Genomic DNA, 115343 nt, shown 5'->3' with positions numbered 1-115343 from the left:
TCGGTAAGCGATCGGTCGGAAGACGGCTGCATCGTCCGCCTGTATGTCGGGCTCGAGAGTCCGCAGGATCTGATCGCCGATATCAATCGTGCGGCCGAAGCGCTCTCGCTGAACGCGGTATCTTCTTAACAACGCACAACAAACCGCCCTCCGCAAGCCAAAAAGCTTGAAGCGGAGGGCGGTTTGCTGCGTATTAATAGGAATGCCGGTCGTAACGCTGCTGCAGATCCGTCGAATCGTCTGGATGGTCGGGTTCTTCCGCCTCGTCCAGTTCGTCCGTCGCGTCGCTGCGTTCATGGCCGTCAAATGTATGCTGGACCTTATCGACGATTTCGCCGACCGCATCGCTGAACATATCGGTGGGTCCGAAGCACTCGTGGTCCTTCGGCGTATTGATGCCAGCCGCGGTGTTCGAGGTCTCGTTGTACATTTCGTCGTAGCCGTCCCTGTTTTTCTTCTTCATGGTTATACCGCCTTTCTGCATCAGTTCATTGGATAACCGTGCCAATGCATCGCTTATATATTACCCCGCAGGCGCGAATTACACTCAGCCGTGCCCTGGCGCTTGCGCGGGTATCCATCATGCGCACGAAATGGCAGCGCTATCAATTGTTCATGAACTTCTGCCAAACTTCGGTCATATCCGGAAGAGGAAGCGCGTATGTTTTACCCACGCCCCAAGTTTTGCAAACGGATACGTGGGATTTTGGTCTTATGCATGTGGCTATGGTATAATCACAGGCAATTCTATTACCGATATCCGGAGGCGATTATGCTCAGTTTCGATCAGAAGCTTGCGATTTTGGAGTCCTTTCCCGAGCTTAGCCGGAAGGACGTGTCGCTTGGCCGCGTCAATTATCAGTACGAGGACAGTCTGTACGATAAGAAGAACGTTGCCTTCCACCTGCATCCCAACGGCAATGGATTCGTCTATGCCGGCACCCTAAGCGGTTACGATACGGATGACAAGGGATTCGTGAATATTCGCGATTACGATGAGGCGGCGCTGCGAGAGCTCGTGGCGAATTCCATCCGTTTGTTGTCCGTCCGCGAGCCGGAGCCGGTTGCCGCTTCAAAAAAGGCGTCTTCCGGCGGAGCAGGCGGCAAAGGAAATGGCAATGCATCGGTATGGCACGGCGCCGATAAACAGACGCTGACCTTGAAGCACGAGGATGATCTGTGGTACGTGTATGCAGGGCCTAACCTTGAGATGGTGCTCGAAACGTATGAGGAAGCGGAGCAGTATTTGCACGAAGAAGGGTTCTTCTTGGTGTAATAGCAGACGCGCGCCTCGCCAAAGCCCGGTTTCCCGTTCAATGATGAACGAGGAAACCGGGCTTTTTGCGTAATGCGAGGCTGGTTGGCTCCATGTGCGCGGGTATCGCTTTTTTGTGTGATTTTGAACCCCATAACGCATGGCCTGGCTGCTGTAGCGATCGGTCTCCCGCGGTATAATGGGTGTATTCCCAAGCTGGAGAGAGGATGGAATGCACACCATGGATGCCAAACAAATCGATTTCTTCAACACGTTCGGATTCATTAAATTCCCTGCGCTGCTGAAGGAGGACATCGGCTGGATTCAAGATGAATTCGAGCAGGTGTTTCCCATGTTTCCGAAGCAAAAGCACGACGGAAGCAAACGCACGATGATCGTGCCGTTCATCGACCAACGGGAGAAGCTGAGCGGTCTGCTGGATCATCCCGCGATCCGCGATATTTTGACCAGCCTTCTTGGCAGCGATTACAACTATATGGGCAGCGACGGCAATTATTATTCCGGCGACACGCCCTGGCATCCGGACGGCAGGGAGCAGAGCCGCCAGCATATCAAGATCGCTTTCTACCTCGATCCGCTCACCGCGGACAACGGCGCGCTGCGGGTCATTCCAGGCAGTCATCGGTTCGGGGACCGGTTCGCCGAGGACGTGTTGGGCAAGGTGCAGCAGAGCCGGCAGGCATGGGAGATCTCCGGCAGCGAAGTGCCGGCGGTTGCGCTCGACGTCGTTCCCGGGGACGTGCTCGTGTTCAAGCACGAAACCTTCCACGCGTCATGGGGCGGAAGCGGGTACCGGCGGATGTTTACCATCAACGCCTCGGAGCGGTTCCAAGGCGAGCAGGGGCTGAGCGAGCTGCAGTCGCAGTGCCTGATGCATTATCATTATTCGCGCGATCATTACTATGGCAAAGCCATGCGCGAGAGCGCCGGCCCCGAGCGGCTGAAGAACCTGGAGCAGGTACTGTCGTTGGAAGCCGATTGGTCGGACCTGACGAAGCATTTGCCGGTTCTATGATAGCAGGAATGAATGAAGCCGCGGTCGAATCGGAGCTGAGGCAGGATGGTTATTTCCCGCCGCATGTCGTGCTGGCGCATCAATTCGTCGCAAGCGAGAGCTGGTACATGCCCGAACGGATTCTGAAATATCATCAGTTTCATTACATGACGGAGGGTGAGGGCAGCATTCAGGTCGAAGCGCATGTCTACGACGTCAAGCAGGGCGATTTCCTCTACATTCCTCCGCATGTGCCGCATTCGTCGTGGAAGCGTCCGGCATCGCCGTTCGCCTGCATCTCGGTATCCTTCCACTTCGGTGACGCGCAGGAGCCGCCGATGGCTTTTCTGAAAAGGACCGCGCTATTCGCCGGGGTTGCGGAGCTGCCCGTTCACCGGCGTCTGCGCAGGCTCGTTGCCTTCAAGCATCAGCCCGGCTTGGCATCCATTATGGAGTGCCAGGCCGAGCTGCTGGGCATTCTGGCTGAGCTCTCACGGCTCGACGCCGAAGGAGAAGCCGGTAACCATGAGCGCAAGGGCAATGCCGGAGCGGTGCTGCAAATCAAGAACCATCTGTTGGAGAACTACCGGGAGCCGCTGCGTCTCGAGGACCTGGAGAAGCTGACCGGCTTCTCGCCGAATTACGTCATTCGGCTGTTCAAGGACGCGACGGGCATGACGCCGTTTCAATACGTGCGTTGGGCACGGCTGCAGAAGGCGCTGGAGCTGGCCTTCCATACGCCGATGACCGTCGGGGAAATCGCCGCCCACGTCGGGTACGCGGACGTTCATGCCTTCGGCAAGATGTTCAAGAAGAGTATGGGGAGTACCCTCAGCGCTTATCGGGACGGTATGTTTTTGTAGCGCGAGCGGTGGACGTGGCGAAAACAGCAAAAAGCTGCCCAAGAGGCAGCTTTTTGCTGTTTGATCCCAATTCCTAATTCCAATTCCCAAATCCCAATCCCGTCAAAGCGCTCGCGTCGGATGCTCGTTCGATTCCGGTCCGCCGAGGACGGTTACTGTTCGTCGGTCGGCAGTTTCTTGCGCAGCTGCTCCAGCTGTTCGTCGACGAGCGAGCCCTTGGACGCGTTCGGCGCGCTGCCATAAGAACCGTTGTATCCATACGGAGAGTAAGGGCTGCGGGAGGCTTGGATGCCGGCTTCCCATTGCGCGATTTTCTCTTCCATGCGCTGGAATCCGCGGGAGGCATTGCCGCCCTCCAGAATCGAGCTTCCCTTGCTGAAGCTTGGCATCGCCGTACGGGATTGCGCCGCCGCTTGCTGCATGCGCTGGATGAGCTCATCCCGTTTCTTGATCAGCTGCGGCAGCTCGGCCTTGGCCGTCTCCAGACGGAGCGTGAGTTCTGCGATTTGGCGCTTCGCATTGTCGCTCCACGCGCCGTATTCCTTCGCTTTCTCTTCGTAGTGCAGCTTCGCCGTCAATGCTTCGCGAGCATGGGCTTCATGGCCGGCTCTCATCGCTTCCAGCGCTTTGGCCTCGCTTTGCTCCGCCAGGATAGATGCTTCGTTCGCCTGCTGCTGCAAGCCTTTCGCGAGCGCTTCCTGCTTCAGCAGCTCATGCTGCGCGTTCGTGATTTCTTCCTGCATGCCGCGGACGTATTGATTCATCATCATCGCCGGATCTTCCAGCTTATCCAGCAGCTCGTTGGCCGCAGCCTGCGTAATGTTAAACAAGCGGTTCAGAATTCCCATTTGCTTCATCTCCTATAGTTGAGTGTTGATATTGTGCGAGACTGGACGACGGTTAGCCGTAGTAATGGAACGGTTGATCGGGCGTCAGTACTTCAAACGGCGCTTTCGGTACCAGCACGCTGGCGACGATGTACAAGAGCAGCGTCGTGCCTAGGCTGAACACGCCGGAAATAAGAAGGATCAGACGGATAATCGTAGGGTCGATACCGAAACGTTGGCCAATCCCGCCGGCAAGGCCTGTCAATTTGCGGTCCAAAGTAGAGCGGTAAAGTTTTTTCATTGTAATCCTCTCCTCATCATCGTTTGTATGGGATTAATCTTCATATCCGTCGGCTCGTATGTGTCGCTGCGTCTGTTGTTTACTCGATATCCTTAGTGTAAAGGGAGAGGGACGTCGCCGAAACCGTCCAGCGGCGGTTCTGAAATCCAGCCTTAAGGCGGGGAAGGACTACGACCTAAGACGGCCCGGAATCGATGGATGCGATGCTGCCTGACTGGGGCAAATGAATCTACGCACGAACTTGGCAGGTATCTGCGCAGCTGCCTGAACCATTTTATGTATATTCCTCAATAAGAATATTCCTTGACAGGAATATTCAATTCAATGTATATTCATATCAACAACAAGATGACTCGCGTGAGGAGGGAGATGAACGTATACCGGGAGACCATCACTTAACGGGGTGAATGACATGACAGCGGACAATCCGGGTATAGACTTGACGACGCTGAGTGCATTGGCTGATCCGAATCGCGTTCTGATCGTCGAGCTCCTGCGCGACGGCCCGCTGACCGTGGGGGAAATCGCCGAACGGTTAGGGCTTCGCCAGCCCCAAGCCTCGAAGCATTTGAAGGTGCTTAGCGATAACGGGATATTGGACGTGAAGGCCGAAGCCAACCGTCGGATCTACAAGCTCCGTCCCGAGCCTTTTCAAGCGCTGGATGCTTGGTTGAAGTCGTTCCGACACGTCATGGAAGACAGATTCGACAATTTGGAGGGTTACTTGCGGGAGCTGCAAAACAAGCCAAATCATGAAATTTAAATTAGGAGGAATGGAAATGTCAAACGCAATGATTTCGAGGGTAGAGGGCGAACGGGTACTGGTGCTGGAGCGTGTCTTCGAGGCACCGCGGGAGCTCGTGTTCAAGATGTTTAAAGAGGCTGAGCATTTGAAGCATTGGTGGGGCCCCAAAGGCTGGGAGATTCCGGTCTGCCATGTCGATTTCAGGCCGGGCGGCGTGTGGCATTACTGCATGAAGTGCGTCGATGAGAACCAAGGACATTTCTATGGCATGGAATCTTGGGGTAAAGGCGTATACGAGGAAATCGTCGAACCGGAGAAAATCGTCTACACCGACTATTTCTCGGATGCCGAAGGCAACGTCAACGAGACGATGCCCTCGACCGATATTACGTTGACGTTCATCGATCTGGGCGGCAGGACGAAGCTGGTCAACCGTGCGATCTATGCGTCGGCGGAGAACCTCAAGACAGTGATGGACATGGGCATGCTGGAGGGCATCACCCAGACGTGGAATCGTCTCGAAGATCGTTTGAACGAACTCAAATAGGGAATACGAAGGTTAACGAGCAACGGGTTGGATGGCTTTCATGATATTTCCGAAGAGAACGACGGTCAAGGAATAATGGCCTATTCATGATTACAGGCGGCTGACAGAAATGTCGGCCGCCCTTTGTGTTTCCGTCTTTAAAGCAGCTTCACGATATCGAAGTTATCCTCCAACAGCAGCCAATTCTGCGGAAAGCTGAGCCCTAGCTTCCAATAGCTGATCCCGCGCAAGCGCAGCTGCTTCATCAAGTTGAACTTGGCTTGAATCGACCTTGCATCCTCGAACCAGACCCGGTGTTCCTTGCGGTTGTCGTCCCAATACGTGAAGTGCGGCGCTTGAGCCGTCGCGTCGTAGAGAATCTCGGCGTTCCGCTGTCTCGCCAGCGCGATAGCCGCCTGGGGACTGAGCGCCTTGGCATAGGCGCCGCCAGGTACATAGGGCAAAGTCCAGTCGTAGCCGTACAAGTTCTGGCCCATCATGATTTTGCCGGCCGGCATTTCAGTGAGCGCATATTCCAGCACGGTACGGACGGGACCGATCGGGGAGACGGGCATCGGCGGTCCGCCGCTGTAGCCCCACTCGTACGTCATGATGATGACGAAATCCGCGATCGCGCCATGCGCCTTGTAGTCATGCGCGGAGTACCAAGCCCCTTCTTGGGTCGCGCTGGTCTTGGGCGCAAGGGCGGTCGACATCGAGAGACCGGCGGCATGAATGGGGATGACCGCCTTGCGCAAGAATCGATTGTAAGGCTCCCGGTCCGATGGCAGCAGATGCTCCAGATCGAAATGGACATCCTTGTAATTCAAATCCTTCGCCGTCTTCAAGATGTTCGCGATCAGCTTATCCTGCAGGGCGGCATCGCTCAGAATGAGATGGCCCAAATCGGAGCTGAACTGATCGCCCTCGAGGTTGGTAACGGTCAACATCATCGCTGTCCGCTGCTTCGCCGCAATGCTGCCCAAATCGCCGAGCGGCGGCAGCGCAAGCGTGCCGTCGCGCTGAATGCGGAAGCTGGACGGAGCCAGGTACGTCAGATGCGGAGCCGCCTGCCTGGCAGCCTCGGTCAGCGCGGGCGACACCGCCGTGCCGCTCGGAGCGATATACGCGTTCACGTAAGCGCGCCGCTTCGGCATCGGCGGTATATACAGCCTTGTTCCTACGTTCAGCGGAGCGTTCAAATCGATTCCGTTGACGGAAGCGAGCCTGGCTGCGGTCGTGCCGAATTTGGCGGCGATCGCTGTCAATGTATCACCGGACGCCACGTAATAATATTGGCCCACGATGGGGATGACAAGCGCCTGTCCGATCACCAGCGTTTGGCTCGGCAATATTTCATTGGCTGCCGTAATCGCGTCTATCGGAACGCCGTAAGCCTGCGAGATCCGGTAGAGCGACTGTCCCGCCTGCACGACATGAATCTGCATCGCCTGCTCCCTCCCATATGCCTGTCTTATGAATCCCGCGAAAAGGCTCTCTTCCTAAACTATTCGGGCATTCTTCCGCACATGTCAGGCTTCTGACGATGGCAGGGGCAGCGGAGCTCGTCGTTACCGGGTCGGAATCTGTGCGCTGACTTGGTTAATGATGGCCGTGATCTTGTTCTCATGCTCGATGACGCGGGTTTTCTGATCGATGATGCTCCTCGACAGCGTGACAAGCGAAGAGAGAGATTGCAGCGTTCCCGCGTGCGAACCGCTCTTCACGCAGGCGTTCAGCGTCTTGACGACGCCGGGGATGGTCTTCTTCGTCCCGGATACGGAGGCAAACGCGACCTTGGATTGCGCATGGATGGGCGTGATGGCCGCCAGGATGGTCTTGAGCGACTTAACCGTCTTGGCTGTCGCCGCCTTAGCCGCCGAGAGCGCGTCCTCCCGGATCCGGATGTCCGCCCGCGCCAGCTGCACGGCCGGCTTGAGCATATCCGCCTGCCGTTTCAGAATGGCCGTCAATTCCTTCAGTTTAAAGGCCCGAGCATCGGCAATCTGCTTATTGACCGTGGTATAGAGCGTGAAGAGCGGCTGGTACTTATTGCGCAGCGCGCTCAGATCGTTGGCCATCCGACTCAGCTTGTCCGCGTCGATGAGCTTGATGCGCTGGTTCACGGCATCGAGCGCTTTGGCGTTGTTCGCGTGCAGCGTGCCGTAACGGTCATCAAGGCTCGTCTCCTGCCGTTGTACGGCTTGAAGGCTGACCGTCTGCGCGTTCAGCTTGTCCTTCAAGGCCGCCGGAGCGGCTGCGATGTGCTTGCCGAGCGCGGACTGCGCGGTCTGAGAGAGCGAGACCGAAGCTGCGGCAGCCGTGTTCGGAACGAGCAGCAGGAAGGCAAGCCAAGCAAGCAGCATGGATGAAAACGCAGTCAACCTCATAGACTTTAACATAGACAAATGTCCTCCTTTGCCGCGGATCACCGCCGGAAAACGCAAAAAACCCGCAAGAAAGGCATGATGAGCCTTTACTTACGGGTGCTTCCGACGCAAGTGAACCGCGAACATATGTTTTTATAAAATATATCCGATCGTTTCGAAATAGTCAAGCCGTGCAAGGTTTGGATATTGCTGGCATTTCGTGACATGCGGTATAATTGCTATAAACAGTGCTGGGATACGAAGAATGCCGACGAATATCAGACTCGCAGAATGACGATCGCCAATCGACCGATTTCAGGAGGCTGAGACGATGAACGAACAGCTGGATCGCAAGCTGATTTTCGTATTTACGGGTCCGGACGGCTCCGGACGCAAGACAGTTGCCGACAGCGTCGGCGCCACGCTTGGCATTGCCAAGGTGATTTCGTACGCGACCCGCAAGCCGCGTCCCGGCGAAGCGAACGGCCAGGATTACCATTTCATATCGCCGGAGCTGTACGAACAATTCGACCGCGCGGGCGACTTCATCGAGAGCATCTGCATGAACGGCAATCACTACGGGGTACGCGGCATGGATATTGAACAAAGCCTGCTGCAGAACGGAAGCGTTTTCCTCATTCTCAACACCGAAGGGGCTCAGCTGCTGAAGGAGCGGTATGGCGACGAGGTCGTCCGATTGTTCATCTACGCCGACAGGCGGACGGTACAGGAACGCCAGCAGGAAGCGGGAGTCGATCCCGATCTCGTCCGATTCCGAATGGATCAGTACGAGACGGCGATCGCGTACCAGACACGCTGCGAGCATGCCTTCGAGAATTACGATCTTGCGCATACGGTGTTCGATATTTCCAATACGCTGGAGCATTATCTGCAGCGTAATTTGGTCGAACGCGACTGAAGCGACTGCCCTTCTTGCGGGGCATCGCTATAGAATAACAGCCCGCCCTTCCAAGACCGGAGGGCGGGCTGTTTGATTAGGAGCCAAGCGCCCCCGTGACAAATGCTTTCCTAGACGTTGTCCAGAAGCGGTTCGACTTTAATGAGCTTGCCCGTGCCTTCATCGATCCATTGTCCGTCTTCCGTCTTGCGGAAGGTTACGGCCATGAAGACCCGGCTGTTCGGATAATCCGGACCCTTGACCTTCTCGATCGTCTGGATGACGTAAATGACGGCCTCGGTGTCCGTGTAATCGACGATGCGAGACAACTCGGTCGTGTATTTGAGATCGTACGCGTCGAATAATTGCTTGACCGTATCCATCGATTGGTCTAAATTCGGCGCCTTCGGATCGATCGTCGCCCGATAAGCATCGAGATCCTCGGCGGTGGAAGCCAACGACTGCTTGTCGATCAGCGCCAGAATCGCGGCCTTATCGTCCGCCGGAACGTCCGCCTCATGGCTCAGGACGTCATCCGTGTTCACGTAATCGAACTGAAGCAAGCCGATCGAGCGAACCTTCCACTGCTTATCTTGACCGCGCTGCAGTCCCAACTGGATGACGCTGTCGTTGTCCAGGTAGAAGCCGCCGCTTACTTTGGCCGCGTGCTGGCTGACCGTGATGTTCGCCGAGTACGGCGTGAAGTCCTGAATGTCCAGCAGTTTCGACGTCGTGCGGACGATGGGGTCTCCGGCTTTCGGCGCTCCCTGCAATTTAACCGCCTCGTAGATCGGGGAGTCCGGAACGAGCAGCGAGAGGAAACCGTTCAGATCGCCGTTCGAGTCGAAGCTGTCCATTTGCGCGAGCAAAGTCTGCAGATCCTTTACTTCGGCTGCGGACGGCGCTTTGGCGCTGATCGTGATCTTCCGGGCGGCGGCGTTCCAATCCACGTTCATGCCCGTCGCTTCCCCGACGTAGCGAAGCGGCACGAGCGTGCGGCCTTCCTTCACGATCAGCTTGACGGGCTTCGGCGAAGCTTGTCCGTTCACGGAGGCGGCTCCGGTCGCGGCGTTCAAGACCAGGGAGACGCCGATCGACGAGCCTGTGATCGTCTTGCTCTTCGCATCGTAGGCGACTTCGAAGCCGAGCGCCTTGAACAAGGCTTTGAACTCGACATAGGTGGTGCCGTTCGCCGTCAGAGGCGGCGCGTTGAACGTGATCTTCTGGCTGCCGATCCATACGGTAATGGGCGGTTTCGACGCGGTTGCGGCGGAAGCCATGCCCGAGAAAGCCGTCAGGAGCAGCAGGGCTGCAAGAATAAGCGCACTGATTTTCTTCAAACTAACACTCCTCACAAATAATGGGAATAATGACATGGATACTACTATATCAAGATTCCCATGGGCTGCATAGAGCAATTGGGAGGGTTTTGCGCCTGCCTGCCGTGTCCAGCGTAACCGCTGCCTCATCTGGAAATGCTACCCCATCTGCGAACGGTACATCGTCGGCGCGGCATCCGTGAATTTCTTGAACAGCCGAGAGAAATAGAACATGTCGGAATAGCCGAGCAGTCCGGCGATTTCCATCACCGTCTTGTCGGTATTCAGCAGCAGCTTCTTCGCCTCCGCGATCTTCAGGCGATGAACGAATTCGCCGAGCGGGTAGCCGGTGTAATCATGCACGATCCGCCGCAGGGTAGGGACGGAGATATGGTGCCTGACGGCGATTTCGCCGGCGCTGGGCTTGCCGTACACGGTGGCTCCCAGGTCGTCGAGCAGCTGGTGGATGAACAGCGTCCTGCTGCTGCTCGTTTCCGGCTGGCGGAAGCGCAGCGACATATCGAAGAGCATCGATTCCAATGCCAGCGCGGCACGATCCTGATTGGCCGGAACGCCGCTTCCGAGCAGCCCGAAGATCAGCTCGATTTTGCTGAAGAAGCTTTCTTCCGTCCCGACGTGCTTGACGGTCTCCGGCTGCTCGTACCAGCTCGCCAGCCACTCCTGAATTCTTGCGCCCTCCAGCGAGAAATAATACTCGTCCCAGAAGCCCTCGTCCTCCGGGCCGTATTGGAACACCTCGCCCGGATACAGACAGAACAACGATCCGGCTTCCACCGTCTGCCGCTGGCCGTCGCCCGCCTGAAAATAACCCCGTCCCGCGCCGATGTAGACGAACGCCCAATAATCGAATTTCGCGTCCTTGCGCTGCATGATGCGGCCGGGCAAATGGCCCGCGCCCCGAAGGAGGAGGGACTGCACCCGGAGCTTCTTCAAATCGATGACATTGTCATAGAGACGAATCGGAAGGGGACTGATCATATAATCCATATAGGTTGGCATGATGTGCATTCACCCCTTGGTATCATCATGATAAGGTATAGAAAGGTTTAATTATAATTGTCATGCAAGGCCATTATATCGGGCATAGCGCCCAAAGGGAAGGGAGCTTTTTTATCATGTCGACAGAGGGAAAGAAGCTGCGCATCGGCGTCATTGGAGCAGGGTCGATTTCCGGCCTGCATTTGGAGGCGTACAAGCAATGTTCGGATACGGTAATCGCGGCGATTTGCGACTTGAACGAGGAGCGGGCGAAGGCAGCCGCGGCCAAGTACGGCGCGGAGCAAGTATACACGAATTATCGGGAGCTGCTGGCGGATCCGAGCATCGACGCGGTCAGCATCTGCACGTGGAATAACACCCATGCCGAGATCAGCATCGCGGCGCTGGAAGCCGGCAAGCATGTGCTGTGCGAGAAGCCGATGTGCAAAACGGTCGAGGAAGCAGAGCGGGTGCAGGAGGCCGTGCGTCGTTCGGGCAAAATCCTGCAGGTCGGCTTCGTAAGACGTTACGCCGGCAGCGTGGACGTATTGAAGCGGTTCATCGACGCGGGCGAGCTCGGCGAGATTTATTATGCCAAAGCTTCCTGCCTTCGCCGGCTCGGCAATCCGGGCGGCTGGTTCTCGGACTCGAGCCGTTCCGGCGGCGGACCGTTGATCGATCTCGGCGTACATATTATCGATCTATGCTGGTACCTGATGGGTCGTCCGAAGGTAAAGAGCATCAGCGGAAACACGTATCGGAACCTCGGCAACCGCGCGCATATCCAGAATCTCTCCTTCTATAAAGCGGCTGACTACGATGCGTCGCGCAACGATGTAGAGGACGCGGCAAACGCGGTCATCCGGTTCGAGAACGGCGCGTCGCTGCTCGTCGACGTCAGCTTCACGCTGCATGCGGCGAAGGATGAGCTGTCCATTAAGCTGTACGGCGACAAAGGCGGCGCGGAGGTCGAGCCGGCGCTCGTCGTCATGTCCGAGAAATACGATACGATCGTCAACTCGACGCCTCAAATCGACCATGCGAGCTTCGACGCGAACGAGGCGTTCGGCAGGGAGATCGCGCATTTCGCCGGCAGCTGTCTCGGCCGCGTCGAGACGCTCAGTCCCGTGGAAGACGGGCTGGAAGTGACGCGCATGCTGAGCGCGATTTACGAATCGGCGGCGAAGGGCACGGAAATTCATTTTGATTAATTGATGTAGGTTGATCGATAGTTTCATTATGATTCAAGCCGGCAGCCCTGGCGGTGGATGCGGACTGGGAATAGCAGGACGTTTGTTTCCGGCGGGGCGCGGGTAATTCGAGAATAAGGAAGGTTGAGAGGCATGAGCAATCCATTGATCAATAAAATCGGCGTTATCGTGGACAGCTTCGGCGTCGGCGTGCGCGAAGGACTGCTGAAGGCGAAGGACGTCGGCGCGGAAGGCGTGCAGATCTACGCGGTGTCGGGCGAGATGGACCCGGCGAATCTGGATCAAGCGGCTCGCAAGGAGCTGCGCGGCTACATTAGCGGATTGGGTCTGGAGATCGCGGCGCTCTGCGGCGATCTCGGCGGCCATGGCTTCCAGGACGCGGCGGCGAATCCGGCCAAGATCGAGAAATCGAAACGGATCCTCGATCTTGCGGTAGAGCTCGGTACATCCGTCGTGACGACGCATATCGGCATCGTTCCGGATGACCGGAACAGCGCCGTCTATGCTGCCATGCAGAGCGCTTGCGAGGAACTCAGCCAATATGCGAAGAGCATGAACGCTTATTTCGCGATCGAGACGGGACCGGAGCCTGCGGCGCATCTGAAGAGCTTCCTCGATACGCTCGGCACGAACGGCGTGTCCGTCAATTTCGATCCGGCGAACATGGTTATGGTGACCGGCGATGATCCCGTGCAAGGCGTAATTACATTGAAGGATTATATCGTGCATACGCACGTTAAGGACGGCAAGCGGCTGCGCATCGTGGATCCGCGACAAGTATACGGATTCCTCGGCTACGAGAAAATGTCGCATGAGCATATCGCCGAGATGGCATCCGGCGGACCTGATTTCGCGGAGGTGCCGCTTGGCGAAGGCGGCGTCGATTTCGACGCGTATTTCGCGGCGCTGCAGAGCATTGGATATAAAGGCTATTTGACGATCGAGCGTGAAGTCGGCAACCAGCCGGAGGAAGATATTCGCAAGGCGGTAGCATTCATTAAACGGTACCGTTAAGGTGCCAGGAGAGGCGGAACAAGCGATGAAGATTGCGGTAAGCGTATGGAGCTGCCACAAGTATGTGCAGGACGGTTCATGGAGCAATGCGGATTTTATCGATTATGCGGCAAGCATCGGCGCGCAGGGCATCGAGCTGCTGAGCGCGTTCTGGAAGCCTGAAACCGACGTGCCGGAGGTTCGGGAGGCGCTCGCGAGAACGGGTCTGAAGCTGGCCTGCTTCGGCGCCTGCAACGATTTCGCCCGCGTGTCGAAGGAAGAGCGGACGGCTGCGCTCGAGGATATCAAGAAGTCGGTCGATGCAGCGGCGCTGCTGGGCGCGCGGGTCGTTCGCGTGTTTGCCGGCGACGCCAAGGACGGCATCAGCTACGAGCAAGGCAAGGTATGGATCGTGGAAGGCCTGCTGGAAGCGGCGGCTTATGCCCAAAGCAGGGAGATTATCCTCTGCCTGGAAAACCACGGCGTATTCGCGGGCAGAAGCGAGCAGGTGAAGGAGCTGATCGAGCAGGTCGATTCGCCGGCGCTTCGGAGCACGTTCGACATGGGCAATTTCCTGCTCGTCGACCAGGAACCTGGACCTTCTTTCCAAGAGCTTGGCCCGTACATCTCGCATGTGCATGCGAAAGACTTCAAGCTTGCCGAAACTGGCGAAGCCGGTTCATATGGTACGCTGAGCGGCAAAGCTTCCTATTTCGGCGTCGTTCCGACGGAAGGCGATGCCGGCGTGGCCGATATCGTGTCCCGTCTGGACGCCATTGGCTATATGGGCTGGATGAGCGTCGAGTACGAAGGACTGGAAGAGCAGAAGGCCGGCACGGCGAGAGCGGTAGAACTGCTGCACGGTATCGTGCCCGGTCCGAAGAAGCACGTGTAAGTTTGACCGAATAGGGGTAATGCATGGGTAGGCAGCGCGAAACGAACCTATAGACGAAAGCGGGGGAAGCCCATGAAGCCGCTCATCAAGAATGGCCTGATCGGCGTGATGCACTATGTCCGGGATCTGGATCATGCCAGCGCCTGGTATTGCGAGAAGCTCGGCCTGGAGCTGAGAGGTTACGGCCAGAACGATTTCGTCGAGCTCGGTCTCGACGGCCACTATGTCATGCACCTGTTCAAAGACGAGGCTGCGCAGCCGGCGGAGCGCGCGACGTTCGCGTTCGATACGCCGGACATCGAAGCCGCGCACGCGATGCTCGGGGACCGCGGCGTGGCGGTCGGTCCGTTGGAGCTGTACGGCGATCATCGGTCGTTTACGTTCAGGGACTCCGACGGCAACGCGCTCATGATGTGCCAATATAATTAAGCGATTCGAAGCGGCAGGTCCGCAGCGGCTCGCGCCGGAAGCCGATCGGGCTTGCGGCGGGGCTGCTGCGGATTTTTTTGTGCCGCCGCGCTGCATTCGGACGTTCGCAAGCCGCGGGGCGCAACCTTTTGCGCAGCGGAAACGTCAACGATAGCAACAAGCAAAGTATCGATCAAAAGCATCAATTAAAGCACCAATCAAAGCAGCAGCTAAGAGACGGCACGCGGAACAAAATGATTCGGGAGGCGAACGAATGAAACGTCGGCGATCATCGAGGCTGCTGCTTGCGGCTGCGCTGCTGCTCGCCTCAAGCGATGCGGCTATTCAGACCGCGCGGGCCGCAGGACCTGCGGAACAGGCCATTCCCGCAGGTCCGACAGCCGGGGAGGCCGGGAGCCGAACCGCCAATTCGGCACTGTCCGGCAATGCCGCGGCACCGGCTGCAGCAGCTGGGACAAGCGCAACCGAACGGGCGATGCTGGATCCGGGTTTCGGTTATTTCTCGCATTTCACGCATGATTTGGCGATGAGCCTGCTGGCGGACAGCCCGGTGACCGCGTATTTGCCGACTCGGCTGCCTGACGCGGGCTGGCAATATTATGGCCTGAAGAGCGCGCTTAGCGAGAGAGGCTATTCAGTCACGGCCTTCCGTACAACGAAAGCGCAGGCGGCCTCGGAGACGCTGCCTGGGACCGACAAGGGAGCAGCGGTCGATCCCGCAGCCGTGCTGTACCTGCTGAAGGCGGGCTCGCAGGCAGAAGCGAAGGTGACCGTGCCGCAGGGAGCGAAGCAGCTGCAAAGCGCCGGCGGCTGGACCTATTGGGCGGACGGAGACGCAGATGCCGCGGCGCTGGCGAAAACCTTCGCCGCGATGGCCAAACCCGGAGCGCCGGTGACTGGCGCAAGCGGAACCGTGCTTGCAGCGGGAAGCGGGAGCAAGGCGGTCTATTCTGCCAGCTGGACGGTAGACGGCAGCACGTATTACTCGTTTGTCAGCCATGGTTCCTTGGCGGATTTCACCTCCATGCTGACGAGCTTCCGGCCCGTGGCGAATCTGCTCCGGTCCGCGGACGTCGTGCTGCTTCCGAAAGAGCTGCAGTTGAGGCTTCAGGTGGGCCGCGGGCAATTGTTTGAGCCCTACGAGAACCAGTTCATTTCCCTTACCCAATCCCCGGCCGTGCATGGCGGCTCCGTCTATCTGCCGCTTCGCGATATCGCGACCGTGATCGGCGGGGAAATTCAATATGTCGGCAAGGAAGGCGCCGTTTACGTATCGCAGAACGGCTATGACAACGAGCTGAAGCTGAATTTGCGGACGGGCGCGGTCACTCGGGACGCCAAGAAGCTTGGCACCGTCAAGCCGGTCGTACAAGACGGCACGACGCTGGTGCCGCTGCGATTCATGACGGAGCAATTCGGACTGCCGGTGGACTACGACGCGGCTTCGAAAGCCGTGACGGTGCATGCGAGCAAGTGGGCCGAGAATTATAATCCGCTGCAGACGAGCGGCGAAGCGGATTTGAACGTGAAGGTGTTCACGATCAACGGGCCGCCGTTTCTGTACGAGAACGAGAGGGCAGGCATTAACGCCTACCATGCTTATACGAACCTGAAGTCGCCGCAAGGCTATAACGGGTTGAAATACGTCACGTACGAGGTCGGAATCCCGCTCATTCCGGGGGATAACGAGCTGGTGCTGCGGGATATGCAGAACAGCCGCGTCATCGACGCCATTCCGATCGGCGGAACGGTGAAGCCGGAGAACGTGCCGTTTCGCTACAGCGGTCTGACGTGGTTCGACGGCTTGGATCTGAAGATGAAGCTGACATCCGGCAATGGCCGATCCTGGCCGGCCGGCTATGCCGAGACGGACAGCGCGGTGGATTTGACGAGCGATGCGAATTTTAAGGCGTTTGCCTTCACATCCTTGAAGGTGGGCTATCAAATAGGGACGACGATGAGCAGCATCGTATCCGTGCCGATCAAGGACGGCAAGTTCGCTTACCGGCTGCAGTTGAATAAGGGACCCGGTACGTACGTCGTGACCGTCTACGCGCCCAATTCCTATCCCATGACGGATTTAGCGGCGATCCTAAGCTTCATTGTCGTCGTGCCCAAGGCGGGCTAATGTCGGGAGCGGGAGACAGCCGGATAGCGCAACGAATTGATTCGTTCAAACAGAGAGGAGTTTCAAGCCATGGCATTCCGATTCAAAAGCGTTCTGCTTGCAGCCTTGGCGGCAAGTATGCTTCCTTGCGGGGCCGCAGCGACGGCTGCGCCCGTCGCCGCTTCGCAGCCAGCAGTTCGTTCAGCGGCTAACGTCGCCCCGGCGACTGCCGGGACGGCGTTCAAGCAAATCGCCGCCGGCACTTATTATTCCGTCGCCCTGCGCGCGGACGGCACGGTGTGGACCTGGGGCCGCAATTTGTGGGGCGAGCTCGGCGTGCTGAAGGATAACGCCGTCACCGCTCTTGCGGCGCCTGTCCGCCTGCCAAGTTTGTCGGGCATCACCGCCATATCGACCAACGGCACCGGCATGCAGGTCGGGCTCAAGAAGGACGGCACCGTTTGGGAATGGGGGGCTATCGCGGGCCTCAAGTCATCCCCTCGCGACTCGGAGCTGCCGAAGCAGGTCGCAGGACTTACGGCCGTGAAGGCAGCGGCGGCATTCGGCGCCGGCGGAGGCGTCGCGCTGCAAGGGGACGGCAAGCTGTTCGTATGGACGCATGACGCCGCTGACGGAGAGCTTCGTGTGAGTCAGGTGCCCGGCGCCTACAACTGGAGGAGCGTGACCTCCGGAGGGAATATCGTAACCGCGCTGGATGCGCAAGGGAATGTTTGGGGAATCCGGGCCGGTCAGGAAACGGACGGAAGCACGTCCGTTCCGAAGCCTTTTCGCATGACGGGTTTGCCGGCCATGAAGCAGGTATCGGGAAGCAACGCTTATCTATATGGCAAGCTTTACGGCGTAGATCGCAAGGGAGGCGCCTGGACGTGGGCGTTGAATCCGACTGCGCCTGCCGCCGGTAATGGAGAAACCCAGGCTGCTATTCCCGTCAAAGCGACGCGCGTGCATGCCGAGCTGAAGGTGAAGGAGATTCAGGGAGGCTTCTACGGGATGCTGCTGACCGAGAGCGGCGAAGTGTGGTCGCTCGATAAAGGCACGACCGGCAAGTCCGGCAAGGTTGGCGGGCTCTCCGGCATCGTCTCGGTCGCAGGCGGTTACCGCCATGATCTAGCGCTGGACAATAAAGGGCGGATATGGGGCTGGGGAGGCGACAAATGGTACGAAGGCGGCAGCCTGGCGTCGTCCCCGGACGGCATGCTGTATGCGCCGACGCCGGTACAGCCGGCCATCAACGTCTACGTGAACGGCCAGCTGCTCGTCTCGACGTTTCCTGCCCGGATCGACAGCGGCAGCGTGTCGGTTCCCATGAAGGCAGCGCTGCAGGCATTGGGCGGCACCTTCGTCAGCAATCCGGCGGATAACACGACGATGTTCGCGTATAAACAAAAGACGGCCATGCTGCATGCGGACGGCAAGGGAGTCAGGGTGAACGACACGCAGGAGGTATCGCTTCCAGCCGTTAAGCGTGGATTCTCCGGGGTGACCATGATTCCCGTCTTTCTTCTGAAGCTTCTCGGCGTTCAGGCGACCTGGGATGCGAAGCTCGGGGAACTGCGACTGGACGGGAACGAATGAACGCGGCGGGTGGATTCCATACATGAACGGGACGGTTAGCATGCCAAAAGAAGCATTAAGCAATTATATAGCCAATATGCAGCTGCAGCTGTCGGAAGCGGCGTATTTTCACTGCACGGCGAGCTGGCATCACATGGACGTATTGTCGGATTTCAATCGGCTTTATTATTTTCTGGGTGAGGGCGGCCATCTCCGAATCGGGGAGGAAGAGCTATACCCGAAACGCGGTCAGCTGGTCGTGCTGCCGGCTGGCACGATGCTGTCGGTGCGGGCGATGGAGGGCAGGGAGTTCGCCAAGTATTTCTGCCACTTCCAGGCAAAAAGCGGCGACCAGGAACTGTTCCAGCTGCTGGAGACGCCGAGCTGCGTCGATGCGGCGGACCCGGAGGCGACGGCGCGGACGTTCGGCGAACTGGTGCGGCATTACCGCGGCGGCGAGCTGACATCCATGCTGCGCGCGAAGCTGCTGCTCCAAGAGCTGCTGTGCCAGTTCATTGAACGGGGCGGACATACGAAGCTGCGGCAGCCGGCAAACGAACATGTCGATAAGGTCAGCCGGGTACTGGCGTATATCGACCATCACTTGGCGGATGGCGTCACGCTGGAGCAGCTGGCGGAGCTGGCGCATTTTCATCCGAACTATTTTATCCGTTTCTTCAAATCGGCGACGGGGCGTTCGCCCGTGCAGTATATGAACCAGCGGCGGATGGAGAAGGCGAAGTCATGGATGGCCGTTACCGATATTTCGGTCTCGGAAGCCGCTGAACGCATCGGCAGCTCGCTCTATCAATTCTCCAAAATGTTTAAACAGTATACGGGTACCAGTCCCAGCGAATACCGCAAAATGATGCGGATCCAGCAGTCGCGGGAGCTGCAGGAGGAGCGGGGGATGCAAGGCTAGCGGGATTCCGTACATAGCGATACAACAGAACAATGGGAGCCGCCCTGGAAGCAATCGCTTCGGGGGCAGCTCCCATTGTTTTATAAATGGAGCGGGATAGCGGGATGACGATCCTCAAATCCCCATCCGCGTCAACGCGCCTTCGAACGACACGTCCACGCTGTCGTCTCCGGTCACGTAGCGCCACAGCTTGGCGCGCTGCATGTGGTCGAGCCGATCCTCGTTGCCCTGCCAGCGCTGGTAGCCCTGTCCGATAATGCGGCGGACCTCCGGGCTATCGTAGCCGTCCAGATTGAACAGGCCGCGCTGCTCCTGCCCCGGGCGGAGGCGCAGCTTGAAGACGTACCGCGTGCGGTCCGTTGCGTTCGGCTGCGCGCAGTGCCAGATGCCGTGATGGAGAATGGCGAGCGTGCCCGCCTTGCCGGCAAGCTGGCGCTGTCCGACGATGTTTTTGTAGCGGGCGAGGCTGAACGTATTGATTTTACGAAGATGCGAGCCGGGAAGGATGAGGGTCGGGCCCATCTCCGGCGGCGCGTCATGGGAGAAATAGAAGAGCTGGATGTCGAAGGCATGCGGCCTTACGTCGATGATGGAATCTCCGTGCCAGTCCTGCGCTACGGGATAGTTGTCCGGAACGATGTGCAGGAACGAGTGGTCATAGACCGGCTGGCGGCCGACGAGGCTGTGAATAATGCCTTGCACCTCCGGCAGCTCGAATACTTCGCGGATCGCCGCAGACGTCTGCCAAAACGTATGTCCTTGTCCCCCGGTGCGCTGTTCCTCGTATACCCGTTCGTTCAGATGCTGCGGCACGAACGCATCCAGAAGAAGAAAACCGTCCGTCACGAACCGGGCCATCTGTTCCGCGCCCAGCAGCTGCCCGCGATCGACTTCGGTCATATTCAGCTTGCTCATGCAATCGCCACCTTTCTTTCGAGCACGTATTCATAGGGCAAGTGGCCGGTATCATGCTCTTGGCCGGCTGGATAGCTGGACAGCGCCGGGACCTGCATGACGTTCCATCCGTCGCGCATGGCATGCAGCACCGAAGCATACGGCGGCACCGAAGCGTCTCCGGTATTCATTTGCAGCGCATCTTCCGGTGCGGCGCCGTCATACAGCGACCAGGCAATGACCGGCGACTTGAGATCGGGTGTCGTTAGATTCAGAAACAGGATTTGCTGTCTGGTTTCGCTCAAGCGAAGAACCCTCCTTTGAATAAGCGGCGTTGGAACCGCTTGCATGCCCTCATTTTATCGGGAAGCGCCGTTTCTTGGGATATGCAGAATTAAGGACGATTTGTGTTAAATTAAGGTTATTATCATTGGGTGTAACCTTTTGCGCGTTGTCGTCGTCTACATACCAACAAACAACGGAGAGGGGTGCCGACATGCGATTTCTTCAAAAGGCTGCGATGGTGATTGCACTGACTATGCTTGGAGGTGCGACGACGGTATTGGCGGACAGCATGGGCGGGCATACCTCTTATATCGGAAACAACTTGGACAATCCCGTTCAAGTGCCGGATGCGCAGACGGTATGGTCGCAGGCGATGGATAAGCCCGACGTCGACTACATGATGGGCGAAGGTACGGCGGCCACGGACGGGGAGCGGGTCTTTTTCCTGCAGAACGGCAAACTTACGGCGGTACAGGCTAGCACGGGCAAGAAGCTGTGGGCGTATGGGGGAAATCTGAAGGCTCCGCTGCTGGCTGACGGCGGACGGGTGTTCGCGATGTCCGGGGACGGCAGGCCGGTGTCGGTGGATGCCAAGTCGGGCAGTAAGCTATGGGCGTCCAAGACGACGGTGAAGGATGCGCGCAAGCTGTATGCAGACGGCGGACGGTTGTACGTGCAAAGCGACGGCGTAACGGCGTTCCGGATCGCGGACGGCGCGTATTTGTGGAAGCAGGGAGACTATTACGGGGACTTGGTGTTCAAAGGCAACTACATGCTGGCGGCGAGCGTGGTGTCGGGCGCATACAGCTATGACGTGCTCCATGCGGTCGACTGCAGGACCGGCAAGCAGGCGTGGGAACTGGCGAACGAAAGCTTGCCCATCGATATTCGCGGCGGCGTCATCCTATCCGAGCGGCAAAGGACGATTTTCAATCACGTGCTGCTGACGACGCTGGATTCCATCGATATCGCAACGGGCAAAATCGTCAAGACGCGCGTGTACAATCCGGAACGCGTGGACGTCTCGAAGATCGACTTCTACGGTCCGGGGCAGGCTTGGGTTCAGGGGGATGACGTGTTCATCGCGTACGGAAACACCGTCTATCGGTATTCCCTCTTGGAAGATCCGGCTACGGCTGGGCGCGACAGCTACACGGCGCAGCAAGGCGTAGACCTGCGCTATGCAGCGGGCCCGTACGACGGGCGGTTGTTCTATTCGAACGGAGACGGCGTCTATGGCGTGAAGCTGGCGAACAAGTATCCCGTGTTTTACAATGGCGGCATGTCTAACCCCGTAGCCCGTTTCGATCTGATCGGACACGGGATGTACGTCGCTCAAACCGACGGCAGGCTGATCGCGATGGATTTGATCAAGGCGGAGCCGGTCGTGCGGCTGAATACGGGAGCGCGCGTCTTCGGACCGACGTTGAAGGCGGGCTCCATGATCGTCGTGCAGGCCCAAGGCAAGCTGATCGCGTTCAAAGAGCCGGCGCAGCTGGCGATGAAATAAACGGCTGGGATGAAAAGAGCGCGGAGAAGAAATAAGCAGCAGCGGTAGGTGCGTCGTCCAGCTTGGGCGGTGCATTTGCTGTTTTTACGCATGCTTCCGTGGGAGAAGGCCGAGAATAAGCGATACGCGCTCTTTTCAAATGACGTTTAATTGTTTAAAATAATATTGTGTAAAATTAAAATGAGGTGATTCGCGATGAGTGTTTATGATTTCACAGTTCACACGTCCCGAGGCGAGGAGAAGCCGCTTTCCGATTACCGCGGCAAGGTGCTGCTGATCGTGAACACCGCGACGAAATGCGGCCTCGCTCCGCAGTTCAAGGGGCTGGAGCAGCTGCATCAGAAATACAAGGATGAAGGGCTTGCCGTGCTTGGTTTCCCGTGCAACCAATTTAGGGACCAGGAGCCGGTCAAGGACAGCGAGATGCAGGAGACCTGCCAAATCAACTTCGGCGTCACCTTCCCTCTGCTTGGCAAGATCGACGTTAACGGGGAGAATGCCGACCCGCTGTACAAGTATTTGAAGAAGGAAGCATCGGGCTTCCTGAGCTCGTCCATCAAGTGGAACTTCACCAAATTTCTCGTGGATGCGGAAGGCAATGTCGTGAAGCGGTTCTCGCCGACAACCAAGCCGCTCAAGATCGAAGGGCAGATCCGGAAGCTGCTCGAAGGCGCGAAGACCGAAACGCCGGTTGGGTAAAGCGGGATGGACCGAGCAAGAAGCTAGTCGTGCGCAGTTAATCGCAAGCAAGCAGCGAATCGTGGAATTTAGGTGACGAAGTGAAGCGAAGAACCCTGGAAGCTGCTATCTGGCAGCGGTCTCTAGGGTTCTTTTGGTTTGTGTGTGTGGTGGAATGCGCAGGTGGCCAAGCAGATTGAAATTCGGGGAAAGAGTTGCACTCAGTACACTACATACAGCCAAATCGCGAAATTCTCTGGACACCAAAAGAACCTTCCCTTCCCCATTTGCGGAAGGTAGGTTCTTCTTGTGCAATGGTCAGGCTATAACTCCATCTACGTGAGGTTCCCTCGACGGCATGCCGCCGGGCCGGAAGACGGACGCTCTGAATGGACTCCCACCCGCCTCTGGAGCAGTTTCAGCTTCAGCTTCAGTTTTGGCATTGGCTCCGGCCGCCGCTCCGCCAGCTGCTTCCGCCTCCACGACGGGAAGCCAGGTTTCGTAGTGCGTTCCCGTCATGCCTGCGCTAGCAAAATCGCAGAGCACGATCTCTTCCCCTCCTGGCGCGGATGCTTTCACTAGAAGCCACGGCTGCGGCCAGCTGGCGGACATATTCACCGACTGCAAACGCAGGCTCGCCGGATCCAGACGGGGAATCCCACCGCAATCGGCCGCATTAAATCGCTGATCGAAGGCAAGCAGCACGGGCCCGCGATAGATCGACGCTCTGCCGGCCGCTTCGCGTTCTCCGATCCATAGATGCGGCGTCATGTCGAGCGCCAGCCGGATGCGGTCTCCCTGACTCCACTCGCGATGCAGACGGAGGTATGTACCGGGCGCGGCGCCGTTTACGGCTTCCCCGTTGATGCTGACGGAGGTATTGTTCGACCAAGAAGGAACACGCAGCCAGAGCGCGAAGGACTGCGCTTCTGCCAAGTCCCCGACCTCCAGCTCAATCTCGCCATCGGCAGGATAGGACGTGTGCTGCGTTAGATGAAGCGTATTGCCCGAAGGCAGCTTCACGCTGAGCGAGGAAGGACCGTAGTAATTAAGGACGGCACCGTCGTTGCGCTGCAGGATCGCCCATTCTCCGAACATGCCGAGCCCCCGCGGACCGTTGACGGAGCAGCAGTTTAACTCCGGGCTTCCTTGGATGCACTGAAAGACGATTTCGTGCGCGGATGCCTTCTTAACCCCATGGACAGGCGTGCTGTAGGTCCACCATCTGCCTGATGGGGACTGGGCGCCGAGCATGCCGTTAAATGCGCTTAATTCCAACTCGTCCGCCACGTAGGGATCGTCGGTCATCCGGAGCATATCGATGCCGAGCGCCATCCAAGCGATCGTGCAGCAGGTCTCGATGGCGCCTTCTTCGTACGGATTGCCGCAGGCTTTCTCGTTCGTGCTGAAGCCGCCGGTGTTATGGCGATCATGCTGCGAGATTGATCGCCACACTTGTTCGACGGCTTGCTTGAGCGTCGGATCCCCGGTCAGCCGATGCAGGGCCGCGATTCCCTGAACGGCATGCAGGCTTTCCCAGCGCGGCTTGCGGGTTTCGAAGAACGCCTTGCCGGCAAGGCTGTCGCGCAAGTAATCGCCGCCGTCCTCGTGTTCCCAGCTGCGCATGATGCTCTGGATCATCGCCATGTAGGGTTCCCGCGCCGTCTGCTCATAGAGTAGACAGAAGATATGGATGACGGCCGTATTCATCTCCGACCAGCCCGCCTCCAATATATCGCGGCCGCGCCCGACGAATTCTGCCGCTATGTAATCGGCTGTCCGCGTCAGCAAGCTCCAGGCCCGGGCATCTTCCGTCGCCTGGTGCCATAGATAGAGCCCCAGCATGATATGGTAATGTCCCCATACGTCCCACAGCTTATCCGATCCGTCGGCCGTTCTGCCGACCAAGCGCTCCGACAATGGATGCGGACCCAGATAGCCTTCGGGCGACTGCGCTACTTCCAGCGCGTCGATCACGGCTTCGATGGATTGCCGCACTTCTTCATCATGCGACATGTTCCAGGCAAGCACGGCGGATGTTAAGTATTTTCCGGGGAATTCGCCATACCAAGGTACCAATGCGACCCGCGGCTGCCGATCGCGCATATGCAGCATTTCCAGCATCGCGGGATTCGCGAGCGGGGCCGGAATCAGCCACTGCTTGATGTTGTTGCGCATGCGCTCTCCAACGAACCCGTCCATCCGCACGCGGACGCGATCCGGATGGGCTTCCATCTGCCAGCTCATACTTGAATCCTCCTTAAAATGCTCGCCGTATCGTTCGTGAAACGTCCTCATCGGTATCGTTCGTGAAACGTCCTCATCCGTATCGTCGTGAAACGTCCTCATTCGAGTTGGCCGCTCGGTTCTTCCTCGACAATCCGCTCCCCATGCGTGTAGACGTTCATTTCATGTCCCCGGATGAAGCCGACGCAGGTGATGCCGAGATCATCCGCGAGCTTCAGGGCAAGATCCGTCGGCGCGGACTTGGAGAGGAGGATGCCGACGCCGATTTTGGCGGCTTTCAGGACGACCTCCGAGGAGAGGCGGCCGCTGAAGGCGATGATTTTGTCCGTCACTGCCAGGCGCTGGCCCAGGGCAAAGCCGAACAGCTTGTCGAGCGCGTTGTGCCGGCCGATGTCCGTGCGCACGGCGATCAGCTCCGACGCCGTGCAGAGCGCGGCGTTGTGCACGCCTCCCGTCAGCTGGAAGTCGGCGGAGCTGCGCTGCAGCAACCGCATGAGCGCCATGCACTGCGCGGGCGTCACCGTCATGCGGCTCATCGACGTCCGGGCCGTGCGCGCATCGCTGCGAAAATAAAACTGCCGGCTCTTCCCGCAGCACGAGCCGATGAACCGCTTCGCGTAATCGTCCTTCCCGGTCGACTGCGGCCGATGCAGCTCCGCATAGATATAGCCGCGCTCCTCGTCGATCCGCAGCTCCTTCAAGTCGCGGGCTTCCCGGATGACGCCCTCCGAGGCCAGGAAACCGATCGCCAGCTCCGACAGATCCGTCGGCGAGCAGACGATCGTCGCGAACTCCTCGCCGTCGAGCTCCACGGTCAGCGGATATTCGGACGCGATGTCGTCCTCGCGCAGGGAAGCGGCGCCGTCCGTATATTTACGAATCGGCCAGGTTGTCGTCACGTGGGGCAGCATGCTGGAACTCCTCCTTTATGAACGTCACTAGTGCTTTCCAGTACTCGCGCGCGTATCGGCTGGCTATCCTTCCAAACGGCACTCATTTCACGATGGGATGATCCTCGTCTTCCGACTCAAGGTCCAGCTCCGCGATGCGCTTCTCCACGTATCGGGAATCCTTCAGCGCATGGAACGTATCCGCGCGCTCCATCACGACTGCCGTATTGTATTCCGGAATGCCGGCATGGGGTTCGTAGACCTTCTTCGGCAGCAGCGCATTGCACTCCGGCCAGTACAGCTCCAGGTTGCCGGAGGCGATGGAGGCGAACCTCGCTCTGCCGTGGAACGTGCCGCAGCTATTGTAGAGCACGACGGCGTCGCCTTCCTTGATGTCGTGCTTCACGCCGTCGTTCGGATGCATAAGTACATCGTAACGGTCGGCTGCATTGAACGGATCCTTCGCGCTGTAGATCATGGAGTTGAACTGCTTGCCGCGCCGGGAGGTGATATAGAAATGCCCTTCCGGCTTGCGCAGCTCCGGCAGCTCGATCGGCAGCAGGCGTCCGCGGCCGTCCTTCGTCGGGCATACACCGCCTTCGCACAGCCAGGCGCCGCCCCATTGAAACACGTCGCCCTTGTTCTTCAGGAACTGAACGCCTTCGTAATTCGGCGCGGCAAGCGCGATCTCCGAGCGCAGCGCGTAGGCGCTCTTGAACGCGATGACATTGGCGCGGTCCGGGTAAACCCGCGCAGCCAAGTCGCAGTAGATCTGCCACTCCGCGCGGGCTTCTTCGATGCGCGGGCCCTCGATCTCCGGCGAGAAATAGACCATCCGCTCCGTCGAGGTGGACGTACCGCCGCCGGGCTGCTCGTAACGCGTCATGGCGGGCAGCACGATGACCGCTTCGCGGGCGTCGGCGAGCGTCGACGTGTTCAGGACGATATCCTGATGGACGCGAATGTCGACGGCTTCCAAGCAGGTTCGGACGAAGGTCGGATCCGGCATCGTCTCCAGGAAATTGCCGCCGGAGGTGTAGAACAGCTTCAGCTTCCGCTCATGATCGTCCGGCAGCACCGCGTTCTCCAGCGTGACGCCCACGATGTCGCCCTGCCACTTCGGCAGCGGGAAGCCCCAGATACCCTCGATGCGCGGAATGTCCATTCCTTTGAACTCCCCGCCCGGCAGGCTGAACGGATCCGCGCCCATCTCGCCGGAGCCCTGTACGCCGCTGTGGCCGCGGATCGGCATGAGGCCGCAGTGCTCGCGGCCGAGGAAGCCGCGCAGCAAAGCCAAATTGGCGACCTGCGAGATGTTGTCCGTGCCGAAGCGGTGCTGCGTCAGCCCCATGCTCCAGACGAAGACGCCGGATTTCGAGGCAGCGAGCAGCTCGGCGAATTCGGTCATCCGCGCGCGGGATAAGCCGGAGGAACGTTCCAGCTGCGCCCAGTCCTGCCGCAGCACATGCGCGCGAAGCGCTTCGTAGCCGCCGGCATGCTCGCGCACGAAGGCATGGTCGATCGCGGAGCCCGGCTGCGCCGCTTCCATGTCGAACCAATGCTTCATGACGCCGTGCATGAAGGCGATATCGCCGCCGATGTTGACCTGGTAGAAGTCGTCGGCGATCTTCGTGCCGAACAAAGCCGACTCCGCGATCGACGGCACCCAGTAACCGTCCATCGCCGGCTCGCGGTACGGGTTGATCACGATGATGCGGGTCCCTTTGCGTTTGGCGGCATACATGTATTTGGTCGAGACCGGCTGGTTGTTCGCGGCGACGCTGCCCCAGAAGACGAGCACGTCGGTGCCGATCCAATCCTTGTAGCTGCAGCTCGAAGCGCCGATGCCGACGGACTGCTTCAGCGCCGTCTTGGACGGGGAGTGGCAGATGCGGGACGCGTTGTCGATATTGTTCGTGCCGAGGAAGCGGGCGACCTTGGCCGCGGCGTAATACGATTCGTTCGTGATGCCGCGCGCCGTTAAATAAAAGGCCAGCTGCTTCGGATCGATGGCCCGGATGCGCGCCGCGATCATATCCAACGCCTCGTCCCAGGATAGCCGGCTGAACGAGCGCTCTCCCTTGCGCCGAATGAGCGGATAGGGAAGGCGGCCGAGCTTCCGCAGCGCCGCGCTGTCCATCCGGCGCAGCTCGTCGATATCCGCGTGCAGCACGGCGGGCTTGATGGCCGGCATCGTGTTCAGGCGCAGCAGATTCAGGCGCGTCGTGCACACATGCGGCCCGGCAAGCGTCTGATCGTATAGACCGGACACGCCGAGCGCGCAGCCGTCGCAAACGCCTTGAGTCAGGATGCGATACGCGTAGGGCAGATTATCTCGATTCTCCGCCATCACCTTCAGCGTGTCGCGGATGTGATGCGGCTTTACCTTGCCGAGTCCGAACGGCATTTTGCTCACCCACAGCTTGGGATCCGGACGGGAGGGCAGCTTGATCGGCCCCGTATGTTTCGTTTTCCCCATGGAACGTACCTCCTCCGATTCGCGGGACGCCCGCAGCTTAAAGGGCCGTGAGAAACAAAAAACCGCGCAGAGACGGATTTTTCTTCCATATGAAACCTGATGCGGCCCCTGTTCGGGAAAGCCGGCGTTTCATAAGCCAAGAAAAAATCGTCTCGTACGCGGTTAGTCTCTCGCAGGCTCGCTGCCAAGCGCCAACACGTTTACACCATCAGCGGCCGCTGCCGAATTTGCGCTCGATATCTTGATCGAACACGAAGATCGACATGCCGAAGTCTTTATCGATATCGATATCCACGAACAGCTCGACGTATTGCGCGCCGAGCAGCGCCTCCATCTCGAGCGGGGGGTGGCTGCGGTAAATTTCCTTCACCCACTGCGTGCGCGCTTCGCGCAGCATCTGCTTCCCGTCGTTCGCCGTCGCGATGAACTTCTCCACCGGCGACAGATTGCCTTCCATCTCGCAGATCGCCCAGTTCTTGCAGAACGTCGTCGTAATGCGGCCGGGACCTTTGCCCATATGCCGCTTGCGGTAAGCTTTGACCAAATTGCTGAATTCCGCCTCGGCCTTGTTCATGCCACGCACCTCGTTTGACCGCAGAACCGGTGACAGGAGCGCTGTTCCGTATCGTGCGGAATTGCCTATAAGCCTAGCTTCGTCTAAGCGTCTTCTTCGTTTCATCTTAGCAAGAAAGCGCAATCATGGCAATGAAAAGGCTGCAAGTATCCCGCAAGGATAGGCGTTACGGGCGAATTATGATACGATTTGGGCAAAAGAGAGTCGTCTAGGGGGATTAGGCAACATGTCCGCACTAAATTCACTATCCAACGCGTTGCTCAGCATGCTGACGCGGAAGCCATGCACGGGCTACGAGCTGACGAAGCTGCTGCAGCTCTTCTGGCAGGCGCAGCACAGCCAGATCTATCCGCTGCTCGGCAAGCTGGAGCAGGCCGGCTTGGTGACGTTCGAGCTGATTTGCCAGACGGGGAAGCCGGACAAGAAGGTGTACAGCATCACGGATGCAGGCACCGCCAAGCTCCAGCAATGGATTAAAGATCAGCCGCCCATGGAGTATCAGGAGCGTGACGAGTTTCTCATTAAAGTATATGCCATCGGCCTCATGGATCCCGAGACGGGGAGCAGGCTGCTCCTGGAAAGGCGAGAAGCGCTGAACGCGCGGCTTGCCCGCTTGGAGGGCCAAATCAAGCTGATGGACGAGGAGCAGGGCATTCCCGTAACCGATCACGCCTCCAAGCAATTCGGGCGTTACCTGCTCTACCAGCGCAAGGTACGCACGATCAGGGCAGAGATGGATTGGGTCGAATGGTCGCTTCCCTTATTCGCGTCTTCCGCGATAATAGACTGAATCGCCCGAGCTGCAAGCCGTGTTACGACTGCTTCGCCGCTGCCCGAGTCACGGGATATCTCAGAATCGTTCGCATGGCAGCGGGATCGACTTTGCGGAAATCCGACAAGTAAACCTCATGATGCTTGCCGCCGATGGCAAGCCCTTCGCGATTCATGTACGCTTCCATCTGCGCGAGCGTCTCCGGTTCGCTGCTGAAAGGACCGATATGGAGCATCTGCACGCATAAGCCTTCCTCGCGCGTCTCGAACAGGACCGCTTGCAGCCGCTCGTTTCGCTTCTTCTTCAATGCAGCTTGTTTGGCAGCTTCGAAGATCGCATCCGTCACGAAATCCGGCAGTCGGATCAACAGCGTCCACTGCCATTCTTCCCTTGGCGTGCTCAGCGGGTCCTGGTTCCCATTCACCCACCATAACCCTTCGAGCTTCGCGACCGTGAACAGGAGGTCTTCGCCCTCCGCTTTGCAAATCGCCCGTATGCTGTAAGCGACCGTATAGATTGCCTCCGTCGAGGCCGCGAACGCCTCGCTCTCCGGGGAGCCTTCGCCCGTCAACTGCAAGTAGGGCAGCGAGGGGAGCGTAATCGTTTCGGGCTTCGCTTTCGCGCCGTAATAAATCTTGTCCGCTTTCGTCAAATCCAGATTTGCCATCGATTTATCCTCCTGTCCGATTGTCATGACGCCCCTTAGTATACGCCCTCTTCCTTGACAACTATAGACAGCGAAACCGTCCCGGGGGACGCCGATTTATTTATATTGTAATTCCGTTCGGAATCCTGCAAACTGAGGTCGGACCATAGAAACGACAATTATTGGAATGGGGAACCGATGACCAATGAAGCAGGAGCGCAAATGGATGTATTATATCGGATTGGCGGTCTGCGCCGCGGTCTGGGGAGCGAATTTCGGCGTATCGCGCAAAGGAATGGAGACGTTCGATCCGGTTTTGTTCTCTTTTCTGCGCTTCTCGCTGGCGCTGCCGTTCTTCTTCCTGATTCTGAAGCTGAAGGAAGGCAGAATCGGTCTCCCGCTTAAGATGGTGCCGCGTCTCGCCATTTTGGGGCTGGTGGGCATAACCGGGCTTGAGATTATGGTGATGTATTCCATCAAATATACGACGCTTGCGAATGCGTCGCTGCTGAACGTAGCGCCTTGGCCGATCTTCGCCGCGCTGTTCGGGCCGTTCTTCCTGCGCGAGCGGATCACGTCCCGTCTGGCGGTGGGCGGAATCGCAGCGATGGTCGGCGTATGCTTCATTATATTGGGCGGCGGGGCAGGCTTCGACGTCTCCTCGGACAACATGGTCGGCAATTTGCTCGCGTTTGCCGTAAGCATCATCGGCGCCTTGTTCAATCTCGCCTGCATGCCGCTCATGCGGCAGTTTTCCCCCTTGTTCGTCAGCACGTGGTACACGACATTCGGGGTGTTGTTCATGCTTCCGCTGACGATTCCGTCTTGGGGGAAGGTGGGTTGGGCCGCGCTCGGCGGAGACGAGTACACCGCCATCGCGTTCAACGTGTTTGTCTGCACCGTCTTCGCGTTCATCGCATGGAACGCGAGCATGCTCCGGATCGGCGCGACGCGCGCGAACTTCTTCCGTTACTTGGTGCCGGCTTTCGCCGTGGCGGCAGGCTATTTGTTCTTCGACGAATCGTTCAGTGGCTGGCAGCTGGCTGGCGGGGTATTCATGGCCGCGGGTCTGGTATGGATCAGCATGGAGCGAGGAGACGGGACAACGATTTTGCAGAAACCCGTTTAAAGAAGAAGCATGCGTAAACTAGAAGGTCGCGTAAATGAAGCTCGTTTAAGGAAGCGGCTTCTATAAAAAGCCTCTATAAATTGGACGACCCCCGCTTCATCCCGAAGCGGGGGTCTATTGTGTAAGCGGGGCCTAGTGCCGGTATTCTTGCAGCACTGCCCTGTATAATAAGCGTAACCGCCAATGTCTTCCTGCGTTCATGTTACATCATGCACGAAAGCAACGAAAGCCCTAACCTCTCTAACGTCCTTGCGGTTCCTCGACCGCGCCAGTGTGAATCCGTGTTCCTTCAAGCAGCCGTGTTTAAAAGGAATAACTGTGGTGATTCATGGAGGGTAAATCACAATCAATCTGAGGAAAAAACTAGAGGTTACACTCGATATAACTACAGATTATACACGCTTAAATGTAACCTGTCAAGTTACAGTTCTCCTTCCGCGGCGTTCCGCCGAAATGACATTTGTCATACGAAACGCATTACATTCATGCATACCGAGCGCCGGCTCCGCCAAGTACAATGTAAATATAAGTCAGACGACAGGAGTGAACGGCATGAAAGCAGCGATTCAGTTAAACGGCGTAAGCAAGATTTATAAGGATAAGAAGGCCGTAGACAACTTGACGTTGTCCATCGCGGAAGGCACGGTCGTGGCGCTGCTCGGTCCGAACGGAGCAGGCAAGACGACGACGGTATCCATGATTCTCGGCCTGCATAAGCCGACGAAAGGAACCGTGAAGCTGCTCGGCGGCGACCCCGGCGATGCCCGCGTTCGCGACCGCATCGGCGCGATGCTGCAGGACGTGAGCGTCATCGACGGCCTGAAGGTCGGCGAGAGCATCAATCTGTTCCGCAGCTACTACGAGCGTCCGCTGGATCTGGATTACTTGCTGAAGGTATCCAACCTGGATTCCGAGCGGAATAAAATGGCCTCGTCGCTTTCCGGCGGGCAGCAGCGCCGCCTCAACTTCGCGCTGGCCCTTGCGGGCGATCCGGACGTTATCTTCCTCGACGAGCCGACGGTCGGCATGGACGTCACGTCCCGCCAACTGTTCTGGGATACGGTGCGCGAGATGGCGGGCAAGGGCAGGACGATCGTGCTGACGACCCATTACCTGGATGAAGCGGACGGCGTCGCGGACCGCATCGTCGTCATCAACAACGGCAAGATTATCGCCGACGGCACGCCGGGCGAGATTAAATCGGAGACGACGGGCCGCATGATCACGTTCGTGGCGGGACCGACGGTCACGACGGACGCGCTGCACAGGCTTCCGGGCGTCACCGACGTGGAATGGAGCGGGCGCCAGGTGAAGGTGTTCAGCAGCGATACCGATGCGCTCATTAAAGCGCTCGTACTCGGAAACTTCGACATGCGCGACATCGAAATCTCGACCGGCGGCCTGGAAGACGCGTTCCAAGCCCTTGTTCAGCAAGCGAATTAAGCTAATGAAGCGAGCGGATAAACCGCATATACCATTATGAATTAGGGGATGAATACGAAATGAATCAAACAATGCTTCGGGCAACGATTGCCCAATGCAAAGCGGAATTGCTGCGGACGATCCGCAATCGGCGGTTTGTTGTTTTCTCGGTAATCATGCCGGTTATCTTCTTCTTCCTGTTCTCCAGCGCGGTCGGCGGCGAGAAGGTCGACGGCGTGGATTTCACGTCCTACTATCTGATGTCCATGACCTGCTACGGCATTATCGGCGCGAGCTTCACGACCTTCAGCCAGCGGCTGTCCCGCGAGCGTTCCCAAGGCTGGATTCGGCTGTTGAAGATTACCCCGCTCCCTTCGTGGGCGTACATCGTATCCAAAATCGGCGCGCAGGCGGTCATTAATCTTTTCATCGTTATCATGATGTTCCTCATCGGCGGCATCGGCAAGAATATCGATCTGCCTGTCTCCACTTGGCTGTCGTGCGGCGCGTGGATTTGGATCGGCGGCATGTCGTTCATGGCGCTCGGCACCTTGTTCGGCTCGATGCGCAACCCTGATGCGGTTCAGGTCATCGGCATGATCGTGTATATGGGAATGTCTGTCCTTGGCGGCTTGTGGATGCCCATCTCGACCATGTCGTCGACGATGCAGGATATCGCTAAAGTGCTGCCGACCTACCGCCTCGGCCAAGGCGCTTGGAATATGCTTGGCGGAGGGGCGCTCGATTGGTCCGGAATCGGAATTTTGGCTGCATACGTGGTCGTGTTCATGGTAATCTCTTCATATATCATGAGAAAGCAGGAAGCGGTGTAACTCCATGCGCAAATGGAATAGGCGGTCCGTACAGGGGCCGCCTCTCGTTTTTTCGTTAGTTTGGCTGGTGTATCTCGCGTTTCCGCTCACGGCGTTATTGGAGCTTCCGACGATTCAGCTGATCGAAGGGCTGTTCGTCATGGCGTTGTTCATCGCGATTTATGTGAGCGGGTATATGTTTCAACGCGGGCGGTTGGCTGCGGTAATCGGACTGCTGATCATCGTGCTTGCGTTCTGCCTGACCTTCGACGCCAGCGGAATCTACATGACCTTCTATGCCGCCCCGCTTATCGGCCTGTTGAGACCGCGTTGGGAGATTTATGCGGGTTATTGCGCGATGCTCGGGTTGATGGCATTCGATGTCGTCTATTGGCGGATATACGCCGACCATGATCTGCTGGTGCAGTTGTTCCCCGCCATGGTGGTCATGCTGATCATCCCGGTCGGCATGCAGCTGGGCCAGCGGTCGAAGGAGATGCGCAAGCGGTTGACGCTCGCGAACGAGGAGATCGCGCGGCTGTCCAAGAACGAGGAACGGCAGCGCATATCGCGGGATCTGCACGATACGCTGGGACATACGCTGTCGCTCATTACGCTGAAGAGCGAATTGGCCGAGAAGCTGATCGCCAAGCATCCGGAGCGCGCCGTGCAGGAGGTCAAGGATATTCAAGCGACGTCGCGCGCCGCGCTCAAGCAGGTGCGGGAGCTCGTGTCGGGCATGAACGCGGTCACGGTCCGCCTGGAGGTCGACCACGCCAAGCAGATACTGGCCGCGGCAGGCATCGTGCTCGAGCAGCGCGGGGACCTCGACAGCGCGGTTCCTTCGCCGCTCATCGATAATATACTCGGCATGTGCCTGCGAGAGTCGGTGACGAACGTGGTGAAACACAGCAAAGCCCGTTTATGCACGGTGGAGTTGGAGCGGGGGCCGGGCAGCATTCGTCTCACGGTCGAAGATAACGGCGTCGGCCTGCAGCGGAAGACGGAACAAGCCGAGGCAGGCAGCTGTAACGGCATGAAAGGCATGCGCGATCGGCTGAAATTAATCGAAGGCGAGATGACGGCGGAAACGACGGAGCCGGGGCAAGGAACGCGGCTTGTATTTACGGTGCCGATCATTGTGTCTGGTAAAGCCGAGTAGCATGCTTCGGGAAGAAGCAGAGAAGGAGGGGCGAAACGATGAAGGTCGTCGTAGCGGAAGATCAAGGGATGCTGCGGGGCGCACTGAGCGCATTGCTCGATTTGGAAGACGATATCGAAGTCGTGGCGCAGGCGGCTGACGGGCTTCAGGCGCTGGATTGCATCGAACGGTTGCAGCCGGATATCTGCGTTATGGATATCGAAATGCCGCATATGAGCGGATTGGACGTCGCGGAGAAGCTCAAAGAGATGAACCATGCGTGCAAAGTCGTGATTCTGACGACGTTCTCGCGCTCGGGGTATTTTCAACGCGCGCTCAAGGCCGGCGCACGCGGCTTCCTGCTCAAGGATTCGCCGATCGATGAGCTGGGCGCTGCATTGCGCACGGTATACAAGGGCGGCAGAGCGGTCAGCCCCGAGCTGGCCATGTCGCTGTTCGACAGCGAGAATCCGCTGTCCGAGCGGGAACGCGAGGTGCTGCGGCTGGCGGCCGAAGGACTGTCCGCCGGCGACATCGCAGGGAGACTCTACTTGTCGGCGGGCACGGTGCGCAACTACTTGTCCGAGGCGATTCAGAAGCTGGAGGCCAAGAATCGGATCGATGCGATCAGCATTGCGGAGAAGAGCGGCTGGCTCTGAAGGACGACGACGACGACGTGCAAGTCTTCTAAGACGAAGATGCCAAGATTGATGTTTCCTAGGATCAAACCTCGACAAAACCGGATTTCCGGTCGGTTCGAGGTTTTTTTTGCATGCTGCCAAGCAACTTTCGTCTATCGGAAGCGTCTCTATACGGGGATGGAAAACGATTCAAGATAATGTAAAAAGTGTACATGATTATGTTAAAGTTATGTTTTAATAGAGCCGATAGCTTCATAGATTGAACTGAATCTAGAGTTAGAGAATCATAGAGTAGAGCGTTAAAGAGCCATAGGGTAAAGGATACATAGCGAGCGTCAGCCGGGAGGATCAGAAAACAGGATGCGGAAATCATGGATTGCATTAGTCGTAGTTTTTACGTTGCTGGCAGGTCAGATGGGTTGGATGACGCAGCCGGCCAAGGCGGCGGCGCTGGGGGCGCCGAGCGCTTGGGCTAAACAGGAGATCGATGCGGCGATCTCGAGCGGATTGATTCCGCACGGACTTACCGACAGCTATCAACTCGCGCTGACGCGGCAGGAATTCAGCGATATGGCGGTACAGCTGTACGAGGTGCTGACCGACGAGAAGGCCGGGCTGCCGGGCGCCAATCCGTTCAAGGACACGAGCAGCCCCGCCGTACTGAAGGCTTACGCGCTCGGTATCGTGAAAGGAACGGGGGCAGGAACCTTCTCTCCCAAAGCGACGATCACCCGGGAGCAGCTGGCGCTGATGCTTTATAATACGCTTGCCAAAGCCGGCTTCGGGGATGAGCTGTCCGCGGGCCGGGGCAAGACTCCCGTCTTCGCCGATGCGAATAAGCTGGCCGCCTGGTCGGCCCAGGCTGTCGGCCTGCTGACCGCGAACGGTCTCATGAAAGGCGACGGCACGGGTACATACGCAAGGTTTTTGCCGAAGGCGACGACGACGCGGGAGCAGTCCATCGTGCTCGTCTATCGGATTTATGAACAGTTTGGCCGCTACTTCGTCCGGAACGAATCCGATCTGCTCAGCGCTGCGCTCCAGACCAAACCGGTCGTCATCAAGGATGAGCGGGCGAGGATGGTCGACGAGCAGGCGAAGGCCATCTTGGCGGCGATTATTCAGCCCGGCATGACGGATTACGAGCGCGAGCTGGCTATTCATGATTATCTCGTGCTGCACACCGCTTATGATTACGTCAATTTCCAAAGAGGGACGGTTCCGGCCGATTCCTATACGATGTACGGGCTGCTTACGAACGGGATCGCGGTGTGCCAGGGATATGCTTATACGGCCCAGCTGCTGCTGCGCATGGCGGGCATCGAAGCCTATTACGTCAGAGGCTCCGCCAATGACGGGCCGCATGCCTGGAACAAAGTGAAGATCGGGGGCGCCTATTACAATCTGGACGTGACCTGGGATGATCCCGTGCCGGATGAAGAGGGCAGGCTCACGTACGGATATTTCAACGTGACGGACGAGGAGCTTCGGCGCGATCATGTGTGGACCGATAAACTGCCGCAGGCGACCGCGCGAACGTTCAATTACCATACGTTTAACGGCTTGACCGTAGACAGCCCGGCCGCTTTGGAAGCCATGGTCGGCGCTGCGATCGACGCGGGCAAGGAATCGCTTTCGCTTAAGCGCACATACAAGGATACCGCGGGGAAAGACGCATGGAACGATTTGATCGCGAGCTATCCGAATACCCGAATCGTGATTTCGACGGACAGCAGCCAGGTTCTGAATTTCACGTTCACCTATCCGGAGTAGCAGGCATTCAGCTCGTCGTACGCGCTTAGCGCCGAATTTCATCATGCGGAAGTGATTGTGCTAAAATGATTGTGAATCAATGATACGAAGAAGACGGAGCGCCTGCCTTATGATACGAATTCTAGCCGTAACGAACGAACATCAAGTTCTGCAATTGTCTTCGCTGGACGACTTGGCGGGCCATAAAATCAGATGGTATTGGGCGGATTTCAGCTCGCCTTCATCCGCCGAAGCGAAGCTGCTGGACGACTATTTTCATTTCCATCCGCTTGCGATCGAGGACTGCCTGTTTTATTTGCAGCGTCCCAAGATGGATCACTACGACGACGTGCATTTCCTCGTCCTTCATTCCATGTCCCAGGACACGCTGGTAGCGCAGGAAGTCGACTTATTCATCGGACCGAACTATTTGGTCAGCTATCACCATCATCCGCGAATCGAGCTGGATCGCGCCTGGGAGAAGGTTCTCAACAAGCCGCACAAGGAAGCGCACGGCTGTCTGCATGCCGCCTACACGGTCATCGACGAGTTGGTCGATGAATATTTCCCGACCGCCCAAGCGATCGAGGATCAGATTTTGGAATTCGAGACCGGTCCTCAGGAGCAGGGCACCCAGCAGAAGCTGGCTCAGGTTTTCGAGATCCGCAACAAGCTGCTCAAGCTGCGCAAGACGGTCATCCCGATGCGGGAGCTGTTGTACCGCGTGCTCAATACGCAGCGGATCGAGGACCTGCGTCACTATCAGCTGTTTTTTACCGATATTTACGATCATTTGCTGAAATTGTCCGAAATCATTGATTCCAACCGCGAAATGACCTCGGACCTGCGCGATCATTACATGTCCCTCAGCGCCAATCGGATGAATACGATTATGAAGACGCTGACGGTCATTACGGTTATTTTCATGCCATTGACGTTTATCGCAGGCATTTACGGCATGAATTTCAATTATATGCCCGAGCTGACGTGGCATGGCGGCTACTTCGGCGTGCTGTTCGTCATGGCGGGGCTGGCTGTCTTGATGTATGCCTGGTTTAAAGTGAAAGGCTGGTTCGACTAACGGCTGTCGGCCGCTGATCAAACGGGAGTCCGGATCGGCTATGGGCCACTGCATAACTTCGCCTTCGTTCGGGGAACGTACTCGTAGACAGTCTCGAGGAGGCGATGGCAGATGGCAAGACGCAGTCGGAGGAAACATCTCGTCCCGGGCGCGGGTGATGCGATGAGCGCGTTCAAGGCGGAAGTGATGCGGCGGGAAGGATTCGTCGTCAATCCCGGCCGGCCGGATGACGTGAAATACGAAGTGGCGCAGTCGCTCGGCATTCCGCTGGAGCACGGCTATAACGGCCATGCATCCACGGAGTCGATGGGTCAGATCGGCGGACAAATCGGCGGCGCGATGGTCAAGGAACTCGTGCGCATGGCGCAAGAGAAGCTGGCGAACGGTGCGGGTCGGCAGGAGTAAGACTGCTTTCAAGGATGCGTTCCCTTTTTGATGAATATGATATGGATTTTGGAATATGGCCATCTGCGGTCCGGCAGATGGTTTTTTTGCTGTATTTTCCGCCGTTTTCATCTCATTTTCAGATTCGTTTCAGTTCGGTTTCAGAATCGTGGGCTACACTTAGGCTAACTAATTCAATGGGGGTTGTTTGCTTATGCCCGCGGCTATTCTTGTCATCGAGGACGATCACTATATTCAGGAACTCATCGCGGAGTTTCTGCGAGCCCAACCGTATGAAGTCGACGTGGCGGGGGACGGGCTGGAAGGCTGGCAGATGTTTCAAGCCGGTACATACGATCTCGTCATTCTCGATTTAATGCTGCCAACGATGGACGGCTATTCGGTTTGCAGGCGGATCCGCGAGAAAGGGAACACGCCCGTCATCGTGCTGACCGCGCTCGGCGAGGAGAAGGACCAACTGCGGGCGTTCGAGGAAGAGGCGGACGATTATATTACGAAGCCGTTTTCGTTTCACGTGCTGATGAAGCGGGTAGAGGCGGTGCTGCGGCGCTCGCGCAGCGTGCATGCCGGGGAGCAGTTGTTCGACGGACGGCTGAGGCTGGATGCGGACGCGTACAAGGTTTTCGTCGACGGGAAGATCGTGGAGACGACGACCAAGGAGTTCGACATTCTGCACACGCTCATTCATAACGCCGGCCGTATCATGACGCGCGACATGCTGCTGGACAAAGTATGGGGCTACGATTATTACGGGGATTCCCGGATCGTGGACGCGCATATCAAGAACATCCGCAAGAAGCTCGGCATCTCCATTATCCGTACCGTTAAAGGCGTGGGCTACTCGCTCGAGTCGGAGCTCGCAGGGGTAGGCGGATGATTCGGCGCAGGGGCATAAGATTCAAAATCTTTCTCGTTACGACGGCGCTGCTTGTCGTCTCGTCCTTGCTCATCTATCTGACGCTCTATTTCATGCTTCCGGGCTATTATAAGACGATCAAGCAGTCTCGGCTGGAGAGCGGGATGAACGAGCTGGTACACAGCGTGGACGGGCTGCCGGCAGAACAGGCGCTGCCGCTGATCGCCCAGTTCGGCCAGGAGCATAACGCCGCCATGATGCTCCGCGATAAGGACGGAGGCGGCTATTACATCCCGCCGAATTTCCGCTCCTTCAAGGGCTGGCTCTCCGAAGGCGCGGGAGCGGGCGATTATCCGCTGCTGCGCAAGCAAGCGGAAACCGGCCGGTTCGTCGACGGGCGTGACGGGACGGTGGTCCGCGGCATGCCGGTGGCGGGAGGCAGTCAGCGGGATATTCTGAGCGCGGAGCGGAAGATATCGTTCGCCGAGAGCGACGAATCGTTCACGTTGTACGTGGATGCGCCGCTGCAGCCGATCGGGGAAGCGGCAGGCGTCATTCTGCTGTTCCTGCCTTATATGCTCATTCCGATTCTGCTGATCGCGATCGGAGGCGCATTTATCTATGCCCGGCTGATCGCTAGGCCTTTGTTGTCGCTGAACGGCGTCGCGCATCGATTGGCGAAGCTGGACTTCACGGCGACGGAGCCGGCGCTGAAGTCCAGCGACGAGCTCGGCGAGCTGTCGCTCAGCTTGAGCAAGCTGGCGGTCAACTTGCAGTCGACGATGGGCGAGCTGCAGGACGCCAACGCGCAGCTCAAGAGCGACATCGAGCGGGAGCGCGAGCAGGAGGCGAAACGGCGCGAGTTCGTGGCGACGATCTCGCATGAGCTGAAGACGCCGATCACGGCGGTCAGCGGCCAGCTCGAGGCGATGATCGGCAATGTCGGTCCGTTCCGGGACCGCGACACGTATTTGCGCAAGTCCTATACGATCATGCAGGATATGGACAAGCTTGTTCATGAGATTTTGGAGCTGTCGAAGCTGGAGAGCCGCGATTTCCGGCCGCTGATGCGGAAGGTGGATCTGACGGAGCTGGTGCGCGAAGCAATGAACAACATGAGCTATCTCGCCGGCGTCAAGCATATGGAGCTCGCCTGCGAGCTGCCGGAGGAAGCGATGATCGTCGCCGACGAGCGGCTGATTGCGAAAGCCGTATCGAATATTATTACGAATGCGGTGCAGTATTCGGGGGACGGCGAGCGGGTATACGTGCGTCTCGTGGAGGAGCGGCTGGAAAACGAGGGAGTAGAACGTATCGGCCACGATTTGGGAGAAGCGACTGCGGCGAAGCGGGCGGCATTCGACAGCTCGAATCCGGACGGCGAAGCGTATGCGCAGCTGGCGGGCAGCGGGTTCGTGGAGGAAGATGGGTTGGAGGCACCATTGCTGCGGTACAGGCTGGAGGTGCTGAACACCGGCGTGCAGCTGGATGAGTCGAAGCTCCCCCGCTTGTTCGAGCCGTTCTTCCGCGAGGAGCAGTCGCGCAGCCGTTCGACGGGCGGCAGCGGGCTCGGGCTGTACATCGTGAGCAAGGTGCTGGATGCCCACGGCGCCAAGTACCGGATCGGCAATACGCCGGAGGGCGTGAGGTTCAGCGTGCTGCTGCAGGGCGCGGCTTGAGCGCCAATCCTGGGATTCCCCTTTACTTAAGGACCATCCGAGAACTAAGGACCATCCGAGAACTAAGGAACGTCCGAGAACGATCCATTCCGGCGCAACTCAGAAGAGATCGTAGGATTACTCCATGAACTCGAGCCGATTGCCGAAGGGATCGTTCAAGAAGAAGCGGCGGACGCCTTCGGTATCCCTGGCATCGTCCATCGTTATGGCGATACCGCGCTCTTCGAGATGCTGGATGAGCCCGTCGAGGCTGCGTACGACAAAAGCGGGATGCGCCTTCGTCGCCGGAACGAAGTCCCGCTGCACGCCGACGTGGACCTGCTGCGCCCCGCATTGGAACCAGGCTCCGCCGCGAAGCAGAAGCGGTTCCGGCTTCGGTATTTCCGGCCATCCCAGCACGCTGCCGAAGAACTCCCTTGCTGCGGCCTCGCAGCCTTCCGGAGCGGCAAGCTGTACATGGTCAATTCCGATGAATGAGAAGCTCATAGGCGATTCCCCTCTCCGATACAAAGCGTTATTCGATTAGTCGGCGGCGTACGTGCTAGTCGTTGGTTTCACTGAGTGGAACTTGGTTTCACAAACAATTATACGCCTCTCAATATCCTGAAATCCACTCCGATTTTACGGCGAAACAGCACAAAGCCCGGCGCTCCTGCACCGGGCTCTTCAACATCCAACCATCTTAACTGGCAATAAGCCAAGATCAGGCCAGCCTAATGCAAGCAACAAGCACCATCAAGCCAGCCTCACGCCACCATCTAGCCACGCTTTAAGCCAGCGAGTACCAAGCCCTTATTTATGCACCATCAAGCCAGCTTCAAGCGAATCACGTTCCACGAAGCCTTGCCGAGCAGCGCTTGAACGGAGCTGCCATCGGCTGCGGCATTGCCGCCGGAATGCGGCGCGACGCGATTCGGCGCCTTCTCGGTATTGGCCGCTTTGAGATCGTCGCTCTCCAGCACGAGGTGTTCCAGAACGCGGAAGTCGCCGAAGCTCCGAAGGTCGACGTCGAGCGGCAGCGATTCGCTGAGATGGCGGTTGACCGCGAAGACGATCACTTCGCCAGCTTCCTCATTATGTACCGCCACGGCATCCAGATACGGAACGTCGGTGTAGTCCTTGGCGTCATATTTCGGCGATGTCACAAGCGGTACCAGAACCGTCCCCCGGCCGTAGATGCTGGCATGCATATACGGATAATAGATCGTCTGCTTCCACGCGCCGCCGCCGTTCGACGTCATGATCGGGGCAATGACGTTTACGAGCTGCGCCATGCAGGCCATCCGTACCCGATCCGCACGTTTCAAGAGGCTGATCAGCATGCTGCCGACGAGCAGCGCATCCTCGTGATTGTAGACGTCCTCGAGCTGAGGAGGGGCGATCGACCATGGTTCGATGCGGGAATCGGCGTCGTTGGAATGGTACCAGACGTTCCACTCGTCGAAGGAGAGGTGAATCCGCTTCTTGCTCCGTTTCTTCGCCTGCATATAATCGCAGGTCGCGATGACGGTATGGATGAAGCTGTCCATGCCCATGGATTGCGCCAGGAAGTTCGCCGTATCTTTATCACGGTTGCCATAATACTGATGCAGCGACAAATAATCGATCTCGTCGTAGCAATTATCGAGCACCGTGCGCTCCCATTCCGGGAACGTGGACATATGGAGGTTGGAGCTGCCGCAGGCGACCAGCTCGATGGAGGGGTCGACCCAGCGCATGACTTTGGCGCTTTCGGCAGCGATCCGACCATACTCCACGGCGGTTTTGGCGCCGATTTGCCAAGGGCCGTCCATTTCGTTGCCGAGGCACCAGGTTTTGATCCCATGGGGCTGCTTATAGCCATGCTGTGCACGCAGGTCGCTCCAGTAGGAGCCTGAAGGATGATTGCTGTATTCCACGAGCTGGCGGGCCTCTTCGGGTCCGCGCGTTCCCAGGTTGACCGCCATCATCGGCGCCGTATTCGCTTTGCGGCACCAGTCCACGAACTCGTTCAGGCCGATCAGATTCGGCTCCACGGTGCGCCATGCCAGCTCCAGCCGCTTCGGACGCAGCTCGACCGGGCCGATCCCGTCCTCCCAATTGTAACCGGAGACGAAGTTGCCGCCCGGATAACGAACGATCGGCACATCGATGCCTTTGACCAGCTCCAGCACGTCGCCCCGAAAACCTTGCTCATCGGCCGACGGATGCTCCGGCTCATAGATGCCGCCGTAAACCGCACGTCCCAAATGCTCGATGAACGAGCCGTAAATTCGCTTATCGACTTCGCCGATCGTAAAATCCTTATCCACGATCATTTTTGCTTTCATTGACATCATCGTTCACCTCGTAGTTAAATTAATATTATTATTAATTAATTAACATATTGACGATTACAAACTTATTAAACCGTATGTCTGCGTCCGCGTGCAAGCTTTTCTTTCTTTAAGGATTGAATTAATATAAATGTTAACCAACTTGGACGGAAAACGGAGTGAAGCGGATGATACGCGCGAATTTGGATCGGCAATGGCTCCCGCTCTACGAAGCGCTCGCGAGCGACGTGCGCCTGCGCATACTGGAGCTGCTGTCGGAGCAGCCGATGAACGTGAAGGAGCTTGCGGCGGCGCTCGGACTCAGCAGCGCGATCGTGACGATGCATACGAAGAAGCTGGAGAAGGGCGGCTTGATTCAGACGAAGCTTGTCCGCCGCGGCGGCGGCACGCACAAGATCTGCTCGCTGGCCGTCAGCGGAGTCGAGCTGTCCATCCCTCAGGCCGTGGCGGAGAGGCGGGAGTATCAAGAGGTGTCTTTGCCGGTCGGCCACTACACGGACTTCGAGGTATTTCCGACCTGCGGGCTTGCTTCGACGGAACGGATCATCGGACAGTTCGACGACCCCCGGTATTTCATGGAGCCGGAGCGCATGCATGCGCAGATCCTCTGGTTCGGCAAGGGGTACGTCGAATATCGGATCCCCAATTACGTGCTGAACGGCCAAACGCTGGAGGAGATCGAGATCTCGTTCGAAATCGGGTCGGAAGCCCCCGGCGTGCGGGCGGATTGGCCATCGGATATTCATTTTTATTTGAACGACACCCTGCTCGGCGTATGGACGAGTCCCGGCGATTCCGGCGAAGGCCGGGGAAGACTCACGCCGGCTTGGTGGACCGTCAATCAGTACGGCTGGCTGAAGGTCGTCCGCATTACGGGCGCGGGTACCTTCCTCGACGGCCAGCGGCTGTCCGGCGTGACGCTGCAGGATATCGTCATGTCGCGCAACGACTGGACGCTTCGTCTTGCCGTTCCCGAGCATGCGGAACATGTCGGCGGCTTGACCATCTATGGCGAAGGCTTCGGCAATTACAACCAATCCATCCTCTTTCGAACCTATCGAAACATGGGAAACTAGTGGGTGGGAATATGCAAATTATAGAAAACGGAATATATCTCTATCCGGCTGCTTCGCATGAAGACGAACAGCAATTATTCGACATGGAAATGCGTGCCTTATTCGGCGTCGAAGCGGAATCCGGTTGTGTGATTATCGATAAAAATGTCGATCCCAGCCGAAGCCCGTTCCTTCGCGGCAGGCTGGAGGTGCTGCTGACGGCGGATACGCCCGCCGGCATTGCCGGCCAAGCGGGAAACGCCGTCCGGCTATCCGGCGCAACGTTTAAAATAATGTTCGTCTGCGGCGGACTGGATTACGAGCAACAGCGGGCCGTTGAGAAAGAGATCGGCTGGGCGATCCATGGGAAAGCGGAGATGCGCCGGCCTGACCGGCTGTTCGGCGTCGCTTTCGTACGGGGGCAATATTGGTTCGGCGAATATACCGCAAGCGAGCCACTTTGGCTGAAGCATAATGCCAAACCGCAGCCGTATTCCACGGCACTCGGCACGCGGCTCGCGCGGGCGGTGACGAACATCGCGGTTCCCGACATTGATGAAGGCGTACGCGCCATCGATCCCTGCTGCGGCATCGGCACGGTACTGATCGAGGCGCTATCGATGGGCATCGACATCGTCGGGTACGACCTGAACCCGCTAGCCTTGAAGGGTGCACGCGTCAATCTGGCGCATTTCGGCATGCCGGACGTCGTGCGGCGCGCGGACATGACGACGCTGGAGCCGGGGGATAAGGGGCCGTTCCATGCGGCGATTCTCGACCTGCCGTATAATTTGTGCTCCGTATTGCCTGACGAGGAGCGCCTCGCCATGCTTCGCAGTGCGGGACGCTTGGCACGCAGGATCGTCATCGTCACGACGGAGACGATCGACGATGCCATCGCCGAGGCTGGCCTGCGCATTGCGGACCGGTGCGTCGTGCGCAAAGGGAAGTTCGAGCGGCAAATTATATCCTGCGAGGGCGCGTGAACCTGGATCCGAAGCACCACGCCCCCCGGCCATGCACGGTGATGGAGGATGAACTTGTCGCCGCGAAAGCCCAAATGGGCTTTCCGGTAAGCGAGGAGGATCGAAAAGTGTAGAATTATCGCGATAACCTATGAAAAAACCAGCCATTTCCAAGCAATGCCTTGTCGATTTCTCGGGACAGCAGTACACTGGAACTAGACTATCATAGTTGTTACTTACTGGCACCGATAATGGGCAGGAGGATCGCAACGTGTACAAATTGCTAATCGTAGATGACGAGAAAGAGATTCGCGAAGGCCTTGCTTCGTGGGCCTGGAATGATGTCGGTATCGAGGTGGCAGGTATTTGCTCGCACGGATTGGAAGCGCTTCAATTCGTTGAGGAGCATCCTGTGGACCTCGTTGTCACGGACATTCGCATGCCGTTCATGGATGGCATCGAGCTGATGAACGCGCTGAACGTGCGCTATCCGTTTATCCGCGTCGTCATTCTTTCCGGTTATAGCGATTTTGAATATGCGCAGAAGGCGCTCCAGTTCGGCGCGATCGATTATTTGCTCAAACCGCTTCAATTCCAAATGCTGCACGATACGTTTACCCGGGCAGTGGGACGCCTTCGCGAAGAGAAGCAGGCGGAATTCCGCGTGTCGGTTCTGAAGCGCAAGGCGGAAATGCTCACGCGGGTGCTTCGCGTCGATTTTCTGCGCCGCTTGTTTCAGGAGCGTCTCACGGAGGTGGACTTGGAGCAGGGCTGTTCCGACGGTGAGGTGCTGCTGGAGGGAGAGCGCTACTCGGTGGCCGTGTTCCGCCCGAATCGTTTGGCGACACCGGGGGCAGTAATCGGAGACAGGGAGAAGAAGCTGCTCGTCTTCTCGATCGACAATATTTTGACCGACCTCTGGGAAGGCAAGGAGCTTGGCTATCACTGGGTGAACGCGCAGACGGGCGATGCGTACGTGCTGTCCATGAAGCCGGATGCGGAAACGCATTTCGCCGAGCTGCTGCCGCAGTGGCGTAAATATAGAGGGTTATTCAAATCGGCTTTCTCCGGCGGCTCCGGCCATCCGGTAGGATCACCTGCCGATATTTATTTATCCGCTCAGACGGCATCCGCGGCGCTGGCCGCAAGCACGGAAGAGGGCACGCTTGCGATCGGCCGGCAGGACGCCTTGCCGAGCCGTTCTATTCCGGCTGTTCTCGCGAGCAAGGAACAGAACGCCGTGACAGCCGTTGCCGAGAGCGTCCGCGAATCCGGCGAGGAGCCGGTCAGCATGCTCCTCGTGCAGGCCAGACAGTATATCCGGGAACATTTCGACCGCAGCTTGACCTTGAAAGAGGTCGCGGACCAAGTCCATATCTCCGGCAGCCATCTATTCGCGCTGTTCAAAAACTCGGGACAGACCTTCCTCAGCTATCTCACTTCCATCCGACTGCAGCGGGCAATGGAGCTGCTCGGCGGCACGAATCTCAAAATTTATGAAATCGTCGAACAAGTCGGTTATTCCGATCCGGCGTACTTTACGGAAGTGTTCAAGAAATACACCGGCAAGACGCCGCACGAATATCGCAGCAAAACGAGGTAACCGCGGAGGGAGACGGCATGCTTAAACGGTTTGGACCGACGCTGAGGCGGATCGTTATTCTCTCGGCGGCGCTTACCCTGGTTACGCAGCTCGCGCTGGCTTATATCGGGCTGACCTACATGAACACCATCGATAAGTCGCTGCACGAGAAGCGTTCGCAGGATATCCTGTATCAATTTCAGCAAAACGTGATCGTTCAACTGAACGATATCGATAATTTGATGCTGCTCCTCCAGACGCCGGAGTTCAGCGACTATTATAAGAATCTCATGCGGCTTCGCGACGATGACGTCGCGGCCTTGGGCATGCGGCAGCTGCAGGAGAAATTCAATACGCTGGATCTCTCGACCGAATCGGTGCAGGCGGTGTATTTTCTGTCGCAAAGCTTCGTTCAGCGTTCCCTGGTGCAGAAAATCCAATCCGCCTCGTTCATGGACCTGCCGATGCTGGATCAAGACCGGCTGCATTATTCCAGGCTGGACAAGCTGATTTTGCCTGACCGCGAGCAGCTGACGAAGTATTCGAAGACGGACTTTGCGAAGTGCTTCACCACCGACAATCCGATGCTCGAGAAGGCGGACATCAAGCAATTAAAGGCGTTCATGGCGGAAATTCAAGATCGGCTTGTCTTCTCGAACGGCAACGAGAACGGCGTCCTTACGATGATCGTGCTGAGCGACCGTTTCTTTCAGCAGGCCATTCCCGACAAGTCGCCGGAAGGGACCTATTACTCCGTCATCGGCAAGGACAATCGTTTGCTGTGGACGACGGCGCCTTCGAATCCGCTCAAGCTGACGGAACAGAACGATGCTGCTTCTCCGGGGGACAAGGAACAGAAACCGTCTGCCTCGTACAACAATGTGATCAAAGAGCTGCTTCCGTTCAACCTGAGCATCGTATACACCGACAAGGCGGCCGGAGCCAGCACGCTGCGCGACGAGCGCATTTATCAGATGGCGGTTCTATCGGTCCTGACGCTGCTCGTCACGGTGCTGTTCAGCTACTTCTATTTGAAACAGGTGTTCAAGCCGTTCCGCATGATTTCCAAACAGATCAAGAACTTCACCCTCAGCAGCGAGTGGCTGCTGAACTCCCTGCCGGAGGACCTGATCAAGAAGGGCTTTCATGCCGTTTCGATGCGCAACAAAATCATTCTCGTCTTGATCCTGGCTGTCGGCATCCCCGCCGTGGCGGACGGAATTCTGTACAGCTGGATATCGAAGCACGACATTCAGCGCGAGGTGAAGGCCTCCGTCGACGTGACGGGGCGATTCTCCGAAGTCAGCATCCGCAACCGGCTGCAGTTTACGGAAACGATCCTGAAGGAAATATCCGCGAGCCGGCAGCTGCAGGACTACGTCACGAACAATTATACGACTCCGCTGCTCATGGGAGGGCTTACGACGAATCTGCTCATGTTTCCGGGGTTGAACGATATCTCGTACTTCGTCCTGCTCGACGAGAACGGGAATTGTATCTATTCGTCGATCTTCTCCAACAACAAGAGCGCATTCAATACCGACAAAGCCTTCTTGACGGACCGGTCAGAACCTTATTGGATTACGAATTACAATAACGTCTTCAATCCGCTGTCGATGGCGCTCGTGAAAAGGCTGGATGGACCGGGAGTCAACGGGGAAGCGACGTATCTCCTCATGGTTCCGAAGCAGTCGATATTCGAGAATATCGATTCGGGATTGATTAATACATCGTACGTGATTTCCGACGCCAAGAGCCATCCGATTTATGAGTCGCGCCTGCGCACCATCAGCGAAGCACCCGGACAGCATTATTTTGCAAGCAGCATTCCGAACACGGATTGGAAGCTGACGATCGGCTTCGTCTTCAATGACGTGCTCGAGAAGAATCGGGAATACCAGGAGCAATTCCTGCTCTTCACGTCCATCGTTCTGCTGCTGTCGGTCGTGGTGGCGGTCGCGATCGCGATCCAATTGGTCAAGCCGATCCATCGGCTGAAGGAGACGATGCTGCGGGTCGGCGAAGGAGATCTGTCCTTGCGCTTGGATGACTTCGATCATACGGAGATCGGCGGCATCGTGCGCAGCTACAACCGGATGATCGATCAACTGGACCGCGTCATGCGAGAAGAAAACGAGCTGATCGCCATGAAGACACGGGCGGAGCTCGATATGCTGCAGGCCCAGATCAATCCGCATTTTCTGTACAACACGTTGGAAGTTATCAATATGCGCAGCATGAAAAGCGGCAATCTCGAGGTGAGCGCCATCGTCGGCGCGCTGGCGGACTTGTTCCGCTACAGCATCGCCAAAGGCTCGGGGATCGTGGAGCTGGAGAAGGAGCTGGCGCATGTCGCCAATTACGTGACCATTCAGCAAATCCGCTTCGGGCACAGCTTCGAGGTGAACTACGAGGTGCCGGATGAACTGCGGGGCAAGCCGATCGTGAGATTCGTGCTCCAGCCGATCATCGAGAATGCGATCAAGCATGGCTTCCAGGGGTGGGAAGAGGGCGGTCTCATCGTCGTCTCGGCATCGGAGGAGAACGGCTATCTGAAGGTGAGAATCGCCGATAACGGCATCGGCATGGACAAAGAAACGCTGGAGCATGTGAGAACGGACCTGCAGCGGGAATACGGCAAAGAGCAAAGCGACGAGAACGGCATCGGGCTGCGCAACGTCTACCAGCGGCTCAGGCTGATCTACAAGGAACAGATGTCCATGACGATCGAAAGCAGCGAGATGAGAGGGACGGCAATCACGCTGAGCGTGCCCTTGCAAAGTCCATAGGAAATACCGTACAAATCGGAAGATCGCCATATTATACGCTACCAGCCCCTGTGATATCCTGAATGCGAGTTCGGTTTCTAGGAGGGGGTGACCGCGAAATCAGGTACCATTGTAAACCCATTCTTTCGAAGAGGAGATGGAAATTGCAATGCGATTAAGCGGAAAGAAAGCGATGGTGAAATTGCTGTTAATTGCTCTGCTCTTGTCCGTGCTGCCGATCGCCTACGGCGTCGCGGAAGCTTCGCCGCTGCCGACCGGCTGGTCGAACGCGGACATCGGCACGACGGGAGTGGCGGGAAGCTCGGATTACAACACGACGAACGGAACGTTTACGGTAAAAGGCGCCGGCAGCGACGTATGGGGCAAGAACGATTCGTTCCAATTCGCCTCCACGCCGCTCAGCGGCGACGGCAGCATTATTGCCAAGGTCGCAACGATGCAGTATACCCAATCCTGGGCCAAAACCGGCATCATGATTCGCAATGACAATTCCACGGGCTCCGTCCAATTCTCGATTTTCTCGACGATGAACGGACTGCTCATGGTTTACCGGAACGCAGCCGGCACGGATGCGCAAGGCGTGCAGGTAGGCGGCGTATTCTCGCCGGTCTGGCTGAAGATCACGCGCGCGGGTAACGTGTTCACGGGCTATTATTCGACGAACGGCACGAGCTGGACGCAGATCGGCACCCCGCAGACGATCGCGATGGGTACCAATACGCTCAAGGGGCTGGCCGTAACCTCGACGGATACGACGCAGCTGAACACGTCCACGTTCACGGACGTCGACGGCACGTCGACGACGACGCCTCCGCCGACGGGCACGACGTATTACAAAATCCCGAGCCGCTGGCTGTCGACCCAGTATCTCTACGACGGCGGCACGCGGGTGAATTACGGAACGGGCAGCGGCGATACGTACCTCTGGAGCCTCGAGGACGTGTCCGGCGGCTACTACCGGATCAAGAACAAATCGACCGGCAAGTACATGGAGATCAGCGGCGGCGCGACGCAGGTCGTCTGTTCCAACATCGCGTCGACCAACACGACGAGCCACTGGGCGATCAACGTGGTAGCCGGGCAATTCTTATCGATCATGAACCGATCCAATAACGGGTTCCTCAACGTAGAAGATCAGTTCGGGTACCCGACGGCCAATCGGACATCGGTTCCAAGCGACAGCAACTGGTGGTCGGAACAGTGGAAGCTCCAGTATGACAGCGGTCCGACGCCGCCGGCGTTCTATCCGCAGAATATGGTGTCCGTCACTTCGCCGGCATACGGCGCGAACGTCAGCGGCAATACCACGATCAACATCGTGGCGCCGGGACTCACGACAGCGACCGCGAAGAGCTGGCTCCCCGGCGGCACGTACGGCTCCGACAGCACGGTCGCGACGGTGACGCTGGACGCTTCGGGTCACGGCTCGTTCGTCTTCCCGGCGAACAGCTATCCGCATGGTCCGATTTCGGTGCGCATCACGGGCACGAACGGCAGCGTGTCGGACACGAGCTACCTGCAGCTGTATAATACGGGCGGCGTGACCTGGAACGAAGGCATGCCGTCGGCGGCGCCGGCGCAGGCGAGCGGCATGTCGCTCGTGTTCTCGGACGACTTCAATACGATGCCTTCGATTTCGAGCAACGGCAGCGGCGCGACGTATGCCGCGCATAAGCCGGGCGGCGGCGACTTCGGTCTCATTCCGTTCGCCGATCCGACGGGCACGGGCAATCCGTTCTCCCAAGTCGGCACGTACCTGCGCATCCGCGCGGACGCCAACAAGAACACGGCAGGCTTGATCTCCTCGCTCAAGCTCGACGGCACGGGCATTACCGCCCAAGCGCCGGCGTACTTCGAAGCGCGCTTGATCGGTCCCTCCGCGCCAGGCAGCTGGCCGGCGTTCTGGCTCATGACGAAGAACACGTACCAAGGACTGTCCGTACCCGCGGATGAACTGGACACGATCGAAGCTTACGGCGGGGGCGGAGCCGGCAATCCGAACCAGGATTACGGCTACTGGACGTCCTCGCATACGTGGAACTATACCAGTACGGTTACGGGCGGCATCTATCAGCAGCAGCCGATGAACACGATCGGCGGCGGCGGAGGATGGGCCATGACGCCGCATGTGTACGGAACGAAGATTACGCTGACCGACACGATCTACTATCTGGACGGTATCGAGGTCGGCCGCCATCCGACGACGGATCTATCCAAGACGCAGCCGATGTTCTTCATGCTGAATCTGGCAGCCGGCGGCAACGGCTGGCCGATGGATCTATCCCGCTATAACGGCACGATCGATATGTACGTGGACTACGTCAGGGTTTATAAGCAATAACGCAAAGCTGCCGGCAGGCTTGCAAGATCTGCCGGCAGTCTTTTTTTGAGCGGATACCGGTTAAATTCTACCGGCGATCGCTGTCCGGAACACCATACGATTACCCCGTAAAATTGGAGGATCATCTTATACAAACGCTTACATTTCGCATGGTATCCTTAGTTCAGCAACAAATTATCAAGAGCTTCTCCAAGGGGGATAAGAAGTTGAGAAAATGGTCTATTATGCTGACGGCGGTTACAGCCGCTGCAGTGGTGTTATCCGGTTGCGGAAGCAACAACAACAACGGCGGAAATACGGCTGAGAACAATGGCGCCAATGCACCGGCAACGAACAACGGCGGCAACGCTCCTGCCAACAATGCAGGCACAGACAATGGCGGAGACAAGCCGGCAAGCGGGGAAGTCGTTACGATCCGCACGAGCATTTCCGACGGCGAGCTGTCCAAAGAGCAAATCGCCGAGTTCGAGAAAGAGCATCCGAACATCAAGATCCAAATCGATGCGGTCGACGCAACGAAATTGGCTGCGCAATTAGCAACGGGCGACGCGCCTGACGTTATCCGTCTGTCCGGGGTATTCGATCTTCCGGGCTATGTAATCAAAGGCATCGCGCTTGACCTGACGGACCGCATGAACACGAGCACCATCATCAAGCAGGACGATCTGCTTCCGATCTCGAACGTATACCGTTTCGACGGCAAGACGGTCGGCACGGGCCCGGTATACGGCTTGCCGAAAGACTGGTCCAACGACTATGCCATCTTCTATAACAAGAAATTGTTCGACGCTGCCGGCGTACCGGTACCGGATGCATCGAAGCCGCTGACGTGGCCTGAAGTGATGGATCTGGCGAAGAAGCTGACGATCAAAGACGGCGACAAAATCAAGCAATACGGTCTGGCTGCCAACGAATGGGGCAAAACGGAACCGAACTTCAATAACTTGCTCCAATACCTGCTTAGCGCAGGCGTGAACATCAGCTCGGACGACAACAGCTCCGTTGACTTCAACAAACCGGAAGTCAAAGACTACATCAACATGTGGGTAGACGCAGTGAAGAGCAACGTCGGACCGAACTCCGTCAACAATGACCAAACATCCGGCGGCGACCTCTTCTTCAAGGATCAAGTGGCCATGATCATCGACGGCTACTGGTACAGCGGCGCGATCCGCAACAACGAAGGCGCCAAAACGCATCTGCAAGACTACGGCATGCTGCCGACGCCGATCGCTCCAAACGGAGCTCGCGTAGCACCGACGGGCGGCGCAACAGGCGCTGTCATCAACAAAGCTACTAAACATCCGGACGAAGCATGGACATTCTACGAATGGTTCTTCGGCGGCAAACCTGCCGACGATCGTGCCTCGACAGGCTGGGGTCTCCCGGCGTTCAAGAGCAAAATGGAACTGCTGCCGAAGGTATCCGACTTCGACAAGCAAGTGAACACGGTGCTCCAAGACGAGCAAAACTACACAGGCCAATACCTGAACGTGAACCCGTACCTTGCGGGCGGCGGCTGGGCAATCTTCGATAAATACGTACAACCGCTCTACTTCGGCAAATCGAATATCGACGACGCGGTCGCTGGCATGACCAAAGACGCGAACGTTGCGATCCAAGAAGCGAAAGACGCAGTCGACAGCCAGTAAAACCTTCGACAACGAGTAAAGACTACCGGGGAGGGTTCCCAGCAGAACTCTCCCCTTCTTTGTCCATAAAGGAGTGGAATTATGAAGGAGAAGACGAAGCGTACAATCGCGTTCTATTCGATGATATCGCCGTGGTTCGTTGTTTTTATCATATTTGGTTTGTTTCCGATGCTGTACGGGCTTTATCTGAGCTTCACCAATTACTACGGATTTAATATCAAGCATCTGAAATGGACAGGGTTCCATAATTACCACAAGGTATTTACGGATTCCGATGCGATGTACTCGCTCGGCAGAACGTTGTACGTCACGGCCTTCAACGTACCATTGCAGGTGTTGATCGGACTCGGACTTGCGATGCTGCTGAGCAGACAGGTGAAAGGCGTAGGCATTTACCGGACGATTTTCTATCTGCCGTCCATCGTACCGCCCTTGGCCAGCGTCATCATGTGGAAGTTTATTTTCTCCAGCAACAACGGTATTTTGAACGGTATTTTGGATATGTTCGGTTTGCCGGCGGTGAACTGGCTTGGCTATGACTATGCCACAATGTCCCTGATTACCATGCTTATGTGGGGAGCGGGCGGCGGAGTGTTGGTTAATTTGGCGGGGTTGAAGGGCATTCCGCGCGATCTTTACGAAGCGGCTTCGATTGACGGCGCGACAACGTTCAGGCGGACAATCCACTTGACCATTCCGCTGATGACGCCGGTTATTTTCTTCAACGTTATCATGGGTATCATCGGCTCCTTGCAAATTTACATGCAGCCGATCTTGCTGAACGGTGCGGAGCTTCTCGCTCGTCCGATTCAACCGAACTACTTGTACTTCGTACACGCCTTCCAGCAAGTTTTCGCGTTCCAACGGTTTGCTTACGGCATGGCGCTGCTGTGGATTCTGTTCTTGGCTATTCTTGCACTGACGATTATCGTCTTCACGACGAGTAAATATTGGGTTCACTACGAAACGGATCAGGAGTGATAATGCCGTGAATACTTCAAACCCATCCCAAAAGGGAAGCCTTCCGTTATACGCGGCGTTGATTTTTTTCTCCATCATTTTCATATTCCCGTTATATATTGCACTGGCTAACGCTTTCAGTGATTGGAATACGACGCCGGGCTTGGTGCCTTCGGGCTTTAACCCGGAGAATTTCAAGTATGCGACGACGATGATCGATTTCTGGCATTTTTTCAAAAATTCAGTCATTCTTTGCCTTATCCCGCTCTGCACGTCCACGTTGACAAGCGGACTCGTCGGGTACGCCTTCGCGCGGATCAACGCTCCGGGACGCAGCTTGCTATTCATGATCGTGCTGTCGACGATGATGCTGCCCGGCATCATTACGCAAATTCCGCAGTACATTTTGTTTCATAACTACGGTTTGATCGATACATTTTGGCCTTGGATATTCTGGGGAATCGGGGGTAACGCGTTCTTCATCTTCCTGTATCGTCAGTTCTTCTCCGCGATTCCGAAGGAGCTGGAGGATGCGGCGAAAATCGATGGCTGCTCCATCTTCCGTACGTACTGGAACATCTTCCTGCCGATGTCGCTGCCTGTTATCGCGACCGTCTCGATCCTGACGTTCCAAGGTGCGTGGGGCGACTTCATGGGGCCGTTCATGTTCCTGAAGCAGGATCATTATCCGCTTGCCACCGCGCTCAGTACGATCAACTATACGGCTGAGGGCACGAAGCTGATCATCCAGCCGGTTGCCACGGCGGCGGCGATCATACTCATTATTCCTGTATTGATCACGTTCTTCCTTGGTCAACGTTATATCGTCGAAGGTATCGTAACGACGGGCGTAAAAGGTTAGGCCGGACATACGGCCGTACAAGGCGTGCACTGGGGTAACCGGTGCGCGCCTTGCGGTTTCGATGCGGCAGCATCGGATTAAGTAGGACCTATGCATTCATACAGTCGTGTAGGAGGATGAGTGATTTATGCACATTGATTTGACGAAGATGTCTTTCAGCCGTCCGGGCGCATGGCTTGAAATCGTGCGCAGGGACGGCTTTTATACGGCTGGCGGGCCGGGCATCTTTATGAGCACGCTGCAGAGTGACGCCAACCCGCGAGAGGCGTTCCAAGTGATTCCGCTCGATGGCGGCGGACAGCCGATGCCGTTCGAGGAAGAAGTTGTGCCAGCTAACGTAACGCTGCGCACGCAGGACGGCAAGGTGGAGCTATTGCTGGATGCGGAGGGGAATCTTCGGATTCGCGGAACGGCTGCAGGCTTCCGTCTGTACCGTCGAGAGCCGAACGACCGCGGCTACAAGGCCGATTATCCGTTCTTCTGCGGAGAGAACCGCATACAGGTCAATGCGTTCCGCTCGCGCAAGCAATATATGATCACGACGCTGCAGGGAAGCACCGGCATCGACGCGCCATGGGACGGCATTACGTGCGAGTCGATGACGCTTGATTTTCTTCCGGATGCGGCGAGCGGCACGGCCGAGATCGTGCTGGAACCGTTCGATACGAGCTGGCGCGAACGGAATTATCCGCAGAGCTTCGACGAATGCCTCGCCGAGTCGGAGCTGTCGTTCCGGGATTGGCTGGCGCTGTGCCCGACCGAGGATGCGGGTCATCCCAAGCTGCGCGAGCTGGCTGCGTATACGCAGTACGTACCGATCGTGTCTCCCTCGGGGCTGCTGACACGGAGGACGATGTTGATTTCGCCGGGATTCAACGGCGTTTGGAGCTGGGACCATTGCTTCAATGCCATGGCGCTTGCAAGGCTGCAGCCGGATTTCGCTTGGGATCAGCTGATGGTTCCGTTCGATTATCAGGACGAGAATGGCGCCATTCCGGATTTCGTGAAGAATCGGGAAATCGTCTGGAATTATACGAAGCCGCCCGTTCACGGCTGGGCGCTTCGGTACATGCTGGAGCACACGGATGGCATTACGAATGAACAGCTGGAGATGTTCTATCCGAAGTTGTCGGCTTGGACGGAATGGTGGTTCGCATCGCGCGATTACGACGGTAACGGCATTCCGCAATACAATCACGGCAACGACAGCGGCTGGGACAATTCGACGGTGTTCAGTAAAGCCGGCGCGGTGGAGAGTCCGGACTTGTCCGCCTTCCTCGTCATTCAGATGGAGGTGCTCTCGGAGGTCGCGGCCCGGATCGGCAAGCCGGATGAAGCGTCGGCATGGAAGGTACGTTCCGAGACCTTCCTTGCGCGGATGATCGATTACTTCTGGAACGGCGATAAGTTCATCGCGAAGCACTGCGCGGACGGCGAGACCATCGATACGGGAAGCCTTCTCCACTGGATGCCTGTCATTCTAGGCGCGCGGCTCCCGCAGCCGATCCTACAGCGGATGGCGGCCGAGCTTGGACCGGAAGGTCCGTTCCTGACGGAATGGGGACTGGCGACGCAGCGGCCGGACAGTCCGCACTACAGACCGGACGGGTATTGGCGCGGGCCTATTTGGGCGCCGACCGTGTTTATTATCGCGGACGGCTTGCGCCATGCGGGCGAGACAGTGTTGTCTAGCGAAATCGCGCGGCGTTTCGTCGCGCTATGCGCGAAGAGCGGCATGGCCGAGAACTTCGATGCGCTGAGCGGCGACGGATTGCGCGACCGGTTCCACACCTGGCCGGCCAGCGTCTATCAAATGTTTGCCGTTGATTTCGTGTAGGGAAAGACCGAATCGGCAGATCGAAGCGGCAATCGAAGTGACAGCACTCTTATTCAAATTCAGGAAAATTTACCCTGGTCAATCGGGGGCCTTGCTTCCATAATGACGATGTAATGATCGAAACGGAGAACGAATTGTTCGGCGCAAGCCGCTACTACGGAAAGGATGATTACAGCATGATCGCAATCGAACGTTATTGGGAAAATCCGGAGAAGCTTCAAGTCAATCGCGAGGCACCTCGTGCGTATTACGTACCTTATCAGGACGCCGCTTCGGCGAAGCGCCGCAAACGGGGGCATTCCCCGTTCTATCGGACCTTGAACGGCAATTGGAAGTTTCAATATCATGCATCGGTGCAAAACGTCGAGGAGCGTTTCTGGGAAGAAGCCACGGACATCGCCGCCTGGGATGACCTGATCGTCCCTTCCTGCTGGCAGACGAACGGATACGACCAAATGCATTACACGAACGTGGCCTATCCGATTCCGTGCGATCCGCCCTATGTGCCGGACCAAAATCCCGCAGGTCTGTATGTCCGCGAGTTCCAGCTCGGAGACGATTGGAACGGCAAAGAGCAATATGCCGTATTCGAAGGCGTCAACTCCTGTTTCTATGTCTGGGTGAACGGCGAATTCGTCGGATACAGCCAAGGCAGCCGCGTGCCGGCGGAGTTTCTCATTACGCCTCATGTGCGTCCGGGCCGCAACCGGATGGCGGTCATGGTATTGAAATGGTGCGACGGCACGTATATCGAGGACCAGGATTTGTGGCGGTATACCGGCATTTTCCGGGATGTGTATCTGCTCGCTCGGGACAAAGCGCATATCCGCGACGTATTTAACCGTCAGTCGTTCGAGGAAGGCTTCGGCCGCGCTTCGCTTGACGTCGAGATCGAAGCAACGGGCGATGTGCGCGCGAAAGCGGAACTTCGCGATGCCGGCGGCAGCCTGATTGCCGAAGGGACGGCCGATATCTCAGGTCAAGGGACGATTACGCTGAACGTGGACAAGCCGCTGCTGTGGACGGCGGAGACGCCGTACCTATACGATCTGGCGCTGCATTGCGGCGAGGAAACCTTGCTGTTCCCGGTCGGCTTCAAGACGGTCACGACGGACGGCGGCGTATTCCGGATCAATGGACAGGCGGTGAAGCTGAAGGGCGTTAACCGCCACGACTCTCACCCGAGCCTCGGCCAGACGATTCCGGTCGCGCATATGATCGAGGATTTGAACCTGATGAAGCGCCATAACGTGAACACGATCCGTACCTCTCATTACCCGAACGATCCTCGGTTCCTGGAACTGTGCAACGAATACGGCTTCTATGTCGTCGACGAAGCCGATCTGGAATGCCACGGCATCGGCATGGCGGAGGATTGGAAGGATGGCGCGTTCCATCGCTTATCCAACGATCCGGCCTGGAAGGCCGCGTTCGTCGAGCGCGCTTCCCGGATGGTGGAGCGGGACAAGAACCAGCCGTGCGTCGTCATGTGGTCGATGGGCAACGAGTCCGGCTACGGCCATAACCATATTGCCATGGCGGAATGGACGCGTAACCGCGATGCCTCGCGTCCTGTTCATTACGAGGGTGCGACCGTCGGCTATAAGGGCAGCGAGGACACGAGCAGCCTTGACGTCGAGAGCCGGATGTACGCTTCGCTGCAGGACATGGAGCGGTACGGGCAGGATCCTGCTCAAATCAAGCCGGTATTCCTCTGCGAATACAGCCATGCCATGGGGAACGGACCAGGCGATCTGCAGGATTATTGGGACATCATCTATCGCTACCCGAACCTGATGGGCGGCTGCGTTTGGGAATGGTGCGATCACGGCATTCCGCAGATCGCGGAGAACGGGCAGTCTTATTTTGCCTACGGCGGCGATTTCGGAGATAAGCCGAATGACGGCAACTTCTGCATCGACGGCCTTGTATCGCCGGACCGCAATCCGCATACGGGATTGCTGGAGCTCAAGAAAGTTATCGCTCCCGTACGCTTCGAGGCGGAGGATGCCGCGAGCGGCTTGGTGAAAGTGACGAACCTGCAGGACTTCATCGGCCTCTCCCAGTTCTCGCTGCATTGGAAGCTGGAGCGGGATGGCGAGCTGCTGCGCCAAGGCTGGGTCGACGGGCTTGAAGCCGCACCGCATGCCTCGCAGGTGATCGAACTGCCTTGCGGATGGGACGAATCAGCGGACGGCGCATGCGATCTTACGCTCTCCTGCCGCTTGAACCGAGAGACGGCGTGGGCGGAAGCGGGCTATGAGGTGACGTTCGAGCAATTCCGGCTCGGCACGATATCCGCTACTGCTCCTGCTACCGCGCTAGCCGGATCGAAAGCAACCGCAAGCGGCGCGGCTGCGTTGTCGGCCGAGGAGGACGGCAGCACGTTGAAGCTGAGCGGCCTTGATTTCAACCATATCTTCGATCTGCGTCAAGGGACGTTCACGGCGATTACGAAGAATGGCGTGAAGCTGATCTCGGAGCCGCTGCGTTTCCAAATTTGGCGCGCGCCGACGGACAACGACCGGGGCATTCGCACGGCTTGGGAGAACGAAGGCTTCCAGCGCGCGGAGATGAAGGTGTACGATTCCGCTTGGGAGCGCGGGGCCGACGGTACGGCTGCGATTCGCGTCCGTTTCTCGCTGGGCGGCTACATCCGGACTCCGATTCTGCAGGGCGAAGCGCTGTGGACCGTGGATGCGGCAGGCGTTATCCGCCTCCGCGCAGATATGCAAGTGAAGAACAGCGCAACCCATCTGCCGCGCTTCGGGCTTGAGCTCGTCATGCCAGCGGGCAGCGAAGCGGTGGAATACGTGGGCAACGGGCCGCATGAAAACTATATCGACAAGCGCCGCAGCGTTCGCCGGGGCAAGTATCGGACGACCGTGGACGGCATGTTCGAGTCGTACGTGAAGCCGCAGGAGAACGGCTCGCGCTACGGCACGGAGTGGGCGACCGTCACCAACGCGCTCGGCATGGGGCTGCGCCTGGAAGCGGCGGATACGTTCTCGTTCCAAGCGTCGCATTTTACGGCGCGGGACTTGACCGAAGCGACCCATACGCATATGCTTCGGCCGCGGAAAGAGACGATCGTGAACGCGGACTACCGCATGGGCGGCATCGGTTCGAACTCCTGCGGACCGGAGCTTAACGAACGTTACCGCTTCGACGAGAAGTCGTTCGCGTTCGAGCTGACCGTTCGTCCGGTGTTCGCGGAGGACGAATAAGAGGAGTAACGGACGAGCGTATCCGACGAGGGAGTTCAATTGGTAATAGAACTCGTCAAGAGTAATCGAATAGAGAGATCGATTCGAGACTGAAAATAGAAAAAGGGCCATCCCCGAAGCGCGTGCCGCTTCTTGGGGATGGCCCTTTTTGGATTCGAGTAGAGGAAATCGCGCGATGGAAAGCCGAGCATACGATTGCCGGGATCGGAATTATTGTTCAAGCACTACGCGGCCAGCCTAGCGCCGCCCGCACAGCTCCGAGAGCTCGGCAAGCTCGCGCAGCTCGTCCGGATGGAGCGCGAAGGTCATCGCGCGGACGTTCTCTTCCGCGTGATGAGGCTTGGATGCGCCGGGGATGGCAAAGACCGTCTCGCCGTTGGCATGAATCAGCCAGTTCAGCGCGACTTGGCTTGGCGACGCGCTGTATTTTCCGGCGAGATCGTCCAGGCGGTCGATCAGCGGCTGCGTCCGCTGCAGGCTCGCGGGCTTGAAGCTGCCCGAGAATTTGCGGGGACCTGCGATGCCTTTGACCAGCTCCGGATTCTTATGGAACTTGCCGCTCAGCAAGCCTTGCTCGAGCGGCGAATAAGCGATGATGGCGACGCCGAGCTCCTTGGCCGTATCCAAGATGCCGTTGCGCTCGATGCGCCGATCCAGCAGGCTGTATTTGACCTGATTGGACGTCAGTCGGAGTCCGTGCGCGCGCAGCGCCTTGTCCGCTTCGCGCATCTTCGCCGCGGAGAAATTGCTGACGCCGACATTGCGGATGAGTCCGGCCTTCGCCAGCTTCGCCATCTCGTTCATTTCGGCGCTCGCCGAGGAGAAGGAGTACGGCTGGTGCACCTGGTACAGATCGATCGGCCAGCCCTTCAGACGGCGGAGCCGCTCATCGATCGTGCGCGGAATGCTGCGTGCGGTTCGCATGATCGGCCACCATTTGGTCGCGACGCGGACGTTGCGGGGATTAGCTCCGGCTTCGTTCAGCGCCTTGGCCAGCGCTTCCTCGGATTGGCCGCCGCCGTAGACTTCCGCGGTATCGAACCAATTGATGCCGCCGGCCAGACTGATCCGCACGATCGAGACGATGTCGGCATCGTTCAGGACCGGCCAAAATTTGCCGACCAGCCCGCTGCCCTTGCTGAACTGCCAGCAGCCGAGGCCAAGGGGAGAGAGCTCCAAATCCGAGCTGCCCATCCGCCTTAGCGCTGCCCGCCCCGGGGCATTCGCCTGCGAGCTGTCCGCCTTATCCCAAGTTAGCTCCGTCTGGCCGGTTTGACCATGCTGCACCGCGTCCGTCTGCTCCGGTTCGATTGGTTCCGTTTGCTCCATGTCCGAATCTCCCTCTTTCCTCCATAGCTTCTTGCTGCCGCGAGCGCGGCGCACTGACCGTCATTTCCGACCAAGCCTACGTAAGCGAGTTGTCGATGCGACGAGGCTGCCGGTTAGCGGGAGAATCCGATGACCAGCTCAAGCGCCAGCTGTCCGCCGGACGCAAGCTCCGGCAGCTCGTCCCGCGTGTTCAAGGCGCTGTTCAAGGCCATCCACGGCTCCACGCATACGAATGGCGAACCGTTCACCTGCCAAAGCACCACGTATTTGAACGCGTCGCTGTAGGACAAGGTGATGGTGCCGCCTTCCGGCCCCGGAAAAGCAATGCGGCGCGCCGATGCGTCGAGAAGCGCAACGGATTCCTTAAGCCCCTCAAGCGAGATGCTGCCTTCGATCGGTTTGACGACATTGTCGTTGTAATCGAGGTATTTCGTCGCATCGGTGTCGTAGACGAGGTTCTTGCTTTCCGCGCGGAAGTACGGGTGGAAGCCCGCGTAGAACGGCATGCTGCGAATCGACAGGTTGCGGTAGAATTGGCGGATCCGCAGTTCGCCGTCAACCAGCGCATACGTGAAGAGCAGCTCGAACGCAAACGGATATTCCGCCAGCGTGCTGTCGTCATTGCGCAGGCGAACGGTCAGCGACGCTTCGCCGTCTTGGGAGACGGATACGACTTCCCAAGGACGATTGCGCGCGACGCCATGATTCCGCATCGCGTACGTTTCGCCTTTCCATTCGTACTGCCCGTCTACCAGCTGGCCGCAAATCGGGAACAGCACGGGATTGCCGCCCCGAATGTTCGTTTGCGGGTCGACGAACGTCGCCCGGTCGAAGTAGAACAGCTCTTCGCCATGCAGCTTGCAGCTGATCGCGATGGCGCCGCGCTCCGGACAGATCGTGACGGAGGAGCTTGTCTCCGCATCCTTCAGGGTATATAGAGGATATACGTCCTCATGCTGCGTAACTTCATATCGTTGGTGAGTCATTATGGTTGGCCTCCATCATTTTCAATTGAGATGAGAAAATCATACCATATTGTACGGTTCCGACTAAAGTGCCGGCAGAACAGGATGATTTTTTTAATCCACTATATTGCAATGATGAATAGCTGGTGATATAGTATAGCTAACAGAGCGATCGGCTCTTTATTTTTTAGCCAGCTATTCAACTATGATGAATACTCAACGATAACTAATAGGGGCGCTGCGAATGAATGTGCAATTTAAGAAGGGCGTGCTCGATCTGTGCGTGCTGGCCTTGACGGCTTGGGAGGACCGGTACGGCTACGAGCTCGCAGTGACGATGTCGTCGAAATTCGAGGTCGCGGTCGGCAGTGTCTATCCCCTGCTGAACCGACTGACGGTGGAGGGCTACTTCTCCACGTACCTCCAGGAATCGAGCGGGGGGCCGCCGCGCAAATATTACAAGCTGACGCCGCAAGGCCATGCCCATCTCATGGAGCTGATTCGCGAATGGCGAACGTTCTCCGTCGCGGTTGACGAACTCATTAAGGAAGGTGTAGAGCGATGATCAGAGAGCAGTATTTGGGTCACTTGTGGGAGCTGCTAGCGCCCGTGCCGGAGAAGCTGCGCCGGGAATGGATGTACGATTACGAAGAACATTTTCGCGTCGCGGCCGAGCTTGGACGCAGCGAAGAAGAGGCGGCAAGCGAGCTTGGCGATCCGAGGCTGATCGCGAAGGAGATGCTGCTGAATTACCGCGTCGACCAGGCGGGCACCAAGAGCGGCAGCATTACCCTTGTGTCTAGAGCGGTGTTCGCGGCCGTCAGCCTCGGATTTTTCAATTTGATTTTCGTACTTGGACCGTTCGTCGCGATACTCGGCGTGTTGATTGCGCTTTGGGCAACGGCGGTGGCAGTGGCATTCTCGTCCCTCATGGTCATGTACGAAGGCATATTCGGCTCTGCCGTTACCAGTGTGCAGGCGTCGTTCATCGCGCTGGCGCTGATCGGACTCGGCATGCTGATGGGGGCCGGCGTACACTGGCTGACAAAGGCTTTCGCCAAACTGACGCTGCAATACTTGAAATTCAATACTAAAGTGATAAGGGTGAAAAAAGGATGAGAAACTGGATCGTAGTCGGCCTCATTCTGTTCGTGATCGGACTGATCGGCGCCGCAGGCACGCTTGCCTACAACGGGGATTTCTCCTTCGGGACGGAGAAGGTCGAGAAGCAGCAATCGATCGCGGCGGACGGCATTCGCAACATCGACGTCAAGACCGGCAGCGTCGACTTGACGATCGTGCCCGGAGATGGCAATGAAGTGAAAGCGAGCCTGACGGGCCGCGCGAGCAAGAAGTATTTGAACAAATTGGACATTATACTCAAGAAGGACGGCGATACGCTCAAGGTCAGCCTCAAGGAACATTTCGGCTTCCAATTCGGTCTCAACATCATGAACGTCGATCTGAAGCTGGAAGTACCGCAGCAGCAATACGGCAAGCTGAAGCTGGACTCCGGCAGCGGCGACAATGCGATCGCAGCGCTCAAGACGGAAACCTTGGAGCTGGACGGAGGTTCAGGCGACGTGGACATCAACGGTCTTCAGAGCGGATCGATTACCGTAGTGATCGGCAGCGGCAACGTTGCGCTCCATGATGTAACCGCCGAGGACAATGTGACGCTCAAAGCTGGATCAGGCGACATGTCGGCAAACGGGCTCACGGCGAAACGATTGGATGTGGCTGTGAGCAGCGGAGACGTAGAGCTCGCGGATGCCGAGGCAGAGCTGTCGGTTAAGACCGGCAGCGGCGACATCTCGGTAGAAGGCAAGAAGCTGGATCATCCGGCTTCGCTCAAGACCGGCAGCGGAGACGTGGAAATTATGACCGACGAGAAGCCGGAAGATGTCGAGATCACTCACGACAGCGGCTCCGGAAATCTCGACAACGATTGGGACGGGGCCAAAAGCTCCACGGACGATGACGATGTCCGCCATCTCCTGTTCGGCAGCGGTTCGGTGCATGTGGATGTTCATACGGGCTCCGGAGATCTCGACGTCGGCAACCGGTAAATTCATTATGAGGGCTTTGCAAGGCCATTCCGGCTTGCGAAGCCTTTTTTTGCGACCACAGCACTACATTTTGGCTGCCGCACTGCCGATATTTTTAATGGAAGAACTATTTTTCACCGAAAGCTCTCATGTCTCGCGGCCGCTCCGCATACACTTCGTTGGTTATGACCAAGGGGGGATGGCGGAATGGTGGAATCACCGGATGTGCCGCTTTTGCCTTATGCGCTTCATCATGGCGTCAAGTGCTTCGAGCTGATCGCGCAGCCCGTTCGCCAGGAGCTGCTACCGGGTTTGTTCATGCAAGGCTACGGATATAACGGTTCGATCCCGGGACCGACGATCGTCGTGGAGCCGGGCGACAGGGTACGGATTCGCGTCGTCAATCTGCTGCCGGAAGCGACCAGCGTGCATTGGCACGGCCTTGACGTGCCGAACGCGATGGACGGCGTTCCGGGCATTGAGGCGACACCGCTCATTCAGCCGGGCTATTATGCGGACTATGCCTTTACGATCATTAATCCTCCAGGTACTCACATGTACCACAGCCATTACGAAACGATTCGCCAAGAGATGATGGGGCTGGGCGGTCTATTCATTATTCAGGACGCTAAGGAACTGGGTGTTGATCGCGATTACGCCTTCATGCTGCAGGAATTCGCGGTGGCCGGACTGCCGAAAGGCCAGCTGATACCGGGTACATACGCGGTGGATCCCTTATCCGACGGGTTTAATTTCTTCACGATGAACGGCCGCTGCTTCCCGAGCACGTCGCCGCTTCATGCCCGTCAGGGAGACGCGGTGCGGATCCGAATGGCCAACCTCGGCATGCAGGGGCATCCCATGCACCTTCACGGGGTACAGATGCTGGTCACCGCGCTTGACGGGAATGAGCTGCCGCCATGGGGCCGGCTTCTCAAGAGCACGGTGCTCGTATCGCCCGGCGAAACCCGCGACGTGCGATTTTCGGCTTGGAATCCGGGAAACTGGCCGTTTCACTGCCATATTCCGCATCATAACGCCAACAACTTCACGCTGCCGACAGGCGGCATGTTCACCACGATTCAAGTCAGCCAGGCGGGAACGATTACATGAGGGATGAAGGGGAGAATTCTGGTTATGCAGGTACGACGCAGCATCATTGGCCCAATACTGGCCGTCGCTCTTCCGATTGCCCTGTTCGAATGGTTCCGTTCGGACCAAGCTGCCGATATTACGCTGAAGGCGCCGCAGGGCCATTTTATTTTCGTTACCCTGGTGGCGGCGCTGGCTACGGTCGTGGCGGTAGCCGTCGGCATCACGGGGCAGCGGCTGCGCAACATTAAGGTCGGCTTCATGTCGCTTGCTTACCTATCGCTGGCAGGCGTCTTCTTGCTGCACGGATTGACGACGCCGGGCTTCGTCATTCATTCCGGCAATATGCCGGCCATGTTCGCGCAGCTGAGCATTCTGCTAACCTCCCTGTGGCTGTGTTTATCGTCCGTATCCTCGGATCATTGGCTTATTCGAAGGTTGTCCGCATGGCGGCAATGGCTCCTTCCCGGGTGGCTGCTGCTGCTGGTGCTGCTAGGCATGTATACGTTCTGGATGCCGCACGAGATGGGCATGCTGCCGATCAACAGCAACCCGTACAAATGGGTGGCGGTCATCATTACATGCTCGGCTTGCCTATGGACGATGTACCGCTATTGGCAGTCCTATCAGCATGCCGGATTTCCGCTGCAGCGCGCCATCGTCTACAGCGTGAGTCTCATTCTCGCGGCTCAATATATTATCGTGGAAGGCACTTCCTGGCATCTCAGCTGGTGGCTGTACCACCTGCTGCTGCTGGGCTCCATGCTGATCATGCTCGTCGGGCTGGTCCGGCAGTACTTCTCTCAAGGCTCCTTCAGCTCGTCGCTGCGCGTGCTGTTCCAATCCGATCCGCGCGCTTGGCTGGAGGCATGCAAGACGCCGAGCGTGAAGGCGCTGATCATGGCCACGGAGGCGCGGGACGCCTACACCGCCGGACACAATAACCGCGTGGCGCTATACGCCCTTCGCCTCGGCGAGGAGATGAAGCTGACCAAGGACGAGCTGCGCGCCATCGCCCAAGGCGGCGTCGTTCACGACGTGGGCAAGCTGAAGGTGCCGGACGCGATTCTGAACAAAGCCGGCAAGCTGACGCAGGAAGAACGCCTTATCATCGAACGTCATCCCGTGTCGGGCTACGACATGTGCAAGCAGCTCGGATTTCTGGGCGACGAGCTGTCCGTCATCCGTTCGCATCATGAGAAATGGGACGGCACCGGCTATCCCGACCGTCTGAGCGGATTGACGATTCCGCTGCTCGCGCGCGTCACGGCCGTCGCCGACGTCTATGATGCACTTACGTCTTCTCGTTCCTACCGGCAGGCGATGTCGCATGAGGAAGCCATGGCCATCATCGTCGAAGGCAGCGGTGTTCATTTCTGTCCGACATGCGTGAAGGCTTGGCAGCGTCTTGCTGCCGTGGATGCCGATTTCTTTGCCGAAATCGCCGCAAGCAGCCGCTCGCTCCGACTGGTGCATCGCGCGGTGCAATAACAAGGCAACAGGGAAACGGCAGAGGAAATAGCAAGTTTGTGTAGAACACAAGGCAGCAAACACCAACAAATGCAACGTAATAGCGAGGCTGTACCGCAAACCTATTTTATGCCGCGGTACCGGCAACTCGTCGTCCCGCGAATCAACGCTTTAATGCTGAATCCCATGAACCAAGCAACGCTGTAATGCTTAATCCCATAAACCGAGCAACGCTGTAATGCTGAATCCCATAAACCGGGGAACGCTTTAACGCACTAAACCGCGGAGACGCAAGTTTCCGCGGTTTTGCCGATTCAGCGATTATTTTGCTTTTCAGGGCCAAATATCCTGGGGCGAAACCTTTAACGCGTTTGCGATGAGCAGTGCCGTTTGACGTTGGGGGCGATTGATTTTGCCGTTGCGGAGCTTGGAGATGGTTTGCATCGATATTCCGGTTTCGGACGATAGCTGCTGGGCAGACATATAGCTTCGCGCCATCAGCACTTTCAAGGTAACGGAGGAATCAACGGGGGCTGTCTCGAATCCGGCAACCGGTTGAATATGCGATACGACGAAGGCGATGTTCTTCAGACTGCCGTCCCCATGGTAGAACGGCCGATACGTGACATGCAGTTCCAACTGGCCGGAGCCGGTTAGATCCTTGGTGCGGACAATGATGTGATCCGTGCTGCGGTTCTGAACGGTCTGCCTCAACAGGGAGAAAATGCGTTCCCTTTCGTCGTCCTGCACGTAATCGTTAATAAAGGCTTCTACGGGGAACAGGGGATCGAAGACGGGCGCCGGGTAGTACTTGAAGTAACGTTCGATGATGAATCTGTCGTTCAAGATACCGGTTATCAACACTTCGCGAGCTTCGCTCATACGATCGATCCAGCATTTGGCGCTGATATCCTCGACCGTCAGCAGGAAGGCGGCATCGTCGGTATCCCCCAGCGCCTCACAGGTCAATCGAAGGCGCAGCGGATCATCGCCGGCCAAGTGCTGAAGCAGGGAGGTCTCTTGCTGATCGAGCGACAGCAGCGTGCTTCGGTCCCATTCGGTGAATAGCCGGTCCGGCGGCAAACCTTCCAGCATTTCGCCGGAGAAGCCGACCAGTCTGGAGAAGGCTTTGTTCGCGAGATTAAAGTGACAATCGTCGTCTTGTCCGACGACGACAACGGCTAGCGGCGTCTTTAAGTTCTGAAAAACAACGGTAGAAAGCGTCATGCGGCGTTCCCCTCGCAATCTATTGCTAGTCTAGCTTATAGAACAGTATAAGAGCGGAACTCCTACTTTTCAACCAGAAACAATGAATAAAGGTCGCGATATTGAATGCGGCCTGGATATTTAGACCCGCAGGAGGGTTAATTTTGGTTAAATTCTCGCTTCGAACGAAAGCGCTGGTCCTTATTTTGCTGGTGACCGCTGGCGCGCAGTCCATTGTCGGCTATGGGAATTACTCTGCTGCCAAAAGCACGATCATCGATACGACGATCGATAAAGCCAGCACGAAAGTGCAGAACACGGCGGACAAGCTGGCGGCCTGGATCGCTACCCGCCGCGCGGAGGCGGAGGTGATGAGCCGTACCGAGAAGGTGCGGTTCGGCACTGGACCCGAGCGGCTCGCTTATTTTCGCGGCGAGCTCGAACGCTCCGGTTCCCCATTCGTTACGATCGGCTTCGCCGATCCCGCCGGGCGCGCGGAGCTGAGCAGCGGAGAAGTCATAGCGATCGCCGGCGAGCCGTCCTTTGCCGCCGCGATGCAAGGCAAAGTCGAGGTGACCGATCCGTTCGTTCGCCAATCCGGGGGCGCCAGCATCATCGTCATCCAGGTGCCCGTCTATGGGAAGGACAACGGGATTATCGGCGTCCTGGATGCCGTGATGTCCGCGGAGCGCATATTCAAAGAGCAGCTGCATGTCCGCATAGGCGAGAGCGACGGCGTGTTTCTGTACAATAACGGGTCGTCGATGATCGGGCAAGGCGGCCAGCTGGAAGAATCGGATTCGTTGTTATCCCCGGACCTGTCTCCGTCGACGCTGGAGGAAATGCGTACGAAGCTAAGCGGCTATGCCAGATTGAAAGGGGAATCCGGCGACTCCTTCCTCTTCTACGGGGCGGTGGAAGGGACGGCATGGCATATCGCCCTGAACGTGCCGCTGCATGAGATCGAAGCGCCGCTGTCTGGAATCAAGCGGCATTCGATTCTGTCCATCGCGATCGCGGAGGCCGTGCTGACCCTGCTGTTCTTCCTGTTCTCGCAGCCGATCATTTCGCGCATCAAACGAATTCTCAGCGTGACGGAGGCGGCGGCAGCCGGGCGCTTCGACGTCAATAACGTGCCCGACGAGGGCGGGGACGAGCTGTCCCAGCTGTCGAATTCCGTGAACCAAATGAAGCTCCACCTGAGCGGGATGTTCGGCCAGATGGACGCCATGATCAACCAAAATCAATTCATGTTCATCGTACTGGACAGCGATTATCGCGTCACCTACTTCAGCAAAACGGCGGAACAGCTGCTCGGTTACAAGGCGGAGGAAATGCTGCATAAGGCTACGGCGCTGACCTTCATCGACCCGCAGGACATTGCCAAGGAAGCAAGACGGCTCAGCGGCAAATACGGCCGGCATATTCCGCCGGACATTACGGTGTTCGAGTTGCTGCGCAAGGAGCAGTTCACCTACGAGCGCGAGTGGAATTATATCCGCAAGGACGGCACGCGATTGCCGGTCGCCCACAGCTCGAATGGCATGCGGGACCGGGAAGGGCGATTTATCGGCATAGCGGGCATCGCGCGCGATATTACGGAGCAGAAGCAGGCCGAGAATGTCCGCAACCGGCAGCTGAAGGTAATGGGCGCGGCCAAGGATTTGATTGCCACGTTCGACGAGCAAGGCCAGATGCTCTACATCAATGAGGCGGGCAGGACGCTGCTCGGGATGAAAACCTTCGGGACGAAGGACATGGACGAGGTACCGAAGCGCACGATCGCCGAGCTGCTTGACGGCATCGAGGATGCGCGCGCCATCGGCTATCAGGAGAAAGAGGCGCTGCTTCGCACGCTGCAGGGGGCCTTCATTCCCGTGTCCAAAATCTTGGTCGTCCACCGCGACGATCTTACGGGGGAAGTGTTCTACTCGTGCATCGCCAGGGATATCTCCGAAGCGAAGCGCGTGCAGTTCGAGCTCGAGCAGGCCAAGCGCGAAGCGGAGAGCGCGAACGTCGCGAAGAGCCACTTTCTGGCGCAGATCAGCCACGAGATCCGGACGCCGCTTGCCGGCATCATCGGCCTGACGGGACTGATGCAGAAGACGGAGCTGACGCCTCTTCAACTGGACTACTTGCATAAAACGCGGGATTCGTCCGAGGCGCTGCTGGCGATCATCAACGATATTTTGGACTTCTCGAAGGTTGAAGCGGGCCGGATCGAGCTCAATGAAATGCCGTTCGATCCGTATAGTCTCATTCAGCGGCTGACGGAGCTGCTCGGCGTATTCGTCGGCGGCAAGGAGCAGTTCCAGTTTATTGCCGAGACGCCGAAGCTGCTGCCGCAATTGTTGATTGGCGACTGGCTGCGTATCGAGCAGATTTTGCTCAATCTCTGCATCAATGCCATCAAGTTCACGGAGAGCGGCTATGTCCGGCTGCGGCTGCAGGCGCTGCCCGGCGAGGAGGGGGACGGAAGCCGCGCCAGCATTGCCTTCACCGTCGAGGATACGGGAATCGGCATGACGGAGGAGCAGCAGAGCAGGTTGTTCAAGCCGTTCGTGCAGGCAAACGCGGAGACGAACCGCAAATACGGCGGCACTGGGCTCGGCCTGGTCATCGTCAAGCGGCTGGTCGAACTCATGGGCGGCACCATTCAAGTAAGCAGCGAGATCGGCAAGGGCAGCGTGTTCTCCTTTACGCTGGATATGGCTGTCGCCGAGCCGCCGCTTCCGAACCGATTCGTCATTGAATCAGGCAGCGAGTGCTCCGTGTGGGTCGTCGAGAACCATGCGCTTATGAGCGAGCGCCTCTGTACCGTCCTCGAGGACAGCGGGCTGCTGCCGATTCCGCTGTGGTCCTGGAAATCCGCTCATGAGCGGCTGACCAGGTCCGGTATCGGCGTCCGGCCGTTCGCGATGCTGCTGGATTTCGAGATGCCGGATATGTACGCGGAGGAAACCTGGTACGCGATGCATGAGACCGCGAAGGAAGCAGGGGTCAAAACGATTGCCCTCACGACCGCGTACGGCCGAGAGGAGCTGCTGAAGCTGCCTGCGGAGAACCGGCCGGATGCAATCCTCGTCAAGCCTGCCACGCGCATCAGTTTATACCAATCCCTGTTGACCTTGTTCGACCGGACGGAGCCCGAGGCCGCGGCCGGATTGGAGGAAACGGTCTCCGCGGCCGTCATGCCGGAGCGCTTGGACGGCACGATTCTGCTTGCCGAGGACAACATCATCAATCAGCTCGTTGCGGTCGAGCAGCTGCGGGAGTGGGGCCTCGGCGTCGATGTCGCGGAAAGCGGAACCGAGGTGCTTCGCATGCTGACCGCCAAGCGCTACGATCTGATTCTGATGGACATCCATATGCCGGAAATGGACGGCGATGAAGCGGCCCGCATGATCCGCCTGGACTCCAAGTACGACCGTATTCCCATCATCGCGCTGACGGCGAATATTATGCAGGAGGACCACGACCGCTATATGCAGCTGGGCATGAACGACGTGTTGACGAAGCCGGTCGACCCCGCCATGCTGATGCGGGCAATGGTCAAATGGCTCCGATACGGCAAGGAGCCGCGCATCGACGCGGCGAAGAGCAAGCCAAACGAGACGGCCAAGGGCAAGCTGAAGGAACGGGAGACGGCCAGCACGGTCTATGTGCCGGTTCCTGCGGAAGGCGAAGATTGGCTCGAACAGGGCATCCCGGGCTTGCGGCTGGACGAAGCGCTGCAGCGAGTGAACGGCAAGCGGGATATTTTGGCCCATATGCTGAAGCTCTTCGTCAAGGACTACCGAACCTTCGGGGAGCGTCTGCAGGAGGCGCTGCAGGCTGGCGATTATGCGGCTGCCCGCCGGATGGCGCATACGCTGAAAGGCGTCGCGGGCAATTTGTCCGCGGATGCGTTGTCCGCAGCCGCGCAGCAGCTGGAGCGGGTGTTGAAGGCTGCTGGCGAAGATCGGCCCATGCCCGAGCTTTCGGCTGCGGCAGCCGAGGCGGAGGAAGCGCTGCGGCGGCTTTTGGAAGAAATCGCGGCTGTCCCGGCCATTTCCGATATCGTTCCCTAACAATTTTCTAACATTCTATTGTTGGGTAGATCTTCCTATTGTATATTTAAATCAATAGAACGCGCCTGGCTGGTTCTCCGCGTTTGAGTTGAAATCGATGAATTCCTTCAAGAGGTGAAATTCTGTCATGTACAAGCTCTTAGTTATCGAAGACGATGTGATGATGAGCGATATGCTTTCCATGTACATGTCCGGCGAGGGATATGAAATCAAACAGGCGGAGAATGGTGAGAAAGGCCTGCAATTATTAGAAGAGTTTGTTCCGGATGTTCTGCTGCTCGATCTCATGCTTCCCGACTGGGACGGGACCGAGCTGTGCGCCCGGATGCGCGAGCATTCCTCCGTGCCGATCATGATCGTCTCCACGAAGTCGGAGGTTTCGGAACGCGTTCAGGCACTGCGCGCCGGAGCGGATGATTATTTATGCAAACCATTCAGCATGCACGAGCTTAGCGCCCGCGTCGAAGCCCTCATTCGAAGATCCCGTCTTATGCAGGCAAGCGCGGCCAAGAGCCGACAGACGGAAGGCGAAATTTCGGCCGAGAAGGAAATCAAGCTGGATGCGGAGCGCAGGCTGCTGCTCGTGCGCGGCACTTTCGTCGAGACGACGTTCTCCGAATTTGAAATCATGAAGCTGTTTCTGACCCATCCGGGCAAAGTATTCAGCCGCGAGGATTTAATCAACGCGATCCGCGGGTATGACTCGTTCGTCACGGACCGCGCCATCGATGTGCACATCGTCAACCTGCGCCGCAAAGTGGAGAAGAATCCGAAGGAACCCCATCACATCCGCACCGTATGGGGCGTTGGCTACAAATACGCGCCGGAGGATGTGCCTGCACCGCAGTAATTCATATAGGAACGGATCGGCACGCTGCCGCAAACCCTTCGTTTGCGGCAGCGTGCTTTTTTGCGTTGCGCCGGCTCATTCGGCCGCTCCCTTGAAATCTAACATGCACCTCATAGATCTCTGCTTCTTTTCTAATCGTTTTATGGGACAATTTGCCTATTGGCAAGGATCGAACCATTCGATTAAAGGCGGTGCGACATAATAGATGAAAAAGACAGAATGCCGTTCAGAAGCGCGAACAGAAAGCTCCCGACGAAAGGAAACGATGCCACGCGAAGAAGTATACGATTTCCTGACGGGACTGCCTGGACGTAGAGCGGCATTCGCCATGCTGGCGAGGACGGTCACGCTCGCGAGAAGAACGGGCCGGACCGTGCTTGCGGCGCTCGTTGACGTCGATCGCTTCCATCTTATCAATGAGTCGAAGGGGACGGCGTTCGGCGACGAAACGCTCCGTCAGCTCGCGGCAAGAGTCCGGCATCCGAAGCCATGGTCTTGCCAGGCCCATCGGCTCGGCGGGAATGCGTTTCTGCTGTTCGGATTGGCGGACGGCGAGAGCGGCCAGGATCAGTGCGAGACGTGGATCAAAGAGCTCAAGCAGTCGGTCGAAGAGGCGCTGCCCGTAAGAGGCCAGAACCAGTACCTCAGCTGCAGCATCGGCGTAGGCCGTTATCCGGAGCATGGCGAGACGGCGGAGCTGCTCATCCGGCATGCGGATACGGCGCTTCGACAAGCGAAGACGGCCGGCGGCAATCGCATCATGGTCTACACGGAGGCGGGCACGGCGCGGATCAGCCGGTTGGAGAAGCTGCGCTGCTCCCTTCGGACCATCCTGTCCGACAATGCGCTTTCGCTGTACTATCAGCCGTTATACGAAGCGTCGGGGACGCTCCGCGGCTTCGAAGCGTTGCTTCGCTGGCGGCATCCCGAGCTTGGAGAGGTGTCGCCTGCCGAATTTATTCCGCTTGCGGAGGAGAGCGGCATGATCGTGAAGATCGGCGAATGGGTGCTTGGGGAGGCCTGCCGGATGCTTCGGCGCACGCAGGCGAAGGGAATGGCCCAGCTCGTCATGTCCGTGAATATATCTCCGCTGCAGCTTCGCGTGCCCGACTTCGCCTCCGTGCTGCAGCGCATTCTCAGGCAGACGGAGACAAGGCCGGAATGCCTGGAGCTGGAGATTACGGAAAGCAAGATGATCGATGTCGACAGCGAGAATACGGTCATGTATCAGCTCCGCGGCATGGGCGTGCGCATTGCGCTGGACGACTTCGGCGTTGGCTACGCCTCGCTGACCTATCTGCGGAAGCTGCCCTTGCATACGCTGAAGCTGGACCGTTCCTTCATTCGCTGCATCGGCGAGAAGAGCGCGGAGCAGGCGATCGTTCGGGCGATGATCGCGCTTGTCCACCAACTGGGCCTTGAGGTCGTGGCCGAAGGCGTGGAGACGGAAGCGCAGCTTCGCCTGCTTCGCGAATGGAACTGCGATTATTATCAAGGGTATCTGTTATCGCAGCCTATGGCAGAGCAAGCGGTGGGGGTTCCGCTGCTGTATGCAGCCCGCGACCTCTTCGAAGCCGCCAATGAGGACAGGGCAGTGGTTCTGTAGAGCCGGATAGGTGATATTTCGCCTCGTTCTTAGCCTCGTTCTTAGCCTCGTTCTCTGCTCCATTCCCCGCACTGAATAAGAAAGGCAGCCTGCTTATCGCGCGAACCGCGGCTGGAATGGCCGGGTCGGAACGATATGCAGGCTGCCTGATTGGGATAGAATAGGACGGAAAAGCTTACGCTCGCTGCCTCAGCAGACCTCCAAGTAGAGCTTGGTGCCGTCGCTGTATTGAAGAATGGCCACGTCGCGAATCATCTCGACGGACTTGATCCGTTTCCACTTCTTGCGGAAATCAAAGTTGTATTCCATTTCCTGCAATTTATTTTGGAGCAGTTCCATGTAGGACAGCTGCTCGGAAGGATAATGTACCGGGACAGACCGATTTTTGAAGGTGATCACTTTGGTCATTCGAATAGTACCTCCGTTTCTTGATACTGCCAGTGTACCAGGTGAATTTTAGTCCCTTATAAAATGAACATGAGCCGTCTGTTTGATTTGCTTACCCTTTTCTAACATCTTCGAAAACCGTACCGTCCGGCAGAGGTTAAGGGTAGTATGCGCTTGAATCAGATGGAATTATCCGCCTCTGCTTCAAATTCGGCGGAAGCGGGTAATGTCCTGGAGATAAAAGGCGCGGGAGGATTATGAGTTGACATTTGAATTCGCAAAATCGTTATTCGCCAACATCAGTCTGCTGATTGCGTTGGCTTATATGTTCGATCTAGGGTACCGGTACCTGTTTCAATATGCGCCGAGCCGCGTCAAATACGCGATCACGGTTGCCTTCTTCATCATCGGCGGATGGCTGGCCATGGCGTTCGGGCTTCGCGTGGACGGCTTGCTCGTGCTGGATTTGCGCTTTCTGCCGCTCATTATTGCCGTGCTCGTCTTCCCGAGCCTGCCTGCCATTGCGCTGATTGGCTTCGGGATCGGACTCGGACGATGGTTCATGGGCATGGACAACGCCGCGATGCTGGCCGGCGTCAACATGACCGTGCTCGGTCTTATTTGTACGTGGTTATCCGCCTGGATGCGCAAGAAGCCATGGAGCTTTCTGCACAAGAGCCTCGTGACCCTCGTCTTGGTGAACGTGATCTTCGCCCTGAACGCGACGGCCGTCGTGGCTATCGGCGGACAGATGTCCCTTCGGACGTTTTGGCTGGATTATGGCGTCTACTCCTTCCCGCTGCGGCTGCTGCTCAGCGGACTGCTGATCTTCACGATCCGCGACTTTCAGAAGGAGCAGCAGCGCGTGGATGAGCTGCGCAAAATGAACATGCTGCTGCGGCGGCAGACGCGCGAGCTCCGGGCGGCCAAACGCGAGGTGGAGCAGAAGGCGCGCGAGCTCATGCTGGCCAACAAGTACAAATCAGAGTTTCTGGCGAATATGTCGCATGAGCTGAAGACGCCGCTCAACAGCATCATCATGCTGTCGCAGCTTATGAAGGAAAGCGAGGAAGAACGAAGCAGCGGCGAGGATGAAGTCCAGTATGCGGGGCTGATCAACGGAGCAGGCAACGATCTGCTGCAACTGATCAACGACATTCTGGATCTCTCCAAGGTGGAGGCCGGCAAAATGGACATCAGCGTGGAACAGCATTCCACCTCCGAGCTGGTTCAAACGCTGTATCAGCAGTTCCTTCCCGTGGCTGCCCAGAAGAACCTGACGTTCGAGACGGAAATTGCGCCGCAGGTGCCGGAGGCTATCTATACGGATGCGCTGCGGATCAATCAGATCTTGCGCAATTTGCTCGCGAATGCGTTCAAATTCACGGAGACCGGCGCCGTTCGTCTCGTGGTCAAGGCAGAGGGCGGCGTGCCGATCGAGCCCGCCGCGCTGAAGAAGCGCCGGCTGCGCAACTGGAATCCTGCCGCGTGGGGTCGTCCGGCCGTGCGAATGATTACCCCGATCCGGGTATCGTTCTCCATCGTGGATACGGGAATCGGGATCGAGCCGGAGAAGCAGCAGCTGATCTTCGAAGCGTTCCGCCAGGAAGACGGCTCGATCAACCGGAAATACGGCGGAACGGGGCTGGGCCTATCGATCAGCCTGCAGCTTGCCCGCCTGCTTGGCGGAACGCTCTCGCTAGAGAGTCAGAAGGGCGAGGGCAGCAAGTTTACGCTGCGGCTGCCGGTGACGGCCCATGCCGGCGGCGAACCTGAAGGAAGCGGCGACGCCGGAAACTCCACCGCTAGAGCCGTTCCGGCTGGAACAAGGTCGCCGCGGAAGGACGCGTGAAGGAGCTTTGTCGAATTTTATAAAAAAGCATTGACTCCAACGCCACAATGCAGTATATTATAAAAGTCGCCTCGGCGACATTGGAGCAAGACAAGCTGGTGTAGCTCAGGGGTAGAGCAACGCACTCGTAATGCGTAGGCCGGGGGTTCAATTCCCTTCACCAGCACCATTTAAATCCTATAACGGCGCGGTTTCCGGAGATTTCGGAGATCGCGCTTTTTTGATTTTTTTGGCGCGATTAGGGTTTCGAATGCTAAGTATGGCGCGCCTGTCAACGGGCGCGCAGCAAGCCTTATGAAGCTGAACCAGCGTTCGTTAGGTCACTATCGTCGGCGGTGGCGGTGGAGGTGGTGGCGGCGGTTCGACATTTACGATCTGCTGCTGCTGCTGCGACTCGAGTTGATTTTGCATCTGCTGAAGCTGCTGCTGCTGCAGTTGTATATGGGCTTGCAGCAGCGCGAATAATTGCAGCTGCGTTTGCTGTTGGGACTGCTCGAAGGCCTGCACCTGGGTTTGCACTTGCGTTTCGAAATTCACTTCATCTTGAACTTGCGCGTTAAACTGCGTTTGGAGCTGCGTCTGGAACTGGAGCTGGGCCTGCAATTGCGCTTGCGTTTGCGCCTGGAGCTGAAGCTGGGCTTGCAATTGCGCTTGTAATTGCGCCTGTGCCTGTTGGATCGTTTGCAAAATGGCCAGCTGCAGACGATTGCCGGGTTTCGCGCACGTTCTCGCGGCTTTGCGCATGCGTCTTCTATGGCAATGTTTCGCGGAAGCTGTCTTCATATTCGGAAATGCACCCCTTACCCTCTAGAATGTGACATCCCATTATGAATATGATTTGGCGATTTTTTTGGACAAGGCGAATGGCAGGGAATATTCGCGTATTTTGTGGGGATAAGCCTGGATCGATTAGGCTATAGATCGGGCGCCTGTACTCCGGCTATTCGTCCGCTTGACTTGAATGCAGGATCGTTTGCGGTATATGCTAGTCATATCGGTTAGAGTTAGGTCGAAGTCAGTGAGGTTGGTTGACCGGTTTACGACATCGCTTGGGGGAGGAATATCGGTGTATACCATCAACGAAGTCGCGGAGCTATGCGATCTGTCGGCGCATACGATTCGCTATTACGATAAGGAAGGCCTGCTTCCGTTCATAACGCGCAGCAAGACCGGCAACCGGGAGTTCTCGGAGCAGAGCTTGGAGCTGGTCCGGCTCATCTGCTGCTTGAAGAATACGGGCATGCCGATCAAGGAAATCAAGCAGTACATCGATTTGCTCATGGAGGGATCGCATACATCCGACGTGCGCAGGCGCGTGATGGTCGATCATCGCAAGGAAGTGCTTCGGCAGATGAACGAGCTGAAGAAGAACCTGAATCTGATCGACTTGAAAATCAGTCACTACGACAGTAAGCATACGCATAACGAGAGTAAACATAAGCATTGAAGCAGACCAGGCAAGGCGGAGCGAAAGCTCGCCAGCCTGGTTTTTTGATGATGATAGGGCCAGTTTGACTTGGAGTCTTCTCGAAGTGATACATTACTAGTACCACCCCTTGCGGTACTGGTGGCAACTTACTATAAGGGAGAGTTATCCATGGAACAACAACCGAAAGTCGCGCTCATTACCGGAGGAAGCCGAGGCTTGGGAAGAAACGCAGCCCTTGCTCTAGCCCATAAAGGAAACGACATCATCGTCACGTACCATAGCCAGCAGGCACAGGCCGAGTCCCTCGTGCAGGAGGTACGGGCATTGGGGCGGCAAGCGGCCGCGATCCAGCTGGATGCCGGACAAACGGCTTCGTTCGACGGCTTCAAGGACGAGCTGTTGAAGGTGCTTCGGGATAACTGGCAGCGGGAAAATTTCGATTATCTCATCAACAACGCGGGGTTCGGGTTCTATGCCTCCATTGCCGAGACGACGGAAGCGCAATTCGATGATCTGATGAACGTGCACGTGAAAGGCGTGTTCTTCTTGACGCAGAAGCTGATGCCTCATCTGGCGGATCATGGCGCGATCATCAACGTCTCCTCCGGCTTGACGCGATTCACGATCGTCGGCAGCGCCGCCTATGCCGCGATGAAAGGCGCCGTGGAAGTGCTGACGAGATATATGGCCAAGGAACTGGGCGCTCGAGGCATTCGCGTCAACACGATTGCTCCGGGAGCCATCGCGACCGAATTCGGCGGCGGCAGACTGAAGAGCAGCCAAGAGATGCAGGCGTTCATCTCCGGTCAAACCGCGCTCGGCAGAACCGGAGAAGCCGACGATATCGGCGGCGTCATCGCGGCGCTCTGCGCAAATGAGATGGGTTGGGTCAATGCGCAGCGAATCGAGGCTTCCGGCGGCATGTTTCTGTAAGCAAACCAACAAAAAGAGGTTGACGCCGAGCCCCATGGGGCTTCCGTCAACCTCTTTTTCTTATGTTTCTTGGATTAGACTCGTGCCCCGTGGTCATCCCCCGTTAATAATGGCGCTTGGAATTTCTGAATATCGCCGGCTCCCATAAATAACAGAATGGAATCGCTATAGGAAGACATAGCAGCCGTAAAGTCATCGGAAACCAGGCGGGCATTAGGAATGCGCATAGCCAGGTCGCCAATGGAGACGTTGCCGGCAGCTTCTCTGGCCGAGCCGAATATCGGGCAGAGGAACACGTCGTCGGCTTCTTTCAATGCATCGGCGAAAGCATCGATCAGTTTCTCCAAGCGACTGTAGGTATGCGGCTGGAATATAGCGACCACTTGCCGTCCGGGATACTTGCTTCTGGCGGCTTCAATGGTGGCTGTGATCTCGGCTGGATGATGCGCATAATCATCGATCATCACATTACTGCCCCAGATCCGCTCCGTGAATCTTCGTTTAACCCCTGCAAAAGTACTTAGCTGCATGTTGACGCGTTTCAAGTCTCGGTCTAACGTGAGCGCGACGCCAATCGTAGCTAAGGCATTCAGCACATTATGCTTGCCGAACGCAGGAATGCTGAAACGATCCACCATCGCGTCCTTATAATAGACATCGAAATAAGTGGCGTCACGTTCAACCGTAGGATTGGAAGCTCGCAGTGTATTGCTCGTTTCGAATCCATACAGTAGCGTGTCGGTCTCCGTCTTCAGCTTACGTACCTGTGGATCATCTCCGCAGGCCACAATGAGCGTCGTGGTTAAAGAAGCCATCTGTTCGAAGGCATTCCTAACGTCGTCGATATCCGCGAAATAATCCGGATGATCGAAATCAATATTGGTGATGACCGCTATATTCGGCCGATAAGCCAAGAAATGACGTTTGTACTCGCAGCTTTCGAATACAAATTGCGTCGCGCCCGGATAACCTTGACCGGTTCCGTCTCCGATCAGACTGTTGGGCGGATCGTCGGCATGCAACGCATGGACGAGCATCCCGGTCGTTGTCGTTTTCCCGTGGGCGCCGGTAACGGCAATACTCGTATATCCCTTAATGAGCTCGCCGAGGAAGTGATGATAGCGTTGAACAGGGATGCCCAGCTGCCTGCACTTGAGAAGGGAGGGATGCTGCTCGTCGAATGCATTCGAGGCAATCACCGTCATGTCCGTGGACAACGGCGCTTCTCCGAAAGCGAAGAGCGGTATGTCTCTTGATTCCAAAGCGATCTGCGTAAACAAAAAAGACGCCACGTCTTCTCCCTGAACGCGATGGTTTAAATCATGCAAAATTTGCGCCAATGCGCTCATGCCGCTGCCCTTAATGCCGATAAAGTGGAACGTGCTCATAGTAAACCTCCGATCGTAAAGGAAACGTATAGGTACGTAAAGCGATTATGCCATATTCTGCATCACGAGTGTACAAGCTATGCCAGCGTTTTGCGCATGCGGGTCGATTGCCGGGTGAGGCGCCTGCCTATGCGTCAATGCTGGCGGACAGCTTGGGTTTTTGATGGTGGAATCTTGTCTTATACAAGGATGTCTCTCCTCACATAGAGTATCTTAGCTCTCTTGGAAGGAGGAATTCAGGTGTCCGCTAAAGTTCAGGTGAAGAATGTCAAAGCCGTTCGTACTGGCAAATCCCGCAAAGCACGCGTCTCGCATGAAAGCGTAGGAGGTGCCCGTTCGAGCAGTTGCTGCAACAAAGGCCGCGACGGTGCCGTCGAAGGCATTCAAGAGGCAGGCGCAGATCTGAGCGATCTGTTCTGTCAATTGAAAAACCCTGTGGTCGCCGCGAAGCTTGTTCGCGCGATCCGCTGCAGAAACCGCAAAGTCATCGAAGAATTGATTGGTTCCAACTGTAATGTTGTCTGTTTCTTCCATCAAGGCCGTTATGCCTGTGTTCGTATCGCATGCGTATTCGGCAACTGCTGCGACGTCCGTATCAGCTTCGACATTTGCGTCTCCATGGGCAATTGCAACAACTTCTGATGACCTTTCACGACTCGGTTTAAAAGCTTGTCGGCCGTCCTCGCATCCCAGTGAGGACGGCTTGTTGTGTGTAAAAGGATGCGCTTCGGCAAGAAACTCAAAAGAACCTGGACGGAGTGGGTGCGGCACCTACTCCGTCCAGGTTCTTTGCTCTGATAGGGGAATCCTAGACCGTCAGCTTACGCCTCGCGCAGCCAGGCGTTGGCGAGCAGCAGCGCGCCTCGTGCCGACGCCGTGTCCGACAGCTCGTTCAGCATGACGAAGTCATGGATGATGCCTTGGAAGCGCGCCGCCGTGACGCGTACGCCGGCTTCCCGAAGCTTCGCGGCATAGGCCTCGCCCTCGTCGCGGAGCACGTCGGCTTCGCCCGTGATGATCAACGCCGGCGGCAGGTCCTTCAATTGTTCCGTCGACGCCCGCAGCGGCGATGCCGTAACCTGGGCACGCTCCTTCGGGTCGGCGGTATATTGATTCCAGAACCACTGCATGCCCTCCCGGCTCAGGAAATAGCCTTCCGCGAACTGCTCGTACGACTCCGTATCGAAGGCCGCGTCCGTCACCGGATAGAACAGCAATTGCTTGGCGATCCGGGGACCGCCTCGCTCCTTGGCCATCAGCGTCACGGCTGCGGTCATATTGCCGCCGACGCTGTCGCCGGCCACGGTCAGCCGCGAAACATCGGCACCGAGCTCCTTGGCGTTCTCGGCGGCCCACTTTACGATTGCGTAGATCTCTTCAATCGCAGTCGGATATTTTGCTTCCGGCGATAGGCTGTACTCCGGGAATACGACGATCGATCCCGAACCGACGGCAAGCTCGCGGACCAGCCGGTCATGCGTGTGCGCGTTGCCGAACACCCAACCGGCACCGTGAATATAGACGATTAAGCCCGGCGTTCCTGTGATCTCCTTCGGCGTGACGATCGTAACCGGCACTTCGCCTTTGGGCCCGACGGGTACGGACCGTATCGCGATCGTGGCTGCAGGCTTCGCAATCGGTCCGGACTGTACCTTGTTCACTTGCTCGCGGCCTTTCTCGGGCCCCAGCTCATACAGAAAGGGCGGCTTGGACGTCTTCTCTACGAACTGCTGCGCTTCTTTCTCCAGCACGACTTTGTTCGTGGTTGTTTTGCTTCGCATACGCAGAACTCCTTCCGTGAATAAAGTTGCATGACTGTTTCTTTACTTACACGCCGCGCTCGAAAGCGAAACCGAAACCTCTGCCTGATGGGTCTCTGCATGCTAGCGGCATTCGCCTGGATCTTGAAGCAGCGGGCGGCTGCCGGGTATCCGAACCGTTGGCGGGCGCGCGGCATAAGCTGAGCATATAGCTTGGAAAGGGAGGGACAGGTATGCCGTACATTCCGAATTTCCCGCAGTCGCTGCTGGAAGAGCATATGCGCTGGCATCATGCGAACCACTATGACGATCCTTCGCAGCTGCCGCCGGGCTACGGACAGAACTTTTTGAATTTTCACCGCCAGTTTATCAATAAAGTGTATCAATGGTACGGCCAGCAAGGCTACGATCCGCAGCAGATTGCCGGCTGGCAGGGCGTGCCGGAAGCCATCCGCAATACGTCATGCTATAACCGCGCGGCCGAGGCGCGCGTCTTGAACAATCCGCAGTCGTTCGCGACGGCCGACCAACTGGGGCTGTTTATCGAGGGCTCGAACCTGCACGGCTGCATCCATCAGGAAGCGGCGCGAATCTTCGGCGAGACTGCGCTCAACGACTTCGACGAAGCGCCGAGAACGACGATGTTCTACAACATTCATGGGATGATCGACCAGTGGTATAGGAATTGGGAGCGGGCTGCAGGCATCGCGAGAGGAGCCGCGAACAAGTCGTCCGCAGGCGGGCCGCGAGGCAGAAGCGGCAGTGCATCGAGAGGCGCCGCGAGAGCAGCGGCCAAAGCGAGACGGAGCACATCGTCGATGCCGCAGCCGCATAAACCGTCCGTCAGCGGGGCAGCGCAAAAAGGACCGCTGCGCAGCGGTCCCCCAAATATGCCGGCTATGCCGCTTATACATGAAGCAGCAAGGCACGGAACGTTTCCGTATAGTAAGAAGCCGGGCGCGGGACGAAATCGGAAGCCGTAACCCGTACCTCGGCAGCCGCGGGCGCGCCGTCCTCGCCGAGGCGAAAGCCCGTGCCGCGGACGTGGTCCAGCCGGCCTTCGAACAGCGCGATCATCGCTTCGAGTTCGGCCTCGTAGACGCCGGACACTTCCTCTTGCTGCAGGGTCAGCGAGGTAAGCGGCCCGGAATAGACGAAGCCGTACACGCCGCTGATTTCCCGGTCGAAGAACGCCGTCCCCTTCGCGATGCCGGCTATTTCCTTGCGGGCTTCGCCGAGATGCAGGAGCGATTCGAAAGGGATCGCGGCGCCGAGCTCTTCCTCGATCTCGCGTGCCGCGTCCCGCATCGACTCGCCGGCGGCCAGATGGCCCGCGGCTGTAATATCGAATTGACCCGGGAACGTGTCCTTTCCCGGCGACCGTTGCTGGAACAGGACGAGCCTGCGCCCGTCCTCGCGGCGCGCCAGCCAGCAGTGGATGGAACGATGCCACAGACCCCGGGCATGCACCTCGCTTCGAGGCGCCGTGCCGAGCCACTTGCCGTCTTCGTCATAGTAGTCGAAGCGCTCCTCGCCGCCGACTTGCCTCTGCTCGCTCATGGGCTAGGACAAGCCTCCCTCAAGCTCCGACTCCGGCTCCGCCTCGAGATGGGAGGTGCAGTGGGAGCAGCGCGTCGCTTTGATCGGGATTTTGGATAGGCAGTACGGGCAGTTCTTGTCCGTGGGCTCCGACGGCGCGGCAGGATCCGGCTGGCCCAGGCGGCGCAGCGCGTTCGCCCCCTTGACGATCATGAAGATACAGAATGCGACGATCGTGAAATCGAGCAATACGTTCAGAAAGTTACCGTATGCGATGACGGCCGCGGAATCTTCCTTCGCTTTGACCAGGGTCGCCGGATTTTTGTCGCTGGATAAATTAATGAACCGATCGACTAAATTAACTCTGCCGAGCAGAATGCTGATCGGCGGCATGATGATGTCGTTGACGAGCGAGGTGACGATTTTGCCGAAAGCGCCGCCGATGATAACGCCGACCGCGAGGTCGAGCACATTGCCGCGGACGGCGAATTCTTTGAACTCTTTTAAAATTTTAACCATGAATGATTCCTCTCCTTCCAGTACTATATTATATCCGACGAGAAGCCTACTTCAACTAGGAAGTACGGGCGCCCGTCGAGGAATGGAAGGCTTTGTCGCGAAAAAAAGGATTTTTTGGAAAAATGTCGAAATGGATGGGGACTATCAATCGACCCCAAGCGGGAAAACGGAGAATCGCGATGATTGAACCTTTGTTCGGCGATCAATGGATCATGCTCGTGCTCGCGCTGGCGATCCAGTTATTCGCTTCCATTACCATCTACAGCATGATCGGACATCTCAAGCTGAGGCGCGCCAAGCAGCATTTTTGGCTGCTGAGCGGGGCGCTAGTCTATGCCCTGGGCCTTTGGGTGAGCCATCTCATCATCGTCCTGTCATCCAATTACATGATGGTGATCGATTGGACGATTCTCGTCAAGCTGTTCGGCATCATGGTCTGCACCTACGGATCGTTCCGTCTGTTGGGATCCCGAACGCCGTATGCCGTCCGCCTGCTCGGAAGCAGCACGCTCATGGCCTTCGGGGCGAACCTCGTCGTCTACCTGTTCCTGCTGAGCAGCGAGATGGAATCGTTCCGCTTCGACGCGGGCTTTGCCTGCGTTGCTTTTCTCTTCAGCCTGATCGGAAACGCGGGCTCCTTCTATCTGTTCGAACGAAGGAGAGGCTCGATCCTTCTCCCTGGCTTGCTGCTCGGCGTCTCCGGCATTATTATGCAGCTGTTCGGATTAGGGACGATTACGGACATCGAAAGCGGCGTCGTATTGACCGCCGACCGGTTGAACGACTATATGCAGCTGCTGTCCATCGTGCTTGGGCTGGCCACGATCGCGATATTCGCCTTCAGTCTCGTCGCCCGTTACGTGGACCGCAGGTACGCTTCGATGAACGAGCGGTACAAGCTGCTGGTGGAGAATTCCATCGATATGATCGCGGTCATTCAAGACGAGCGCTGGGACTATATTAACCGCTCGGGCCTGCGGATGTTCGAAGCGGCCGGCGAGCGGGATTTGATCGGCAGAAGCATTTATCTGCATTTGCAGCCGAAGGACCATGCGGTGATGAAGCAGCTGCTGCAGGGATCCCGGAAGAAGGAGCGTCAAACCCCTGTCGAGATGGAATGGTTCACGCTGCAGGGCGGGACGCTTCATACGGAAGTGATCGAATCCAGCACGAAGCTGTCGGGCAAGCCGGTCATTCAGATCATTATCCGGGACATCTCGGAGCGGAAGAAGAACGAGGAACTGCTTATCAACTCCGAGAAGCTGTATGTCGCCGGTCAGCTGGCCGCCGGCATCGCGCACGAAATCCGCAATCCGTTGACGTCGCTGAAAGGCTTCCTGCAGCTGATCGTCTCGGGCAGGAGCAGTAAAAACTACTACGATATCATGAAATCGGAACTGACCCGCATCGAGTCCATCGTGAGCGAGCTGCTCATGCTGTCCAAGCCGCAGATTTACGATCTTGCGCACCAGGACATTCGGCTCATCATGTCGGATACCGTCACGCTGCTGGATGCGCAGGCGAACCTGCACGACATCGCCATCGAGACGAATCTGGGCGAAGAGCCGCTATGGGTATTCGGCGTGGAAAATCAGCTGAAGCAGGTGTTCATCAACGTCATCAAGAACGCGATCGAGGTGATGATGGACGGCGGCGTAATCAAGGTCGTCTGTCTGCGGGACGAGAAGGGCCGCAACGTCGTACGGATCGCGGACCGCGGGCCGGGCATCGCGCAGGAGCAGCTGTCGAAGATCGGGCAGCCTTTCTATACGACGAAGGAGAAAGGAACGGGTCTCGGGCTGATGGTGACGTATAAAATCGTCGACAACCACCAAGGCAGCGTCGAGGTGAGCAGCTGCCTCGGGGAGGGCACGACGTTCGATATCGTGCTGCCGTACGAGGCGCCGAAGGGCGCGGAAGAATCGGAACGCGGCAAGGTCGTGCCGATTCACCGCTACCGCGAGGATAACGAGAGTGCTTCCTAGAAATTAGATGGGCGCAGCCGGCCGTTTACCGCAGCACTTCGATGCGGTTGCCGGCCGTTTCTGCGTGCAGCGGCAGGTTGCCCGTGAACTCGCCGTCCCCGTAAACGGCGATTGCGGGCTTCGCCGGATCACTGTCTATATCTTCGACGGCTACGGCTTGTCCGCTGAACAGCGTCACGTAGGGCAGTCGGGTGTGTTTGCCCGACAGGATCAAAGGAAACAAGCGGAGAAGCTGCAAGGGCGTGCACGAATGGACGACGCAGACGTTCAGCATGCCGTCGTCCGGCTTGGCGTCCGGACAGATGCGCAATCCGCCGCCGTAGGCAGGCGCATTGCACACGGCAGCCATCCAACCCTGCCGGAAGCGATGGGTTTCGCCGTCCACGGTCACCGCGATCGGCCGCGGACGGAACGTCAGCAGCACGTGGATCAGCCCGATGACGTAGGCGAATGACCCGGCGCCGATCAGATTGCACAGCTTCTTGTAAACGGACCGATTAACGGCTGCCGAGATGGCGGAATCGAAGCCTGCAGCGAGCGCGGTCAGCACCGGGCGGAAGCCGCCTTCCGCTTCCGGATCGCGCAGGGCGATGATATCCGCGGGATGCGCCTGCCCCTGCAGCGCGAGCCGAAGCGCATCCAGCGGTCGCCGCGGAATGCCGAACGCCCTGGAAGTGTCGTTGCCCGATCCGGCGGGGATAATGCCGAGCGGCACGCCGCTGCCGTACAACGCCGGCAGGATGCCGTGAATGGTGCCGTCGCCACCAACTATTGTAATCGCTTTCAATACCTTGCCCGGCACTCCATCCTTCACGCTACCGTTATGGTCCCGAAGCAGACGGGTAATATCTCTACGGGCTGCTTCCGGCGTATCGCTCAGCACGGCGGTATAATCGACATCGAGCCGTCTCAGCTCCGCTTCGACCTTTCGCCATACTTTGAGCCCTCGGCCGCCGCCGGACTTGCCGTTAATTACGAATATCCACATCTCGGACCCCTCATTTCTCTATGGGTCCCATTATAATGGGGAACGGAAGCCGTGAAAACTTCTTTTTGCGTGGGGGGATGGTCTATAATAGCGGAAGGAGGCGAGAGAAGAATATGCCTGAACCATTAAAAGCGATGTACAACCTGCCGTTTCTCCGGCAGTTTGCGGCGCGCGTTGCATCCGTATGGCCCGCCTTCCCCGAGGAGCGGTTCGTCCAGCTGACGATGAGCGCCGGCTGGGAAGCGCTGGAGCTGAAGGGCCGCATGAGGCGTATTACGACCTCGCTGGGGGATGTATTGCCCCCGAATTATCCCGAGGCGCTTGAGGTGCTGGCGGCCGTAAGCGGCCAATGCAGCGGATTTCCTTATTTATTTTTCCCGGATTTCGTCGAGGTGTATGGACTCGCGGATTGGGAACGGTCCATGGACGCGCTGGAGGTATTCACGGTACAGTCCTCGGCGGAGTTCGCGATCCGGCCGTTCATCCTGCAGCACCCCGAGCGGACGATGGCACGCATGACGGAATGGTCGCGGCATGAGAACGAGCATGTGCGGCGGCTGTCGAGCGAAGGCTGCAGGCCGCGGCTTCCGTGGGCGCCCGCGCTGCCGATGTTCAAGCGCGATCCTGCGCCGATCCTGCCGATTCTGGAGCAGCTGAAGGCAGACCCGTCGCTGTATGTACGCAAAAGCGTAGCCAATAACTTGAACGATATCGCCAAGGATAACCCGGAGGTCGTCAAAGCGATCGCAGGCCGCTGGCTTGGACAGCATGCCCATACGGATTGGATCGTACGGCGCGGCTGCCGCTCTCTTGTCGGCGCGGCCGATGCCGAAGTGCTGGCGCTGTTCGGGTACGAAGGCGAGGCGGCTGCGGACTTCGTCGCCGCAGCGGAGATCGGCGTGCTTCTCCCGGAAGCGGTCATCGGCGGAATAAGCGAGCTGAGCTATCGGCTGCGGCTGAAGGACGGTGCCGGCGAAGCGATCCGGCTAAGGCTGGAGCTGGGCGTCGATTACGTGAAGTCCAACGGCAAAACGTCGCAGAAGCGCTTCTTGCTCGGCGATAAGCGCGTCCTGCCCGGAGCGGGCGTCCAAGGCGCGAAGAAGCTCGACTGGAAGGACTTGTCGACCCGGAAGCATTACGAAGGGCTGCACCGGCTGACGCTGCTCGTCAATGGCGCTGCCGTCGCGGAGACCTCCGTTCAGCTAAGCGCAGGCGCAGCGGGCGGTGCGCAGGAGACTGGCGCCCGAGCGGGGATCGTTGAAGGGGAAGCCATCGTTGGGAGCGATGGTGCATGACGATCGGCGCACGGGTCATTAAGACTGGCCTTGCCGTAGCGCTGGCCGTATACATAAGTTCGCTGTTTGAATTTCCGTCGCCGATTATCGCGGCAGTGGCCTCGATCTTTACCATCCAACCATCCATCTCCCGCTCCTGGCAGCAGGTGGTGGACCAGGTTCAGACGAACGTGCTCGGCGCCCTGCTGGCGCTGGCCGCGGTTCGCTTGTTCGGCCAGACGCCGATCGCGCTTGGCATGGTCTGCATCATCGTCATTCTTATCTGCATCCGTCTGCGAATGGAGAGCAACATCGGACTTACGCTCGTCACGGTCGTTGCCGTGATGGAAGCGAACAATCAGCAGGGCTGGCTGTTTGCGCTCGACCGTCTGCTCATGGTGCTGACGGGCATGGCCGCGGCCTTCGCGGTCAATATTCTCATCTTCCCGCCGCGGCCGCGCAAGCTGTTCATGGATCAGATTCATGAAGCGCATGCGCAGCTCTCCCTGCTGCTGCGCATGGCCATCTCCAACGAAATGAAGGAGAACGTCCACCGCGACGAGAAGGAGAAGTTGCAAGGCACGCTGCGCAAGCTCGACGAAGCCCACCGGCTGTTCGAGGAGGAGAGGCCGTTCCTGCGCAGCCGCAAGCAGGCGGGGGCTCGGCAGCTCATTCTGTCCCGCCATCTCATCAAGGCGCTGCATAGCGGCGTGGATTTGCTGGAAGCGGTGGAGGAGCACTATTTTGCCGTGACCGGCGCTGAAGCGTGGGCGAAGCGGTTCGATCAACAGATCGAGGAGCTGGCCAAGTACCATGAGCATATTCTGCTCAAGCTGGCGGGCAAGATGAAGGCGAACGCCTCGATCGAGCCCGAGGAAGAACGCGAGGGCAGGCTCATCAACCAGCTCGGCGATTATTTGCGTCAAAATCCCGAAGAGTACAAGCGGCTCGTCTTCGTCGCGTCGACGATGCTGGAGTACGCGTACCACCTGCGCCGGCTGGACCGCGTAATCGATCAGGTGCAGCAACGGCGGGAGACGGAAGCGGTGGCCGGCTGACTGTTGTATTGCTGGATAATGAGGGCGGCCGACTGTTGGTGCAGACCGATGGTACGGCCGCGATGCAATGAAACATGAAGCGCCCTTTTGCCGAACTGGCAACCGGGCGCTTGTTCGCGTTCAGCCTTAGCGGCGGCTCGTCAGCATCCTGCTCCTTGGTGGGAAAGGCTGCAGACCCGGCAGCCTCTTGCACCAGATCAGCAGCTCTCAGAGCTCAACAAAGCCTAAAACAGCTAGGAAAGCTGCAGAACAGCAGCTTTCAGAGCCCAACAGAGCCGAGACGGCTGGGAAAGCTGCAGATCAGCAGCTTTCAGAGACAAACAGAGCTGAGACGGCTGGAAAAGCTGCAGAACAGCAGCTTTCAGAGCTCAGTAGAGCCGAGACGGCTGGAAAAGCTGCAGAACAGCAGCATTCAGAGCTCAACAGACCCGAAACAGCTGGGAAAGCTGCAAATCAGCAGCTTTCAGAGCCCAATAGAACCGAGACGGCCGGGAAAGCTGCAGAACAGCAGCTTTCAGAGCTCAACAGAGCCGAGACGGCCGGGAAAGCTGCAGAACGGCAGCTTTCGGAGCCCAACAGACCCGAGACGGCCGGGAAAGCTGCAGAACAGCAGCTTTCAGAGCCCAGTAGAGCCGAGACGGCTGGAAAAGCTGCAGAACAGCAGCATTCAGAGCTCAACAGACCCGAGACGGCCGGAAAAGCTGCAGAACAGCAGCTTTCAGAGCCCAACAGAGCCGAGACGGCTGGAAAAGCTGCAGAACAGCAGCATTCAGAGCTCAACAGACCCGAGACGGCCGGAAAAGCTGCAGAACAGCAGCTTTCAGAGCTCAACAGAGCTGAACGGCCGAAAAAAGCTGCAGCAAGACAGCCTCCCCAGCCTATGCTTCTGCGAAAGCCCCGGTGCAAAAGAGGAACATACAAAAACAACAAAAAACCCGCTGGCCAATCGCCTCTCGCGAAGCGTTGGCCAGCGGGTTTTGAACTGCCGTCGGTCAGTTGTCTTCCTTCGTATCGTCGGGATGACGGCGCGGATGCTGCAGGTGCGCCTCATGCGCGGTCGTATCCTTCTTCGGCACGAGCCGGGAATCGGTCTTGCCTTCGTGATGGTTATCGAAATCAAGCTGCACGAGATCCCATTCCGTCGTGCCAAGCTGCGGATCTGCAGGGAAAACGTCGCCGCGGTTCAGCTTCTCCTCGCGTCCCCACTCGTTCTTGTAAACGCCGTCCACTTCGACGGGCTCGCCGGATAGAGGCTCCATTTCAAAATGCTCTTGTTTTTCGCTCATAACGATCTCCTCCTGATGGGTTCGAAGCGCTGCCGGCTACAGGCCATGCTTCGGCACGGCGGCGCGGTCGGCCTCGGATTGCGCTTGGCTTGCCGCTGCCTTGCCTTTGCCGGCACGATCCGCTTTGGACTGCGCCCGGCTTGCGTCACGCTGCAAATGGGAAGGGTGTTCGCCTGACATGATGGATCGTCCTCCAGATCGCGATAAGTCATGAGAATCCACCATCAGTGTGCCACGGAGGAGCCAAAACTATGTGCACGGGCTGGACTTGCGGTTCGCTGCCGGCACTTAAACGAGGCGCAGTCCGCAGCCTGGACAATAGGTATCCTCATGTGTCACGGTGTCGCCGCAGGCGGGGCAGGGCTCGTTGAAAGACTCGCCATGCTTCTCGGCGAGCTGTTTGCGAAGCGCGGCTGCCTCGTCATCCTCGGCTGCAGCGGCCTCCTGCCGATTAGAGCTGCCATTGAATATGACCTCCACGAACTGCCGCAGCTGCGAGGCATTGCCGGAATCGTCGGAGGCAAGCTTAAGAATATAAATCATGGCGGCGACGAGCGTGCCGGCTGCGGCCAGGACGATCGTCGTTGCGATCGCATTCATCATGCGGCGAACATCCTCCTCCGAACGGGATAGGATTAAGTTTGATACCGGCTTTCCATTCTTTTGCCTCCGAACCACATAACGGCCAGCAGAACGAGCGCCAATAATATCCGCCAAGGCTGCTCCGTCAGTTCCCCGATATTGAAGCTGAGCAGGGAGACGGTGAAAATCATGACGGCTTTGCCCATCAGGATCGCGAGCACGAACGAGCGAAGCGAAATGCCGCTTAAGCCGGAAATGACATTAATGAGCGCGGACGGGGAGAAAGGGAAGCAGGCGAATAGAAAAATCGGCGTAAAGCCTTTTCGCTCGATATAGCCGAGCAGCTTCGCCGCTTTTGGGAATCTGCGCCGCAGCCAGCCGCCGAAATGGCCGCCGAGCTTGCGGGAGAGCCAGAACAGCAGCAGGGATCCGCTGCAGACGCCGATCCACGAATAGAGCGATCCAAGAAACAGCCCGTATATATTGGCATTGGCCGCCACGAAAACGAGCAGCGGCAGCACGGGGATGAACGACTCCGCGAAAGGAAGCAGAATGCCGGGAAGCGGTCCGAACGCGGAGTAGCTCTCCAGGGTTTTCTGCAAATGCTCCAAGTCCATGCCCTTGATCTGTCGGAGCCAGGTTTCGATTAGATTCAACTCTCACACGTCCTTCTTGTTCAAGACTGGTAACCGGCCTTTGCCGTCATACGCGCGGAACGGTAACCAAGGCTGAACATCTCTTTGCGGAAATACGGTATGCCGCAGGCTAGCGAACCGGTCATGCCGAAGCGTGACGCGCCTTCGCGGCCGGCATAGGCGGAAGGATGTCCTTCTCATTATATGCAAAGCTGGAACATAAATCCAAGCCGATGGTGCCGACCGGCGTCCAGCGCTCGATGACGAGCAACATTTTCCACTTGTTGACAGTCTAATAAGGAAAGCAAGCATACGAATCCGTCAGGGGTGATCATGAGATGAAATGGCGTACGGTTGCTTTCGGCGCTGCTGTTCTTGCCTTGCTCGCAGGGTACTCGGGCGAAATCCCGAACAATCATACGGCTGCGCTATCCCCAAGAACGATTGCGATTGCCCCCGGCGGAGAAGCGGATAGGAAGATTTATAGCCATCTCGAACAAGTCGAAGCCGACGCGACAACCATAATGGAAGTGAAGCTAACCAGCGACAAACCAATCAAGCGTTACCTGACGGGAGCGGATGGGACGATATTGGATAGTTACGTCGTGTCTAGGGTTCAAGTCGCAAAAGTTTTTAAAGGAACGTTCCAAGCAGGCGATATCGTTGAAGTCGCAGAACCGGGCTATATGCAAGGCGACCGTTATATAACCCATGAGGGCTACAAAATAATGGACGCCGGGGGCCGATATCTATTGTTTACCCATACCTCCGATAAAGGCGTTGAAGCGATCGTAGGACTGGATCAAGGGAAATTCGATCTTAACATCACGGAACCTCAGCAGCAGCTGAGTAAGATGACGGAAGCTCAATTTGCAAAGGCAGATTATGTTGGCGATGACGTCAACCATTTTAATCGTTTGAAGGCCGAGGTTTTGGCGAAGTATGGATGAACGCCTCGGTTTGAAACGAATTCGAAAATAGTTCAGGACGAACCCCGCGGGCACTGCGTCCGGCGGGGCTGCTGACGTATCGCTCACGACGGACGGACGTAAGTCCTCTTCGCGACGGGCAATCCTGTACAAAAATCCAAAGCGACGGTAACGGCCGAATCCCGAAAGCGGAATTTGCGCGCACGGATGTTTTGCTGCATGAGAAGGACGGGATCGTGAATGAGTCGGTCGATTTCTTGTGCGAGCTGCTCCGGCGTCTCGGTAATCCGGGCTGCGCCCTTGCCCGCAAGATAGCGCGCATTGTTTCGTTCCTGGCCGGGAACGGGCCGATAAACGAAGATCGGCAGGCCAAGCGAAAGCGATTCGGCAAGCGTGACGCCGCCTGATTTGGTGACGATGCAGGAGGCTTGCGCCATCAACTCATGCATGTCTTCGACATAGCCGAAGACGCGCAGCCTTCCTTCACCGCTGGCTTCACTGAACTGCTCCGGCAGGGCGGAAGCCAGCGCTTCGTTGCGTCCGCAGACGACAGAGACGGTAAGATCAGGATACCCAAATAATGGAGAAATCATAGCCGCGACGCCGGAAACGGATGCCTGTGCCCCTGCCATAATCAGCACGACCGGGCTGCCGCTGCGAAAACCGAATCGCGCGCCTTGTTCCGGATCGACGGAAGCACCGCGAAAGCCGCGCCGGATCGGTATGCCGCTGACGCAAATGCGCCTGCCGGAAATGCCGAGCGCATGGAGCTCCTTCTTCATGTCTTCGGTGGGTACGTAATAGCGGTCGATATCGGGATGGACCCAGCGCCGGTGAAGATCGAAATCCGTCACGACGGTGCAGGTAGGAATGCGGAGGCCGGTGCGTTTCTTAAGGGCGGGCATGGCGAGGAGGGGGAAGGTATGGATAACGGCATCCGGACGTTCCCGCTCCAGAATCCGGCGAAGCCGGCCGCGGCCGAAGGAATGAAGCCAGTTCGCGAAGACGGAGTCGTGCTTCATCGGCTTGGTCCGGTCGTACAGCCAGCCGTACAGGCCGGGAATCAAGGAATAGCTTCTCATATATACCCGTCTGGTTACCGCGTTAATCCAGGGATGAGCTTCGGCAAGCAGGTCCACAAGCAGCGGTTCTCCCAGCCCGCGGTCAACGATGGCTTCGCTTATGGCGCGCGCGGCCTGCAAATGCCCGTCGCCGTAAGAGGCATACAAAATCATGATTTTCATCGCGAAAAACACCTCCTGACGGAAGCATAGCGCGGGAATGTCACTGGGCCGTCAGCAGGTTGTGAAGTGATTGTAAGGGGAAGAGGAGATGCCCGAGAATGAGGCGGTCAGATGATAAAAGGGGAGGCGGTGCACGGGGTCCGAAAGTGACTCAAAAGGCACAAATCCCACCCATTGGAAAGCGAGGTGGTCCCGTAAGCTGCACGAAAGGCACAAATTAGGAGCTCTGGCGGTCAGATGGGTGGGCAAGCTCTGAATTTAATGAACTGGCGTAGCAAAGGTGCATGGGTGCACCTCTTGCTACGTATTCCGCTAATTGGCTGCCCTTGCCCTAAAGCCCTGCCGCAGGCTTTAACGCTCATCCGCTTAGATCAGCAAATTAAACAGCACCGGATGCTTGTTCAGTTCCACGAAGCTAAGTCCCTTCAGGTTCATGCGCTCGACGAGCGGCTCGTAATCCTGCGGATTCTTCAGCTCGATGCCGACCAGGGCCGGGCCGTTGTCCTTGTTATGCTTCTTCGTATACTCGAAGCGGGTGATATCGTCGTCCGGTCCCAGCACCTCGTCGAGGAACTCGCGCAATGCGCCCGCGCGCTGCGGGAAGCTGACCATGAAATAATGCTTCAGCCCCTCGAACACGAGCGATCGTTCCTTGATTTCCTGCATCCGGTCGACGTCGTTGTTGCCGCCGCTCACGACGCAGACGACCGTCTTGCCCGCGATCTGGTCGCGGTACAGATCAAGCGCCGCGATCGGCAGCGCGCCGGCCGGCTCCGCCACGATGGCGTTCTCGTTGTAGAGGTCCAGCATCGTCGTGCACGCTTTGCCTTCCGGCACGAGCACGATATCGTCCAGCAGCTCGCGGCACATGCGGAACGTCAGCTCGCCGACGCGCTTCACCGCCGCGCCGTCGACGAACTTGTCGATCGTCTCGAGCGCGATCACTTCGCCGGCATCGAGCGATATCCGCATCGAAGGCGCGCCTTCCGGCTCCACGCCGATCAGTTTGGTCGAAGGGGAGACCGCTTTGACGTAAGCGGCAACGCCGGCCGCAAGCCCGCCGCCGCCGATCGTGACGAATATGAAATCCGGCGCGGTCTCGATCGCTTCCATGATTTCTTTGCCGATCGTACCGTTGCCGGCAATGATCTTAGGATCGTCGAACGGATGGATGAACGCCAGGTCCTCCTTGCGGCTCGCTTCGACCGCTTCGCGGAAGGCATCGTCGAACGTATCGCCCGTCAAGACGACTTCCACGTTGGGGCCGCCGAAGAACGCCACTTGGTTCACCTTCTGGCGCGGCGTCGTGCTCGGCATGAAGATTTTGCCCGGAATGCCGAGCGTCTGGCAGGAGTAAGCGACGCCCTGCGCATGATTGCCGGCGCTCGCGCATACGACGCCGCGCATCAGACGCTCCTCCGGCAGCGATTTGATGAGATGGTAGGCGCCGCGCAGCTTGAAGGAGCGGACGACTTGCAAGTCCTCGCGCTTCAGCAGGACATTGCAGCCGTAGCGTTCCGATAACACGCGGTTCTGCTGCAGGGGCGTGCGCGCCGATACTTCCTTCACATGCATTTGAGCCTGCGCGATTTCCGTCAGGCCCACCGTAAGCGCCTCATAGTTTCTTTCGTTCCCCATTGCGTTCCAGCTCCCTTTTGCCGATAAGTTCAAACACCGGTATGCACAAAAAAATCCCGTCCCTGTAAGGGACGAGATCACTCTCGCGTTACCACCCTAGTTTCGCTCCAGCGGGCTGCCATGCTGCCTCGCCAAGAACGACTCTCCGCCGCGTACCATCATACGCGCTCCGTGTAACGGCGGATACCGTCCATGCTTACTGCGCGATCGGATGCGGAGCTCCGACGGTTCGGCATGGCTTCTCAGGGAGGATGCGGCGTACGCGGGCAAACGTCGGCTTTCAGCGGGCGCCGACTCTCTGGGGATTGCCTGTTGCATCACGCGCGTGTTCCCATCAACGAGGTTGAATGTTCGGTTGACTATTATCTTTGTTATACTCCTGCGCTCATAGAATGTCAACGCCTCGTTGTCCGTGCTGCTGCCTATCTTTCGACGTAAAGTTTACCATTCGAGGCCAAGCCAAATAAAGAAAGCGGATGCATAGGGAATCGTCTCTCCCATGCACCCGCTTCGCTAATAATGACACTGCCTAGCCTGTCGATCAATTGTCTTGTGCTTCGTCCAAGCCGGCAGCCGTCCGGAACGGAGCCATGTCCACCTCGGGGTAGGACAGGTCGAGACCGTCAAGCGCCGATTCCACGATGCGCAGCACCAGATAGTCCCGGAACCAGCGATTGTTCGCCGGCACGATATACCACGGGCTGCGTTTGGTCGAGGTCGCTTTGAACGCCTGCTCGTACGCCTTCGTATAATCCTTCCAGTACCGCCGCTCCTCGAGGTCGTTCGGATCGAATTTCCACAGCTTCTCGGGGTTTTCCATCCGCTCCTTGATTTTGCCAAGCTGGAAGTCCGGCGAAATGTGCAGGAAAATCTTGACGATCGTGATGCCGCTGTCGCTCAGCATTTTCTCGAAATGACTAATATGCTTCAGCCGCTTGGCGGCTTCCTTCCCGTCGATCAGGTCGTGGACCCGCGTAATGAGCACGTCCTCGTAATACGACCGGTTGAACGCGACGATTGCACCCTTGGCCGGGGCGACCCGATGCGTCCGCCATAGAAAATCATGCGCCGATTCGTCCGTCGTGGGCTTCTTGAAGCTTTCCGCCCGGAAACCCTGAGGGTTGAGGCCCGCGAGCACCTTCTTGATGACGCCGTCCTTGCCGCTGCAGTCCATGCCTTGGAAGAGGATGAGCAGGCCGTTCGTTTTGCCTGCGTACAGCTTCTCCTGATGCTCCTTCAGCTTGTCCTTCAAATCATCGAACGCTTCGGCAATCTCGTCTTTGCCGCTGATGCCTGCCGTATCCTCCGGGTCGAAATCCCCCAGAGACACACTACGTTTCTCGTTCAGCCGATATTTCTCCAGCATATGGAGCCTCCTTTGACGCATGCGCTTGGAATAGGAATCACTAACCGGTTAGCATGGCTTCTGAATCGCGGATTATTCATGGCCCGTCCCTGCCTGGCGCGATGAAAAAAACGGCGTCATCTGTCGCAACTGATGTGTTACTATGGATTATACTAGAAATCAGTTTGCCGCGCTTAGGCGAAAGGAGGACAGGCCTTGCAAACGACCGTGCTGCTTATTCGTCATGCCGAATCGTCCGTCCATCTCGGCGAGGAGCGTACGAGGGGATTGACGGCGCAAGGGCAGGAGGATGTGCTTCGGTTGACGGAACAGCTTCGGCAAACGCCTATAGATGCCATCGTTTCCAGCCCGTATACGCGTGCGGTCCTGACCGTGCAGGGTATCGCCGATGACCGTGGCTTGCCGGTGTTAACCGTCGAAGACTGGCGGGAGAGGCGGCTGCACGGCGGGGAAGCTCCCCTGTCGAAGGAGGCGTTCCTGGCTGCGATCGAGCGGTCGTTCGCTGACCCGGACGCGGCGCTGCCCGGCGGAGAGTCGTTTCGCGAGGCGCAGGCTATGGGGTTGCGGGCCTTACTGGAGCTGCTGCGGGACTATCGCGGCAGAACGATTGCCGTCGGCACGCATGGCAACTTGTTGGCGATGCTGCTGCAGGCGTTCGACGAGCGGTACGACTACTCGTTCTGGCAGCGCCTGTCGATGCCGGACGTTTATCGGCTCACGTTTGAAGAAGACAAGCTTCTGGGAGTGGAACGACAATGGAGTTGACGTACCTTGAAATGACGATCGACGATTACGAGGCCAGTTATGCGCTGTGGGCGTCAACGGAGGGCATGGTGCTGAGCAGCTCGGACTCCAGGGAAGAGATCGCGCGCTTCCTGGAACGCAATCCGGGCTGCAGCTTCGTCTGCAACGAGGGAGATCGCCTGCTTGGCACGCTGCTGGCCGGGCATGACGGCAGGCGCGGCTTCTTGTACCACGTGGCGGTCGCGCCGGGCCAGCGCGGCCGAGGGATCGGCGGCACGCTCGTGAAGCTTGGGCTGGCGAAGCTCCGCGAAGCGGGCATCGCCAAATGCCATCTGTTCGTTCTCGCGAGCAACGAAATCGGCAGCGGCTTCTGGGCAAGGTCGGGCTGGGAGGAGCGGGACGGCATTTTGCTGTTCTCGCGGGATACGTAGGAAGCCGGAATAACGCTGAGGATATAGATCGTAATCCTTGCGATTTGAGGGTAATAGACCATTAACAGGAGGATGATGAGGATGGGACAAATTCAACATATGGTGATTTTCAACTTGAAGCATGAGGTAGGGTCGGAAGCGGCGGATACCTTCCTGCGGGACGGCGAGCGTCTGCTGACCTCGATTCCCGTCGTGAAGAACTTCAGCGTGTTCAAGCAAGTGAGCCCGAAGAACGACTATGATTATGGATTCTCGATGCAATTCGCCGATCAAGCCGAATACGAGGCCTACAATGCCCATCCGGTCCATGTGGATTTCGTGCAAACCCGTTGGGAAGTAGAAGTATCGCGGTTTTTGGAAATCGATTTTAAGAATTACGGCGCGTAAACCGGCGGAGTTGTCTGCCGCCTATTCCCGTTAACCGGAGAGGAGACTGCCGATGACACTTTTATCGCGTTCGTTTGAAGCTTCCGTTGCGATTCAAGCCGAGATCGGATACAAGCTGTTCGTACCGGATCATTACGACGGAAGCCGGCCTTGGCCGATCATCGTCTTCCTGCACGGCATCAAGAAACGCGGCTCGGACATCGGCCTGCTGGACGATTACGGACTGCTGAAGACTGCGGCCGACACGAAAGGCTTTAAATTTCTCATCCTGGCGCCTCAATGTCCGGCGCATTCGTATTGGCCCGCCGTCCGGCATGAAGTGCTGGCCCTGCTCGACGGCGTGATGAGCGAATACAATGTCGATCCTGCCGCCGTTTATTTGACGGGCTTCAGCATGGGCGGTAACGGTGCTTGGGATTACGCTGTGCGGGATAACGGGCGGTTCGCGGCCGTGGCTCCGCTTGCGGGCTGGCACGAAACGGAAGCGATGCGCAGCGTCAAGCTGCCGGTGTGGACGTTCCACGGCATCGAGGACGATCAAGTGCCGATCGAGCGGTCGATCGAATTAATCGAATCACTGCGGCGGACGAACGCGGAGGTGCTCTTTACCCGGTATCCGGGACTTTCTCATCAGATCATGGAACAGACGTACGCCAATCCGGAGCTGTTCCGGTGGCTGCTTAGCCATAAGCGGTCGAGTTGAGCGATGCGGGAGTGCGCCGGGGAACCGGCAAAATGGCAAGAAGCGAAGCAACCATGTAAAGCGAGTGACGATAAATGAAAATCGGGAGCATCAATCATCTGCTCTTTTCGGTGTCGGACTTGGAGCGCTCAATCGTTTTCTATCAGGAGGCATTCGGGGCGAAGCTGCAGGTCCGTGGCCGCAGCCTGGCCTACTTCGACTTGAATGGACTATGGCTGGCGCTGAACGAGGAGAAGGATATCCCCCGGAATGAGATTCGGCAATCGTATACCCATCTGGCGTTTACGGTCGAGGATGCGGACTTCGATGATGCCGTTGGACGGCTGAAGGCGATAGGCGCCACGATCCTCCCGGGCCGCGAACGGGATGAACGCGACAAGCGCTCCGTTTATTTTGCGGATCCCGATGGACATAAGTTCGAATTCCATACCGGTTCGCTGGCAGACAGGCTGTCCTACTATAAGGCCGAGAAGCCGCATATGATCTTCTATGAGGAGTAAGCTTCATTCGTAGAAGGGAGCGGCGGGTATGCGTCATACGGAGGACGAGCAGCGGAGCTTGACGGAGCCAAGAGGGCCGAAGAAACCTTCATTTGGCTTGATCCTGATCGCGTTGGCTGTCATCGCACTGATTATTGTAACGAGCTTTGCGCTGGCGCACGCCGTGGTCGGCGAAGCGTTTCGCAGGCTTGGGGGATGAGCAAAGCCGGATGGGCAAACGAGGCAGGGCGAGAGATGCAAGGTAACTGATGCAAAGGCAGCAGATGCAAGGTAACTAATGCAAAGGCAACAAAGGCAATAAAGGCAACAGAGGCATCAAAGGCAAGGCATTACAGGCCTAGAAAAGCAGATAGCAGAACAATTACCGTTGGCCGGCCGTCAAAAGCCCCGGCGTCCTTGATCGGCTTAGCCGGAAGGGGCGCACGGGGCTTTTGACGTTTACCAAAACAAAAAAGTTGACTTCGAGCCTACTCGAAGCCGTAAACTATCTCTTAAGCTCAGGCGCGTTGAAGGATTGGAATGCAGAATAGGAGATTAGCTTAATCATGACGATCAAGAAAGAACAAAACGTATTTGGATTAGCGTTGCTGCTCGGTTTGTTTTCGACGTTGGGACCTTTTACCATCGATATGTATTTGCCGGCGTTTCCGGAAATCGTGAAGCAGTTCGACACGACGGCCTCGCTGGTTCAGCTTAGCTTGACCGCTTGTTTGCTCGGTCTCGGCATCGGCCAGCTCGTCATGGGGTCGCTGAGCGACGTCTATGGAAGACGAAATCCGCTGCTGATCTCCATGGCCATGTATGTCGCCTCTTCGATTGCGTGCGCGATATCGCCCCATATCGGGATGCTGATCGTATTCCGGTTCGTGCAAGGCTTTGCCGCTTCCGCGGGGATCGTGATTTCCCGCGCGATCGCACGCGACCTGTACAGCGGCCATGAATTGACTAAATTTTTCTCGCTGCTCTTGCTGGTCGGAAATCTCGGTCCGCTCGTCGCGCCGGTCAGCGGCAGCGGGGTTCTTGCCATTACTGCTTGGACCGGCGTGTTTGTCGCGCTGGCACTGCTCGGCATCTACTTGCTGGCGATGACAAAATGGAAGCTGCGGGAGACGCTGCCCGCTGAACGCCGCAAGCCAAGCAATTTCATGGAGCAGCTGCGGAACTACGGCTCGCTCTTGCGCGATCGCCAGTTTACCGGTTACATGCTGGCACAGGGTATTATGATCGCGGGGGTCTTCGCTTATGTTTCGGGCACGCCCTTTATTTACCAGAACATTTACGGGGTATCTCCTACGGTATTCGCGATTCTGTTCGCTTCGAACGGCGTGAGCCTGATCATCGGTTCCACGCTGGTCGGCAAGATGGCGCATCGCGTATCCGAGCACACCTTCCTGTTGGTTGGCCTTGTGACAGCCTGTGTGGCGGGAGCCGTCGTCTTGGTCGTTGCCATCGTTCATGGCCCGCTGTTCGCCCTAGTGATTCCGTTGTTTTTCTTCGTCTCGTCACTCGGCATTACGTCCACGGCGGCCTTTCCGCTTGCGATGGAGAGCCAAGGCCATATGGCGGGCAGCGCGGCAGCTCTTCTCGGGGTCATTCCCTTCTTGCTCGGCGCGGTCGTCTCTCCGCTGGTCGGCATCGCGGGCGAAGACACCGCCGTTCCGATGGGCATTATCTTGCTATGCACGAGCGCCGCGGCGATGTTGTCTTACTTCTTGTTAGTAAAAAAAGCGCCCACTATGAAGAACGAAGATAAGGAACTAACCGAGAACGCGAGTTAAAAATAAACAGCATCAGCCAAGGACGAGAATGAACGTCCTTGGCTGATGCTGTTTTTTGGGGGAAATTCAAGCATCCCATCGCCGTCATGCATCAGCCGGTCTTGTTGAACAGCGTTTGAAACCGCTGCGTCAGCAGCGGCACGACCTCGAACAAGTCCCCGACGATCCCGTAATCGGCCACGCCGAATATGGGCGCTTCGGGGTCTTTGTTGATCGCGACGATGACGCGGGATTGGCTCATGCCGGCGAGATGCTGGATGGCGCCGCTGATGCCGCAGGCGATGTAGAGCTTCGGCGTGACGGTCTTGCCGGTCTGGCCGATTTGGAGCGTGTAGTCGCAGTAGCCGGCGTCGCATGCGCCGCGCGAGGCTCCGACCGCGCCGCCGAGCACCTCGGCCAGCGCGGCCAGCGGCGCGAAGCCCTCCGCGCTGCGCACGCCTCTGCCGCCGGCGACGATGACGTCCGCCTCGGCGAGGTCGACCGTGCCGCCGGCTTTGCGCACGATGCCGCGGACGACGGTCCAGAGCGGCGGCGCCTGATACGGCAGCGCCGTGATCCGGCCCTCGCTGCCGGGCGCGACCGGCTCCGCGACGGGCAAGTTATTGGGGCGCACGGTGATGACCTGCGGCGCCCCGGGAAGAAACCGCCGCTGCTCGAACGCCTTGCCGGCGTAGAGCGGGCGGGTCAAGAGCGCGGCAGCGCCGCCATCGCCGGCAGGCTCGATGGCGGTCACGTCCGCGACGTGGCCGCCGCCGACGCCGGCGGCCACGCGGGGCGCGAGTTCGCGCCCCGCCGCGGTGTGGCCGAGCACGATGATGCTCGGCTGCACCGCGGCAATGGCGGCGCCGATGGCGGCGGCGTACGCCTCCGGCGCGTAGCCGGCCAGGGCGGGGTCGTCGACGACGTGGACGACCCCCGCCCCCCGGGCGGCGAGCTCGGCGGCGGCCTCTCGCAGCGCCGCCCCGGGCCCGCCGCCGACGAGGACGGCGTGCACGACGCCGCCGTCCCCGGCGAGCAGCCGCGCGGCGCCGAGCGCCTCCAGCGCCACGCGGCGCAGCTTGCCGTCCAGGCACTCGGCGTACACGAGTGCCTTCACTTGCGTTGTATCGGTCATTGCTCCTTGACCTCCTCTCTTAGAACAGCTTCGCTTCGCGCTGCAGCAGCTCCGCGAGCTGCTCGGCCTGCTCCGCGGGCGTGCCGCTCAGCTTGCGGCCGGCCGCGCGAGCCGGCGGCGGCAGGAGCGCCGCGCGTTCCGTCCGCGGCGCGAGCGCTGCCGCGTCAAGACCGAGCTCCGCGGTGCTGCACTGGCGGAGCGGCTTGCGCTTCGCTTTCATAATGCCCGGCAGCGAAGGGTAACGCGGCTCGTTCAGCCCTTGCTGCGCCGTGATCAGCGCGGGAAGGGGGATCGCGACCGTCTCCACGCCCCATTCCGTGTCCCGCTCGGCGACGGCGATCTTGCCGTCGCCGCCGCCCCAAGGGGCGCCGCTCGCGGCTTGGCCGCCTGGCGCCGAGCCCGCTCCCTTGGCCCCGGCCAGCGAACTCCCGCCGGCTGCGCCACCAGCGCCGCCGTCCTCCACCGACAGCTTCAACACCGCCGACGCGCTCGGCAGTCCGAGCCGCTCCGCTACCTGGAGCGCGATGCTGCCCGCGCCACGGTCCACGGCAAAAAGCCCCGCGAGCACCAGGTCCGGCTTCAGCTCCCGCACCGCGGCGGCGAGCGCGGCCGCGACGGCGCTGCCGTCGTCCGGAAGCCCATCCTGCGCGATCAGCACGGCTTCGTCGGCGCCCATCGCAAGCGCGGTGCGCAGCGTCTCCGTCGCCCGGTCGGTTCCGCAGGAGACGACCGTCACGCTGCCTCCGTGCGCCTCGCGCAGTCGCAGCGCTTCCTCCAGTGCGTATTCGTCGTACGGATTCATAATGAACTTGACGCCGTCCTCGGCGACAGCCCCGTTCGCGAGCTCGATTTTTTCTTCCGTATCGAAGGTTTGTTTGATCAACACCACCAGCTGCATTAGGTCCACTGCACCTCCCGATCGTTCTGTTCCCGCTTGCGGCAGTCATACCGTCCCACGGCCGCCGAATACGATAAAATAAGCCATCCGAAAGCCGCTGCCGCCCCTGTTACCTTATGAACTTGGCCCTCGAAATAGACCCCAGCGGACTGCCGGAACGACACCTTCGCGACATGTTGCCGACCGCCCGGACATATACTGAAAAACACTCCGCGTTTCCGTGGGAAGGAGGGAGCATGGTGGAGGGATTGAGCGCGCACGCGCTGGTTTTGTCGCTGCGATGGTTCTTTTTTGCGCTTTTGACGCTGACGGCATTGGTCTGCTTCTATACCGTGGTCCGCAGACGGGTGGGTTACATGCTGCTGGGCAGGACGGAGCAGCGAAAACCGCCGCCTCCGTTCGATTCGGGCGATCCCGAGAACGATCACCGGGATGAAATGCTCCATATTACTTCGTTCACGGCAAACGCCGAGCTAGCCACTCGCGCTGCGCCATGGTTTGAAAGGCTGACTGCCTGGAGCCTTCAAGTATTCGGCCACCGCAAGCTGCTGAAGGATCTCCGAAGCGGCCTTATGCATGTCGTCCTGTTCTATGGCTTTATCGTGCTGCAATTCGGCGCGGCGGATATCGTGTGGAAAGGGCTCACGGGTTCGGCGCTCCCCTATCCGGCGTACCAAGGGTTTGTGCTGACCCAAGAAATTACCGTGTCGCTCGTGCTGCTGGCGATTCTCTACGGGGCGTTCCGGCGTTACGTCGAGCAGCTGCGGCGGCTGAAGCGCGGCTGGAAGCCGTCGGTCGTGCTGTGGTTCATCGGCGGTCTCATGGTGACGGTGCTGCTGACGCAGGCCTTCGATCGGCTGCATGAAGGGGCGGCGGCGTCGGGCACGAACGCATCGGCTTCGCTCTATGACAGCCATGCTCCGGTCTCCTCGGCACTAGCCGACGGGTTCAAGGACATCGGGTTCTCTGCGGCTGCCGGCAACGTGCTTTATGAAGTGTTTTGGTGGCTGCATCTGGCGGTGCTGCTCGGTTTTCTCGTGTACGTGCCGCAATCGAAGCATTTTCATATCTTCACGGCACCCGTGAATTTGTGGCTTAGCCGCCGCTCTCCGCCGGGCAGGCTGGCGCCGCTTGATTTGGAGGATGAGGAGGCGGAGTCGTTCGGGGTCGGGACGGTGGAGCATTTTACGTCCAAACAGCTCCTCGACCTCTATGCCTGCGTCGAATGTGGCCGCTGCACGAATGTTTGTCCGGCTTCGAGCACGGGCAAGCTGCTGTCTCCGATGCATCTGATCGTCAAGCTGCGCGATCATCTGACCGAGAAGGGCGCCGCGATCACCTCAAAATCACCCTGGGTCCCTGCTTGGGGCGGAAACGTTCAGCCGAGCGCTCACGTGATGTCGGGCGTCATGCCGTTGTGGACCGGGGGAGCGGATGCGGCGCAGACGGATATCGAGCCGACGATGACGGCCCAGAAGCAGGCCTGGCATGTGCAGGCGGATACATCCGTGGCGGACGTGGCGTTGATCGGAGACGTCATGACGGAGGCGGAGCTGTGGTCGTGCACGACGTGCCGGAACTGCGAGGATCAGTGCCCTGTCGGCAACGAGCATGTGGACAAAATCATCGACATGCGCCGCTTCCTCGTCCTGACGGAAGGCCGCGTGCCGTCCGAAGCCCAGCGCGCCATGCAAAATATCGAGCGGCAGGGCAATCCGTGGGGGCTGCCCCGCGCCGAGCGGGCGGCTTGGCTCGCGGCTTATGAAGCGGCGGTGCCGGATGCGCCTCCCGTGCGCACGATGCGGGAAGCCGCCGGGCGCGGCGAACAGCCCGAGCTGCTGCTCTGGGCAGGCACGATGGGCGCGTACGATCAGCGCAGCCGCAAGGTGCTGTTCGCGGTGGTGCGGTTGCTGCAGCAGGCGGGCATCCCGTTCGCGGTGCTCGGCGGCGAGGAGCGTAATTCCGGCGATACCGCGCGTCGACTGGGCAACGAGCTGCTTTTTCAAACGTTGTGCGCCGAGAATGTCGCGACGCTGCAGCGCTACGGCATTCGCCGCGTCGTCACGATCTGTCCGCATACGTTCAATGCGTTGAAGAATGAATACGTCGACTTCGGCCTCGAACGCTCCGTGGCGGTGGAGCATCATACGACGCTGCTTGCCCGACTGCTGGCGAACGGATCGCTGGTACCTGCACATCCGGTCGAAGAACGTGTCGTGTATCACGATTCGTGCTACTTGGGCCGCTACAACGGCATCTACGACGCGCCTCGAGCGCTGCTGCGCGCCATCCCCGGCGTGGAGCTGCTGGAGATGGAGCGAAACCGCTCGAACGGCCTGTGCTGCGGCGCCGGCGGCGGCTTGATGTGGATGGAGGAGCGAGGCGGTACCCGGGTAAACGAAGTCCGCGCGGCGCAGGCGCTTGATACGTCCCCGACGGTCATCGGCTCCGCCTGTCCGTACTGTCTGACGATGATGGAGGACGGCATCAAGCTGCACGACGCCGAGGGTGAGGTCCGTGCCCGCGATGTTGCGGAGCTGCTGGCCGAAAGCGTATTCGGGGGCCGGTAGCGGTGGAGGGAGCAAGCGGTGCACCATGCACCGCATGTACACTAATTAGCTAGCGGAAATTGGAGCAAGAGGGTGATCCAGTAGCCTACTGGAGCCACACCTGGGCGAAATCGCCGCAAGAGGGTGATCCAGTAGCCTACATGTCACCGCACCTGGGCGAAATCGCCGCAAAAAGGTGATCCAGTAGCCTACATGGCACCGCACCTGGGCGAAATCGCGGCAAGAGGGTGATCCAGTAGCCTATATGGAACCGCACCTGGGCGAAATCGCCGCCAGAGGGTGATCGAGTAGCCTACATGGGGCCGCACCTGGGCGAAATCGCCGCAAGAGGGTTCCAGTAGCCTGCATGGCTCCGCGCTTTGGCGGAATCGCCGCAAGAGGGTGATCCAGTAGCCTACATGGCACCGCACCTGGGCGAATTCGCCGCAAGAGGGTGATCCAGTAGCCTACATGGCTCCGCGCTTTGGCGGAATCGCCGCAAGAGGGTGATCCAGTAGCCTACATGGCACCGCACTTGGGCGAATTCGCCGCAAGAGGGTGTTTGAGTAGCCTACTGGAGCCGCACCTGGGCGAATTCGCCGCCAGAGGGTGATCCAGTAGCCTACATGGAGCCGCACCTGGGCGAATTCGCCGCAAGAGGGTGATCCAGTAGCCTACATGGCTCCGCGCTTTGGCGGAATCGCCGCAAGAGGGTGATCCAGTAGCCTACATGGCACCGCACCTGGGCGAAATCGCCGCAAGAGGGTGATCCAGTAGCCTACATGGAGCCGTACTTGGGCGAATTCGCCGTAAGAGGGTGATCCAGTAGCCTACATGGAGCCGCACCTGGGCGAATTCGCCGCAAGAGGGTGATCCAGTAGCCTACATGGAGCCGCACCTTGGCGAATTCGCCGCAAGAGGGTGATCCAGTAGCCTACATGGGGCCGCACCTGGGCGAAATCGCCGCAAGAGGGTTCCAGTAGCCTACATGGAGCCTCGCTTTGGCGGAATCGCCGCAAGAGGGTGATCCAGTAGCCTACATGGCACCGCACTTTTGCGAATTCGCCGCAAGAGGGTGATCCAGTAGCCTACATGGAGCCGTACCTGGGCGAATTCACCGGGCGACTCGCCGACACTCGCCGCCTAAGCGGCAACAAAAACACAGCAAAAGGAGGGAGCGGTGTGGGAGAACGATCGACGCCGACGATACGCCGTGCGGCTGTCATAGGATCGGGGGTGATGGGGGCAGGAATTGCCGCCCATCTCGCCAATGCGGGCATGCAGGTGCTGCTGCTGGATGTGCCGCCGGCCGCGCTGACGGAACAGGAAGAGCGGGCGGGTGCCTCGCTGCAGGACCGGGCCGTCCGCAATCGGCTGGCCGCGGCAAGCGTCGCCAGGCTGGCGAAGCAGGAACCGCCGGCGCTGTACGAGGTATCTTTTGCCCGGCGCATAACGCCGGGAAATCTGGAGGACGATCTCGGCAAGCTGGGCGAGGCGGAATGGATCATCGAAGCCGTCGTCGAGCGGCTGGACATCAAGCGGAGCGTATTCGAACGGATCGAGTCCGTGCTGAAGGCGGGCACGCTCGTCTCGTCCAACACGTCGGGTCTGTCCGTGGCGGCGATGACGGAAGGGCGCGGTCAGCGGTTCCGGGAGCAGTTTGCGGTGACCCATTTCTTCAATCCACCCCGTCATATGAAGCTGGTCGAGATCGTACCCGGACCGGCCACCACCGCAGATACGTTGGACCGGCTGACCGCGGCATGCGAGAAACAGCTCGGCAAAGGCGTCGTCCTCGCGAAGGACACGCCGAATTTTATCGCCAATCGGATCGGCACGTACGGCATGCTGACGACGATCGAGGCGATGCGCAGCTTCGGGCTCGGCATCGACGAGGTCGACGCGCTGACGGGTCCCGCCATGGGCCGGCCCAAGACCGCCACCTTCCGCATGCTGGACCTGGTCGGATTGGATACGCTGCTGCATGTCGTGGACAACGTGCGGGAACGAAGCGAGGACGCCGGGGAGCGCGCGGCTTTCGCAAGACCGCCGGAGCTGGAAGCGCTCGTGGCCAAAGGGTGGATCGGCGAAAAGGCGGGCGGCGGCTTCTATCGCAAAATCAAACGGCCCGGCGGCGGCAGCGACATCGAGACGCTCCAGCTGGACACGATGACCTACGCGCCAAGACGCAGCGTCAATTCGCCGGTCATCGAAGCAGCCAAACAGGCAAAAGGTACCGTCGCCAAAGTCAAAGCGCTGCTTTTCACGGACACGAATGACCGCTACGCCCAGTTCGCCTGGCAAACGATCAAGACGGTGCTGCTCTACTCGGCCCGGCAGCTTGGCGTCGTCGCGGACACGGTGTCCGATATCGACCGCGCGATGGTGTGGGGCTTCAATTGGGAGCTGGGTCCGTTCGAGTTGTGGGACGCGATCGGGCTGGAGCGCGCCGTGCAGCGGATGCGCGCGGAAGGCGACGATATCCCGTCGTGGGTGGAGGATTGGCTCGCCGTCGGCAGCCGGAGCTTTTATAAACAGGAAGGCTTGCAGCGCTTCTACGTCAGCGACGGCGCTTACAGGCTGCAGGAGGAAGAACCGGATGTCATCTCGCTAAAAGCGCTCAAGGATGGCGGCCGCGTCGTGCTCGGCAACAACGGCGCTTCGCTGCTCGACTTGGGCGACGAAGTGGCTGGACTGGTCTTTCATTCTCCGAATAATGCGATTGGCGGAGATATCCTGACCGCGATCCGACAGAGCGCGGAGGAGGTCAGCCGCAACTGGCGCGGGCTCGTCATCGCCAACGAAGGACGCCATTTCTGCGTCGGCGCGAATCTGATGATGCTCCTGCTCGAAGCGCAGAACGGCGATTTCGACGAAATCGACGACATCATCTCCCTTTTTCAAAACAGCATGTTGACGCTGAAGCGACTTGACCGTCCTGTCGTTGCGGCGCCGCATCGAATGACCTTGGGTGGTGGCGTGGAAGCATGCCTGCCGGCGGACCGGATCGTCTACTCCGCGGAAACGTATTTCGGTCTCGTCGAAACGGGCGTCGGCCTGATACCGGCCGGAGGCGGCTGCAAGGAAGCGGCCTCGCTCGCCGACGACAGGGCGGGAGCGGCGGGCGATCTGCAGCCGCAGGTCAACGCGCTGTTCGAGACGATCGCGATGGGCAAAACGTCCACGAGCGGCTACGATGTCGCCCGCATCGGCTTCATGCGGCCGCATGACCGCGTCGTTATCCGCGGCGAGACGCGCACGGCAGAGGCGAAACGGACCGTGCTGGCCATGGACCGCGAAGGCTATACGCCGCCATCGTCGGCGCGGCGGATCCGCGTCGCGGGCCGAGAGGGCCGCGCCGTACTGCAGCTCGCGGTCGAAAACATGCGTCTCGGCGGTCTGGCAAGTCCGCATGACGCGCTCATCGGCCGCAAGCTGGCGCATGTGCTCGCCGGCGGCGACGCGGCGCCCGGCGCGGAAGTGAGCGAGCAGTATTTGCTCGATCTGGAACGCGAGGCGTTCCTCAGCCTCTGCGGCGAGCCGCTGACGCAGGCGCGCATGCGGCATATGCTGACGACCGGAAAGCCGCTGCGCAACTAGGGCGCTGAAAGTTCGAGTAATGTAGTCGAATAGATCGATTGCAGGCGGTGGGAACGCTGGATGTTCGAGTGAAATAGTCGAATAGATCGACTACAGGCGGTGGAAATGCTGCCATCTTCGAGTGAAGTGGTCGAATAGATCGACTTCAGGCATTGGAAACGCTGGATGTTCGAGTGAAATAGTCGAATAGATCGACTACAGGCGGAGGAAACGCTGCATGATCGAGTGAAGTGGTCGAATAGATCGACTTCAGGCATTGGAAACGCTGGATGTTCAAGTGAAGTGGTCGAATAGATCGACTACAGGCGGAGGAAACGCTGGATGTTCAAGTAAACTGGTTGAATAGATCGACTTCAGGCATTGGAAACGCTGCATGATCGAGTGAAGTGGGATAGCCGCTGGCTCTAACATGTATCAGCGGCTCATACGTATCGCTGGCGTGCAGCGCCAAAGGCATGAGCCGCCTGCATTCCACCAATTTAAAGGAGGGAACCGACCATGACCGCGACCAAAAACCCGCGGGATGCCGTGATCGTATCGGCCGTACGCACCGCCGTCGGCAAAGCGAAGAAGGGCAGCCTCGCGGACACGCGCGCGGAGGATCTGGGCCGCGCCGTGCTGCGCGCGGCCGTCGACCGCGTGCCCGGGCTGGACTATGCCGATGTCGAGGACGTCGTCATCGGCTGCGCGATGCCCGAGGGCGAGCAGGGGCTGAATTTTGCCCGCATCATGACGCTGTATGCGGGCTTTCCGGTGACGACCCCGGCCGTCACCGTCAACCGGTTTTGCGCGTCGGGGCTGCAGGCGATCGCCTACGCCGCGGAACGCATTCGGCTCGGCGAGGCGGATATCGTGCTCGCCGGCGGCGTTGAAAGCATGAGCCATGTCCCGATGACCGGCTTCAAGCTTTCGCCGCATCCCGGCATCGCGGACCGCATGCCGGAAGTGTATATGGGCATGGGCCACACGGCCGAGGAGGTGGCCCGGCGCTACGGCATCAGCCGCGAAGCGCAGGATGCTTTTGCCGCGGAGAGCCATCGCAAAGCGGCGCAGGCCATTGCCGCGGGCCGCTTCCGCGACGAAATCGTCCCGGTACATGCCCAGCGGGAAGGCGTCGGCGACGATGGAAGGCCATGGTCCAAGTCGTTTACGTTCGACCAAGACGAAGGCGTGCGCGCGGACACGACCGCGGATGTGCTGGCGAAGCTGAAGCCGTCTTTTGCCCGGGAAGGTACCGTCACTGCGGGCAATGCGTCGCAGATGAGCGACGGCGCCGCGGCAGTTATCGTCATGAGCCGGGAGCGAGCGGAGCAGCTTGGCATCAAGCCGCTGGCGCATTTCCGTGCCTACAGCGTGGCAGGGGTCGCGCCGGAGGTGATGGGCATCGGGCCGATCGAGGCGATTCCCAAAGCGCTCGCCCGAGCGAAACTGACGCTGGAACAGGTGGACGTTTTTGAGTTGAACGAGGCGTTTGCGGCACAATGCCTGCCGATCATCCGGGAGCTCGGCATCGATCCGGCCATCGTCAATGTCAACGGCGGCGCGATCGCCTTGGGTCATCCGCTCGGCTGCACGGGCACGAAGCTGTCTGTTTCGCTGATTCAAGAGCTGCGGCGCAGAGGCGGAGGCACGGGCATCGTCTCCATGTGCGTCGGCGGCGGCATGGGCGCTGCGGGCGTCTTCACGGCGGATGCGTGAGGCGGCAAACGCGCCTGTTGCTGGCAATCCGCTAACGGGCTGCCGGCACGGCACCAACGGCGCAGCCTGATGCAGGAACCGGCGCGAACAGTGCAGGCAGTCACGAGCGGGCTGCCGGCCAATCGTCAACCGGTGCAGCTCGAGCATCTATCGCAATCAGTACTCCATATTTCATCCCCTTGTCATTGTAATGTTCCCCTGATGCATCGCCTGCTTGATTGAGAAAGGAGGCAATGGTATGGCTCAAAACAAAGGTTGGGGCGGCCGTTTCGTCGTCGAGGACATGGCGCCGGAGGACATCGTCACGCCGGAGGATTTCACCGACGAACAGGTGATGATCGGCGCTGCGGCGCGCGCGTTTCTCGAGGGCGAGATTCGTCCCCGCGACGCCGAAATCGAGGCGCTGGATTACAAGCTAACGGTCGAGCTCATGCGCAAGGCCGGGGAGCTCGGCCTGCTTGGCGCGGACGTGCCGGAAGCTTACGGAGGGCTCGGGCTCGACAAGGTCAGCTCGACGCTGTTGGCCGAGACGCTGGCCGAGGCGTCGTCTTTTGCGCTGTCCGTCGGCGCCCACGTCGGCATCGGCACGCTGCCGATCGTCTTCTTCGGGTCGCCGGAGCAGAAGGCGAAGTACCTGCCCGATCTGGCCGCCGGCACGAAGATCGCGGCGTATTGTCTCACGGAGCCATCGTCCGGATCCGACGCGCTGGGCGCCAAGACGAAAGCGCGGCTTAACGCCGAGGGCACGCATTACGTGCTGAACGGCTCCAAGCTCTATATTACGAACTCCGGCTTTGCCGACGTGTTCATCGTTTACGCGAAGGTGAACGGAGATCATTTTACCGCCTTCATCGTGGAACGGGGCTTGCCGGGCTTCAGCATCGGGCCGGAGGAGCACAAGATGGGCATCAAAGGCTCATCGACCTGTCCGATCTTCTTCGACGACACGCCGGTTCCGGTCGAAAACGTGCTCGGCGAGGTGGGCAAAGGGCATCTCATCGCGTTCAATATCCTGAACATCGGGCGCTTCAAGCTCGCCGCGGCCTGCGTCGGCGGGGCGAAGGAGACGGTCGGGCTGGCCGCCAAGTATGCGAACGGACGCAAGCAGTTCGGCCGTCCGATCGCGTCTTTTCCGCTCATCGGGGCGAAGTTGGCGGATATGAATATCGCGGCTTTCGTGACGGAAAGTATGGTGTACCGCACGGCTGGCTGGATCGACGAGATGCTGAGGAACGCCGAAGCCGAGGGAGGCGCTGCAAGCGAAGCCGGAGCCAGGGCGGCAAAAGCGATTTCCGAATATGCCTTGGAGTGCTCCATCAACAAAGTGTTCGCGACGGAAGCGCTGGATTACGCGGCGGACGAAGCGGTGCAAATTCATGGCGGCTACGGCTATATCAAGGAGTATAAAGTCGAGCGGATTTACCGCGACTCCCGCATCAACCGGATATTCGAGGGCACGAACGAAATCAATCGGATGCTTATTCCCGGCACGCTGATGAAAAAGGCGCTCAAAGGCGAGCTGCCGCTCCTGCGCAAAGCGCGCGCCCTCCAGGCGGAGCTGCTGCAGCCGATGCCGCTGCCCCCGTTCGACGAACCGCTCAGCAAAGAAACGTACCGGATCGGGCAGGCCAAGCGAACGTTTCTGGCCATCGGCGGTCTGGCCGTGCAAAAGTACGGGCTTGCGCTGGAGCAGCAGCAGGAGGTGCTCGTCCTGCTGGCGGACATGATGATCCAAACGTTCGCGATGGAGAGCGCCGCGCTCCGAACGCGTAAAATGCTGCGCAAAGCTGCGGAAGACCCCGCCGCAGTAACCCGCGCCCGCAATGCCGTCGAGATGACGGTCGTCTTCGTGCAGGAAGCGATGGAGCGCGTGGAACGGTATGCGAAGACGACGCTGGCTGCCGTGGAGACGGGCGACGCGCTGCAAACGCAGCTCGCCGTGCTGAAGAAGCTGATGCGCGCGCCGCTCGACGATACCATCGCGCTGAAGCGGAGCATTGCGGCCCGGGTTATTCGGAGCCAACAGTATACGCTGTAGCTTGCGGCGGATCAGTACTAGGAGCTGCGTCGGTTTCGGCCTCGTGCGAGCCAGACTGCTGGAAAATGTGCGGAAATGCAGCTTTTGGAGGCTCCAGCGGGTCAAATTTCTGAAATTGTGCGGAAAAGCAGCTTTTAGAGGCACAAGCGAGCTAGACAGCTGAAAATTGTGCAGAACAGCAGCTTTTGGAGGCACAAGTGAGCCAGACTGCTGGAAATCGTGCAAAACGGCAGCTTTTGGAGGCGCAGGCGAGCCAGACTGCTGGAAATTGTGCAGAACAGCAGCTTTTGAAGGAACAAGCGAGCCAGACTTGCTGGAAATTGTGCGAAACGGCAGCTTTTGGAGGCGCAGGCGAGCCAGGACTGCTGCAAATTGTGCAGAACAGCAGCTTTTGAGGCTCAGGCAGCACACGGAAGCGTAATCGAAGACGTTTCGCAAAAACTCAGCGCTATGCTTTCGAAGTGTTTTTTGCTCGCTAAGAAGCGTGATCGAATGATGCTTCGCAAAAACTCAGCCTGTGCTTCCGAAGTGAGTTTTTGCTCGCTAAGAAGCGTAATCGAAGATGCTTCGCAAAAACTCAGCCTATGCTTCCGAAGTATTTTTTGCTCGCATGGAAGCCAAATCAAAGAAGCTTCGCAAAAAAAGCTTATGCTTCCGAAGTGAGTTTTTGCTCGCTAAGAAGCGTGATCGAAGATGCTTCCCAAAAACTCAGCCTATGCTTCCGAAGTATTTTTTGCTCGCATGGAAG

102 protein-coding genes and 1 tRNA gene (1 of these 103 running past the window's edge) are annotated in these 115343 nt (G+C 58.2%); 68 read left to right on the top strand and 35 right to left on the bottom strand.

Features of this window, described 5'->3' with window-relative positions:
• On the top strand, nucleotides 1-129 hold the final stretch of the coding sequence (locus tag AC0YNU_RS26770; protein WP_475761978.1) for a trans-sulfuration enzyme family protein. Its footprint begins 1074 nt before the window's first position; only the last 129 of its 1203 coding nucleotides appear in the window; the start codon falls outside the window, past its left edge; the stop codon is at nucleotides 127-129.
• 64 nt (nucleotides 130-193) lie between these two features.
• On the opposite strand, the gene AC0YNU_RS26765 is transcribed toward AC0YNU_RS26770, so the two are convergent.
• Complete coding sequence (locus tag AC0YNU_RS26765) at nucleotides 194-463, bottom strand: hypothetical protein (protein ID WP_475761976.1); 270 nt, start codon at nucleotides 461-463, stop codon at nucleotides 194-196.
• Nucleotides 464-772: 309 nt separating this feature from the next.
• On the opposite strand from AC0YNU_RS26765, the gene AC0YNU_RS26760 reads away from it, so the two are divergent.
• The 3 genes from AC0YNU_RS26760 (at nucleotide 773) to AC0YNU_RS26750 (ending at nucleotide 3133) form a co-directional block, all read left to right on the top strand.
• Entirely contained in the window at nucleotides 773-1276 is a 504-nt protein-coding gene (locus AC0YNU_RS26760; protein WP_475761974.1) for a hypothetical protein, read from the top strand.
• 220 nt (nucleotides 1277-1496) lie between these two features.
• A complete protein-coding gene (locus AC0YNU_RS26755) occupies nucleotides 1497-2291 on the top strand; it encodes a phytanoyl-CoA dioxygenase family protein (protein ID WP_475761972.1) in 795 nt (264 codons plus the stop codon).
• Between the two features lie 8 nt (nucleotides 2292-2299).
• A complete protein-coding gene (locus tag AC0YNU_RS26750; RefSeq protein ID WP_475761970.1) occupies nucleotides 2300-3133 on the top strand; it encodes a helix-turn-helix transcriptional regulator in 834 nt (277 codons plus the stop codon).
• Between the two features lie 152 nt (nucleotides 3134-3285).
• Here the strand turns inward: AC0YNU_RS26750 and AC0YNU_RS26745 are convergent, their stop codons facing one another.
• The gene (locus AC0YNU_RS26745) at nucleotides 3286-3981 is read right to left on the bottom strand and encodes a PspA/IM30 family protein (protein WP_475761968.1); all 696 of its coding nucleotides are present in this window, start codon (nucleotides 3979-3981) and stop codon (nucleotides 3286-3288) included.
• Nucleotides 3982-4033: 52 nt separating this feature from the next.
• Nucleotides 4034-4261 (bottom strand): PspC domain-containing protein, encoded by a 228-nt coding sequence (locus AC0YNU_RS26740; protein WP_475761966.1) that lies wholly within the window; start codon nucleotides 4259-4261, stop codon nucleotides 4034-4036.
• A 412-nt stretch (nucleotides 4262-4673) separates the two neighbouring features.
• Here AC0YNU_RS26740 and AC0YNU_RS26735 point away from each other — a divergent pair, with 412 nt between their 5' ends.
• Nucleotides 4674-5024 carry an ArsR/SmtB family transcription factor gene (locus AC0YNU_RS26735; protein ID WP_475761964.1) on the top strand — a complete coding sequence of 117 codons (351 nt, stop codon included), beginning with the start codon at nucleotides 4674-4676 and terminating at the stop codon, nucleotides 5022-5024.
• A gap of 16 nt (nucleotides 5025-5040) precedes the next feature.
• Nucleotides 5041-5553 (top strand): SRPBCC domain-containing protein, encoded by a 513-nt coding sequence (locus AC0YNU_RS26730; RefSeq protein ID WP_475761962.1) that lies wholly within the window; start codon nucleotides 5041-5043, stop codon nucleotides 5551-5553.
• Nucleotides 5554-5690: 137 nt separating this feature from the next.
• On the opposite strand, the gene AC0YNU_RS26725 is transcribed toward AC0YNU_RS26730, so the two are convergent.
• Complete coding sequence (locus AC0YNU_RS26725) at nucleotides 5691-6980, bottom strand: LysM peptidoglycan-binding domain-containing protein (RefSeq protein WP_475761960.1); 1290 nt, start codon at nucleotides 6978-6980, stop codon at nucleotides 5691-5693.
• A 123-nt stretch (nucleotides 6981-7103) separates the two neighbouring features.
• On the bottom strand, nucleotides 7104-7934 hold the full coding sequence (locus AC0YNU_RS26720) for a hypothetical protein (RefSeq protein WP_475761958.1): 831 nt from the start codon (nucleotides 7932-7934) through the stop codon (nucleotides 7104-7106).
• Between the two features lie 298 nt (nucleotides 7935-8232).
• Here AC0YNU_RS26720 and AC0YNU_RS26715 point away from each other — a divergent pair, with 298 nt between their 5' ends.
• On the top strand, nucleotides 8233-8820 hold the full coding sequence (locus tag AC0YNU_RS26715) for a guanylate kinase (protein ID WP_475761956.1): 588 nt from the start codon (nucleotides 8233-8235) through the stop codon (nucleotides 8818-8820).
• Nucleotides 8821-8930: 110 nt separating this feature from the next.
• On the opposite strand, the gene AC0YNU_RS26710 is transcribed toward AC0YNU_RS26715, so the two are convergent.
• Both AC0YNU_RS26710 and AC0YNU_RS26705 read right to left on the bottom strand, forming a co-directional pair.
• On the bottom strand, nucleotides 8931-10139 hold the full coding sequence (locus AC0YNU_RS26710; RefSeq protein ID WP_475761954.1) for a stalk domain-containing protein: 1209 nt from the start codon (nucleotides 10137-10139) through the stop codon (nucleotides 8931-8933).
• A 138-nt stretch (nucleotides 10140-10277) separates the two neighbouring features.
• Entirely contained in the window at nucleotides 10278-11138 is an 861-nt protein-coding gene (locus tag AC0YNU_RS26705) for a helix-turn-helix domain-containing protein (protein WP_475761952.1), read from the bottom strand.
• 116 nt (nucleotides 11139-11254) lie between these two features.
• Here AC0YNU_RS26705 and AC0YNU_RS26700 point away from each other — a divergent pair, with 116 nt between their 5' ends.
• The 7 genes from AC0YNU_RS26700 to AC0YNU_RS26670 all read left to right on the top strand — a co-directional run bounded on the left by AC0YNU_RS26700 (nucleotide 11255) and on the right by AC0YNU_RS26670 (nucleotide 19249).
• Nucleotides 11255-12328 carry a Gfo/Idh/MocA family protein gene (locus tag AC0YNU_RS26700; protein WP_475761950.1) on the top strand — a complete coding sequence of 358 codons (1074 nt, stop codon included), beginning with the start codon at nucleotides 11255-11257 and terminating at the stop codon, nucleotides 12326-12328.
• A 132-nt stretch (nucleotides 12329-12460) separates the two neighbouring features.
• The gene (locus AC0YNU_RS26695; RefSeq protein WP_475761948.1) at nucleotides 12461-13342 is read left to right on the top strand and encodes a sugar phosphate isomerase/epimerase family protein; all 882 of its coding nucleotides are present in this window, start codon (nucleotides 12461-12463) and stop codon (nucleotides 13340-13342) included.
• Nucleotides 13343-13367: 25 nt separating this feature from the next.
• The gene (locus AC0YNU_RS26690; protein ID WP_475761946.1) at nucleotides 13368-14216 is read left to right on the top strand and encodes a sugar phosphate isomerase/epimerase family protein; all 849 of its coding nucleotides are present in this window, start codon (nucleotides 13368-13370) and stop codon (nucleotides 14214-14216) included.
• Nucleotides 14217-14288: 72 nt separating this feature from the next.
• Nucleotides 14289-14645, top strand: a complete 357-nt coding sequence (locus AC0YNU_RS26685) for a VOC family protein (protein ID WP_475761944.1) — start codon at nucleotides 14289-14291, stop codon at nucleotides 14643-14645.
• A 253-nt stretch (nucleotides 14646-14898) separates the two neighbouring features.
• A complete protein-coding gene (locus AC0YNU_RS26680; protein WP_475761942.1) occupies nucleotides 14899-16773 on the top strand; it encodes a stalk domain-containing protein in 1875 nt (624 codons plus the stop codon).
• Between the two features lie 69 nt (nucleotides 16774-16842).
• On the top strand, nucleotides 16843-18348 hold the full coding sequence (locus AC0YNU_RS26675; RefSeq protein WP_475761940.1) for a stalk domain-containing protein: 1506 nt from the start codon (nucleotides 16843-16845) through the stop codon (nucleotides 18346-18348).
• Nucleotides 18349-18370: 22 nt separating this feature from the next.
• Complete coding sequence (locus AC0YNU_RS26670; RefSeq protein ID WP_475761938.1) at nucleotides 18371-19249, top strand: helix-turn-helix transcriptional regulator; 879 nt, start codon at nucleotides 18371-18373, stop codon at nucleotides 19247-19249.
• A 114-nt stretch (nucleotides 19250-19363) separates the two neighbouring features.
• Here the strand turns inward: AC0YNU_RS26670 and AC0YNU_RS26665 are convergent, their stop codons facing one another.
• On the bottom strand, nucleotides 19364-20164 hold the full coding sequence (locus AC0YNU_RS26665; protein ID WP_475761936.1) for a phytanoyl-CoA dioxygenase family protein: 801 nt from the start codon (nucleotides 20162-20164) through the stop codon (nucleotides 19364-19366).
• A complete protein-coding gene (locus AC0YNU_RS26660; RefSeq protein WP_475761934.1) occupies nucleotides 20161-20448 on the bottom strand; it encodes a hypothetical protein in 288 nt (95 codons plus the stop codon). The genes AC0YNU_RS26665 and AC0YNU_RS26660 overlap by 4 nt, the downstream gene beginning before the upstream one ends.
• Nucleotides 20449-20639: 191 nt before the next feature.
• Between AC0YNU_RS26660 and AC0YNU_RS26655 the strand changes: the two genes are divergently transcribed.
• Nucleotides 20640-21938: an outer membrane protein assembly factor BamB family protein gene (locus AC0YNU_RS26655; protein WP_475761932.1), complete on the top strand. Its 1299-nt coding sequence runs from the start codon at nucleotides 20640-20642 to the stop codon at nucleotides 21936-21938.
• A 195-nt stretch (nucleotides 21939-22133) separates the two neighbouring features.
• Entirely contained in the window at nucleotides 22134-22637 is a 504-nt protein-coding gene (locus tag AC0YNU_RS26650; protein ID WP_475761930.1) for a glutathione peroxidase, read from the top strand.
• A 297-nt stretch (nucleotides 22638-22934) separates the two neighbouring features.
• Here the strand turns inward: AC0YNU_RS26650 and AC0YNU_RS26645 are convergent, their stop codons facing one another.
• The 4 genes from AC0YNU_RS26645 to AC0YNU_RS26630 form a co-directional block, all read right to left on the bottom strand.
• Nucleotides 22935-24863 (bottom strand): beta-L-arabinofuranosidase domain-containing protein, encoded by a 1929-nt coding sequence (locus tag AC0YNU_RS26645; protein WP_475761928.1) that lies wholly within the window; start codon nucleotides 24861-24863, stop codon nucleotides 22935-22937.
• Nucleotides 24864-24961: 98 nt separating this feature from the next.
• Nucleotides 24962-25774, bottom strand: coding sequence for a formate dehydrogenase accessory sulfurtransferase FdhD (fdhD, locus tag AC0YNU_RS26640; RefSeq protein WP_475761926.1), 813 nt, complete (start codon nucleotides 25772-25774; stop codon nucleotides 24962-24964).
• 82 nt (nucleotides 25775-25856) lie between these two features.
• Nucleotides 25857-28232, bottom strand: a complete 2376-nt coding sequence (locus tag AC0YNU_RS26635; RefSeq protein WP_475761924.1) for an FdhF/YdeP family oxidoreductase — start codon at nucleotides 28230-28232, stop codon at nucleotides 25857-25859.
• Nucleotides 28233-28440: 208 nt separating this feature from the next.
• The gene (locus AC0YNU_RS26630) at nucleotides 28441-28806 is read right to left on the bottom strand and encodes a Na-translocating system protein MpsC family protein (protein ID WP_475761922.1); all 366 of its coding nucleotides are present in this window, start codon (nucleotides 28804-28806) and stop codon (nucleotides 28441-28443) included.
• A 226-nt stretch (nucleotides 28807-29032) separates the two neighbouring features.
• Between AC0YNU_RS26630 and AC0YNU_RS26625 the strand changes: the two genes are divergently transcribed.
• Nucleotides 29033-29596 (top strand): PadR family transcriptional regulator, encoded by a 564-nt coding sequence (locus AC0YNU_RS26625; RefSeq protein ID WP_475761920.1) that lies wholly within the window; start codon nucleotides 29033-29035, stop codon nucleotides 29594-29596.
• A gap of 22 nt (nucleotides 29597-29618) precedes the next feature.
• Here the strand turns inward: AC0YNU_RS26625 and AC0YNU_RS26620 are convergent, their stop codons facing one another.
• Nucleotides 29619-30245 carry a GyrI-like domain-containing protein gene (locus AC0YNU_RS26620; protein WP_475761918.1) on the bottom strand — a complete coding sequence of 209 codons (627 nt, stop codon included), beginning with the start codon at nucleotides 30243-30245 and terminating at the stop codon, nucleotides 29619-29621.
• Between the two features lie 184 nt (nucleotides 30246-30429).
• Between AC0YNU_RS26620 and AC0YNU_RS26615 the strand changes: the two genes are divergently transcribed.
• The 10 genes from AC0YNU_RS26615 (at nucleotide 30430) to AC0YNU_RS26570 (ending at nucleotide 41142) form a co-directional block, all read left to right on the top strand.
• Complete coding sequence (locus AC0YNU_RS26615; protein WP_475761916.1) at nucleotides 30430-31353, top strand: DMT family transporter; 924 nt, start codon at nucleotides 30430-30432, stop codon at nucleotides 31351-31353.
• 552 nt (nucleotides 31354-31905) lie between these two features.
• The gene (locus tag AC0YNU_RS26610) at nucleotides 31906-32796 is read left to right on the top strand and encodes an ABC transporter ATP-binding protein (RefSeq protein ID WP_475761914.1); all 891 of its coding nucleotides are present in this window, start codon (nucleotides 31906-31908) and stop codon (nucleotides 32794-32796) included.
• A 59-nt stretch (nucleotides 32797-32855) separates the two neighbouring features.
• A complete protein-coding gene (locus AC0YNU_RS26605) occupies nucleotides 32856-33608 on the top strand; it encodes an ABC transporter permease (protein WP_475761912.1) in 753 nt (250 codons plus the stop codon).
• Nucleotides 33609-33612: 4 nt separating this feature from the next.
• On the top strand, nucleotides 33613-34749 hold the full coding sequence (locus AC0YNU_RS26600) for a sensor histidine kinase (RefSeq protein WP_475761910.1): 1137 nt from the start codon (nucleotides 33613-33615) through the stop codon (nucleotides 34747-34749).
• Nucleotides 34750-34787: 38 nt separating this feature from the next.
• Entirely contained in the window at nucleotides 34788-35387 is a 600-nt protein-coding gene (locus tag AC0YNU_RS26595) for a response regulator transcription factor (RefSeq protein ID WP_475761908.1), read from the top strand.
• 342 nt (nucleotides 35388-35729) lie between these two features.
• Nucleotides 35730-37142 (top strand): S-layer homology domain-containing protein, encoded by a 1413-nt coding sequence (locus AC0YNU_RS26590; RefSeq protein ID WP_475761906.1) that lies wholly within the window; start codon nucleotides 35730-35732, stop codon nucleotides 37140-37142.
• Between the two features lie 109 nt (nucleotides 37143-37251).
• Complete coding sequence (gene corA, locus AC0YNU_RS26585) at nucleotides 37252-38202, top strand: magnesium/cobalt transporter CorA (protein ID WP_475761904.1); 951 nt, start codon at nucleotides 37252-37254, stop codon at nucleotides 38200-38202.
• 111 nt (nucleotides 38203-38313) lie between these two features.
• The gene (locus tag AC0YNU_RS26580) at nucleotides 38314-38607 is read left to right on the top strand and encodes a small, acid-soluble spore protein, alpha/beta type (RefSeq protein ID WP_475761902.1); all 294 of its coding nucleotides are present in this window, start codon (nucleotides 38314-38316) and stop codon (nucleotides 38605-38607) included.
• A 193-nt stretch (nucleotides 38608-38800) separates the two neighbouring features.
• Nucleotides 38801-39484 carry a response regulator transcription factor gene (locus tag AC0YNU_RS26575; protein WP_475761900.1) on the top strand — a complete coding sequence of 228 codons (684 nt, stop codon included), beginning with the start codon at nucleotides 38801-38803 and terminating at the stop codon, nucleotides 39482-39484.
• Nucleotides 39481-41142 (top strand): sensor histidine kinase, encoded by a 1662-nt coding sequence (locus AC0YNU_RS26570; RefSeq protein ID WP_475761898.1) that lies wholly within the window; start codon nucleotides 39481-39483, stop codon nucleotides 41140-41142. The genes AC0YNU_RS26575 and AC0YNU_RS26570 overlap by 4 nt, the downstream gene beginning before the upstream one ends.
• Before the next feature lie 117 nt (nucleotides 41143-41259).
• On the opposite strand, the gene AC0YNU_RS26565 is transcribed toward AC0YNU_RS26570, so the two are convergent.
• Both AC0YNU_RS26565 and arfA read right to left on the bottom strand, forming a co-directional pair.
• Nucleotides 41260-41628, bottom strand: coding sequence for a VOC family protein (locus AC0YNU_RS26565; protein WP_475761896.1), 369 nt, complete (start codon nucleotides 41626-41628; stop codon nucleotides 41260-41262).
• Nucleotides 41629-41948: 320 nt separating this feature from the next.
• On the bottom strand, nucleotides 41949-43457 hold the full coding sequence (gene arfA, locus AC0YNU_RS26560) for an arabinosylfuranosidase ArfA (RefSeq protein WP_475762025.1): 1509 nt from the start codon (nucleotides 43455-43457) through the stop codon (nucleotides 41949-41951).
• 167 nt (nucleotides 43458-43624) lie between these two features.
• Here arfA and AC0YNU_RS26555 point away from each other — a divergent pair, with 167 nt between their 5' ends.
• The 10 genes from AC0YNU_RS26555 (at nucleotide 43625) to AC0YNU_RS26510 (ending at nucleotide 60727) form a co-directional block, all read left to right on the top strand.
• Nucleotides 43625-44533, top strand: coding sequence for an ArsR/SmtB family transcription factor (locus tag AC0YNU_RS26555; protein ID WP_475761894.1), 909 nt, complete (start codon nucleotides 43625-43627; stop codon nucleotides 44531-44533).
• A gap of 11 nt (nucleotides 44534-44544) precedes the next feature.
• Nucleotides 44545-45498, top strand: a complete 954-nt coding sequence (locus tag AC0YNU_RS26550; protein WP_475761892.1) for a TRM11 family SAM-dependent methyltransferase — start codon at nucleotides 44545-44547, stop codon at nucleotides 45496-45498.
• 250 nt (nucleotides 45499-45748) lie between these two features.
• Nucleotides 45749-47080, top strand: a complete 1332-nt coding sequence (locus tag AC0YNU_RS26545) for a response regulator (protein ID WP_475761890.1) — start codon at nucleotides 45749-45751, stop codon at nucleotides 47078-47080.
• Between the two features lie 17 nt (nucleotides 47081-47097).
• A complete protein-coding gene (locus tag AC0YNU_RS26540; RefSeq protein ID WP_475761888.1) occupies nucleotides 47098-49848 on the top strand; it encodes a sensor histidine kinase in 2751 nt (916 codons plus the stop codon).
• Nucleotides 49849-49996: 148 nt separating this feature from the next.
• Nucleotides 49997-52189 (top strand): RICIN domain-containing protein, encoded by a 2193-nt coding sequence (locus tag AC0YNU_RS26535; RefSeq protein ID WP_475761886.1) that lies wholly within the window; start codon nucleotides 49997-49999, stop codon nucleotides 52187-52189.
• A gap of 206 nt (nucleotides 52190-52395) precedes the next feature.
• A complete protein-coding gene (locus tag AC0YNU_RS26530) occupies nucleotides 52396-53841 on the top strand; it encodes an ABC transporter substrate-binding protein (protein WP_475761884.1) in 1446 nt (481 codons plus the stop codon).
• An 81-nt stretch (nucleotides 53842-53922) separates the two neighbouring features.
• Entirely contained in the window at nucleotides 53923-54822 is a 900-nt protein-coding gene (locus tag AC0YNU_RS26525; RefSeq protein ID WP_475761882.1) for a carbohydrate ABC transporter permease, read from the top strand.
• A gap of 7 nt (nucleotides 54823-54829) precedes the next feature.
• Nucleotides 54830-55663 carry a carbohydrate ABC transporter permease gene (locus AC0YNU_RS26520; protein WP_475761880.1) on the top strand — a complete coding sequence of 278 codons (834 nt, stop codon included), beginning with the start codon at nucleotides 54830-54832 and terminating at the stop codon, nucleotides 55661-55663.
• Nucleotides 55664-55790: 127 nt separating this feature from the next.
• The gene (locus AC0YNU_RS26515) at nucleotides 55791-57500 is read left to right on the top strand and encodes an amylo-alpha-1,6-glucosidase (protein ID WP_475761878.1); all 1710 of its coding nucleotides are present in this window, start codon (nucleotides 55791-55793) and stop codon (nucleotides 57498-57500) included.
• Nucleotides 57501-57676: 176 nt separating this feature from the next.
• Entirely contained in the window at nucleotides 57677-60727 is a 3051-nt protein-coding gene (locus tag AC0YNU_RS26510; protein ID WP_475761876.1) for a glycoside hydrolase family 2 TIM barrel-domain containing protein, read from the top strand.
• A 237-nt stretch (nucleotides 60728-60964) separates the two neighbouring features.
• Here AC0YNU_RS26510 and AC0YNU_RS26505 read toward each other — a convergent pair whose 3' ends face one another.
• Nucleotides 60965-61921 carry an aldo/keto reductase gene (locus AC0YNU_RS26505; protein ID WP_475762023.1) on the bottom strand — a complete coding sequence of 319 codons (957 nt, stop codon included), beginning with the start codon at nucleotides 61919-61921 and terminating at the stop codon, nucleotides 60965-60967.
• A 248-nt stretch (nucleotides 61922-62169) separates the two neighbouring features.
• Nucleotides 62170-63042, bottom strand: coding sequence for an aldose epimerase family protein (locus AC0YNU_RS26500; RefSeq protein WP_475761874.1), 873 nt, complete (start codon nucleotides 63040-63042; stop codon nucleotides 62170-62172).
• Nucleotides 63043-63265: 223 nt separating this feature from the next.
• On the opposite strand from AC0YNU_RS26500, the gene AC0YNU_RS26495 reads away from it, so the two are divergent.
• From AC0YNU_RS26495 to AC0YNU_RS26475, 5 genes are all read left to right on the top strand, one after another.
• On the top strand, nucleotides 63266-63586 hold the full coding sequence (locus AC0YNU_RS26495; RefSeq protein WP_161703848.1) for a PadR family transcriptional regulator: 321 nt from the start codon (nucleotides 63266-63268) through the stop codon (nucleotides 63584-63586).
• Nucleotides 63583-64140, top strand: a complete 558-nt coding sequence (locus AC0YNU_RS26490; protein WP_475761872.1) for an HAAS signaling domain-containing protein — start codon at nucleotides 63583-63585, stop codon at nucleotides 64138-64140. Before AC0YNU_RS26495 ends, AC0YNU_RS26490 begins: the two co-directional genes overlap by 4 nt.
• The gene (locus tag AC0YNU_RS26485) at nucleotides 64137-65090 is read left to right on the top strand and encodes a DUF4097 family beta strand repeat-containing protein (protein ID WP_475761870.1); all 954 of its coding nucleotides are present in this window, start codon (nucleotides 64137-64139) and stop codon (nucleotides 65088-65090) included. Before AC0YNU_RS26490 ends, AC0YNU_RS26485 begins: the two co-directional genes overlap by 4 nt.
• 186 nt (nucleotides 65091-65276) lie before the next feature.
• Entirely contained in the window at nucleotides 65277-66182 is a 906-nt protein-coding gene (locus AC0YNU_RS26480; RefSeq protein WP_475761868.1) for a multicopper oxidase family protein, read from the top strand.
• Nucleotides 66183-66206: 24 nt separating this feature from the next.
• Nucleotides 66207-67652, top strand: a complete 1446-nt coding sequence (locus tag AC0YNU_RS26475; protein WP_475761866.1) for an HD-GYP domain-containing protein — start codon at nucleotides 66207-66209, stop codon at nucleotides 67650-67652.
• Between the two features lie 312 nt (nucleotides 67653-67964).
• On the opposite strand, the gene AC0YNU_RS26470 is transcribed toward AC0YNU_RS26475, so the two are convergent.
• A complete protein-coding gene (locus AC0YNU_RS26470) occupies nucleotides 67965-68858 on the bottom strand; it encodes a helix-turn-helix domain-containing protein (RefSeq protein ID WP_475761865.1) in 894 nt (297 codons plus the stop codon).
• A gap of 143 nt (nucleotides 68859-69001) precedes the next feature.
• Here AC0YNU_RS26470 and AC0YNU_RS26465 point away from each other — a divergent pair, with 143 nt between their 5' ends.
• The 3 genes from AC0YNU_RS26465 (at nucleotide 69002) to AC0YNU_RS26455 (ending at nucleotide 75363) form a co-directional block, all read left to right on the top strand.
• Entirely contained in the window at nucleotides 69002-72907 is a 3906-nt protein-coding gene (locus AC0YNU_RS26465) for an ATP-binding protein (RefSeq protein ID WP_475761863.1), read from the top strand.
• Nucleotides 72908-73034: 127 nt separating this feature from the next.
• Nucleotides 73035-73757: a response regulator transcription factor gene (locus tag AC0YNU_RS26460; RefSeq protein ID WP_475761861.1), complete on the top strand. Its 723-nt coding sequence runs from the start codon at nucleotides 73035-73037 to the stop codon at nucleotides 73755-73757.
• 265 nt (nucleotides 73758-74022) lie between these two features.
• Nucleotides 74023-75363: a putative bifunctional diguanylate cyclase/phosphodiesterase gene (locus tag AC0YNU_RS26455; RefSeq protein ID WP_475761860.1), complete on the top strand. Its 1341-nt coding sequence runs from the start codon at nucleotides 74023-74025 to the stop codon at nucleotides 75361-75363.
• 189 nt (nucleotides 75364-75552) lie between these two features.
• Here AC0YNU_RS26455 and AC0YNU_RS26450 read toward each other — a convergent pair whose 3' ends face one another.
• Nucleotides 75553-75771, bottom strand: coding sequence for a hypothetical protein (locus AC0YNU_RS26450; protein ID WP_161703863.1), 219 nt, complete (start codon nucleotides 75769-75771; stop codon nucleotides 75553-75555).
• A 241-nt stretch (nucleotides 75772-76012) separates the two neighbouring features.
• Between AC0YNU_RS26450 and AC0YNU_RS26445 the strand changes: the two genes are divergently transcribed.
• Nucleotides 76013-77602, top strand: coding sequence for a sensor histidine kinase (locus AC0YNU_RS26445; protein ID WP_475761858.1), 1590 nt, complete (start codon nucleotides 76013-76015; stop codon nucleotides 77600-77602).
• 94 nt (nucleotides 77603-77696) lie between these two features.
• A tRNA-Thr gene (locus AC0YNU_RS26440) sits at nucleotides 77697-77771 on the top strand.
• Nucleotides 77772-77917: 146 nt separating this feature from the next.
• On the opposite strand, the gene AC0YNU_RS26435 is transcribed toward AC0YNU_RS26440, so the two are convergent.
• Nucleotides 77918-78385 (bottom strand): hypothetical protein, encoded by a 468-nt coding sequence (locus AC0YNU_RS26435; protein WP_475761856.1) that lies wholly within the window; start codon nucleotides 78383-78385, stop codon nucleotides 77918-77920.
• A gap of 283 nt (nucleotides 78386-78668) precedes the next feature.
• On the opposite strand from AC0YNU_RS26435, the gene AC0YNU_RS26430 reads away from it, so the two are divergent.
• Together AC0YNU_RS26430 and AC0YNU_RS26425 are read left to right on the top strand one after the other, a co-directional pair.
• Nucleotides 78669-79049 (top strand): MerR family transcriptional regulator, encoded by a 381-nt coding sequence (locus AC0YNU_RS26430; RefSeq protein WP_475761854.1) that lies wholly within the window; start codon nucleotides 78669-78671, stop codon nucleotides 79047-79049.
• A 150-nt stretch (nucleotides 79050-79199) separates the two neighbouring features.
• A complete protein-coding gene (locus AC0YNU_RS26425) occupies nucleotides 79200-79964 on the top strand; it encodes an SDR family NAD(P)-dependent oxidoreductase (RefSeq protein WP_475761852.1) in 765 nt (254 codons plus the stop codon).
• A 74-nt stretch (nucleotides 79965-80038) separates the two neighbouring features.
• Here the strand turns inward: AC0YNU_RS26425 and murC are convergent, their stop codons facing one another.
• Nucleotides 80039-81352 (bottom strand): UDP-N-acetylmuramate--L-alanine ligase, encoded by a 1314-nt coding sequence (gene murC / locus AC0YNU_RS26420; RefSeq protein WP_475761850.1) that lies wholly within the window; start codon nucleotides 81350-81352, stop codon nucleotides 80039-80041.
• Between the two features lie 240 nt (nucleotides 81353-81592).
• On the opposite strand from murC, the gene AC0YNU_RS26415 reads away from it, so the two are divergent.
• Nucleotides 81593-81994, top strand: coding sequence for a hypothetical protein (locus AC0YNU_RS26415; protein WP_475761848.1), 402 nt, complete (start codon nucleotides 81593-81595; stop codon nucleotides 81992-81994).
• Between the two features lie 179 nt (nucleotides 81995-82173).
• Here the strand turns inward: AC0YNU_RS26415 and AC0YNU_RS26410 are convergent, their stop codons facing one another.
• A complete protein-coding gene (locus AC0YNU_RS26410; protein ID WP_475761847.1) occupies nucleotides 82174-83133 on the bottom strand; it encodes an alpha/beta hydrolase in 960 nt (319 codons plus the stop codon).
• A gap of 212 nt (nucleotides 83134-83345) precedes the next feature.
• Between AC0YNU_RS26410 and AC0YNU_RS26405 the strand changes: the two genes are divergently transcribed.
• Nucleotides 83346-84095 (top strand): hypothetical protein, encoded by a 750-nt coding sequence (locus AC0YNU_RS26405; RefSeq protein ID WP_475761845.1) that lies wholly within the window; start codon nucleotides 83346-83348, stop codon nucleotides 84093-84095.
• On the opposite strand, the gene AC0YNU_RS26400 is transcribed toward AC0YNU_RS26405, so the two are convergent.
• A complete protein-coding gene (locus AC0YNU_RS26400) occupies nucleotides 84019-84672 on the bottom strand; it encodes an NUDIX hydrolase (protein ID WP_475761843.1) in 654 nt (217 codons plus the stop codon). The genes AC0YNU_RS26405 and AC0YNU_RS26400 overlap by 77 nt on opposite strands.
• A gap of 3 nt (nucleotides 84673-84675) precedes the next feature.
• Nucleotides 84676-85170 carry a large-conductance mechanosensitive channel protein MscL gene (gene mscL / locus AC0YNU_RS26395; RefSeq protein ID WP_475761841.1) on the bottom strand — a complete coding sequence of 165 codons (495 nt, stop codon included), beginning with the start codon at nucleotides 85168-85170 and terminating at the stop codon, nucleotides 84676-84678.
• Nucleotides 85171-85349: 179 nt separating this feature from the next.
• Between mscL and AC0YNU_RS26390 the strand changes: the two genes are divergently transcribed.
• Complete coding sequence (locus AC0YNU_RS26390; RefSeq protein ID WP_475761839.1) at nucleotides 85350-87155, top strand: ATP-binding protein; 1806 nt, start codon at nucleotides 85350-85352, stop codon at nucleotides 87153-87155.
• 25 nt (nucleotides 87156-87180) lie between these two features.
• Here AC0YNU_RS26390 and AC0YNU_RS26385 read toward each other — a convergent pair whose 3' ends face one another.
• A complete protein-coding gene (locus AC0YNU_RS26385; protein WP_475761837.1) occupies nucleotides 87181-88143 on the bottom strand; it encodes a diacylglycerol/lipid kinase family protein in 963 nt (320 codons plus the stop codon).
• Between the two features lie 113 nt (nucleotides 88144-88256).
• Between AC0YNU_RS26385 and AC0YNU_RS26380 the strand changes: the two genes are divergently transcribed.
• Nucleotides 88257-89438, top strand: coding sequence for a DNA alkylation repair protein (locus AC0YNU_RS26380; protein WP_475761835.1), 1182 nt, complete (start codon nucleotides 88257-88259; stop codon nucleotides 89436-89438).
• Nucleotides 89435-90475, top strand: a complete 1041-nt coding sequence (locus tag AC0YNU_RS26375; protein ID WP_475761833.1) for an FUSC family protein — start codon at nucleotides 89435-89437, stop codon at nucleotides 90473-90475. The genes AC0YNU_RS26380 and AC0YNU_RS26375 overlap by 4 nt, the downstream gene beginning before the upstream one ends.
• Before the next feature lie 992 nt (nucleotides 90476-91467).
• Here the strand turns inward: AC0YNU_RS26375 and AC0YNU_RS26370 are convergent.
• The 4 genes from AC0YNU_RS26370 to AC0YNU_RS26355 all read right to left on the bottom strand — a co-directional run bounded on the left by AC0YNU_RS26370 (nucleotide 91468) and on the right by AC0YNU_RS26355 (nucleotide 92999).
• Nucleotides 91468-91761: a transposase gene (locus AC0YNU_RS26370; RefSeq protein ID WP_475761832.1), complete on the bottom strand. Its 294-nt coding sequence runs from the start codon at nucleotides 91759-91761 to the stop codon at nucleotides 91468-91470.
• A 36-nt stretch (nucleotides 91762-91797) separates the two neighbouring features.
• Nucleotides 91798-91941: a hypothetical protein gene (locus AC0YNU_RS26365; protein WP_475761830.1), complete on the bottom strand. Its 144-nt coding sequence runs from the start codon at nucleotides 91939-91941 to the stop codon at nucleotides 91798-91800.
• A 108-nt stretch (nucleotides 91942-92049) separates the two neighbouring features.
• Entirely contained in the window at nucleotides 92050-92364 is a 315-nt protein-coding gene (locus AC0YNU_RS26360) for a zinc ribbon domain-containing protein (RefSeq protein ID WP_475761828.1), read from the bottom strand.
• A 32-nt stretch (nucleotides 92365-92396) separates the two neighbouring features.
• Complete coding sequence (locus AC0YNU_RS26355) at nucleotides 92397-92999, bottom strand: TVP38/TMEM64 family protein (protein ID WP_475761826.1); 603 nt, start codon at nucleotides 92997-92999, stop codon at nucleotides 92397-92399.
• A gap of 317 nt (nucleotides 93000-93316) precedes the next feature.
• Here AC0YNU_RS26355 and AC0YNU_RS26350 point away from each other — a divergent pair, with 317 nt between their 5' ends.
• Complete coding sequence (locus AC0YNU_RS26350; protein WP_475761824.1) at nucleotides 93317-93928, top strand: hypothetical protein; 612 nt, start codon at nucleotides 93317-93319, stop codon at nucleotides 93926-93928.
• Between the two features lie 83 nt (nucleotides 93929-94011).
• Here the strand turns inward: AC0YNU_RS26350 and AC0YNU_RS26345 are convergent, their stop codons facing one another.
• From AC0YNU_RS26345 to AC0YNU_RS26335, 3 genes are all read right to left on the bottom strand, one after another.
• Nucleotides 94012-95151, bottom strand: a complete 1140-nt coding sequence (locus AC0YNU_RS26345; protein ID WP_475761822.1) for an MGDG synthase family glycosyltransferase — start codon at nucleotides 95149-95151, stop codon at nucleotides 94012-94014.
• Nucleotides 95152-95517: 366 nt separating this feature from the next.
• On the bottom strand, nucleotides 95518-96789 hold the full coding sequence (gene ilvA, locus AC0YNU_RS26340) for a threonine ammonia-lyase IlvA (protein WP_475761821.1): 1272 nt from the start codon (nucleotides 96787-96789) through the stop codon (nucleotides 95518-95520).
• Between the two features lie 541 nt (nucleotides 96790-97330).
• On the bottom strand, nucleotides 97331-98155 hold the full coding sequence (locus tag AC0YNU_RS26335; RefSeq protein WP_475761819.1) for a PPK2 family polyphosphate kinase: 825 nt from the start codon (nucleotides 98153-98155) through the stop codon (nucleotides 97331-97333).
• 195 nt (nucleotides 98156-98350) lie between these two features.
• Between AC0YNU_RS26335 and AC0YNU_RS26330 the strand changes: the two genes are divergently transcribed.
• From AC0YNU_RS26330 to AC0YNU_RS26300, 7 genes are all read left to right on the top strand, one after another.
• On the top strand, nucleotides 98351-98920 hold the full coding sequence (locus AC0YNU_RS26330; RefSeq protein WP_475761817.1) for a histidine phosphatase family protein: 570 nt from the start codon (nucleotides 98351-98353) through the stop codon (nucleotides 98918-98920).
• On the top strand, nucleotides 98911-99330 hold the full coding sequence (locus AC0YNU_RS26325) for a GNAT family N-acetyltransferase (RefSeq protein ID WP_475761815.1): 420 nt from the start codon (nucleotides 98911-98913) through the stop codon (nucleotides 99328-99330). The genes AC0YNU_RS26330 and AC0YNU_RS26325 overlap by 10 nt, the downstream gene beginning before the upstream one ends.
• A gap of 81 nt (nucleotides 99331-99411) precedes the next feature.
• Nucleotides 99412-99717 (top strand): Dabb family protein, encoded by a 306-nt coding sequence (locus AC0YNU_RS26320; RefSeq protein WP_475761813.1) that lies wholly within the window; start codon nucleotides 99412-99414, stop codon nucleotides 99715-99717.
• 52 nt (nucleotides 99718-99769) lie between these two features.
• Nucleotides 99770-100420: a carboxylesterase family protein gene (locus AC0YNU_RS26315; protein ID WP_475761812.1), complete on the top strand. Its 651-nt coding sequence runs from the start codon at nucleotides 99770-99772 to the stop codon at nucleotides 100418-100420.
• Nucleotides 100421-100494: 74 nt separating this feature from the next.
• Entirely contained in the window at nucleotides 100495-100920 is a 426-nt protein-coding gene (gene fosB, locus AC0YNU_RS26310) for a metallothiol transferase FosB (RefSeq protein WP_475761810.1), read from the top strand.
• 28 nt (nucleotides 100921-100948) lie between these two features.
• On the top strand, nucleotides 100949-101119 hold the full coding sequence (locus AC0YNU_RS26305; protein ID WP_475761808.1) for a hypothetical protein: 171 nt from the start codon (nucleotides 100949-100951) through the stop codon (nucleotides 101117-101119).
• Nucleotides 101120-101465: 346 nt separating this feature from the next.
• Nucleotides 101466-102698, top strand: coding sequence for a multidrug effflux MFS transporter (locus AC0YNU_RS26300; protein ID WP_475761806.1), 1233 nt, complete (start codon nucleotides 101466-101468; stop codon nucleotides 102696-102698).
• A 91-nt stretch (nucleotides 102699-102789) separates the two neighbouring features.
• On the opposite strand, the gene AC0YNU_RS26295 is transcribed toward AC0YNU_RS26300, so the two are convergent.
• Nucleotides 102790-103812, bottom strand: coding sequence for an electron transfer flavoprotein subunit alpha/FixB family protein (locus AC0YNU_RS26295; RefSeq protein WP_475761804.1), 1023 nt, complete (start codon nucleotides 103810-103812; stop codon nucleotides 102790-102792).
• Nucleotides 103813-103831: 19 nt separating this feature from the next.
• The gene (locus AC0YNU_RS26290) at nucleotides 103832-104710 is read right to left on the bottom strand and encodes an electron transfer flavoprotein subunit beta/FixA family protein (protein WP_475761802.1); all 879 of its coding nucleotides are present in this window, start codon (nucleotides 104708-104710) and stop codon (nucleotides 103832-103834) included.
• Nucleotides 104711-104946: 236 nt separating this feature from the next.
• Between AC0YNU_RS26290 and AC0YNU_RS26285 the strand changes: the two genes are divergently transcribed.
• The 6 genes from AC0YNU_RS26285 to AC0YNU_RS26260 all read left to right on the top strand — a co-directional run.
• The gene (locus AC0YNU_RS26285) at nucleotides 104947-107280 is read left to right on the top strand and encodes a (Fe-S)-binding protein (protein WP_475761801.1); all 2334 of its coding nucleotides are present in this window, start codon (nucleotides 104947-104949) and stop codon (nucleotides 107278-107280) included.
• 1161 nt (nucleotides 107281-108441) lie between these two features.
• Nucleotides 108442-110859 carry a 3-hydroxyacyl-CoA dehydrogenase/enoyl-CoA hydratase family protein gene (locus AC0YNU_RS26280; RefSeq protein ID WP_475761799.1) on the top strand — a complete coding sequence of 806 codons (2418 nt, stop codon included), beginning with the start codon at nucleotides 108442-108444 and terminating at the stop codon, nucleotides 110857-110859.
• A gap of 498 nt (nucleotides 110860-111357) precedes the next feature.
• Nucleotides 111358-112557: an acetyl-CoA C-acyltransferase gene (locus AC0YNU_RS26275; protein ID WP_475761797.1), complete on the top strand. Its 1200-nt coding sequence runs from the start codon at nucleotides 111358-111360 to the stop codon at nucleotides 112555-112557.
• 238 nt (nucleotides 112558-112795) lie between these two features.
• Nucleotides 112796-114595: an acyl-CoA dehydrogenase family protein gene (locus AC0YNU_RS26270; protein ID WP_475761795.1), complete on the top strand. Its 1800-nt coding sequence runs from the start codon at nucleotides 112796-112798 to the stop codon at nucleotides 114593-114595.
• A gap of 197 nt (nucleotides 114596-114792) precedes the next feature.
• Nucleotides 114793-114990, top strand: a complete 198-nt coding sequence (locus AC0YNU_RS26265; protein ID WP_475761793.1) for a hypothetical protein — start codon at nucleotides 114793-114795, stop codon at nucleotides 114988-114990.
• 167 nt (nucleotides 114991-115157) lie between these two features.
• A partial coding sequence (locus AC0YNU_RS26260; protein WP_475761791.1) for a hypothetical protein occupies nucleotides 115158-115343 on the top strand: 186 nt, incomplete at its 3' end.

The sequence above is a fragment of the Paenibacillus sp. J31P316 genome, from assembly GCF_056269105.1.
This window is presented reverse-complemented; position numbering and strand designations above follow the sequence as displayed.

Bases quoted from the DNA above. Each gene is read 5' to 3' on its own strand.
- AC0YNU_RS26765 (WP_475761976.1), bottom strand. From the start codon at position 463: ATGAAGAAGAAAAACAGGGACGGCTACGACGAAATGTACAACGAGACC.
- AC0YNU_RS26760 (WP_475761974.1), top strand. From the start codon at position 773: ATGCTCAGTTTCGATCAGAAGCTTGCGATTTTGGAGTCCTTTCCCGAG.
- AC0YNU_RS26755 (WP_475761972.1), top strand. From the start codon at position 1,497: ATGGATGCCAAACAAATCGATTTCTTCAACACGTTCGGATTCATTAAA.
- AC0YNU_RS26750 (WP_475761970.1), top strand. From the start codon at position 2,300: ATGAATGAAGCCGCGGTCGAATCGGAGCTGAGGCAGGATGGTTATTTC.
- AC0YNU_RS26745 (WP_475761968.1), bottom strand. From the start codon at position 3,981: ATGGGAATTCTGAACCGCTTGTTTAACATTACGCAGGCTGCGGCCAAC.
- AC0YNU_RS26740 (WP_475761966.1), bottom strand. From the start codon at position 4,261: ATGAAAAAACTTTACCGCTCTACTTTGGACCGCAAATTGACAGGCCTT.
- AC0YNU_RS26735 (WP_475761964.1), top strand. From the start codon at position 4,674: ATGACAGCGGACAATCCGGGTATAGACTTGACGACGCTGAGTGCATTG.
- AC0YNU_RS26730 (WP_475761962.1), top strand. From the start codon at position 5,041: ATGTCAAACGCAATGATTTCGAGGGTAGAGGGCGAACGGGTACTGGTG.
- AC0YNU_RS26725 (WP_475761960.1), bottom strand. From the start codon at position 6,980: ATGCAGATTCATGTCGTGCAGGCGGGACAGTCGCTCTACCGGATCTCG.
- AC0YNU_RS26720 (WP_475761958.1), bottom strand. From the start codon at position 7,934: ATGTTAAAGTCTATGAGGTTGACTGCGTTTTCATCCATGCTGCTTGCT.
- AC0YNU_RS26715 (WP_475761956.1), top strand. From the start codon at position 8,233: ATGAACGAACAGCTGGATCGCAAGCTGATTTTCGTATTTACGGGTCCG.
- AC0YNU_RS26705 (WP_475761952.1), bottom strand. From the start codon at position 11,138: ATGCCAACCTATATGGATTATATGATCAGTCCCCTTCCGATTCGTCTC.
- AC0YNU_RS26700 (WP_475761950.1), top strand. From the start codon at position 11,255: ATGTCGACAGAGGGAAAGAAGCTGCGCATCGGCGTCATTGGAGCAGGG.
- AC0YNU_RS26695 (WP_475761948.1), top strand. From the start codon at position 12,461: ATGAGCAATCCATTGATCAATAAAATCGGCGTTATCGTGGACAGCTTC.
- AC0YNU_RS26690 (WP_475761946.1), top strand. From the start codon at position 13,368: ATGAAGATTGCGGTAAGCGTATGGAGCTGCCACAAGTATGTGCAGGAC.
- AC0YNU_RS26685 (WP_475761944.1), top strand. From the start codon at position 14,289: ATGAAGCCGCTCATCAAGAATGGCCTGATCGGCGTGATGCACTATGTC.
- AC0YNU_RS26680 (WP_475761942.1), top strand. From the start codon at position 14,899: ATGAAACGTCGGCGATCATCGAGGCTGCTGCTTGCGGCTGCGCTGCTG.
- AC0YNU_RS26675 (WP_475761940.1), top strand. From the start codon at position 16,843: ATGGCATTCCGATTCAAAAGCGTTCTGCTTGCAGCCTTGGCGGCAAGT.
- AC0YNU_RS26670 (WP_475761938.1), top strand. From the start codon at position 18,371: ATGAACGGGACGGTTAGCATGCCAAAAGAAGCATTAAGCAATTATATA.
- AC0YNU_RS26665 (WP_475761936.1), bottom strand. From the start codon at position 20,164: ATGAGCAAGCTGAATATGACCGAAGTCGATCGCGGGCAGCTGCTGGGC.
- AC0YNU_RS26655 (WP_475761932.1), top strand. From the start codon at position 20,640: ATGCGATTTCTTCAAAAGGCTGCGATGGTGATTGCACTGACTATGCTT.
- AC0YNU_RS26650 (WP_475761930.1), top strand. From the start codon at position 22,134: ATGAGTGTTTATGATTTCACAGTTCACACGTCCCGAGGCGAGGAGAAG.
- AC0YNU_RS26645 (WP_475761928.1), bottom strand. From the start codon at position 24,863: ATGAGCTGGCAGATGGAAGCCCATCCGGATCGCGTCCGCGTGCGGATG.
- fdhD (WP_475761926.1), bottom strand. From the start codon at position 25,774: ATGCTGCCCCACGTGACGACAACCTGGCCGATTCGTAAATATACGGAC.
- AC0YNU_RS26635 (WP_475761924.1), bottom strand. From the start codon at position 28,232: ATGGGGAAAACGAAACATACGGGGCCGATCAAGCTGCCCTCCCGTCCG.
- AC0YNU_RS26630 (WP_475761922.1), bottom strand. From the start codon at position 28,806: ATGAACAAGGCCGAGGCGGAATTCAGCAATTTGGTCAAAGCTTACCGC.
- AC0YNU_RS26625 (WP_475761920.1), top strand. From the start codon at position 29,033: ATGTCCGCACTAAATTCACTATCCAACGCGTTGCTCAGCATGCTGACG.
- AC0YNU_RS26620 (WP_475761918.1), bottom strand. From the start codon at position 30,245: ATGGCAAATCTGGATTTGACGAAAGCGGACAAGATTTATTACGGCGCG.
- AC0YNU_RS26615 (WP_475761916.1), top strand. From the start codon at position 30,430: ATGAAGCAGGAGCGCAAATGGATGTATTATATCGGATTGGCGGTCTGC.
- AC0YNU_RS26610 (WP_475761914.1), top strand. From the start codon at position 31,906: ATGAAAGCAGCGATTCAGTTAAACGGCGTAAGCAAGATTTATAAGGAT.
- AC0YNU_RS26605 (WP_475761912.1), top strand. From the start codon at position 32,856: ATGAATCAAACAATGCTTCGGGCAACGATTGCCCAATGCAAAGCGGAA.
- AC0YNU_RS26600 (WP_475761910.1), top strand. From the start codon at position 33,613: ATGCGCAAATGGAATAGGCGGTCCGTACAGGGGCCGCCTCTCGTTTTT.
- AC0YNU_RS26595 (WP_475761908.1), top strand. From the start codon at position 34,788: ATGAAGGTCGTCGTAGCGGAAGATCAAGGGATGCTGCGGGGCGCACTG.
- AC0YNU_RS26590 (WP_475761906.1), top strand. From the start codon at position 35,730: ATGCGGAAATCATGGATTGCATTAGTCGTAGTTTTTACGTTGCTGGCA.
- corA (WP_475761904.1), top strand. From the start codon at position 37,252: ATGATACGAATTCTAGCCGTAACGAACGAACATCAAGTTCTGCAATTG.
- AC0YNU_RS26580 (WP_475761902.1), top strand. From the start codon at position 38,314: ATGGCAAGACGCAGTCGGAGGAAACATCTCGTCCCGGGCGCGGGTGAT.
- AC0YNU_RS26575 (WP_475761900.1), top strand. From the start codon at position 38,801: ATGCCCGCGGCTATTCTTGTCATCGAGGACGATCACTATATTCAGGAA.
- AC0YNU_RS26570 (WP_475761898.1), top strand. From the start codon at position 39,481: ATGATTCGGCGCAGGGGCATAAGATTCAAAATCTTTCTCGTTACGACG.
- AC0YNU_RS26565 (WP_475761896.1), bottom strand. From the start codon at position 41,628: ATGAGCTTCTCATTCATCGGAATTGACCATGTACAGCTTGCCGCTCCG.
- arfA (WP_475762025.1), bottom strand. From the start codon at position 43,457: ATGTCAATGAAAGCAAAAATGATCGTGGATAAGGATTTTACGATCGGC.
- AC0YNU_RS26555 (WP_475761894.1), top strand. From the start codon at position 43,625: ATGATACGCGCGAATTTGGATCGGCAATGGCTCCCGCTCTACGAAGCG.
- AC0YNU_RS26550 (WP_475761892.1), top strand. From the start codon at position 44,545: ATGCAAATTATAGAAAACGGAATATATCTCTATCCGGCTGCTTCGCAT.
- AC0YNU_RS26540 (WP_475761888.1), top strand. From the start codon at position 47,098: ATGCTTAAACGGTTTGGACCGACGCTGAGGCGGATCGTTATTCTCTCG.
- AC0YNU_RS26535 (WP_475761886.1), top strand. From the start codon at position 49,997: ATGCGATTAAGCGGAAAGAAAGCGATGGTGAAATTGCTGTTAATTGCT.
- AC0YNU_RS26525 (WP_475761882.1), top strand. From the start codon at position 53,923: ATGAAGGAGAAGACGAAGCGTACAATCGCGTTCTATTCGATGATATCG.
- AC0YNU_RS26515 (WP_475761878.1), top strand. From the start codon at position 55,791: ATGCACATTGATTTGACGAAGATGTCTTTCAGCCGTCCGGGCGCATGG.
- AC0YNU_RS26510 (WP_475761876.1), top strand. From the start codon at position 57,677: ATGATCGCAATCGAACGTTATTGGGAAAATCCGGAGAAGCTTCAAGTC.
- AC0YNU_RS26505 (WP_475762023.1), bottom strand. From the start codon at position 61,921: ATGGGCAGCTCGGATTTGGAGCTCTCTCCCCTTGGCCTCGGCTGCTGG.
- AC0YNU_RS26500 (WP_475761874.1), bottom strand. From the start codon at position 63,042: ATGACTCACCAACGATATGAAGTTACGCAGCATGAGGACGTATATCCT.
- AC0YNU_RS26495 (WP_161703848.1), top strand. From the start codon at position 63,266: ATGAATGTGCAATTTAAGAAGGGCGTGCTCGATCTGTGCGTGCTGGCC.
- AC0YNU_RS26490 (WP_475761872.1), top strand. From the start codon at position 63,583: ATGATCAGAGAGCAGTATTTGGGTCACTTGTGGGAGCTGCTAGCGCCC.
- AC0YNU_RS26485 (WP_475761870.1), top strand. From the start codon at position 64,137: ATGAGAAACTGGATCGTAGTCGGCCTCATTCTGTTCGTGATCGGACTG.
- AC0YNU_RS26480 (WP_475761868.1), top strand. From the start codon at position 65,277: ATGGTGGAATCACCGGATGTGCCGCTTTTGCCTTATGCGCTTCATCAT.
- AC0YNU_RS26475 (WP_475761866.1), top strand. From the start codon at position 66,207: ATGCAGGTACGACGCAGCATCATTGGCCCAATACTGGCCGTCGCTCTT.
- AC0YNU_RS26470 (WP_475761865.1), bottom strand. From the start codon at position 68,858: ATGACGCTTTCTACCGTTGTTTTTCAGAACTTAAAGACGCCGCTAGCC.
- AC0YNU_RS26460 (WP_475761861.1), top strand. From the start codon at position 73,035: ATGTACAAGCTCTTAGTTATCGAAGACGATGTGATGATGAGCGATATG.
- AC0YNU_RS26455 (WP_475761860.1), top strand. From the start codon at position 74,023: ATGCCACGCGAAGAAGTATACGATTTCCTGACGGGACTGCCTGGACGT.
- AC0YNU_RS26450 (WP_161703863.1), bottom strand. From the start codon at position 75,771: ATGACCAAAGTGATCACCTTCAAAAATCGGTCTGTCCCGGTACATTAT.
- AC0YNU_RS26435 (WP_475761856.1), bottom strand. From the start codon at position 78,385: ATGAAGACAGCTTCCGCGAAACATTGCCATAGAAGACGCATGCGCAAA.
- AC0YNU_RS26425 (WP_475761852.1), top strand. From the start codon at position 79,200: ATGGAACAACAACCGAAAGTCGCGCTCATTACCGGAGGAAGCCGAGGC.
- murC (WP_475761850.1), bottom strand. From the start codon at position 81,352: ATGAGCACGTTCCACTTTATCGGCATTAAGGGCAGCGGCATGAGCGCA.
- AC0YNU_RS26410 (WP_475761847.1), bottom strand. From the start codon at position 83,133: ATGCGAAGCAAAACAACCACGAACAAAGTCGTGCTGGAGAAAGAAGCG.
- AC0YNU_RS26405 (WP_475761845.1), top strand. From the start codon at position 83,346: ATGCCGTACATTCCGAATTTCCCGCAGTCGCTGCTGGAAGAGCATATG.
- AC0YNU_RS26400 (WP_475761843.1), bottom strand. From the start codon at position 84,672: ATGAGCGAGCAGAGGCAAGTCGGCGGCGAGGAGCGCTTCGACTACTAT.
- mscL (WP_475761841.1), bottom strand. From the start codon at position 85,170: ATGGTTAAAATTTTAAAAGAGTTCAAAGAATTCGCCGTCCGCGGCAAT.
- AC0YNU_RS26390 (WP_475761839.1), top strand. From the start codon at position 85,350: ATGATTGAACCTTTGTTCGGCGATCAATGGATCATGCTCGTGCTCGCG.
- AC0YNU_RS26385 (WP_475761837.1), bottom strand. From the start codon at position 88,143: ATGTGGATATTCGTAATTAACGGCAAGTCCGGCGGCGGCCGAGGGCTC.
- AC0YNU_RS26380 (WP_475761835.1), top strand. From the start codon at position 88,257: ATGCCTGAACCATTAAAAGCGATGTACAACCTGCCGTTTCTCCGGCAG.
- AC0YNU_RS26375 (WP_475761833.1), top strand. From the start codon at position 89,435: ATGACGATCGGCGCACGGGTCATTAAGACTGGCCTTGCCGTAGCGCTG.
- AC0YNU_RS26370 (WP_475761832.1), bottom strand. From the start codon at position 91,761: ATGAGCGAAAAACAAGAGCATTTTGAAATGGAGCCTCTATCCGGCGAG.
- AC0YNU_RS26365 (WP_475761830.1), bottom strand. From the start codon at position 91,941: ATGTCAGGCGAACACCCTTCCCATTTGCAGCGTGACGCAAGCCGGGCG.
- AC0YNU_RS26360 (WP_475761828.1), bottom strand. From the start codon at position 92,364: ATGATGAATGCGATCGCAACGACGATCGTCCTGGCCGCAGCCGGCACG.
- AC0YNU_RS26350 (WP_475761824.1), top strand. From the start codon at position 93,317: ATGAAATGGCGTACGGTTGCTTTCGGCGCTGCTGTTCTTGCCTTGCTC.
- AC0YNU_RS26345 (WP_475761822.1), bottom strand. From the start codon at position 95,151: ATGAAAATCATGATTTTGTATGCCTCTTACGGCGACGGGCATTTGCAG.
- ilvA (WP_475761821.1), bottom strand. From the start codon at position 96,789: ATGGGGAACGAAAGAAACTATGAGGCGCTTACGGTGGGCCTGACGGAA.
- AC0YNU_RS26335 (WP_475761819.1), bottom strand. From the start codon at position 98,155: ATGCTGGAGAAATATCGGCTGAACGAGAAACGTAGTGTGTCTCTGGGG.
- AC0YNU_RS26325 (WP_475761815.1), top strand. From the start codon at position 98,911: ATGGAGTTGACGTACCTTGAAATGACGATCGACGATTACGAGGCCAGT.
- AC0YNU_RS26320 (WP_475761813.1), top strand. From the start codon at position 99,412: ATGGGACAAATTCAACATATGGTGATTTTCAACTTGAAGCATGAGGTA.
- AC0YNU_RS26315 (WP_475761812.1), top strand. From the start codon at position 99,770: ATGACACTTTTATCGCGTTCGTTTGAAGCTTCCGTTGCGATTCAAGCC.
- fosB (WP_475761810.1), top strand. From the start codon at position 100,495: ATGAAAATCGGGAGCATCAATCATCTGCTCTTTTCGGTGTCGGACTTG.
- AC0YNU_RS26305 (WP_475761808.1), top strand. From the start codon at position 100,949: ATGCGTCATACGGAGGACGAGCAGCGGAGCTTGACGGAGCCAAGAGGG.
- AC0YNU_RS26300 (WP_475761806.1), top strand. From the start codon at position 101,466: ATGACGATCAAGAAAGAACAAAACGTATTTGGATTAGCGTTGCTGCTC.
- AC0YNU_RS26295 (WP_475761804.1), bottom strand. From the start codon at position 103,812: ATGACCGATACAACGCAAGTGAAGGCACTCGTGTACGCCGAGTGCCTG.
- AC0YNU_RS26290 (WP_475761802.1), bottom strand. From the start codon at position 104,710: ATGCAGCTGGTGGTGTTGATCAAACAAACCTTCGATACGGAAGAAAAA.
- AC0YNU_RS26285 (WP_475761801.1), top strand. From the start codon at position 104,947: ATGGTGGAGGGATTGAGCGCGCACGCGCTGGTTTTGTCGCTGCGATGG.
- AC0YNU_RS26275 (WP_475761797.1), top strand. From the start codon at position 111,358: ATGACCGCGACCAAAAACCCGCGGGATGCCGTGATCGTATCGGCCGTA.
- AC0YNU_RS26270 (WP_475761795.1), top strand. From the start codon at position 112,796: ATGGCTCAAAACAAAGGTTGGGGCGGCCGTTTCGTCGTCGAGGACATG.